Genomic DNA, 112,935 nt, shown 5'->3' on the forward strand with positions numbered 1-112,935 from the left:
CAGGCGCAGCTTCTCGGCCATTTCCGGACGGCGCAGGTCGATGAAGCGATAGCGCAGACGGGTTTCTTCACCCACGTCCGAGTATTCGTTGAGTGGGAACGGCGGGGTTTCCGCTTCGTTCAGCACTTCCAGCTCGTAGCCCAGGACTTCGATCATGCCCGAAGCCATGTTGGCGTTGCCGGCACCGGCCGGACGCAGGCGTACCTTGCCGGTGATCTTGACCACGTATTCGCTGCGCACGCGGTCGGCGGCGGCGAAGGTTTCAGCGCGGTCCGGGTCGAACACCACCTGGGCCAGACCTTCACGATCACGGATATCGAGGAAGATCACCCCGCCGTGATCACGGCGACGGTGGACCCATCCGCAAAGGGTTACTTCCTGACCTTCCAGGCTTTCGTTCAGTTGGCCGCAATAATGGCTGCGCATCATGGTAGTGGTTTCACTTCTCGTAATTCGAAATTCGATGGAGGCCTTGCGCACCTCAAGGTGCCGGATAGTGCAAGAACTCGCGCGTGTCGTTCAACTTAGTCAGCTTTGTCGCCACCGGCCAGGTTCTTCTTGGAGCCGGTCTTGAAGTCGGTTTCGTACCAGCCGGTGCCGCTCAGGCGGAAACCAGGCATGGACAGCATCTTTTTCAGCTCGGGCGCCTGGCAGGCTGGGCAGTCGACCAGCGGCGCGGCGCTGATCTTTTGAATGGCTTCCAGCTGATGACCACAGGAAGCGCATTGATAGTCGTACATGGGCATGGGGGGCGTCTCGGCAATCCAGATTACTGCTTGAACTACAGCCAGAGCCCACGCCAAAGCCCGGGCTACGTAGCAAAGAGCGGGATTATATCCATTAAATCGGCCCTGTGCAGCCGTATGACCCCATCGCGGGCGTCACCGACCGTCAGGCATCTATCCGGCTGCAACCCCGGAAGGTCAGGAGAACGCAGGTGCTGCCTGCTGGGCGAGGGTGCGAACGGCGTACGGGACGCCATTCGCAGGAGGGGGCTTAACGGTTTTCCAGCAGAGAGCGCAGCATCCACGCGGTTTTTTCATGCACCTGCATGCGCTGGGTCAGCAGATCCGCCGTGGGCTCGTCGCTGACCTTGTCCAGCAACGGAAAGATGCCGCGGGCGGTACGGGTCACTGCTTCCTGGCCGGCGACCAGTTGCTTGATCATTTCCTCGGCGGCAGGCACCCCTTCCTCTTCCTTGATCGAAGACAGCCGGGCATAGATGGAATAGGCCCCCGGAGCCGGGAAGCCCAGGGCGCGAATGCGTTCGGCGATCAGGTCCACTGCCAGGGCCAGTTCGTTGTACTGCTCTTCGAACATCAAGTGCAGGGTACGGAATTGCGGGCCGGTGACGTTCCAATGGAAATTATGGGTTTTCAGGTACAACACGTAGGTATCCGAAAGCAGACGGGAAAGACCGTCGACGATGGATTTACGATCTTCTTCGCTGATACCGATATCAATTGCCATGTTTCTCTCCGTTATCGGGATGGATTCACCCATTCATCTGCCGGACCACTCTAGCAAGAGTACCGCCCCTGCGCCGCCCAGGATCGTCAATCGGCCTGCGGTGGATTGTCCCGTGGCCCGGCCCGGGATAAACCTCACTGAGTTCGAGTCAGGTCAGACAGCAGCAGAAATCCGACGTTCCTTGGAAAAATCACCGCCATCTGTCTAGAACAGGCTTTTGCCCGATTCTCCGAGCTCGGCCTGCAGAAGCGCTCATTTGTACGCCCGGGCCAAGCCCCGCTGCTGATTTGAGAAGGCCTGGGCTTTGCTGTTAAATAGAGCCCGTGTCGCTGTTGCCTATTTCTTCGGCCAGCGCGCATAGGCTGACACCGCGTACGTAACCACCGCCTCACCTATTTGTTCAGAAGCGAACCGTGCGTGATCAGCTCCTCCTTGTGCTTCCTTCTTAACGTGAGTTAATCAAAATGTTGAAAATCGTCCACCTGCTGACAGGCATTGCAGCTTTGCTGCTGTCCTTGATTCCGAGTCTGAGATCTGACGCGGTTCCCTACCTGCAACAACCCGATGCTCTTTACCTGGCCCTTTTCGGCCTGCTCAACCTGATCCTGGCTCCAGTTATTCCCTACTGGAACAAAGGCTCTCGTCATCACCTGCAAAATCTGGTCAGCGCCCTGCTGGTGCTGGTCGTTGTACTGCAAACCCTCACCCTGCTGGCCCCCATGCCAGTCATTGGTGGCCAACCGGCGGTTCTGGTCAGCTTGCTGACTGCACTGATCGCCGTAGTCCTGCACCTGGCCATCAGCTTCTACAAGTCATCACCTTCCGCTTCCGCCACGCCAAGCTACGATATGAGCAATCGTGATACCGGTACCGTGAAGTGGTTCAACACCTCCAAGGGCTTCGGTTTTATCTCCCGGGATTCCGGCGATGATATTTTCGTGCACTTTCGCGCCATTCGCGGAGAAGGCCATCGCGTCCTGGTGGAAGGCCAGCGCGTGGAGTTCTCGGTAATGAACCGTGACAAGGGCCTGCAAGCCGAAGACGTGATTGCCGCGCTGCCGCGCCGCTGATCGGCCGCCCATAAAAAACCGCGCCCAGGCGCGGTTTTTTATGGCCAACGATCCCCTCAATAATGAGGGGGTGGCGCTTCCTCTTCGAACGACTCGAACTGCCCGACCATTTCTTCCTGGCGCTTGAGCAATGCCGCCATCTGCAACTGCAGGCGCTCCACTGCCCTCTGCTGGGCCACCAGCACATCGTTCAAGGCCTGAATGGTGTCATCCTGAAACGCCAGGCGGCTCTCCAGGTCGGTTACACGCTCTTGCAGACTCATGCCTCACCCCTCCAGAAACTGAAAATCATCGGTCAGCACCAACCGCAGGCGTTCACGGATCGCCGCCACTTGCTCGGTGCTGTAAGGCTTGGCCGGATGCTTGCCCCATACCGGTGCCGGCCATGCCGCATCATCACGCCTGCGCACGATCACGTGCATATGCAGTTGGCTCACCACATTGCCCAACGTCGCCACATTCAACTTGTCGGCATCGAACGAGTCCTTGAGCAACTCGGCCAGCGCGGTGGTTTCCTGCCATAGCTGTTGCTGATCGGTGACATCCAGTTGAAACAACTCGCTGATATCCTCGCGACGCGGCACCAGGATGAACCAGGGATAGTTGGCGTCATTGGACAGCAGCAACCGGCAGAGGGGGAAATCCCCGAGGGTCAATGTGTCTTGTTGCAGCCGTGAATCTAAAGTGAACACCGCGTTTACTCCCGCTCAGCTTGTTTCAGCCCGGCGTCCAGTAGACGGACTCCTGCCAGGCGACAGACGCGCAGCATACCTGCGAATGCCCTGCGCTTCATGACCAATGAGCCAGAGACCGGACAGCACACACCCAGGCACGGCAAGGAGCCGATCGCGATGCAAAGGCCACGCCCCACAGCAGGACATTTTCTCGCGCCTCGCACCATTTGCGCCCACAACCCGCAGACCATTCGGAAAATGACCCGAGCCAACCCTTGCGCCCCTTATTTTGCCTGGGCCTGACTGTATGAATCGTGCACAGCGTTGCAAAAGTTTTGCACCAGAATCGCACAGGCGGTCTACGCTAAATTCCTCAAGCATCCGCCGTTTACTCACTTTGCAGTGTGCAGCGGTAACGTTTCGCCGCACTGTGCAACTTAATGCACAGCCCTGCACCAGGAAAACCACAGAGTCAAGCCAAACAAAACGCCCCTTGAAACAGCGGTTTTATGCGGTTTTTACAGGCCCGAACGGCTCTTTGAAGAAAAATGGGTGGCTAGATTCAGTTTGTGCACGCTTGTTGCATTCAACCCCGCATCGTCTGCAACGGTCTAACGGAAGTCAGGCCTTACAGACTCATAATAATAGTGGCAGGGCTGCCCCGCGGTGCTTTTTAGAGTGTGTGCATGGGGACTTGTTTCCTTCATTCTCGGCTTCGAAAAACACTGCTGAAAGTTGTCGGCCTGGATACAGACTGACTGCAGAATTACGACGCCTATCGAGCAAATTGCGACAGGGCTGTAAAGAAGCTGAAAGGATAGATAGGCAAGTATCGCCAACATTGTCAGCGTGATATAAGTTTGCGCCGACACAAAAAGAAAGAGCCGCCCAGATAAAAAAACAGGTGGGACGGCAGTACTCTTCTAAAAACCAAAGGAGCAAATCACGATGCGCGTGATGAAGTGGAGCATGATCGCCCTGGCTGTATCAGCAGGCACCTCGCAGTTTGCAATTGCATCCTCCCAGGACGATGCAAAAGGCTTTATCGAAGATAGCACCCTGACAGCCAAAACCCGTCTCGAGTACATGAACCGTGATTTCAAGAACGGTGCAGGCAACCATGCGCGTGACGACGGTACTTTCAAGAGCGGCTATCGCCAAGATACCGGCCTGAGTGAACTGCTGCAGTACAACTCCGGCTTCACTCAGGGCACCGTAGGCGTCGGTGTCGATGCTTTCGCCATGGGCGTGATCAAACTCGACGGCGGCGCAGGTCGCTCCGGTAACGGCCTGGCCGCCAACAATAGCCTCGGCCAACCCGAAAAAGACTCTTCGGCCGTAGGCGGCGCAGTCAAATTCCGCATCTCCGACACCGTGCTCAAGTACGGCGACCAGATGGTTGCAAGCCCTGTGTTCTCCACCGACGACAGCCGTCTGCTGCCTGAAGTGGCCACCGGTACCTTGATCACCAGCAAAGAGATCAAAGGCCTGGAACTGAACGCTGGTCACTTCACTGCACTGCGCTCGCAAACCGGCCAGTACAACGACAGCATCAACGGTCGCAACGGTGACACCGGCCTGAAAAACCCGGGCCTGACCGCTGCCGACTTCGCGGGCGCTACCTACCAGTTCACCGATAACTTCGTCGGTGGCGTGGCCGCGTCCAAGGTCGATGACTACTTCAAGAAGCAGTACATCAACCTGAACTACACCTTCCCGATCGCCGATAACCAGTCGCTGAACCTCGACTTCAACGGCTATCGCACCGAAGACGACGGCAAGAAGCTGTACGGCAAGCTGGACAACAAACTGTGGAGCCTGGCGGCCGCCTACAGCATCGGCCCGAACAAGTTCACCATCGCCCACCAGCGCTCCACCGGCGACACCAACTACCTGTACGGTGTTGACGGCAACGGTACCGTCTTCGTCGCCAACTCCATCCAGATCTCCGACTTCATCGGTGAAGACGAGCGCTCCTGGCAGGCTCGCTACGACCTGAACATGGCGACCCTGGGTGTTCCAGGCCTGAGCTTCATGGCCCGTTACGTGAAGGGTGACAACATCACCACTTCGTCGAACACCGAAGGCAAGGAAAACGAGTTCAACTTCGAAACCAAGTACGTGATGCAAGAAGGTCCAGCCAAGGACCTGTCGTTCCGCCTGCGTAGCGCTGTGTACCGTGCAAACGGTGCTTACAACAAAGACTACACCGCAGACAACAACGACGTTCGCATCATCGTAGAGTACCCACTGAGCATCTTGTAATATCGATGCCCAGCTGATTGCGCTAACGCGCAGCACTAATAAGAACCGCCGCTCCTAATCAGGGCGGCGGTTTTTTTTGCCCCTGGAAAAGTACCAGATCAAATACACAATTAAATAGCAAGCTAACTAACAGGAGTGCTTGGGATAGTCCATGTTCCGCCTCGAAAGCAGATTCACTAGTTGCTATTGGCTAGTATCGAAAACAAACAAGGGGCTGATAGCCCCTTGTCTTGAACAACATTAGCTGACCGAACGGCCAGGTCATGAAACTGACTTATTGCGCTGCTGCTTCCTGAACCACTCGAATCACCCGTTGTGGAAAAGGAATATCAATGCCCGCTGCCTTCAAGCGATCACGGGACAACTCATTGAACTGGAACAGCACGTCCCAATAGTCCGAAGTCTTGACCCATACCCGCAGCGACAAAGTAATAGCGCTATCGCCCAGGGTAGAAACCACAGCTACCGGGGCCGGATCGGCCAGTACCCGCTCATCCTTGGCCAGTTCCAGCAACACCTCGCGGGCCTTCTGCAGGTCCGCGTCATAGTCCACACCCACGTCGAACACCACCTTGCGGGTCGGCTGACGGTTGTAGTTGGTGATGATGCCGTTGGACAGGTTGCCGTTGGGCACGATCACTGTCTTGTTGTCACCGGTACGCAGCACGGTGTGGAAGATCTGGATGCTGTCGACGGTACCGCTGATGCCCTGGGCTTCGATCCAGTCACCGATACGAAACGGGCGGAACAGCAGGATCAATACCCCACCGGCGAAGTTCGCCAGGCTGCCTTGCAGCGCCAGGCCGATGGCCAGGCCGGCAGCACCGATCGCGGCCACGAAGGAGGTGGTTTCGACACCGATCATCGAAGCCACACTGACGATCAGCAGGACCTTGAGAATGATGTTGGCCAGGCTGCTGATAAAACCTTGCAGCGCCAGGTCGGCATTGCGCAGCGCCAGCAACTTGCCCACTTTGTGAGTCAGTTTGTTGATCAACCACCAGCCGATGGCCAGGGTGATGACAGCCAGCAGCACCCGGCTGCCGTATTCCATGATCATTGGAATCCAGGCCTGGGAGGCCCGGACCAGATTGTCTACTTCAGCGTTCAAATCCATCTATTTCTCCAGATTCCCGGGGTTGCGGCGCACATGACTGACAGGCAGAACGACCAGCCCCGCGGGAGCTCAATCGTTTCTGCCATTCCTCCGGCCTCGGACGCCAATAAGCTCTAGAGGTTCCCGGAGAAGCCGATCAATCGCGGAAGTTGTTGAATTGCAGCGGCATGCCGAACTCTTTGGCACGCAGGGCGGCGATGGCCTCTTGCAGGTCGTCACGCTTTTTGCCGGTCACCCGTACTTGCTCGCCCTGAATGGCGGCTTGCACTTTCAACTTGGCGTCCTTGATATGGGCGACGATTTTCTTCGCCAGTTCTTTATCGATACCTTCCTTGAGGACCGCTTCCTGCTTCATCACCTTGCCCGAGGCATAGGCGTCCTTGACCTCCAGGCACTGCACGTCGATCTTGCGCTTGACCAGGGCCAGCTTGAGGATCTCGATCATCGCTTCAAGCTGGAACTCGGCCTCGGCGGTCAGGTTGACGGTCAGTTCCTTGTCCTTGAACTCGAAGCTGCCCTTGCCCTTGAGGTCGTAGCGGCGATCCAGTTCCTTGACGGCGTTTTCCACCGCGTTGGTGACTTCGTGCTTGTCCAGTTCGGATACCACGTCAAACGACGGCATGTAATCTCTCCAAATAAAAAGGGGCGCTGTTCAAAACATCGAACACGCCCGGCTTGCGGTTAAAATCCGCGCTCATTATAACGGGTCTTTCCCCTCCTTCACCCCGCGCCCTCCCCCGGGCGGCCAAACAGAGCGAAAACCTGATGTCCACCACCTGGCATGTTCTCGGCGCCGGCAGCCTCGGCACCCTGTGGGCCTCCCGCCTGGCCCGCGCCGGCTTGCCGGTACGCCTGATTCTGCGTGACGCCGCCCGCTTGCAGGCCTATCAGGCGGCCGGCGGCCTGACCCTGGTAGAACAGGGCCAGAGCAGCCTGCTGGCAATTCCCGGGGAAACCAGCACCAGCAGCGCCCCCATCCAGCGCCTGTTGCTGGCCTGCAAGGCCTACGACGCCGAGGCGGCAGTGGCAAGCATCGCCCCGCGCCTGGCGCCGGGAGCCGAACTGATCCTGCTGCAGAACGGCCTGGGCAGCCAGGATGCCGTGGCCGCCCGAGTGCCCCAGGCACGCTGCATTGCCGCCTCCAGCACCGAGGGCGCCTTCCGCGATGGCGACTGGCGCGTGGTCTTTGCCGGCCACGGCTACACCTGGCTGGGGGACTCGGGGCACCCCACGCCGCCGATCTGGCTCGACGAATTGGCGGCCAGCGGCATTCCCCATGAATGGAGCACCCAGATCCTCACCCGGCTCTGGCGCAAGCTGGCACTCAACTGCGCGATCAACCCACTGACGGTACTGCACGACTGCCGTAACGGTGGCTTGCAGCAGCATCATTGCGAAGTGGCCACCCTGTGCGCCGAGCTGAGCGAGCTGCTGCAGTGCTGCGGGCAACCCGCCGCAGCGCAAAACCTGCAACAGGAAGTGGAACGGGTGATCCTGGCCACCGCCGCCAACTATTCCTCAATGCACCAGGATGTCAGTAACGGGCGACGCACCGAAATCAGCTACCTGCTGGGTTACGCCTGTGAAGCCGCTGCCCGGCATCGCCTGCAACTGCCCCATCTGCAGCAGTTGCAACAGCGCCTGGTGAACCAGTTGCAGCAACGCGGATTGCCCAGCGCCTGAGCAGCGGCTACGCTCCCCACTTGCTCATTTCCAGCGATATAGCCGATGCCATTGCGCCAGCGCCTCGAAAACCTGCCAGTGGGCCAAAAGCTCCTGGCCGCCCTGCTTGTCCTGCTGACCACCGTTCTGCTGGTCGCCAACCTGACCTTTATCAGCGCGGCCTACTGGATCTCCCAGGAAAGCATGGCGCCCCAGGCGCTGCAGACCATTGGCCGCCTGGTGTCCAATCCGACCCTGGCGATCCAGGCGCTGAACTCCCCCGAAGATGCCGAGAAGCTGCTCAACGAACTCGACAGCTATACCCCGCTGCGGGCTGCCGCACTCTATGACGGCAAGGGCCAGCGCCTGGCCCAGTTGCAGCACGGCGAACGCCTCAAGCTGCCCGAACGCTACCGGCACATCGAAGCCTGGCAAATGACCGAGTTTCGCAGCAACCAGGTCATCACCCTGCCCCGCCCGGGCCAGGCCCCCGGCCACCTGCTGCTGGTGGCCACCAGCGAACTGCCGATGGCCTTCTACACCGGCACCCTGACCGCCAGCCTGGGAATCCTGATCTTCAGTGTGCTGCTGTGGCTGGTCATCGCCCGGCAGATCAAGCGCCTGATCACCCAGCCGATCCATCAGCTCGAGGAACTGTCGCGCCAGGTCACCCGCGAGGAGAACTACGCCCTGCGCGCAGCCCGGGGCAACCACGATGAAATCGGCAGCCTGGCAGAAGCCTTCAACACCATGCTGTCGCGCATCGAAGCTCGCGAGCAGCAGCTCAAGCGCGCCCGGGACGACTCCCAGGCCGCCTACGACCAGGCCCAGGGGCTGGCGGAGGAAACCCGCCATACCAACCGCAAGCTGGAACTGGAAGTCCAGGTGCGCAGCAAGATCGAGAAGAAGCTCACCGGCTTTCAGAACTACCTCAACAGCATCATCGACTCCATGCCCTCGGCGCTGATCGCTCTGGATGAACAGCTCTACGTCACCCAGTGGAACCAGGAAGCCAGCGCCCTGTCCGGCACCCGGCTCGACGAAGCCCTGAACCAGCCGATCTTCCTCGCCTTCGAACCGCTCAAGCCGTTCCTGCCGCAACTCAAGGAAACCGTCGAACAGCACACGGTGACCAAGGTCGAGCGGGTCACCTGGTTCAAGGACGAAGAACCCAAGCACTACGCCCTGACCTTCTACCCCCTGATGGGGGGCGCCGGACGCGGGGTGGTGATCCGTATCGACGACATCACCCAGCGCCTGTCCCTGGAGGAGATGATGGTGCAATCGGAGAAAATGCTTTCGGTGGGCGGCCTCGCGGCCGGCATGGCCCATGAGATCAACAACCCGCTGGGAGCGATCCTGCACAACGTACAGAACATTCGCCGACGACTGTCTGCCGACCTGCCAAAGAACCTTGAGCACGCGCAGCAGATCGGTGTTGAACTGCAGACCGTCAATCGCTACCTGGAAAGCCGCGAAGTGCCGCAACTGCTCGATGGCATTCAGCAGGCCGGAGCCCGGGCGGCGAAGATCGTCACCCACATGCTCAGCTTCAGCCGGCGCAGCAACCGCCAGATGGCCCCCTGCGACCTGCCGGCGCTGATCGACCAGGCGGTGGAGATCGCCAGCAACGACTTCGACCTGGCCATTGGCTTCGACTTCAAGGGCCAGGCGATCATTCGCCAGTTCGACCCGAACCTGGGCCCGGTTGCCGGCACTGCCAACGAACTGGAACAGGTGCTGCTCAACCTGCTGAAAAATGCCGCCCAGGCCATCCATCAGCGCGAAGATGACAGCGAACCCGGACGTATCATCCTGCGTACCCGTTTGAATCCGCCCTGGGCAGAGATCCAGGTGGAGGACAACGGAATCGGCATGAGCGAAAACGTGCGCAAGCGTACCTTCGAGCCCTTCTTCACCACCAAGGAAATCGGCCAGGGCACCGGGCTCGGCCTGTCGGTGTCGTACTTCATCATCACCAATAACCACAAGGGGCAGATGGAGGTGCAGTCCACTCGCGGGCAGGGCACTTGCTTCACCTTGCGCCTGCCCCTGGCCAGCAGCCAGCCGCTGGTCCAAGAACCGTTACCACTGGAGAATTGAACATGGGCTTTCGCTTGTCGAAGATCTACACCCGCACTGGCGACAAAGGCGAAACCGGACTGGGGGATGGCCGTCGGGTGCCCAAGGATCACCCTCGGGTCGAAGCCATTGGCGAGGTTGATACCCTGAACAGCCAATTGGGCCTGCTACTGGCAGGCCTCGGTGAGCAGAGCGGTGCCTGCCCCGGGCTCGAGGAAGTGATCACAGTGCTGGCTCCCTGTCAGCATCGGTTGTTCGACCTGGGTGGCGAGCTGGCGATGCCGGTCTATCAGGCCCTCAACGAGGCCGAAGTACAGCGCCTGGAGGCGGCCATCGATCTGTGGAACGAGGAGTTGGGCCCGCTGGAGAACTTCATCCTGCCCGGCGGCTCGGCGCTGATCGCCCAGGCCCATGTCTGCCGCAGCCTGGCCCGCAGCGCCGAGCGTCGCTGTCAGCACCTGAATGCCGTTGAGCCTTTGCAAGGGGTTGGGCTGGCCTACATCAATCGCCTGTCGGACCTGCTGTTTGTCGCCGCCCGACTGATCGCCAAGCGCCAGGGCATTGCCGAAATCCTCTGGCAGGCCGCCGCCAAGCCCTGACCACGCGGCTTGCGGGCGAAAGGGCCTGCAAGCGCCCGACGATGCCTCTCAGGCAAGCCTGCTCCCGCAGACCTGGGCCCAGGCTGCCATTGAGGATGTCTTCAATCCTGCGGCCAGAAGGCGCGGATACCCGCTACACCTTGAGCACCCGCTGCCCAGGCCTGCTGGCATTCGGCGGGCCCCACGCCACCCAGCAGATACACCGGCTTGTTGAAACCGCTGATCAGTTGCTCGGCCTGTTGCCAGCCCAATGGCTGTGCATCCGGATGGGTCTGGGTGGGCTGTACCGGAGACAAGGTCACGAAGTCCACGTCCATCTGCTGGGCCAGGGACAGCTCCTCGGCGTTATGGCAAGAAGCCGCCAACCAGCGATCCTTGCCGAACGGCCGCCCGGCGCTGGCGTACTTGCGCAGTTGCGCCGCTGTTATGTGCCAGCCCGCCGAGGGGAAATCCCCCAGCCATTCGAAGGGCCCCTTGAGCATCAGTTGCGCCTTGCCGGCGCACAGGCCCACCGCATCCACCGCCAGGTCGCGGTATTGCGGGTCGTAGCCGCCGGGAGCCCGCAGTTGAATCAGCTTGCAGCCCTGGGCCACGGCTTTTTGCATGCCTCGCAGCAGGGTCGGGGTTTCCAGGCCTTCCGGGGTGATCAGGTATTGGGCTGGCAGACGCGCGGCAGCGACAATCGGCTGATTGGCCGCGGGGAACTCATAGTCGGCCAGCTCACGCGCAGCGGCCCAGGCCAGAGGTTGCCCTTCGGCGCCGTGAGGCTCACCGCTGAACGCCGAGACTTCCCAGACATCCAGCAGTACCTGCTTGTCCGGATAATCGTGCTGCACCTTGATCAGCGGGCGCGCTGCGGTGACGGCGATGCCCAGTTCTTCCTGTAGCTCGCGGGCCAGTGCGGCTTCGACCGCCTCCCCGGGCTCGACCTTGCCGCCGGGGAACTCCCACAGGCCACCTTGATGTTGAGTATCGGCACGCCGGGCAATCAGGATCTTGCCGCTGGCATCCCGGATAACGGCCGCAGCCACATGTACTCGTTTCACCGCACTACTTCCTCTGCTCAGGCATGTTGGCCAGGCCCTTGCGGGCCGGGCGTTGGATCTGCGCTTCGCCGGCAAGCCGGCTCCTACAGCAGGAGCGGCAACGCCGGCGAGGTTCTTAGGTGCGGTATTCCGCGTTGATCTTCACGTATTCGTGAGACAGGTCGGTGGTCCAGATGGTTTCGCTGCACGCGCCACGGCCCAGTTCGATGCGGATGGTGATTTCTTCCTGCTGCATCACCGCCGCGCCCTGGGCTTCGGTGTAGCTGGCAGCACGGGCGCCACGGCTGGCAATGCAGACTTCACCGAGGAACACGTCGATCTTGCTGACATCCAGGTCCGGCACCCCGGCACGACCTACTGCTGCCAGGATGCGGCCCCAGTTCGGGTCCGAAGCGAACAGCGCGGTCTTGATCAGTGGCGAGTGAGCCACGGTGTAGCCCACGTCCAGGCACTCCTGGCAAGTAGCCCCGCCGTTGACTTCCACAGTGACGAACTTGGTCGCGCCCTCACCGTCGCGGACGATGGCCTGGGCCACTTCCATGCACACCTCGAACACCGCCTGCTTCAGGGCAGCGAACAGCGGGCCCTCGGCCTTGGTGATTTCCGGCAGCTTGGCCTGCCCCGTGGCGATCAGCATGCAGCAGTCGTTGGTCGACGTGTCGCCGTCGATGGTGATGCGGTTGAAGGACTTGTTGGCACCGTCCAGCAACAGGTTCTGCAGCACTTCGCGGGAGACTTTGGCGTCAGTGGCGATGTAGCCGAGCATGGTTGCCATGTTCGGGCGGATCATCCCCGCGCCCTTGCTGATGCCGGTCACGGTGATGGTCACGCCATCATGCTGGAACTGGCGGCTGGCGCCCTTGGGCAGGGTATCGGTGGTCATGATGCCAGTGGCGGCGGCAGCCCAGTTGTCCACGGACAGGTCGTCCAGCGCAGCTTGCAGAGCGCCTTCGATTTTCTCTACCGGCAATGGCTCGCCGATCACCCCGGTGGAGTAAGGCAGCACGGCGCTGGCATCGACGCCGGTCAGCTCCGCCAGCTTGGCGCAGGTGCGGGACGCCGCGGCCAGGCCCGGCTCACCAGTGCCGGCGTTGGCGTTACCGGTGTTGGTCAGCAGATACCGCACCGGGCCTTGTACCCGCTGCTTGGCCAGAATCACCGGTGCGGCGCAGAACGCGTTGAGGGTGAACACCCCCGCCACCGTGGAGCCTTCGGCACAACGCATGACCACCACATCCTTGCGCCCCGGGCGCTTGATGCCGGCCGAAGCGATACCGAGCTCGAAGCCGGCAACCGGGTGCAACGTAGGCAAAGGACCAAGACCAACAGCCATGAATGCGCTCCTCTTATCAGGTGTCTGCACCGTCGTCTCAAAAGACGGTGCCGCAAATGGAAAAACGCCGCGACGGCTGATGCCGTCACGGCGCGGGTGTTTCAGTGTCTGGCGGGGATCTTAGTTGATCTGGCCGTGACAGTGTTTGTACTTCTTGCCCGAACCGCAGTAGCACAGTTCATTGCGGCCAAGCTTCTGCTCGTTGCGCACTGGCGCGGTGGCCAGGGCCACATCGACCTCGACGCCCTCTTCCAGGGCTTCCGGCTGATCCAGCCCCGGTGCCTCGGCGTGTTCGAACTGCATGCGCTGGGCCAGAGCCTCGGCTTCCTGACGCAGGCGAGCCTCTTCCTCGGCCGGGTCTTCGCGACGCACCTGGACGTGGGACAGCACGCGGATCGAGTCGCGCTTGATGGAGTCGAGCAACTCGGAGAACAGGGTGAAGGATTCGCGCTTGTACTCCTGCTTCGGGTTCTTCTGCGCGTAACCACGCAGGTGAATACCGTGACGCAGGTGGTCCATGGTCGACAGGTGGTCTTTCCACAGGTCGTCCAGTACCCGCAGAACAATCTGCTTCTCGAAAGTGCGCAGGGCTTCGGCACCGGCCTGGTCTTCTTTCTCGTTGTACGCGGCGATCAGCTCGTTGAGCAGCTTCTCGCGCAGGGTTTCCTCGTACAGGTGATCGTCTTCGTCGAGCCATTGCTGGATCGGCAGGCTGACACCGAAGCCGCTCTGGATGGCTTCTTCCAGGCCTGCCACGTCCCACTGCTCAGGCAGCGATTGCGGCGGGATGTGGGCGCTGACGGTAGCGTTGAGCACGTCCTGGCGGAAGTCGGCGATGGTTTCGCCAATGTTGTCCGCGGCCAACAAGGTGTTGCGCATGTGATAGATCACTTTACGCTGCTCGTTGTTGACGTCGTCGAACTCCAGCAACTGCTTGCGGATGTCGAAGTTGCGGCCTTCGACCTTGCGCTGGGCCTTCTCGATGGCGTTGGTCACCATGCGGTGCTCGATCGCCTCGCCGGACTGCATGCCCAGGGCCTTCATGAAGTTCTTCACCCGGTCAGAGGCGAAGATACGCATCAGGCTGTCTTCCAGGGACAGGTAGAAGCGGCTGGAACCGGCGTCGCCCTGGCGGCCGGCACGGCCACGCAGCTGGTTGTCGATACGACGGGACTCATGGCGCTCGGAAGCGATCACCTGCAGGCCACCGGACTCCAGCACTTGCTGGTGGCGCTTCTGCCAGTCGGCCTTGATCTGGGCGATCTGCTCCGGAGTCGGGTTCTCCAGGGAAGCCACTTCCACTTCCCAGTTGCCGCCCAACAGGATGTCGGTACCACGACCGGCCATGTTGGTGGCGATGGTCAGGGCGCCCGGGCGACCGGCCTGGGCAATGATTTCCGCTTCCTTTTCGTGGAACTTGGCGTTCAGGACCTTGTGCTCGATGCCTTCCTTGTTGAGCAGGTTGGACATGTGCTCGGACGTTTCGATGGTCGCGGTGCCTACCAGCACCGGACGGCCCTGGGTCATGCATTCCTTGATGTCGTTGATGATCGCGGCGTATTTCTCGTCCGCGGTCAGGAACACCAGGTCGTTGTAGTCCTTACGGGCCAGCGGCTTGTTCGGCGGAATCACCATCACCTGCAGACCGTAGATCTGATGGAACTCGAAGGCTTCGGTGTCGGCGGTGCCGGTCATGCCGGACAGCTTGGTGTACAGACGGAAGTAGTTCTGGAAGGTGGTCGAGGCCAGGGTCTGGCTCTCGGCCTGGATATTGAGGTTTTCCTTGGCTTCGATGGCCTGGTGCAGGCCTTCGGACAAGCGGCGACCGGGCATGGTACGACCGGTGTGTTCGTCCACCAGGACCACCTGCCCATCCTGGACGATGTATTCAACGTTGCGGTTGAACAGCTTGTGCGCACGCAGGCCGGCGTAAACGTGGGTCAACAGGCCCAGGTTGTGCGCCGAGTACAGGCTTTCGCCTTCAGCCAGCAGGCCGACCTGGGTCAGCATTTCTTCGATGAACTGGTGACCGGCTTCGTTGAGCTCGACCTGGCGGGTCTTCTCGTCGACAGTGAAGTGACCGGCCTTGGTGACCTGGCCTTCCACTTCCTCGATGTGCTGTTCCAGGCGCGGGATCAGCTTGTTGATCTCGGTGTACAGGCGGGAGCTGTCCTCAGCCTGGCCGGAAATGATCAACGGAGTACGGGCTTCGTCGATGAGGATCGAGTCGACTTCGTCGATCACGGCAAAATTGAGCTCGCGCTGGAACTTGTCTTCCATGCTGAAAGCCATGTTGTCGCGCAGGTAGTCGAAACCGAATTCGTTGTTGGTGCCGTAGGTGATGTCGGCGGCGTAGGCAGCACGTTTCTCTTCAGGCGGCTGGAACGGCGTGACCACGCCGACGCTCAGGCCGAGGAATTCGTACAGCGGGCGCATCCAGTTGGCGTCGCGGCGAGCCAGGTAGTCGTTCACGGTCACCACGTGCACGCCCTTGCCGGACAGCGCGTTGAGGTACACACCCAGGGTCGCTACCAGGGTCTTGCCCTCACCGGTGCGCATCTCGGCGATCTTGCCTTCATGCAAGGTCATGCCGCCGATCAGCTGCACATCGAAGTGGCGCATTCCCATGATCCGCTTACCGGCTTCACGGGCGACCGCGAAGGCTTCGGGAAGCAGTTTGTCGAGGGTTTCACCCTTGGCGATACGGGCCTTGAACTCGGCAGTCTTGGCACGCAATTGATCGTCCGAAAGGGCCACCATTTGCTCTTCGAAGGCATTGACGATCTGTACCGTCTTGAGCATGCGTTTGACTTCACGCTCGTTCTTGCTTCCAAAAAGTTTCTTTAACAAAGGCGCAAACATATCGGCAGGATCTTCCACACATAGGGTTGGAGGGCGGCCCCGTGAGTCGCCCGAGCAGCCCTCATGGCCGCATGCGAACGAGCATTCTACCCGGAAACGATGGTGAGGAAAGTGGCGTTATTCCACGATGCTGGCACAGCGCTGTGACGGGGCTCACCTAAAATAAGGGCTTTTCGCTGAACTTCAAGCCCATTGACCACAGAAGTTAATGATTACGATCAGCAAAGAACTAGAAATTGATCAAAGTACGAACAAGCGATGGCACCGGCGTGGCGGGCGCTTTCTGCTACCATGGCGCCTCTGTAACTTCAGGTTTCTGATCATGGCATTTCGCCCCCTTACGGCACGCGCTCCCGCCGTTCTTCTTCGCGAAGCCAAGCCTCTGAAAGCCATACTCGGCCACGCCCAGCGCCTGGCACATCTGCAGCGCCTGCTGGAAAGCCAGCTGCAGCCGGCCGCTCGCGAACATTGCCACGTTGCTTCCTGGCGTGAAGGCAGCCTGCTGCTGATCGTCACCGACGGGCACTGGGCAACGCGCCTGCGCTATCAGCAAAAGCGCCTGCAACGTCAATTGCTGGAGTTCAACGAGTTCAGCAACCTGACGCGCATCCTGTTCAAGGTCCAGCCGCCGACGGTCCAGCAAGGGGCCGCGGGACACACCATGGACCTGTCCAACAACGCCGCTGAAACCATCCAGGCCACCGCAGAGGGCATCACCGATCCCAACCTGCGCGCGGCCCTGGAGCGCCTGGCCAGCCACGCCAAACCGCGGGGCTGACTCAAGCCTGTGCTTCAGCGCCGCTTGCTGCCGCCGAGCAGGGAACCCATCAAGCCCCGCACCAGTTGCCGTCCCAATTGATTAGCCGCCTGGCGCATGGCCGACTTCAATGCCTGCCCGGCAGCCGTGCCAAGGAACTCACCCGCCCGGTCGGCCAGGCTGGGCTCTTCAGCCGCTGCTTTGCCAGAAGGCTGCTGATCCTGCGGTGCCAGCTCCTTGCGCCCCAGCAACACTTCATAGGCTGATTCGCGGTCGATCGGTTTGTCATAGCGCCCCAGCAGCGGCGAACTGGCGATCAGGGCCTGGCGCTCGGCCTCGGTCAGCGGCCCGATCCGCGACTGCGGCGGCGCCACCAGTACCCGCTGGACCATTTCTGGCGTGCCCTTGTCCTGCAAGGTGCCCACCAGCGCTTCGCCGATGCCCAGCTCGGTCAGTACCGCCAGCGCATCGAAGGCGGGGTTGGGACGGAAACCATCCGCCACGGCGCGCAGGGACTTCTGTTCCTTGGCAGTAAAGGCCCGCAAGCCATGCTGGATACGCAATCCCAATTGAGCCAGGACATTGTCCGGCAGGTCCCCGGGCGACTGGGTAACGAAATACACCCCCACACCTTTGGAGCGAATCAGCCGCACCACCTGCTCCAGCCGGTCCTGCAAGGCCTTGGGAGTACCGGCGAACAGCAGGTGCGCTTCGTCGAAGAACAGCGCAAGCAGCGGCTTGTCCGCATCGCCCCGCTCCGGCAGTTGCTCGAACAGCTCGGCCAGCAGCCATAAAAGGAAGGTCGCATAGACTTTCGGCGCCTCATGCACCAGGCGGCTGGCATCGAGCAGATGAATCCGCCCACGACCATCGGCGGCCGGCTGCAGAATGTCCTCCAGCTGCAACGCCGGCTCACCGAACAATGCTTCGGCGCCCTGCTGCTCCAGGGTCGCCAGGCGCCGCAACAGCGCCTGGCTGGAGCCGGTAGTCATCAACGCAGCATCGTCCCCGAGCAGCTGCGGGTTGTCCTTGAGGTGGTTGAGCAGCGCCTTGAGGTCCTTCAGGTCGAGCAGCAACAGGCCTTCGCGATCAGCCACCTTGAACGCCGCATAGAGCGCCGACTGCTGGCTGTCGGTGAGTTCCAGCAAACTGCCCAGCAGCAGCGGGCCCATTTCGCTCAGGGTGGTGCGCAGAGGATGACCGCTTTGCCCATGGACATCCCACAGGGTCACCGGATAGGCCTGCGGTTGATGCTTGAGCCAGGGCATGCCGGCGATCCGATCGGCAACCTTGCCCTGGGGGTTGCCCGCAGCACCCAGCCCACAGAGGTCGCCTTTGATGTCTGCGGCAAATACCGCCACCCCGGCATCACTGAAGGCTTCTGCAAGGCGCTGCAGGGTGACGGTCTTGCCGGTGCCCGTGGCGCCCGCCACCAGACCGTGGCGGTTGGCCAGGCGCATGGCCTGGGCGATCGGCAGGCCATCGAGGCCGGCACCGATTACGAGTTGCGATGAGTCAGGCATTTTGTCACCCCTGGTTAATCTTTGGCCTTACACGGTCGATATGAATAAATGATGGATCAGAAGTATCTGAAATAAAGGTCAGGTAATTCCCGTGGGATAGATGGAGATATCAGCTTACTTATAACACCGCCCTTCTGTGCGTTTTCCAACCCGATGCCCTGGACTCAAAGACCTTAGCGGACACCCCAAGCCATGAACAAAAATCTGCGCTTCAGCCACAAGATCCTGCTTGCCGCCTCGCTGATCGTCATAGCTGCATTTGCACTATTCACGCTCTACAACGATTACCTGCAACGCAACGCCATTCGTGATGATCTGGACAACTATCTTCAGGAAATGGGCGACGTCACGGCAAAAAATATTCAGACCTGGCTCGCCGGTCGCGCCCTGCTGATCGAGAACATCTCCCAGTCGGTGGCCCTCAACACGGACCCTGCGAATGTCAGCAACCTGCTGGAACAGAAATCCGTCAGCTCGACCTTCATGGGGGCCTACCTGGGCAACAATGACGGCACCTTCATCATCCGTCCCAACAGCAAGATGCCGGATGGCTACGATCCTCGCGCCCGCCCCTGGTACAAGAGTGCCGAAAGCAGCAGCGGCTCGGCCCTGACCGAACCCTATATCGACCTGGCGTCCGGCCAGTTGGTGATCTCCATCGTCGACAGCGTGATCAAGGCCGGCCAGAGGATCGGTGTGGTCGGCGGCGACCTGAGCCTGCAAGTAATCACCGACAGCATCAATGCCCTGGACTTCGACGGCATGGGCTACGCCTTCCTGATCAGCGCCGACGGCAAGATCCTGGTGCATCCGGACAAGAACCTGGTGATGAAGACCCTCAAGGACGTCTACCCCCAGGACACCCCCAAGATCAGCAGTGAACTCAGCGAGATCACTGTCGATGGCAAGCCGCGCATTGTCACCTTCACCCAGATCAAGGGCCTGTCCTCGGTGAACTGGTACATCGGCCTGTCCGTGGACAAGGACAAGGCTTTCGCCATGCTCAGCGAGTTCCGCACCTCGGCGATCATCGCCACCCTGACGGCCGTGGCCCTGACCATTGCCCTGCTGGGCCTGCTGATCCGCCTGCTGATGCAGCCGCTGCACGTGATGACCCGGGCCATGCAGGACATCGCCGATGGCGAAGGCGACCTGACTCGACGCCTGAACATCCATAACCAGGACGAGTTCGGCATCCTCGGCACCGCCTTCAACCGTTTCGTCGAACGCATCCACGGCTCGATCCGCGAAGTGTCCTCGGCCACCGAGCACGTCAACGAAGTCGCCCTGCGCGTGGTCAGCGCCTCCAACTCGTCGATGCTCAACTCCGACGAGCAGGCCAGCCGCACCAACAGCGTGGCCGCCGCCATCAATCAGCTCGGGGCCGCCGCCCAGGAAATCGCCCGCAATGCCGCCCAGGCTTCGCAACAGGCCAGCGATGCGCGCAACCTCGCCGAAGACGGCCAGCAAGTGGTGGATCGCAGCATTCAGGCGATGAACCAACTGTCGGACATGATCAGCGCCTCCAGCAGCAACATCGAAACCCTCAACAGCAAGACCGTGAACATCGGGCAGATCCTCGAAGTGATCACCAGCATTTCCCAGCAGACCAACCTGCTGGCCCTCAACGCGGCCATCGAAGCGGCCCGGGCCGGCGAGGCAGGACGCGGCTTTGCCGTGGTTGCCGATGAAGTGCGCAACCTGGCGCACCGCACCCAGGAGTCGGCGCAGCAAGTGCAGGGCATGATCGAGGAGCTGCAAGTGGGCGCCCGCGAATCGGTGAGCACCATGAGCAACAGCCAGCGCCACAGCCAGGACAGCGTGGAAATCGCCAACCAGGCCGGGGAACGACTCAACAGCGTGACCCAGCGCATAGGCGAGATTGACGGCATGAACCAGTCGGTGGCCACGGCGACCGAGGAGCAGACCTCGGTGGTGGAGTCCATCAATATGGACATTACCGAGATCAATACGCTGAATCAGGAAGGCGTGGAAAACCTCCAGGCTACCTTGCGGGCCTGCTCCGATCTGGAGCAGCAGGCAGCACGCTTGAAGCAACTGGTGGGCAGTTTCAGGATCTGAAAGCGCCCAACGCCCTGTCGCCGGCTAGCCGGCGGCAGGCTCAAGCAGGCTTGGGCCGGGATGGCGCCTGGGGTTCCTGCTGCAATTGCTCCCACAACTGCGCGGCATCGGGAAAATCGGTGCCGTCGTCAGGGCTCAACTCATCGGGGTCATAACGGCTCAGGCAACCTTCGCCGAGGGTGGCGGGTGCCTTGGACGTGGCTTTATCCAGTGGATCGGTCATCGGGCTGACCTCGTGATGTGCAAAACCAGGAGCGGGGTATTGAACCCCCGCGCCTGGTTTTTTTTCAATCAGAACACCACAGTCTTGTTGCCATGCACCAGCACGCGGTCTTCCAGGTGATAGCGCAGGCCGCGGGCCAGGACCATTTTCTCCACGTCACGACCGAAACGCACCATGTCCTCGATGCTGTCGCTGTGGCTGACCCGCACCACGTCCTGCTCGATGATAGGACCGGCGTCCAGTTCCTCGGTGACGTAGTGGCAGGTTGCGCCGATCAGCTTCACACCGCGCAGCGAGGCCTGATGGTAAGGCTTGGCACCGACAAAGGATGGCAGGAAGCTGTGGTGGATGTTGATCACCTTGTGCGCGTACTCGCTGCACAGCTCCGGCGGCAGGATCTGCATGTAGCGCGCCAGCACCACCACTTCGGCGTCGTGCTGCTTGACCAGGCGCGACACCTCGGCGAAGGCCGGCTCCTTGTCCTGCGGGTTGACCGGCACGTGGTAATAAGGAATGCCGTGCCACTCGACCATGCTGCGCAGATCATCGTGGTTGGAAATCACGCAGGCGATCTGGCAATCCAGCTCATCGCTGTGCCAGCGGTGCAGCAAGTCGGCCAGGCAGTGGGATTCGCGGCTGGCCATCAGTACCACGCGCTTTTTCTCGGCGGTATCGGTAATGCGCCAGTCCATCGAGAACTCTTCGGCGATCGGCGCAAAGGCCTCGCGAAAAGCCTCCAGGCCAAAGGGCAGTGAATCGGCACGAATCTCGTGGCGCATGAAAAACCAGCCACTGAGATTGTCCGAGTGGTGGCTCGCTTCGGTGATCCAACCGTTGTGGGAGGCTAGAAAGTTACTGACTTTGGCAACGATGCCAACGCGGTCAGGGCAAGAAATCACCAACCGAAAGGTGCGCATGGGGGGGAAACTCCAGAACTTCGCAAAGGTCGCCATTCTAGCGATTGCGCGACAAAACTGCAGTATTCATTGCATCCAGCGCCCCGGGTAGATCACCAAGGGCCGCCCCGGCCCGGCTTAGCGGCCGCTACTCCAGGCGCCGTAATGGCACTTGTAAATAGTGCTTAACTAGTTTGTGAATAACCGGCCCGAATGCATCAACCTATTAAATAGCGAAATGTCTTTTACGCCTAAACACACTAAGAGAGACGAATAAAACAGCGGTATTATGTTTACTTGCTCAAACTCCCTGACTATTATTGCGACACTGTCACCCAGCCACTCAGCGCTCAATAAGGTAGTCCTCATGTCCCTGATCAACGAATACCGTGCCACTGAAGAAGCCATCAAAGAACTGCAAGCGCGTTTGAAGAACCTGTCCCAAGACGACAAACTGAAAGCCGAACTGGAGTTCGAAGGCAAACTGCGCAGCCTGATGGGCGAGTACTCCAAATCCCTGCGCGACATCATCGCCCTGCTGGATCCGGACTCGAAAGTTAAAGCACCTCGCGCCGCGGTTAAAACCACCGGCACCAAGCGCGCCCGTAAAGTTAAACAGTACAAGAACCCGCACAACGGCGAAGTCATCGAAACCAAAGGTGGCAACCACAAGACTCTGAAAGAGTGGAAAGCCAAGTGGGGCGGCGACGTGGTAGAAGGCTGGGCCACCCTGCTGGGCTAAGCCTCTCCGTTGAGCGCCCGGGCTTTGCAGCCCTACAGAGAAAACGCCAGCATGCTGGCGTTTTTTTATGCCCTGGCAACCCGCTCAAGGAGCGGGGCCGCTGCTCAAAGAGCCAGGCGCCGAGTCAGGGCCTGCACATAGTCCTGCCATTGATCCAGAACCTGACGCTGCATCGGGTCCGCACTTAACAACGATTGCTCAAGCCCTTGCCGGAAACTTTCCAGGGTATTGGGAGCACCGAGTTGCGGATCTAGCAAACGCTGCTGACAAAAAACCAGCCAACGTTCTTGCTCGGCTTTGTTCAATGTTTCTGGAAAGTTGCGGGCACGGTAGCGAAAGAGTAATTCCGGCAAGCGCTCATCATCGAATGGCCATTGTTGCTGGGCCAAGTGCAACGGGTCAGCCTCACGTACTTGCTCACACAAACGCCGGTCACGGTCACCAATAAAACCGTCGTACAACTGTTGCTCCGGGTCATCGCTTGCGGCAAATTCATCCGGCCCATAAATCACCGAAAGTTTATCCCGCCAAACTTCTTGAGCTTCGCTCAAGGCCACAGCCCGACGCTGATATAGCTCCATGTCCAAGTGCAGCCGCTGTTGATCTTCACTGCGCAGAACACTCAATGGCGCCACGACCGGGCAGCGATTGATATGGATGAGTTTCAACGGCACCGGCAACTCGCCTTCGAGCAGATCTTCCCGGCGCGTGTACAAACGCTGGCGCAGGGTTTCGGCGTCCAACTCCCACAGCCCCTGAGGGTCCAGGTGCAGGTCGCAGACAATCAAGGCATTGCGATTGCGTGGATGCCAGGCCAGGGGCAGGACCACGCCGATGTAGTGGCGCGCCGCAGAAAAGCGCCCGGAGATGTGCACCATGGGTTGCAACAGGCGGACCTGATCCATCACCCGCTGCTTGCTGCGCAACTGGAACAGCCAGTCATAGAGTCTGGGCTGTTTGTCGCGAACCAGTCGCGCCAGAGCGATGGTCGCCCGGACATCGGACAGCGCGTCATGGGCCTGGCCGTGATCGATGCCGTTGGCTGCGGTCAGGCGCTCCAGCTTGAGGCTTACCTGCCCCTGCTCCTCGGGCCAGACGATCCCCTGGGGGCGCAACGCATAAGCCGTGCGCACCACGTCGATCAGGTCCCAACGGCTGTTGCCGCCCTGCCACTCCCGGGCGTAGGGGTCGAAGAAATTGCGGTACAGGCTGTAGCGGGTCATCTCATCGTCGAAACGCAGGGTGTTGTAGCCCACGCCGCAGGTCCCGGGGCGCGCCAGTTGCTCGTGCACCCGGGTCATGAAATCCGCCTCCCCCAGGCCTTGTTCGGCCAGACGGCCAGGGGTGATGCCAGTGATCATGCAAGCCATCGGATGGGGCAGGATATCGTCGCTGGGCTGGCAGTAGAGGTTGACCGGCTCGTCGATCTCGTTGAGTGCCAGGTCGGTGCGGATACCGGCCACTTGCAACGGGCGATCACAACGCGGATTGATGCCGGTGGTTTCGTAGTCGTACCAAAAGAGGGAAGTCACGGCCTGTTCCTGAACTGAAAGACCGCCGCAGTCTAGGCGTTTAGGCGCAGTCAGGGCCAGCCGCACGAACCGGGGCGAAGGCATTGGACTTGGCGAATTCGTAGTTAATGATGTCGTTTGCCCCTCAGACACTGCTAGCATCGGCGCTGGATTTTTTACCAGACCAAGCCGATAAGTTACCCATGCTTGAGACGACAGCAACGCCAAGGAACGCATCGCTGCACCCGCCACTGGATACGCGCTACCAGGTCGAAACCCCCGAGGGCATCGACCTGCCGCTGCGGCCTGCGGGGTTGCTGGTGCGCACCCTGGCCTTCAGTCTCGACCTGGGCATCCGCGGGCTGGTGCTGGGCCTGCTGTTCATCATCCTGGGCTTTTTCGACGAAGTCGGCGTCGGCCTCGGCTCGATCCTGCTGTTCCTCATCAGTTGGTGGTACATGGTGCTGTTCGAGGTGCTGAACCAGGGACGCTCCCCCGGCAAGCAACTGATGGGGCTGCGAGTGGTGCAGGACGACGGCACCCCGATTGGCTGGAGTGCCTCCCTGACCCGCAACCTGCTGCGCTTTGCCGACATGCTGCCTTTCGGCTATTTCCTCGGCGCCATCAGTTGCCTGCAGCACCCGACCTTCAAACGCCTCGGCGATCTGGCCGCCGGCACCCTGGTGATCTACCGCGAGCAGCCGGTCAAACGCCCCGAACTGCCGCCAGCCGTCCCCCGCACTGCGCCCTTCGCCCTGAGCCTGAATGAGCAACGGGCGATCCTCGGCTTTGCCGAGCGCCAGGGCCAGCTGTCGGCCGAGCGTACCCGGGAACTGGCCAGCATCCTCGCGCAACCGCTGCATGTACCCAGTGCCCAGGCCACGGCCGAACTCAATGGCATTGCCCGCGGCTTCCTGGGAACCCCATGAAACAAAGCCTTTTCGAACACCGCCACCAGGCGCAATGGCAGCAGTTCGAGCAGTTGCTCGAGCGTCTGGAACATGGCTGGGCCAAAGCCGGGGAATGCCAGAGCTTCGTCCAGGACTACCGGCGCCTGTGCCAGCATCTGGCCCTGGCCGAAGAACGCGGCTACAGCAGCTACCTGATCGATCCGCTGCAACAGCTGGCCCTGCGTGGCCACCAGCAGCTGTACCGACAGCGCAGCGCCTTCGGGGCCAATCTGTTGAGTTTCGTGCTGGCCGGTTTCCCCCGCCTGGTGCGTCAGGAGTGGCGCCTGGTGCTGCTGGCCAGCCTGCTGTTCTTCGGCAGCCTGCTGGCCATCGGGGTGCTGGTGTACCTGTTTCCCGATCTGATCTACAGCCTGGTGAGCCCGCAGCAAGTCAGCGAGATGCAGGGCATGTACGACCCCACCGCCGGGCGCCTGGGGCGGGCCGCCGAACGGGCCTCGAGCGAAGACTGGGTGATGTTCGGCTACTACATCATGCACAACATCGGGATCGCCTTTCAGACCTTTGCCAGCGGCCTGCTGTTCGGCGTGGGCAGTGTGTTCTTCCTGTTTTTCAACGGCCTGATGATAGGCGCCATTGCCGGCCACCTGACCCAGATCGGCTTCGGCCAGACCTTCTGGCCGTTCGTGATTGGCCACGGCGCCTTTGAACTCAGCGCCATTGCCCTGTCTGGCGCCGCCGGGCTGAAGCTTGGCTGGGCGTTGATCGCGCCGGGCCGCCTGACCCGCGGCGAAGCCCTGCTGCAAGCCGCGCGCGTCAGCGTGCAACTGATCTACGGCGTCATCGGCTTCTTGCTGATCGCCGCCTTTGTCGAAGCCTACTGGTCCTCCATGACCTGGCCGGCCGCCTGGGTCAAATACAGCGTCGGCAGTGCCCTTTGGGGCCTGGTGGCGGCCTACCTGACCCTGGCCGGACGTGAATCCCATGCGCCTGAGTGATGCCAGCGTGGTGATCCGCCCCCGCAGCGCCTGGGAGGCCATGGACCTGGGCGTGCTACTGAGCCAGCGTCATCGGCGCTTGCTGATGAGCAGTTGGGCCATCGTCAGCCTGCCAGTGTTCGCCCTGCTGAGCCTGCTGCTCTGGGAATCGCCGTCGCTGGCGATCCTGCTGTTCTGGTGGCTGAAGCCGGCCTTCGAACGCCTGCCGCTGTTTATTCTGTCTAAAGCCCTGTTCGGCGAAACACCCAGCCTGGGGCAAGCGCTGAAACAATGGCCTCGCCTGCTCAAGCCGCAACTGCTGGCCAGCCTGACCTGGCGTCGCTTGAGCATGAGCCGCAGCTTCACCCTGCCGGTGGTACAACTTGAAGGCCTGAGCGCCGATGCCCGGCAACAACGCCTGGCGGTGCTGCTACAGAAAAATGCCGGTGCCGCGCGCTGGCTGACCCTGATTGGCATGCACCTGGAGGGCGCCCTGTGGATTGGCCTGATGGTGCTGTTCTACCTGCTGCTGCCACAACAGGTCGAAGTGGACTGGAGCTGGCAGAGCCTGATGATCGCCGCCCAACAGGACTGGCTATGGCTGGAACACCTGACCAACGTCTTCTACGCCCTGGTCCTGGTGATCTGGGAGCCGATCTACGTGGCCTGCGGTTTCAGCCTGTACCTGAACCGACGCACCGAGCTGGAGGCCTGGGACATCGAGCTGGTGTTCCGTCGCCTGCGCCAGCGCCTGACCGGCGTCAGCACGCTGCTCTTGCTCGCCGGCCTGCTGTTCCTGGCACCGACCCAAGCGCTCTGGGCCGCCGCCCCCAGCAGTTCCGCGGCCGGCCCCGAGACCCCGCGGCTGCTGCAGCAACCGCTGACCAGCAAGGCCTCCAGGGACAGCATCCAGGCCATCCTGGACAAGCCCCCCTTCAAGAACCAGGAGTCGGTCACTCGCTACCGTTTCGGTGACGAGCAAGCCCAGAAGAAGGACGCCAAGGGCAAGCCTCCAGGCTGGCTCAAGAACCTGCTGGAAAGCCTCGGCAAGGACAGTTTCGGCGGGGTCGCCAAGGGCCTGGAGATTCTGCTCTGGGGGTTGCTGCTGGCGGCTCTGGGCTGGCTGATCTGGCGCTACCGCGATTGGCTGCAGGCCTTCGTCAGCCGTCGTCCGCTGCCGCGCAAGAAACGCCCCGCGGCCATGCCCCAGCAGTTGTTCGGGCTGGAAGTCAGCAGCGAAACCCTGCCCGCCGATGTAGCCGCCCACGCCGCTGAACTCTGGGCCAGCCAGCCCCGGGAAGCCCTGGGCCTGCTGTACCGGGCGCTGCTCAGTCGCTTGCTGGAAGACTTCCACCTGCCCCTCAGCGTGGCCGATACCGAAGGCCAGGTGCTGGAGCGCATCAAGGCGCTGCAGCAGCCACAATTGGAGGCTTTCAGCATCAGCCTGACCCGCCACTGGCAGAACATGGCGTACGGTCATCAGGTACCCGGCGCCGACCTGCAACCACAACTGTGCGGCGCCTGGCGCAGCCTGTTCGGCCCCGGAGCACAGCCATGAAGCGCTACCTGTGGGGCGGCCTGGCCCTGCTCCTGGCTCTGGTGCTCGGGGCCGGCGGCTATTACCTGTATCGCCATGCCACGCCCTATCAGGAACTGGTCGATCACGGCCCCTCCCCCGAGGCCCGGGCCAACCCCTACCTGGCAGCCGAGATGTTCCTGCGCGAACGTGGCCTCAAGGTGCAACACGCCAATGGCCTGGACGTCCTGGCCAGCTTGCCCCCGGCCGGCAACAGCCTGTTGCTGCTGGGGGAGCGCTCGAACATGAGCCCGCCCCAGGTCGACCAGCTCCTGGAGTGGGCCCGCGCCGGCGGCCGCCTGCTCTTCGTCGCCGAGGCCCTGTGGGACGAGGACAGCCAGAAGAGCGGCGACCTGCTGCTGGACCGGGTGCAGATCCACCAGCAGCTCAGCCAGGACCTTGACGAGCCACCGGAGCCGGAAGCCGACGATGCCTATCCGAAGCTGACCAAGGTCTACCTGGAAGACGAACAGGCTCCGGCCTACATCAGTTTCGACACCGACTTCCACCTGGACGACCCGCAAAGCCTGGCGCAGTCCTGGGCCAACAGCGGCGTGGCGACCCACATGATCCAGCTTGAATACGGCAAGGGCGCGGTCATCGTGCTCACCGATGCCGATATCTGGAAAGCCCCCGCCATCGGCCTGTACGACAACGCCTGGCTGCTGTGGTACCTCAATACCGATAGCGCTGTGACGCTGCTGTTCAATACCGATCACCCGGACCTCTGGCGGTTGCTCTGGCGCTATTTCCCCCAGGCGCTGGTAGCCCTGGCCCTGCTGCTCGGCCTGTGGCTCTGGCAGGTCGGCGTGCGCCACGGGCCGTTGCTGGCTCCAGCTCCCAAGGCGCGGCGCCAACTGCGTGAACACCTGCGGGCCAGTGCCGACTTCCTGCTGCGCCATGCTGGCCAGGGTGCGTTGCTGCAGGCCCTGCAACTGGATATCCGGCGCCGTGCACGGCGCCGCCACCCGGGCTTCGAGCAATTGCCGGCCGAGGCCCAGTGGGACGTGCTGGCCCTGCTCAGCCAACAACCTGTCGAGACCATTCGACAGGCCCTGCAACCCTTGTCCGGACAGCGCCTTTCCAGCGTTGATTTCAGCCACCAGGTCGCCCGCCTGCAAACTCTCAGGAATGCCCTATGAGCGAACAACCGATCGAATCCCCCGAGCCTTCCGAGGCCCCACAGCCTCAGGTCCATGCTGCCCAGCAGCGCCAGCGGGCCAGCCAGCTGGCTCAGGCGGTGCGCCAGGAACTGCAGAAGGCGGTGATCGGCCAGGAAGCGGTCATCGATGATGTGCTGACCGCCCTGATCGCTGGCGGCCATGTGCTGCTCGAAGGCGTACCCGGGCTCGGCAAGACCCTGCTGGTACGAGCCCTGGCCCGCTGCTTTGGCGGCGAGTTCGCGCGCATCCAGTTCACCCCCGACCTGATGCCCAGCGACGTCACCGGGCATGCGGTATACGACCTGCAGACCGAGCAGTTCAAGCTGCGCAAGGGCCCGCTGTTCACCAACCTGCTGCTGGCGGACGAGATCAACCGCGCGCCGGCCAAGACCCAGGCCGCCCTGCTGGAAGCCATGCAGGAACGTCAGGTCACCCTCGAAGGCCGAGCGCTGCCCATCGCCCAGCCGTTCATGGTCCTGGCTACCCAGAACCCCATCGAACAGGAAGGCACCTACCCGCTGCCGGAGGCCGAGCTGGATCGCTTCATGCTCAAGCTGCGCATGGACTACCCGGATGCCGAACAAGAACTGACCATGGTCCGCCAGGTGACGCGCTCGACCCGCGCCGACATGCTCGACGTACAGCCTCTGCGCACCGTACTCCAGGCCAAGGACGTACTGGCCCTGCAGCGCATCGCCAGCGAACTGCCCCTGGACGAGCAGGTGCTCGATTATGCCGTGCGCCTGGCCCGGGCCACCCGCAGTTGGCCAGGCCTGACCCTGGGCGCCGGCCCCCGCGCCTCCATTGCCCTGGTACGCGGCGCTCGTGCCCGGGCCCTGCTGCGTGGCGGCGAATTCGTGATTCCCGATGACATCAAGGGCTGCGCCATGGCCGTGCTGCGGCATCGAGTGCGGGTCGCCCCGGAACTGGACATCGAAGGCCTGTCGGTAGAACAGGTGCTCAAGCAGATGCTCGAACAGATTCCGGCACCGCGCCTGTGAGCCGCCCACGCCAATGAAGCCGACCCGTCTGCTGTTGATCTGGCTGGGTACTTTGACCGGCCTGTACACCCTGCTCGGTGCCGCCCGCGCCCTGGGCAGCGAGGCCCTGCCGCGCCTGGACTCGATTGCCTGGGGCCTGCTGCTGGCGTTGTTGCTGCTGGCGTTGCTGGACGCCCTGCGCCTGCTGCGCGTGGCCTCGCCGCAGATCCAGCGCCAGCTACCCGGCAGCCTGCCCCTGGGCCGCTGGAGCGAAGTGCAACTGGAGATCCTGCACGACTACCGGCAACCACTGGATGTGCAGCTGTTCGACCACCCGCCCCAGGGCCTGGGCTTCGAGCACCTGCCGCAGTCCACGCGCCTGGAGCCGGGGCAGGTCAGCCGGATCGGCTATAACGTGCGCCCACTGCAGCGCGGCCACTTCAATTTCGACCAGTGCGAAGTCAGCCTGCCCAGCCCTCTCGGATTATGGAGCGCCAGGCGCCTGCTCAAGGTGCACGACAGCACCCGGGTCTACCCGGACTTCGCCCGGCTCTACGGCGCGCAATTGCTGGCGGTGGACAACTGGCTCAGCCAACTCGGTGTGCGCCAGCGGCAACGCCGCGGCCTGGGCCTGGAGTTCAACCAACTGCGGGAGTTTCGCGAAGGCGACAGCCTGCGGCAGATCGATTGGAAGGCCACGGCCCGCCAACGCGCGCCCATCGTCCGGGAGTACCAGGACGAACGCGACCAGCAGATCATCTTCATGCTCGACTGTGGGCGCCGCATGCGCAGCCAGGATGGTGAGCTGGCGCACTTCGACCACGCCCTCAATGCCTGCCTGCTGCTGAGCTATGTCGCCCTGCGCCAGGGCGATGCGGTGGGCCTGTACAGCTTTGCCGGGGAACGCTCGCGCTACCTTGCACCGGTCAAGGGCTCGGCCCAGTTGAGCGTGCTGCTCAATGGCGTCTACGACCTGGACACCAGCCAGCGCCCCGCCGATTACCAGGCCGCCGCCAGCGAGCTGCTGGCCCGGCAGAAACGCCGGGCACTGGTGGTGCTGATTACCAACCTGCGGGACGAGGATGACCAGGAACTGCTGACGGCGGTCAAGCGCATCGGTCGCCAGCATCGGGTGCTGGTGGCCAGCCTGCGCGAAGAGGTGCTCGACCAGTTGCGCCAGAGCCCGGTGCAAACCCTGCCCGAAGCCCTGGCCTACAGCGCGACGGTGAACTACCTGAACAGCCGCGCCGAGCTGCACGAACGCCTGAGCGCCCACGGCGTCGCCCTGCTCGACGCCCGCCCGGGAGAACTGGGGGCCGAACTGGTCAGCCGCTATCTGAGCTGGAAGAAAGCCGGCAGCCTGTAGCTGCTGCCGAGCGCCTCAGGCCGAGGTCTGCAACGGGTGAAAGCTGAAGTAATGACGCAACGCCTGCTCCAGCTCGACAAACTCCGCACCGGCCCGCAACAGGCTGAAACCGCTGTCGTAGTGGTGCGGCGTCAGGTCCTCATGGCACCAGAGGCAGCAGGCACTGAAGTCGATGAACTGCACCTGGCCGTCACCGCCGGGGACTTTCACCCGCAAGTCGAATTCGGCACCGATCAGCATCGGCAACTGGCTGATCAGCATCAGCCCGTCGGCCGACAGGTTGCCAAGGAAACCCACCGGCTTGTCGGTGAAACGATTGAATACTTTTAAAAAGGACGGCAGTTGGTGCCGCTCGATCCGAGGTTCCATGAACATGCTGGGTATCGCTATGAAAGGTCATTAAGCATGACCGCACTAGTGCTTCGGAACAGGCCCTGATATCGGCCCGCCCTCCCGGATTCGATGCGCGAGGAAGACTGCCAGAAGGATTCCAACGCCACTGCCACCAGCCGGGCCGGGGCAGTTTTCGAACAGCCTGTGCAGATGTTAGCTCAAGCACGAGGGGCAATTACACCGCCCCCTAGTGAATCTCTTTTACAACGCCGTGCGACGAACTTGAGCGGCGCCATTTGCCGGGTAGTGCCCCAACTGTTGCAGGGTATCCAGGCGAGCCCGGGCGCGAAACGCGTACTCGCTGGTGGGGTACTGGGTAATGATGAACTGGTAGGTCTGCGCGGCATCGACGAACAACTTCTGGCGCTCCAGGCATTGCCCGCGCAGCATCGACACTTCCGGCTGGATATAGCGACGGGCACGGCTGTCACGGTCGACCTGGCTCAACTCGAGCATCACGCTCTCGCAGTTGCCGCGGTCATAAGCGCGGTAGGCGTTATTCAAATGATGGTCCATGGACCAGCGGGTACAGCCGACAACACTGACGGCCAGGGCAGCAATGAGTACGAATCGCATGGGGTATCTCCTGTCTTGTGCAGTGTATCGACTCATCGGCAAAAATCTTCAAGGTTGTTGCGGTAAACAAACAAAGCAATAAGTAGTGCAAACGAACAATGACTACAACTTCGGAGCATAGTAGCCTCTCGTTGCGCTTGAACTCAGGAGTCCGTGCATGTCCGTTCGTCGTACCAAAATCGTTGCCACCCTTGGCCCGGCCAGTAACTCGCCGGAAGTTCTCGAACAGCTGATTCTCGCGGGCCTGGATGTTGCCCGTCTGAACTTCTCCCACGGCACTCCGGACGAGCACAAGGCTCGCGCCAAACTGGTCCGCGACCTGGCAGCCAAGCACGGCCGCTTCGTGGCCATCCTCGGCGACCTGCAGGGCCCGAAGATCCGCATCGCCAAATTCGCCAACAAGCGCATCGAGCTGAAGATCGGTGACAAGTTCACCTTCTCCACCAGCCATCCGCTGACCGAAGGCACCCAGGATATCGTCGGCATCGACTACCCGGATCTGGTCAAGGACTGCGGCGTGGGCGACGAGCTGCTGCTGGACGACGGCCGCGTGGTGATGCGTGTGGAAACCGCCACCGCCACCGAGCTGCATTGCGTGGTGACCATCGGCGGCCCGCTGTCCGACCACAAGGGCATCAACCGTCGTGGTGGTGGCCTGACCGCCCCGGCCCTGACCGAGAAAGACAAGGCCGATATCAAGCTCGCGGCCGAGATGGAAGTCGATTACCTGGCCGTGTCCTTCCCACGGGACGCCGCCGACATGGAATACGCGCGCAAGCTGCGTGACGAAGCCGGTGGTACTGCCTGGCTGGTAGCGAAGATCGAACGCGCCGAAGCGGTGGCCGACGACGAAACCCTCGACGGCCTGATCAAGGCCAGCGACGCGGTCATGGTTGCCCGTGGCGACCTGGGCGTGGAAATCGGCGACGCCGAGCTGGTGGGCATCCAGAAGAAAATCATTCTGCACGCCCGTCGCCACAACAAGGCGGTGATCGTTGCGACCCAGATGATGGAGTCGATGATCCAGAACCCGATGCCGACCCGCGCCGAAGTGTCCGACGTGGCCAACGCCGTGCTCGACTACACCGATGCGGTGATGCTCTCGGCGGAAAGCGCCGCCGGTGCCTACCCGCTGGAAGCGGTGCAGGCCATGGCGCGGATCTGCGTCGGTGCGGAAAAGCACCCCACCAGCAAGACCTCCAGCCACCGCATGGGCAAGGTGTTCGAAAGCTGCGACCAGAGCATCGCCCTGGCTGCCATGTACACCGCCAACCACTTCCCGGGCGTGAAGGCGATCATCGCCCTGACCGAAAGTGGCTACACCCCGCTGATCATGTCGCGCATCCGCTCCTCGGTGCCGATCTACGCCTACTCCCCGCACCGCGAAACCCAGGCTCGCGCAGCCATGTTCCGTGGCGTCTACACCATCCCGTTCGACCCGGCTTCCCTGCCGCCCGAGCAGGTCAGCCAGGCAGCGATCGATGAGCTGCTCAAGCGCGGTGTCGTAGAGAAAGGCGACTGGGTGATTCTCACCAAGGGCGACAGCTACCACACCACCGGCGGCACCAACGGCATGAAGATCCTGCACGTGGGCGACCCGATGGTCTGAGTCTTAGCCTTGCTGAACAAAAAGCCCCGGTGCCGAAAACACCGGGGCTTTTTCATGCCCGCGTGAAACCGCTTTCCAGAGGCTCAGCCCTTGCTGAGAAACCCGGACAACGCGGCGATGGCTTCCGGGGACTGCAGGCGCCGGGTAAATTCCACGCCCTCTTGCTCAATGACCTGGCGCAGTTGTTCGCGGTCCGGCGCCTTCATCAGGCGCTTGCTCACCTGCACCGCTTCGGGCGCCAACTGGCTGAAACGCAAGGCCGCCTCCCGGGCCTTGGCCAAGGTGGCCACACCATCCCCCAGGGCGGCGCTGGCAATCCCCCAGGCGGCGGCCTGTTCGCCACTGAAGCCTTCGCCCAGCAACAGCAACTCCGCCGCCTTGGCCTGCCCCAGCAAGCGCGGCAGGATCAGGCTCGAACCAAATTCCGGGCACAGCCCCAGGTTGACGAACGGCATACGCAGCCGTGCATCGCGACTGACATAGACCAGATCGCAATGCAGCAGCATCGTGGTGCCGATACCTACTGCCGCGCCGGCCACTGCGGCCACCACCGGCTTGCGACATTGCACAAGGCTGCGCATGAAGCGAAACACCGGGCTGTCGAGGTCCCGGGGCGGTTGCTGGAGGAAGTCGGCGATGTCATTGCCGGCGGTAAAGCATTCGCTGCTGCCGCAGATCAGCACGGCGTTGATCTCGGGATCGCCATCGGCCTCGCTCAGGGCGTCGGCCAGGCGAGCGTACATGGCGCGGGTCAGGGCGTTTTTCTTGTCGGGACGGTTCAGGCGCAGGGTCAGCAGCCCGCCCTCACGTTGCAACTCGATGGCATCGGTCATGGGGATCTCGCTCTGGAAGAATCAGCGCTCAACCACGGGGCAGGAACACATCGGCCAGCAGTTGATTGCGCGGCAGCCCCGCCAGGTACAGGCGCCGGGCGAAGGCTTCGACACTGTCAGGGTGACCGCAGAGTAAGGCCTGGGTTTGCCGGGAAACAAGCCGCAGTTGCGCCAAAGCGGCTGTCAGCTCGGCCCCGGTCCACAGCTCGACGGACAGCTGGGCCCGGTTCGCCGCCAGGGCCGCCAGGGGTTTGGCCAGGTAATGCTCACTGCTGTCATGGGCCAGGTGAATGATACGGATAGGGCCCTGGTGATCCTGGCGCAAGGCCTCGCGCAGTATGCCGAACAGCGGCGCCAGGCCGGTTCCCGCGGCCAGTAGCCAGAGTGGGCGCTGCTGCCAGTCCGGATCGTAGTGCAAGGCGCCGCCCCGCAACTCCCCCAGGCGCATCGGGTCGCCCAATTGCAACTGGCGCGCCGCATCGCTGAACTGGCCCGGATGCCGGCAATCCAGGTGGAACTCCAGAAAGCGGTCGTCTTCCGGCAGGCTGGCCAGGGAATAAGGCCGGGCGATCTGGCCGGCGGCCCACAGCACCAGATGCTGGCCGGCGCGGTAACGCAAGGGCCGCTGCGGCTGCAGGCGCAGGCGCAGGACCGAGCTCGACAACCAGTCCAGGCCGCTCACCGTCGCAGGCAGGCCATCACGCACAGGGTCGAAGGTCTCGACGTGCAGGTCCTCCACCACCTGGCACTGGCAAGCCAGGCGCCAGCCGAGCCGACGCTGTTCGTCGCTCAACGCATCCGGCCGGCTATCGCTGGGCAAGCCCTGGACACAATGCACCAGGCAGGCATGGCAACTACCGGCGCGGCAACTGTAGGGCACCGTCACGCCAGCCTGATTCAGGGCATCCAGCAGGTTGCTTCCAGGCGCCACCGGCCAGCACCGGCTGCCAACGGTCAATTCAGGCATCGAGGTTTTCCCAGGCCGCAGAGCAACGATTGCGACCGTCGCGCTTGGCCCGATACAGCGCCTGATCGGCGCGTTGCAGGGCATGGTCCAGATCGTCGCCGGCCCGCAGCAGGGTCATCCCCGCCGACAGGCTCAGGTCTCGTACGTTAAGGCCCACCAGTTGCACTTCGGTGAACGCCAGGCGCAAACGCTCGCAGCAGGAGGTCAGGCGCTCGGCGTCACACTCGGGCAGCAGTACCACGAACTCCTCGCCACCGTAACGGGCCAATACGTCGCCATCGCGCAGGCAAGCCGTGGCCACCGCGGCGAAGGCCTGCAGTACCTGGTCGCCGGCAGCATGGCCGTGGAGATCGTTGATGCGCTTGAAATGGTCCAGGTCGATCAGCGCCAGCCCATGCACCTGCTCCTGATCCATGGCTTGCAGCTCGCGGCTGGCAATGCGCAGGAAGTGCCTGCGGTTGAACAGGCCCGTCAGTTCATCGGTGGCTACCAGGTCCTCCAGCTGTCGCATCATGCCTCGCAGCGTGTCCTGATGGGCCTGCAAGGCAAAGCGCCGCTGGCGCATGCGTGAGCGCGAAGCCTGGACATAGGCGGCATACAGGCACATCCACACCAGCATCACCAGCAGCACGCAGACCTGCAGCGCGGCCAGTTGCGGATCACCGAGGAGCAGGCGATACCCGTCCCACAGGTTGACTCCGGCAAAGCAAAAGAAGATCAGCGCCGCGCTGCGCAGATAGGCCCGGCGGGAGAGGTGAAACAGGCCGAACAGCAACGGCAGCAGGTAGAACACCAGGAACACCCCGCGGGCCTGATCCAGATGGGCCATCAGCCAGGTCTGCCAGGCGATGCCCAGCACCACCTGGACTTCGGTCAGGCTGGGGTCGGCGAACTGCAGGTTGCGTCCGCTGACGAACACCCAGCACAGCAGCGCCTGGCTGGCCAGCGCCAGGCCAGTGCCCAGCAGCGCGCTGCCGCTCGAAGCACGGGAATGCCCCGTGACGACGGCCAGCCAGAACAGCAGCAGGATCAGTGCGTAAGTGCCCGCGGCAATGGCGAAGCGCTTGAATAACAGGCTCTGGATGGCTTTATGGGTCAATCGTTGACTCACCGTGAGAAAGGAGGCTTAAAGAGTTTCCTACCCTGCAGGCCACTTGCCACTTTAGTGCTGAGCCCGGCAAATGACTATTCAAATTTAAAACCCCGTCACCAGGTTTCAGCGCCGACTCAGGCAAGAACAGTGCCCATCCGATGGGCGACTTTGGTTGGCCCGGCCGGCGGGTGTACCCAACCCCCAGGCGAGGTATACTGCCGCGCCTTTTTAGCGTCGCGCCAGTTGTCTGTCCGGCGTGCCTTAGAAGGTGCCTGCATCCGACCGATGCACCCAAGTGCAGGCACCTTATTAAATGTTCCCGTCTTTTAGAGGAGCGCGACTCATGACCGTGATCAAGCAAGACGACCTGATTCAGAGCGTTGCCGACGCCCTGCAGTTCATTTCCTACTACCACCCCGTGGACTTCATCCAGGCGATGCACGAGGCCTACCTGCGGGAAGAATCGCCGGCTGCCCGTGATTCCATAGCGCAGATCCTGATCAACTCGCGCATGTGTGCCACCGGCCACCGGCCGATCTGCCAGGACACCGGCATCGTCACGGTATTCGTGCGCGTGGGCATGGACGTGCGCTGGGACGGCGCCACCATGAGCCTGGACGACATGATCAACGAGGGCGTGCGTCGCGCCTACAACCTGCCGGAAAACGTCCTGCGCGCCTCCATCCTGGCCGACCCGGCAGGTAGCAGGAAAAACACCAAGGACAACACCCCCGCGGTGATCCACTACTCCATCGTCCCGGGCAACACCGTGGAAGTGGACGTGGCGGCCAAGGGCGGCGGCTCCGAGAACAAATCGAAGATGGCCATGCTCAACCCGTCCGACTCGATCGTCGACTGGGTACTCAAGACCGTTCCGACCATGGGCGCCGGCTGGTGCCCACCGGGCATGCTGGGCATCGGTATCGGCGGCACCGCCGAGAAAGCGGCAGTGATGGCCAAGGAAGTGTTGATGGAATCCATCGACATCCACGAGCTCAAGGCCCGTGGACCGCAGAACCGCATCGAAGAGATCCGCCTGGAGCTGTTCGAGAAGGTCAACCAGCTGGGCATCGGCGCCCAGGGCCTCGGTGGCCTGACCACCGTGCTCGACGTGAAGATCATGGACTACCCGACCCACGCCGCTTCCCTGCCGGTGTGCATGATCCCCAACTGCGCCGCCACCCGTCACGCGCACTTCGTACTGGATGGCTCCGGCCCGGCGAGCCTGGAAGCGCCACCGCTGGACGCCTACCCGGAAATCGTCTGGGAAGCCGGCCCGTCGGCCCGTCGGGTCAACCTCGACACCCTGACCCCGGAAGAAGTGCAAAGCTGGAAGCCGGGCGAAACCGTACTGCTCAACGGCAAGATGCTCACCGGCCGCGACGCTGCGCACAAACGCATGGTCGAGATGCTGAACAAGGGCGAAACCCTGCCGGTGGACCTCAAGGGTCGCTTCATCTACTACGTCGGTCCGGTCGATCCGGTCGGTGACGAAGTGGTCGGCCCGGCTGGCCCGACCACCGCCACGCGGATGGACAAGTTCACCCGACAGATCCTCGAGCAGACCGGCCTGCTGGGCATGATCGGCAAGTCCGAGCGCGGCCCGACCGCGATCGAAGCGATCAAGGACAACAAGGCCGTGTACCTGATGGCCGTCGGCGGCGCTGCCTACCTGGTAGCCCAGGCGATCAAGAAGTCCAAGGTCCTGGCCTTTGCCGAACTGGGCATGGAAGCGATCTACGAGTTCGAGGTCAAGGACATGCCGGTGACCGTCGCCGTCGACAGCAAGGGCGAGTCGGTGCACATCACAGGTCCCGCCATCTGGCAGAAGAAGATCAGTGACAGCCTGGCGGTAGAAGTGCAGTAAGCCCTTCCTCCGTTCGGCCCAGGCGGCGGTGCTGTTCATTGAATGGCCCGCCGCTTTTTTTATGCACCGCCCTTTCCCGACACTGTCCGCGATCAACGTTAGCCCCGGCGCTCATGCTATCGTTCCCGCCCCCATTGCAGCCTGCCCCGACTCATGGCCCAGATCTCTCGCCCCCTCCGCTTGACGTTCTATATCCTGGTGATTCTTGCTGGCACCGTGCTCAGCGCCGGCCTGGCCATGCGCCATGCAGAACGGCAGACGCTGGTGGAGGAAGCCGCCCGTGCCAATGAGCAGTTGGGGCTGTATGCCAACTCGCTGCATACCCTGATCGAACGCTATCGCGCCCTGCCGGCGGTCCTGGCCCTGGACCCGGAACTGCGCGCGGCGCTGCAGGGGCCGGTGGCCACCGAAACCCAGGACGCATTGAACCGCAAGCTGGAAAAGATCAATGGCGCGGCCCGCTCCTCGACCCTGGAGCTGCTGAACCATGAGGGCCTGGCCGTGGCCGCCAGCAACTGGCGCCTGCCCAGCAGCTACGTGGGCCACAACTACGGCTTTCGCCCCTACTTCAAGCAGACCCGCAGCCAGGGCAGCGGGCGCTTCTACGCGGTGGGCGTGACCAGCGGCATCCCGGGGTATTTCCTGGCCAGCGCAGTCAAGGCCGACAACCAGGACTTCCTCGGGGCCATGGTGGTCAAGCTGGAATTCCCCGAGCTGGAACATGAATGGAGCCAGGGCAACGACACCCTGCTGGTCAGCGATGCCCGGGGCATCGTGTTCATCGCCAACCAGCCAGGCTGGCGCTACCGGCACTTGCAGCCGCTGTCGAGCAACGACCTGGAAGAAATCAAGCTCACCCGCCAGTACGACAAACAGCCCCTGACCCCGCTGCAGCACCAGACGCTGCAACGCTTTGACGACAACAGCAGCCTGGCCCGGGTCGAAGGCCCCGAGGGCCGCGCCAGCTACCTCTGGGAGTCCCTGCCGTTGGCCGCCGAAGGCTGGACCCTGCACCTGCTGCGCAAACCGCCGAATGCCTTCGAGGAAACCCGCAATGCCGGGCTTGCCGCCGCCGGTGCCTGGCTGACCCTGGTGTTCCTGCTGCTGTTCCTCAACCAGCGCTGGCGCCTGGGGAAAGTCCGCCAGCGCAATCGCCAGGAGCTGGAACAACTGGTGGAGGAACGTACCCGCGATCTGCGCACCGCCCAGGAAGGCCTGGTGCAATCGGCCAAGCTCGCGGCCCTGGGGCAGATGTCCGCCGCCCTGGCCCACGAAATCAACCAGCCCCTGACCACCCAGCGCATGCAGCTGGCAACCCTCAGGCTGTTGCTGGATCACGGCCGGGTGGACGAAGCCTACAAAGCCCTGCGCCCACTGGACGACATGCTGACCCGCATGGCCGCCCTCACCAGCCATCTCAAGACCTTCGCCCGCAAGAGCCCCAGTGGCCTGCGAGAACGCCTGGACCTGACCGCTGTGGTGGACCAGTCGCTGCACTTGCTGGAAGCCCGGCTGCGTGCTGAAGACATCGAAGTGGTGCTGCAACTGACCCGCCCGGCCTGGGTCCGGGGCGACGCCATCCGCCTGGAACAGGTGCTGATCAACCTGCTGCGCAATGCCCTGGACGCCATGCAGGACAAACCGCACAAGCGCCTGGAGATCAGTCTCGAAGCCGAAGACCAGCTCTGGCAACTGCGGGTGGCCGACAACGGCGGCGGTATTGCCGAGGAACACTTGCTGAGCGTCTTCGATCCATTCTTCACCACCAAACCGGTGGGTGATGGCCTGGGGCTGGGGCTGGCGGTGTCCTATGCCATAGTCCACGAGCTGGGTGGCCGCCTGAGCGTGGCCAACCAGGAGCAAGGGGCGGTGTTCACCCTGAGCCTGCCCATCGACCTGGAGGCCCATATCCAATGCTGAACTCAGTGATCGTGGTGGACGACGAAGCCAGCATCCGTACCGCCGTCGAGCAGTGGCTGAGCCTGTCGGGCTTCGAGGTCCAGCTGTTCAGCCGGGCCGAGGACTGTCTGGCGCAACTGCCGAAGAACTTTCCCGGGGTGATCCTCAGCGATGTGCGCATGCCCGGCATCAGTGGCCTGGAACTGCTGGCCCAGGTCCAGCGCCTGGACCCGGACCTGCCGATCATCCTGCTCACAGGCCACGGCGATGTGCCCATGGCGGTGGAAGCCATGCGCGACGGGGCCTACGACTTCCTGGAAAAACCCTTCAGCCCCGACACCCTGCTCAGCAGCCTGCGCCGGGCCCTGGACAAGCGCCGCCTGGTCCTGGAAAACCGCCGCCTGCACCAACAGGCCGACAGCCGGGCCAAGCTCGACGCCACCTTGCTGGGGGTCTCCAGGGCCTTGCAGACCCTGCGCCGCCAGGTACTGGAACTGGCAGCCCTGCCGGTCAACGTGCTGATCCGCGGCGAGACCGGCAGCGGCAAAGAACTGATTGCCCGCTGCCTGCACGACTTCGGCCCGCGGGCCGGCAAGCCCTTCGTCGCCCTGAACTGCGCGGCGATCCCCGAGCAGTTGTTCGAGGCCGAGCTGTTCGGCCATGAAAGCGGCGCCTTCACCGGCGCCCAGGGCAAACGCGTCGGCAAACTGGAATACGCCGACGGCGGCACGCTGTTTCTCGACGAGATCGAAAGCATGCCCCTGGCCCAGCAGGTCAAGCTGCTGCGGGTGTTGCAGGAGCAGAAGCTGGAACGCCTGGGTTCCAACCAGAGCATCAAGGTCGACCTGCGGATCATCGCCGCCACCAAGCCCGACCTGCTGGACGAGGCCCGTGCCGGGCGTTTCCGTGAAGACCTGGCCTACCGCCTGACCGTGGCTGAACTGCGCCTGCCACCCTTGCGCGAGCGCCGCGAGGACATCCCCCTGCTCTACGAGCACTTTGCCCAGAATGCCGGGGAACGCCTGGGGCGCAGCGTCGCGCCCTTGAGCGGCGCGCAACTGAGCCGCCTGCTCAGCCACGACTGGCCGGGCAACGTGCGCGAGCTGGCCAACGCCGCCGAGCGCCAGGTGCTGGGCCTGGGCGAGCCGGAACCCGACGCCATCGAACCCGGCCAGTCCCTGGCGGCGCAGCAGGAAGCCTTCGAGGCCCAATGCCTGCGCGCGGCCCTGAGCCGGCACAAGGGTGACATCAAGGCGGTGCTCAACGAGCTGCAACTGCCCCGCCGGACTCTTAACGAAAAGATGCAGCGCCATGGACTGACCAGGGAACAATTCCTCAAGGAGGAGTAACCCCTATAGGACCCGGCTTGCCGGAGAGTCAGCCTCAAGCCCGGCACCGCCCCCATCGAAGCCTTCGCCCACATGCCCAGGGTCACGGCCGCTTTCGGCAATTTCCCGCTTACCCACAAGGTGCCGATAGGCGGATTTCCGCTCATTACTCCCGCCTCCCCCCCTCTAGCCCGGGCTTCTCGCCCTTGGCACAGGTCCTGCTATAGCCCCAGCAGGCTGCGCTCGCGCGCACTCCACAAAAACAATGAATAGAAGGGTCCTTCATGGATATCTCTAATACCCTGCCTGCCGGGTCGGCGGCTGCGCCCGCCACAGAAAAGACCACCGCCAGCCGCCTTAAGTCGATCTTCAGCGGTTCCGTGGGCAACATGGTCGAGTGGTACGACTGGTACGTCTACGCCGCCTTCTCGCTGTACTTCGCCAAAGTCTTCTTCCCCAAGGGCGACACCACCGCCCAACTGCTGAACACCGCCGCGATCTTCGCCGTGGGCTTCCTGATGCGCCCGATCGGTGGCTGGCTGATGGGGCTGTATGCCGACCGCAAAGGGCGTAAGGCCGCCTTGATGGCCTCGGTGCTGCTGATGTGCTTCGGCTCGCTGATCATCGCCCTGACCCCGGGTTACGAAACCATCGGCGTCGGCGCTCCCATCCTGCTGGTGCTGGCGCGCCTGATGCAGGGCCTGTCGGTAGGCGGTGAATACGGTACCTCGGCCACCTACCTCAGCGAGATGGCGACCAAGGAACGTCGTGGCTTCTTCTCCAGCTTCCAGTACGTGACCCTGATCTCCGGCCAGCTCATCGCCCTGGCGGTGCTGATCGTGCTGCAGAACATTCTGACCACCGAGGAGCTGCAGTCCTGGGGCTGGCGGATTCCGTTCGGCATCGGTGCCCTCTGCGCCGTGGTAGCCCTGTACCTGCGTCGCGGCATGGAAGAAACCGAGTCCTTCACCAAGAAGAAGGAAAAGCCCAAGGAAAGCCTGATGCGCACCCTGATGCGTCATCCCAAGGAGTTGATGACCGTGGTCGGCCTGACCATGGGCGGCACCCTGGCCTTCTATACCTACACCACCTACATGCAGAAATACCTGGTGAACACTGTCGGCATGAGCATCTCCGACTCCACCACCATTTCCGCCGCCACGCTGTTCCTGTTCATGTGCCTGCAACCGGTGATCGGTGCTCTCTCGGACAAGGTTGGCCGGCGCCCGATCCTGATTGCCTTCGGTATCCTCGGCACCCTGTTCACCGTGCCAATCCTCACCACCCTGCACACCATCCAGACCTGGTGGGGCGCGTTCTTCCTGATCATGGCGGCGCTGATCATCGTCAGCGGCTACACCTCGATCAACGCGGTGGTCAAGGCCGAGCTGTTCCCTACGGAAATCCGCGCCCTGGGCGTGGGCCTGCCGTACGCACTGACCGTGTCGATCTTCGGCGGTACCGCCGAATACATCGCCCTGTGGTTCAAGAGCATCGGCATGGAAACCGGCTACTACTGGTACGTCACCGCCTGCATCGCCTGTTCGCTGCTGGTCTACGCGACCATGAAAGACACCCGCAAGCATTCGCGGATCGAGACTGACTGAAAACAACAACGCCCGGGTGCAAGGCCCGGGCGCTTTTCGCGATCTGTGGGGAAGCTTTCGCCGGCAAGCCGGCTCCTACAGAGGCTGTACAGGTCAGGAAAGTTCGGCAGCGCCCTGGCGCCCATCGCGGTTCTGGGCCCAGGCCGCCCCCACGATCATCACCAGCAGGATTCCCGCCAATACCGCCGACGAGCCGATGGTGCCGAAATCCAGGCCGCCTTTTTCGTGGGGTTTGGTGAGGAAGTCGCCCAAGGTTGCGCCGAACGGCCGGGTCAATACGAAAGCGACCCAGAACAACAGCACCGACGAGAGCCTGGTGAAGTACTTGAGCAGCACCACCACGGCGATGGTCGAGCCGATCAACAGCGCCCCGCCGGCAAAGCCCAGCCCCGAATCGTCCGCCAGGTAGTCGCCGAGGGCGGTGCCCAGGGTGTTGGAAAACAGGATCGCCATCCAATAGAACATCTCGCCGCGAAAGGTCTGGATCTTGTTGACGTTCAGCGAGTCGCCACTCAGACGCCAGAGCGCGAAGATCGCCAGCAGAATACCGATCAGGATCAACGAGCCACTGGCATAGCCCAGGCCCAGGGTGCGGTCCATGAAATCCGACATGGTGGTGCCGGCGGTACTGGTGGAGAGGATCACGATCCAGTACAGCACCGGGTTGTAGGTCTTGGACCACAGCTGGGTGACCAGGGTCAGCAGGAACACACTGATCAGAATCATCGAGCTGATGGCATAACCCACATTCAGGGTCATCGACAGCAGGTCCCCCGCTGTTTCGCCGAGGGTGGTCGCGCAGATTTTCATGACCCAGAAGGCCAGGGTGATCTGGGGTAGCTTGTTCATTCGCAAAGGTGCTCCAAAGGTCGCATTCAAGGCGGCCTGTCTATGGACTGCAGGCCTGCGCGGAGGCTGAACGTCAAGGGGTGAAAAACAGGTAAGGCGCGGATGAAAAAATCGTTGAAATATTTTCTTACAAGCAATCTGCTCAATTAATGATCAGTTAATGCTGGATGCATAGCCTGCTAATGAATCCAAGTGGGTACTTGGCTCGTCTATGCAGTGAGGCTTGAACGCGGTATTTGGCGGCGAGGGCTGACCTCATAAACATCGATAATGTAGATATTTATAAGCATTAATTTGCGCTTTTATATCAACTTTACCGGAGTAGGATTCATCCCAAGCCCAACGTATTCACCTCAACGAACCCGGAGTCACCATCATGAAAAGCAAACTGATCCTCGCCCTGACCCTCTCGGTACTGGCTGCCAACACCTTCGCCGCTGATGGCTACGATCGCACCGGTTCTGCCACCTTCGCTGCCGATGGCTACGACCGCACCGGTTCCGCCACCTTCGCTGCCGATGGCTACGACCGCACCGGTTCCGCTACCTTCGCTGCCGATGGCTACGACCGCACCGGTTCCGCCACCTTCGCCGCTGATGGCTACGACCGCACCGGTTCCGCCACCTTCGCCGCTGATGGCTACGACCGCACCGGTTCCGCTACCTTCGCTGCCGATGGCTACGACCGCACCGGTTCCGCCAGCATCAGCTGATTGATGCACCTGACACCACAGCCCGGCCTTGGCCGGGCTTAGTCGTTTCTGGCCAGGGGAAAACACCCACAGCGTGGAACGCTCAAGGGCCAGGACGCTGGAATTGGGCGATTGCGCACTGCACTATGACGCCCTTACCCCGCCCCAAGCAGGAACCTTGAGCCATGCCCGACGATATCCACTTTTACCAACCTGCCCTGGGCCACGGCCTGCCCCACGACCCGTTCAATGCCATCGTCGGCCCGCGCCCCATCGGCTGGATCTCTTCCCAGGATCGCGAGGGGCGCCTGAACCTGGCGCCCTACAGCTTCTTCAACGCCTTCAACTACATTCCACCGATCATCGGTTTCTCCAGCGTCGGGCGCAAAGACAGCCTGAACAATATCGAGCAGACCGGCGAGTTCGCCTGGAACCTGGCCACCCGACCTCTGGCCGAGCAGATGAACCAGAGCTGCGCCGCAGTCCCGGCCGAGGTAAACGAGTTCGAACTGGCCGGCCTGACCCCCGTGGCGTCGAAAATCATCAGCGTGCCCCGGGTAGCCGAGAGCCCGGTGTCCTTCGAGTGCAAGGTCACCCAGATCATTCAATTGCAGCGGGCGGACAAGGAACTGGTGCCGAGCTGGCTGATCCTCGGCGAAGTGGTCGCCGTGCATATCGCCAAGTGGCTGCTCAAGGACGGGATCTACGACACCGCCGCGGCAGAGCCGATTCTGCGCGGCGGCGGGCCGGCGGATTACTTCCAACTGGGGCCAGAGGCTCTGTTCAGGATGCACCGCCCGGGGGCAGTCAAATAGCGCTTGGACTCAGTAGCTCTTCCAGCTCAATTCGCCGTCCTGATCGACGTCGGCCAACTGTTCGAGTTGTTGTGCGGCAGCCTGGTCGGCGTCATGCGCCGTCTTGAATTTCTGCTCATCCAGGACTTTATGAAAGCGTGGTGCGCTTGATGCGCCGAGAGCCTTGACGGCGATGGCGGCGCTGTATCCCCCCTCCCCTGGAACCACAGCGGAAACTGCTTCGTAGTGTGCAAACTCTTTGCGTGCCATGTTGCGAGTCCTGGCCAATGAAAAGTCGGCCATTCTAAACCTTCAACTGGCCAGCTTGTGCACCGGAGCCTGCTGTAGTTGCGGATATTCGCCATGGGCTTGCAGCGCCGACACGGTACTGAAGGTATGAAAATCCAGGCTGTTGACCACCAGGTCCTGCACCAGCTCGGCAAAGATCGCCATGGCCGGGGAATTGAAATAGGCCGTCATCGCCTGCTGGCTGCTCCAGAAACCGGACACCAGCCACAGGTCGGCATCGCACTGCGAATGCTGCAGGGCAAAATGCAGGCAACCACAGGCCTGGCGGGACGGTTCGATCAGGCTGCTCAAACGCGCACCCAGCTCCTTGGAACGCCCGGCCCGGGCTCGGACAAAGGCCATGTGACTGACGGGAATATGCGTGGACATGTGCGACCCTCCCAGGGTGTTGTCGAGGCAGCCATGGGACGGGCTGCGACAGGATCAACGATACGGGGCAGGCCCTCGCGCGCGTTAGTCGATTTCTGCCGTTGATTTGCCCAATCCTGCGACAAGCCCTTTGCTCCCTCCCCGACTCCCCGCCATTGGGCAAAAGCATGACAACGGTGTTTCAAGCAAGTGAAGCTCAGGAGCATCGGCTGATCTTGCCTATCGCGCGCGCAAGCAGCAGGATCAGGCAAGTTTTACGCAGGATTCGCCTACCCGCGCTTCTTGCACAAACTTAAGCTGTGCCGACTGCAAATACTCGGAGGCTGCCCCATGCCATCACTGGAAACCCCGCCACCGCCCCTGGCCCCGGAGATGGAACGGCAGCGCGTGGAACTGGCCGCGATCATTGCACGCAACACCGCCGAGGACGGCAGCTACGCCACGGCCATCGACTCGTTGTTCGTCTCGCGCCACAGCAGCTCTCATCAATTCGGTTCGGTGCTGGCACAGCCGGCGCTGTGCATCATGGCCCAGGGCCGCAAGGAAGTACGCCTGGCCGATGAAAGCTACAACTACGACCCCTTGAATTACCTGGTGGTCTCGGTTTCCGTCCCCCTGAGCGGCAAGGTGGCGATCGTTTCACCAGAGGAGCCGATCCTGGCCCTGCGCCTGGACATCGACCCCGGGGAAATCAATGCATTGATTGCCGATGCCGGCCCCATCGGCGTACCCGCCCGGCCTACCGGGCGCGGCCTGTACGTGGAACGCCTGGACCCGGCGATGCTCGACGCGGTGTTGCGCCTGACCCGCCTGCTGGACACCCCGAAAGACATCACCATGCTCGCGCCGCTGGTACGCCGGGAAATTCTCTATCGCCTGCTGCGCAGCCCCCAGGGCCACCGCCTGTATGAGATCGCCACCGCCAACAGCCAGGGCCACCGGGTCAACCAGGCCATCAAGTGGCTCAACGGCAATTTCGTGCACCCGTTGCGCATCGATGATCTGGCCCGGGAGGTGAACCTGAGCGTCTCGACCCTGCACCACCGCTTCAAGGCCATGACCGCCATGAGCCCGCTGCAGTACCAGAAACAGTTGCGCCTGCAAGAAGCCCGGCGGCTGATGCTGGCCGAGGGGCTGGAGGCTTCGGTAGCGGGCTATCGGGTGGGTTATGAAAGCCCGTCGCAGTTCAGCCGCGAGTACAGCCGCTTGTTCGGCGCGCCGCCGTTGCGGGATATGGCGCGCCTACGGGTGAGCAGCTGAGGCCTGCCTAACGAGCGCGGATCACATGCTTGATTTCCTGAAAGGCCTGTAGCCCCCAGGGCCCCAGTTCACGACCGATGCTGCTCTGCTTGTAGCCGCCCCACGCCGTCTGGGGAAAGATCACCTGTGGCGCATTGATCCACACCAGACCGGCCTGCAGGGCATTGGCCACTTGCTCGGCATGCGCTGCATCCGCTCCCACTACGCTGGCCACCAGGCCGAACTCGCTGTCATTGGCCATTTCGATGGCCTGCTGCTCGTTGCTGAAACTGCGTACGCAGAGCACCGGGCCAAAGATCTCCTCACGCCATAGCGCACTGTCCAGCGGCACCTCGGTGAACACCGTGGGCTGAATGAAATACCCCTGCTGCAAGCCGGCCGGGCGGCCACCGCCGCAGACCAGCTTGGCCCCCACATTCAAGCCTTCCTCGATATGGGCCTGCACCCGCCGGTATTGCGCCTGATTGACCAGCGCGCCCATTTCCACCTCGGGGTCGAACGGGTCGGCCACACGAATGGCTTCGGCCCGGGCCTTGAGGCGCAACAGGAACTCATCGGCCAACTCATCGGCCACCAGCACCCGGCTGGTGGCCGAGCACATCTGCCCGGCGTTGAAGAAGCCGCCGCCACAGGCCAGCTCCACCGCCAGATCCAGATCGGCATCCGCCAGCACCAGCAACGACGACTTGCCCCCCAGCTCCAGGCTCACGCCCTTGACGGTTTCCGCCGCGCGCTGCATCACCTGGACCCCCACGGCGTTGCTGCCGGTGAAGGAGATTTTCGCCACTCGCGGGTCGGCTGCCAGGGGCGCGCCCACCGACAGGCCGGTGCCGCAGACCAGGTTGAACACGCCCCGGGGCAAGCCGCTGCCGGCGATGATTGCCGCCAGTTCCAGCTCCGGCAACGGGGTGACTTCGGAAGGCTTGAGCACCACGCTGCAACCGGCGGCCAGGGCCGGAGCGAGCTTCCAGGCGGTGGTGACCATGGGGAAGTTCCACGGCACGATCAGCCCGACGATGCCACAGGGCTCGCGGCGCAGGCGGGCACTGAAGGCCTCGCTGGGCAGTGCCACGTTGGCGTCCTGAGCGGCATCCAGGCCTTCGGCCAGCCCGGCGTAGTACTCGAAGGTGGCAATCACATCGTCCACATCCATGGCGGCCTCGAACTGCGGCTTGCCGTTGTTGCTCGACTGCAGGTGCATCAGTTGCTCCCGGCGTTCGGCCACCCCGGCCGCAATCCGTCGCAGGACCGCGGCACGTTCAGCCCCGCTGCTGTGCGACCAACGCGCAAGGCCGGCGCTGGCAGCGCACAGCGCCTGCTCCACGGCCTCGGGACCGCCACCGGCAACCTGGGCCAGTACGCCCTCGGTGCTGGGGTTGATCACCTGCAGATGCTCGCTGCCCGCCAACCATTGGCCGTCGATGTACAGCCCGTTCAACAGGGGTTGCGCGCTCATGCCTTTACTCCTTGGGTCCAGCGGTTCTGATCGACCTCTATCAGGGTCGGGCCCTGGCGATCCGCCGCCGAGCGCAGCGCCGCGCGCAGTTGCTCGACGCTGTCGATGCGCTCGGCGGCGCAGCCCAGGCCCTTGGCCACGGCAATGAAATCCGGGGTGTAGATGTCGACGCCCACCGGCTCGATGGCGCGGTTGACCATGTATTTCTTGATCTCTTCGTAGCCCTGGTTATTCCACAGCAGGACGATGATCGGGGTGCGAGCCTCCACCGCGCAGGCCAGTTCCGAAAGGGTGAACTGCAAGCCGCCATCGCCGATCAGGCAGGCCACCGGCCGTCGCTGGCTGGCGTGCGAACCGCCGCCGAGCCAGGCGCCCATGGCCGCCGGCAAGGCATAACCCAGGGTGCCGTACCCGGTGGAGGAGTTGAACCAGCGTCGTGGCTGCTCGGGGTTGAAGGTCAGGTTGCCGCTGTACACCGGCTGGGTGGAATCGCCCACCAGGACAATCTCCGGCAGTTCCTGGACCACGGTCTGCAGAAACAGGGTCTGGGCCTGGGTCGGGCCGTCCCAGAGCTGGCTCAGCTCACTGCGCAAGGCGGCGGCGCGGACCTGGCCCCAGTCGCTGCGACGCGCTGCCAATTCCAGCCCGGCAAGTTGCGCCAGCAGCGCTTCGGCAGCGATCCGGGCGTCGGCCACCAGTGCCACTTTCGGCGGATAGTTGCGCACGGTCTGGTCGGCATCGATATCGATACGCAGCAGGGTAGCGGGAATCTCGAAACCACCGGCGAAGGTCACGTCGTAATCGGTTTCCGCCAGCTCGGTGCCAATGGCCAAGACCACATCGGCCTCTGCCACCAGGGTCCGGGTCGCCACCATGGACTGGGTGGAACCGATCAGCAGCGGATGCGCCGAAGGCAGCATGCCCTTGGCATTGATGGTCAGGGCCACCGGCGCTTGCAACAGCTCGGCCAGGCGGGCCAGGGCCGGGGCGGCATCGATGGCGCCCCCGCCCGCGAGAATCAGCGGCCGCTTGGCACTGGCCAGCAGTTGGCTCATCTGCGCGACAGCGGCCGGGGCGGCGCCGGCGCGGGCGATCTGCACCGGCTCGCTGGTCAACAGGTGGTCGGCGTCCTGGACCAGCACATCGAGGGGAATCTCGATATGCACGGGGCGTGGGCGCCCGGCCTGGAACAGGGCAAAGGCCCGGGCCAGCACCGCTGGCAACTCGTCGGCACACATCAGGGTGTGGGAAAACGCCGCCACGCCACTGACCAGCGCACTCTGGTTGGGCAGCTCGTGGAGCTTGCCGCGCCCGCCCCCCAGCTGGCTGCGGGCCTGCACGCTGGAGATCACCAGCATGGGAATCGAATCGGCGTAGGCCTGGCCCATGGCGGTGGTGATGTTGGTCATGCCGGGGCCTGTGATGATGAAACACACACCGGGTTTGCCGCTGGTTCGGGCGTAGCCGTCGGCCATGAAGCCGGCGCCTTGCTCGTGGCGCGGAGTCACATGATGGATGGGCGAACGGGCCAGGCCGCGATACAGCTCCACGGTGTGTACCCCGGGAATGCCGAACACCTGCTCGACGCCATAACCTTCCAGTAGCTTGACCAGTACTTCACCGCACGTCGCCATCTCATCGCCCTTCTTATTGGAGGAAAACCGCACGTCGGCCACAGGCTGGAAAACGCCTGCGGGCGCCGATAGAGGGGCTATTGGAACGGTGGGCCTGTAGCCGCAACAATGGATAAAAAGTCATACTAGCCATGTCCCCACGTCATGCCTCGGCCAGCCATGAAACGCCTTCCTCCCTTACCCGCGCTGCACACTTTTCTGATAACCGCCCAGTGCTGCAACTTCACTCGCGCCGCCGAGCAGTTGCACATCACCCAGGGAGCGGTGAGCCGGCAGATCGCCGGGCTGGAAAGTCACCTGGGCTATCCGTTGTTCCTGCGCCAGGCCCGGGGCCTGAGCCTCACCGCCGAGGGGCTGGAATGGCTGCCACGGGTGCAGCAGGTGTTCGAAATGATCAATGGCGCGGTGGACGAGATCGGCGGCCAGAAGCGCAACCTGCGGCTCAAGGCCCCGACCTGCGTGATGCGCTGGCTGCTGCCGCGGTTGCTGCAGTGGCAGAAGGAGCGCCCCGATGTGCCGGTGCAACTGACCACCACCATTGCCCATGGCGTGGATTTCGGCCGCGAGCCGTTCGACGCCGCGGTCATGTACGGCGCGCCACCGGCACCGACCCTGGGCTCGCGACACCTGTTCAATGAACAGCTGACTCCGGTCTGTTCCCGGCCCCTGCTGGAAGGCCCGGTGCCGCTGACGAGCCCCAGAGACCTGCAACAGCACCTGCTGCTGCACCCCTCCCATGATCAGCGGGACTGGCAAACCTGGCTCAAGGCCGCTGGCACGCCCCTGGACACCCTGGGCAAGGGCCAGCACTTCGAGACCCTGGACCTGGCGATGTCCGTGGCCTCCCAGGGCACAGGCGTGGCGATTGGCGACTGGGCATTGATTGGCGATGACCTGAGTGCCGGGCGGCTGGTCATGCCCTTTGAATTGAAGGTGCCGACAGGGCAGGCGTATTACCTGGTGTACCCGGAGCGCCCGGGGCCTTCGCCGGCCCTGCAGGAACTGCTGGACTGGCTGGTGGAACAGGCCCGGCAGCGCTGAAATACCGGCAGGCAGAGAAAAGCCCCGCGAGGGGCCTTCAACGCTTGCCGGAACACCCCGTTAGCCGCCTGCAACAGGCGGCTAACGGGTCAATCGGCCAGTGATCAGTATCCGACGGTGAAACGCTGACGGCTATGAGCCGGCTTTTCCACCTCGTCGAGCATGGCGATGGCGTAGTCGGCAAAAGTGATCCAGCTGCGGCCCTCTGCGCTGACCAGCAGGTCGTCCTGGCCCAGGCGGAAGTGCCCGGTACGCTCACCCTCGACGAACTCCGCCGATGGCGAAAGGAAGGTCCAGTCCAGGTCCTGCTCCTTGCGCAGGGTCTCCAGGTACACCCCGCCGGCACTGGCTTCGGCCTTGTATTCCTCCGGGAAGCCCGGGCTATCGATGACCTTGCTGCCACCCGGCAGCAACAGCGAACCGGCACCGCCTACCACCAGCAGGCGCTTGACCCCGGCCTTTTTCACCGGGTCGATGATGGCATTGGCAGCGATGCTGGAAAAATGCGCCGCGCTGATCACCACATCGTGACCGGCCACTGCCGCTTGCAGCGCGGCGCTGTCGGCCACATCCACATCGCGGCTGACCACGCCGGCACGCGAACCGATCTTCGCCGTGTTGCGGGCGATGGCGGTCACGCTGTGGCCGCGACGCAGGGCTTCTTCCAGCAGTTGGCTACCGGCACGGCCGGTGGCACCAATGATTGCGATCTTGCTCATGACATGTCTCCAGTTGGCTAAGAGAGTACAGAGGCATCCGCCCCCACAAGGGAGCGGGTCAAACCGTTTTCACCACTTCATTTCGCCCTTGGCGACCTTGGCGCTCAGCTCCAGGGAGCTGTCCTCGCCCAGGTCCGGGTAACGCTTTTTCATGGCCGCGATCAGCTCGGCGGAATCCTTGGCCTTGGCGGCTTCCTCGTCGAAGGCCTTGATGTAGTCCGCGGTGAAGTGCACCGGGGCCAGGGAACGCGCGCTGTCACCGAGGAAGTGCCCGGGGATCACGGTCTTGGGTTGCAGGCTGTCGATGGTCTTGAGGGTAGCCAGCCAGTCCGCATGGGACTGCGGGGTCTGGGTGTCGGCCATCCACACGTGGATGTTTTCCGCGACCACCACGCCACCGACCACCGCCTTGATCGACGGGATCCATACAAAGGTGCGGTCCGGCTGCTTGCCGTCCAGACCAATGACGTCGAGCTTCTGCCCTTCCAGGGTCAGGCTGTGGCCCTTGAGCACGCCCGGCACGATGGTCTTGGCCGGTACGTCAGCACCCATTTTCGGGCCCCAGAACGCCAGCTTGCCGTCCACCGTGGCCTTGATGTGATCCACGGTCGGCTGCGAAGCCACCACCTTGGCGTCGGGGAAGGCGGCGGTCAGGGTGTCGAGGCCGAAGTAGTAGTCCGGGTCACCATGGCTGATGTAGATGGTGGTCAAGTGCTTGCCGCTGGCGCGGATCTTGTCCACCAGTTGCTGGGCCTGGGACTTGCCGAACTGGGCGTCCACCAGGATCGCGTCCTTCTTGCCGCTGACCAGCACCGAGGTCACCGGGAAGATTGCGTTGGCGCGCGGGTTGTAGACATCCAGGCTCAGGGTCGGCTCGGCGGCCGCGGCATGGGCGGCAAAGCCCAGGGTGGCAGTGGCCAGCAGCAAGCGTTTGAGTGAAGTGAATCCGATCATGAGGGCAGCTCCGGCATCTGTTGGCTGGGTTGGGATGGACAGAGCTTAGTTGCCAGACTCGTTACAAAAAATGCGATGCTTGAACATAGTTTGTTTCTGAAAGCGGGCAAATCATGGATCGTCTCCAAGCAATGCGGGTCTTCGTCACCGTCGTCGACCTGGGCAGCCAGTCGGCCGCCGCCGATCACCTGGACCTGTCGCGTCCGGTGGTGTCACGTTATCTGGCGGAATTGGAGGACTGGGTCGGCGCCCGGCTGATGCACCGAACCACGCGCAAGCTCAGCCTGACCGCCGCCGGCGGTGAGATCCTGCCCCGCTGCCGGCAGATGCTGGAGCTGTCCAGCGACATGCAGGCCGCGGTCGGCGAGCCGGACGATGCACCCCGCGGCCTGCTGCGCATCAGCGTCAGTACCTCGTTCGGCCAGTCGCAACTGGCGGATGCCGTGGCCGACTACGTCAAGCGCTACCCGGGGGTCAGCATCGACCTGCAGATGCTCGATCGCACGGTAAACCTGGTGGATGAACGCATTGACCTGGCGATCCGTACCAGCAACGACCTGGACCCGAACCTGATCGCCCGGCGCCTGACGGTCTGCCGCTCGGTGATCTGCGCCTCGCCGGCCTATCTGCGAGAGCACCCCGCGCCCCAGCGGGTGGAGGAACTGAACCGGCACAACTGCCTGACCCACTCCTACTTCGGCAAGAGCCTGTGGCATTTCGAACAGGATGGCGAACAGGTATCGGTGCCGGTGCAGGGCAACATCAGCGCCAACGAGGCCAGCACGCTGCTGCGCACCACCATGGCCGGCGCCGGGATCGCCATGCTGCCCAGCTACCAGGCCGGTGAGTACATCAAGCGTGGAGAGCTGGTACGCCTGCTGCCCCACGCCGAACCGCGCACGATGAACATGTACGCGGTCTATGCCTCGCGCAAGCACATGCCGGCGACCTTGCGCAGCATGCTCGACTTCCTGGTCCTCAGGTTTCCCCAGCAACCGCTCTGGGACGAAGGTTTGTAGATAGATGCACCGCGCTGGCCGGGCTGCTCGATCCAACTGCTGAATACCCTGCCAAACAGGCCGGGCAAGCCCCCGCAACTGACCTATGCTGATAACAGTACCCCTTTAAACCAAAGGGGTATGGGTTCAGAGGTCGTTGCCATGAACGTCAAGACAAGAAGGTACCTGGCCATCTTCATGACCTGCACCGTGACCCTGGCGCTATACGGTACTGCCGCTTATCGCGTGGAGCAGGCGCGCATGCAACCGCGCAACTACGCCAGTTGCAACCTGGAGCGCTGCATGCCCCACAACGCCACCTTGAACGCCCTCAGGTGAGCGTCAGCGAATCGGCGTCGCCGGCCTGATCAGCCTTCAGGCGGTCGCGAAATACCTTGGGCGAGATCCCCTCCCGGCGCCGGAACAGCCGGGTGAAGTTGGTGGGGTCGGAAAACCCCAGGTCCGCGGAAATCTCGTAGATGGTCATCCCGGTGTAGGTCAGCAGCCGCTTGGCTTCCAGTAGCTGGCGTTCGTGCATGATCTGCAGCGCCGGCTGCCCTGCCAGTTCACGGCAGGTGCCGTTGAGGTGCGACACGGAAATGCCCAGCTTGTGGGCCAGGTCCTCGACCTTCACATGCTCGCGGTAATGGGCCTCCACCAACTGGATGAAGCCATTGAAATACTCACGGGCCCGCTGGGGACGCCGGCTGGCACTGCTGCGCTGCAACGCCTGGCGCCCGACCCAGACCACAATCATGCTGACCAGCGCATGCATGAGCATTTCCCGAGCCGGCTGCTGCCCCTGGTACTCCTGCTGCAAGGCGGCGAACAAACCGTTCAGGTACGCCTCGTCTGCCCCCGTCGGATACCCCTCGGGCCTGGCCAGGGTATTTTGCCCCTGCCCCAGTTGGGTTTGCAGATGGCTTACCAGCGGCGCTGCCAGCGTCACCACATAACCTTCTATGTCTTCGGAAAACCGGAAGCCATGGACCGACAGCGGCGGCAGGACCTGGACCATCGATTTGTCCAGCAGGGTACGCTGGCCTTCGATCTCCAGTTCCGCCTGCCCACGGTATACAAACAGCAACTGGCAGAGGTCGGCATGCCGATGGGGCTTGATTTCCCAATGGTGCTCGCGGCTGCGCTGGCTGATGGGCTCGCAATGAAGCAGGTCCGGGGTAGGCCAGTCCAGGCTCTCGCCATAGAGCTTGAACACCGGAATCGACGCAAGGGCAGGCTTGTTCATCACTACAGTCCAGGCCTCAGTGTGACGGGCGACGGGGGCGCCAGCGGGCGAACCATCAGACAACCGCCAGGGCTCTTCGATAAACGAATACGCCCGGGCGAAATGCAAGCAACAGCAACATCAATGGACATTGACCGGGCCGGTGTTCAGAGCACCAGCCCAGTGCCGGGCACTATACAGAATGCGTCCCATTACCAGCTAATTACCGCCAAATAATCTGCGTTTTCGTCTGACCGCCCAGGTCTTCACAGAGCATCGTTCCCATCAGTTAAGCCCAGATGAAAAATCCCCGGAGACTTCCTTGTATGGCTATCTAGTAGGCTCCTATCTAGTACACTGAAGCGCACTTCCACCGGCCTTGCTCCGCCGGGTCAATCTCTGCCCGCAGGTTCTTTCGTGACCCACTTCCAACAGCCCGTCTCGCCCAAACCGGCCATTCGCAGCGTGTTGATCGCCCTGATGCTCGCGATCTTTCTCGGCGCCCTGGACCAGACCATTGTCGCCGTCTCCATGCCGGCCATTTCCGCCCAGTTCAAGGACGTCGGCCTGCTGGCCTGGGTGATCTCCGGCTACATGGTGGCGATGACCGTGGCAGTGCCCATCTACGGCAAGCTCGGCGACCTCTACGGCCGCCGCCGCTTGATGCTGTTCGGCATGGGGCTGTTCACCCTGGCCTCGCTGTTCTGCGGCCTGGCACAGAACATGGAGCAACTGGTGCTGGCGCGGATTTTTCAGGGTATCGGCGCCGGCGGCATGATCTCCGTGAGCCAGGCCATTATTGGCGACATAGTCCCGCCTCGGGAGCGCGGTCGCTACCAGGGCTACTTCAGCAGCATGTACGCAGTGGCCAGCGTCGCCGGCCCGGTGCTGGGCGGCTACATGACCGAATTCCTTTCCTGGCGCTGGGTGTTCCTGATCAACCTGCCTCTGGGCCTGGGCGCCTGGTGGGTGGCGCATCGCACTCTGATCGGGCTGCCGGTGCCCCAGCGCAAGCCGATCATCGACTACCTCGGCACCGTGCTGATGATCATCGGCCTGACCGCCCTGTTGCTGGGTATCACCCAGGTAGGCCAGGGCTATTCCTGGCGCAGCGCTGAAGTGCTCGATCTGCTGGCCATCGCGGTCATCGTCCTGGCGCTGTTCGTCTGGCATGAGCGCCGGGCCCGGGAACCCCTGCTGCCGATGCACCTGTTCACCAACCGCAACGCGCTGCTGTGCTGGTGCACGATCTTCTTCACCAGCTTCCAGGCCATTTCCCTGATCGTGCTGATGCCGCTGCGCTTCCAGAGCATCACCGGCGCCGGGGCCGACAGTGCCGCCCTGCACCTGCTGCCGCTGGCCATGGGTCTGCCAATGGGCGCCTATTGTGCCGGGCGCCTGACCTCGGTCACCGGGCGCTACAAGCCGATGATCCTCAGTGGCGCGCTGCTGATGCCGCTGTCGATCCTCGGCATGGCTCTGGTACCGCCGCAGTCGGAGCTGCTCAGCGGCCTGTTCATGCTGCTCTGCGGGATCGCCGGCGGCATGCAGTTCCCCACCTCCCTGGTGGGCACGCAGAACTCGGTGGAGCAACGGGATATCGGCGTGGCCACCAGCACCACCAACCTGTTCCGCGCCCTCGGCGGGGCGGTGGGCGTGGCGCTGATGTCGGCGTTGCTGCTGGCCTTGCTCCAGGATTCCAGCCTGGCCCATCTCGGTGGCGCCGGGCTGATGGTTGAAGGGCACTCCGGCAATGCCCTGCTGGAAGGCCTGAACGCCGCCCCCGGCCCGGCGCGGGACGCCTTGCGAGCCGAGTTGCTGACGACCTTCAAGCATCTGTTGCTGGTCAGTGCCGGGGTATCCCTGCTGGGGCTGGCAGCGGCGATCGCCATGCCCAATCGCCTGCTGCGCGGTCGTGAAGACAAGGCGCGTTAACCCGCCCCGGGCTCCTGTAGCCGCTTTGGTCGAAGCGCTCCAGCCTTTGCTGAAGCAGCCTGCGGCAGCGGCTGCAGGACAGCATGATCAAGGGCTGTAGTAGCCCACCGCAACCAGCAGATTCCCTACCTTGCGCAGGTAGGCGTGCTTGTCCTCCACCTTGCCGGTCACCGGGTTCTTCCAGCGGTATTGGTATTCGCCCTGATCCTCGCGAGCCATGAGCGCCAGCATCGGCTCGCCCACCGGCTTGCCTTCGAGATCCCTGATCTTGGCGAAGTCGGTGTTGAGCAAACGCAGGTTGGTGCCATGGGCCAGGTAGCGCCGGCTGTCCATGTCCACCACGAACACGTACAGATCGTCTTCGAGAAAACCGCCCTGCAACTGGTTGATCGCCTTGAGCGTACCGTTGCGGTCCGTGCTCAAGGCCGTGGCTGCCCTCTCCAGCAATGCCCTGGCCTGCTCGGCCGACGCCCGGGGCTGGTAGTAACCCACCGCCAGGATGCGTTCGCCGACCCGCTGGAAATACACATGCTTGCGCTCGATCTTGCCGTCGGCCCAGTTCTGCCAGCGGTACTCGGCCTGCTGGATGCCATTGCCCTCGGGCGTCTTCAACGCTTGCTTGAACGCCTTGCGCAGGTCCGGCCCCAGGACTTGCGACACATCACGGCCAATCAACGCCGACGAGGGACCGCCACTGGCCAGCATCACGCCTTGGGTATCCACCACGAACACATAGCGGTCGTGGTCGACGAACTCGCCCTGGCGGCTGAAGGCAGCGAATGCCTTGTCGCCCTGATCGTGGTAGTAGCCCAGGGCCTTTTCCAGCAGCGCCCGGGCCGCCGCGCCATCATCCACCGACGGCGCCGCCTGCAGCGGGCCCAAGCACAACAGCAGCAGCCAGCCCACCCAGGTATTTCCAAGCCACAGTCTCATCGCCCGCTCCTCGTTCGTGTTGGCGTTCGAAGAGCGTAGACGGCTGCAGGATATGCGGAAACATTCAGCACACGGAGGGTGAACCGACGCCTTCCCACGCCAAGCGTGGGAAGGCGGCCCCCATCAAGGGCGGGTGTTGATCTGCTGCTGCAGGTTCTGGATCTGGCTTTGCAGCGTGTTGATGTTGCGGGTCACCTGGCCGCGAAAGGCGTCGAACTCGGCAGTGCTGGCACCGTTTTGCGCAGCGGCGGGACGGTTGTCCTGCTGGCTCTTGAGCACGATCAGGTCCTGTTCCAGACGCTCGAGGGCGGCGCTCGGATTGCCCTGTTTCTTCAGCGTGGCCAGGTCGGCGCCCAGGCTCTTGAGCTGGGCATCGACCTTGCCGTTGTCGGTCTGGGCGCTTTTCAGGCTCGCCAGTTCACCGCTCAAGGCTTTCACCTGAGCCTGCAACTGGCTGTTGGCTGCTTGCTGCTCGGCGGTCTGCGCGCTCATCTGCGCCAGGCGCTTGTCCAGATCGGTGGCCTGCCCCGCCACGCCCTGCTGCTGGCGGCTCTGGTCCTGCAGGCGACTCTCCAGTTGCTTGATCTGCAGCTTCAGCGCTTCACTGTCGGTGGTGACATTGGTCTGGCTGGCCACCACCTTGCCGGAGATGTCCTGCAGGCGTCCGGCCGCTTCCTCACTGATCCTGGCGAAGCTTTCCTGGGTCGCCACCAATTGCTGTTCCATCAGCGAAATCTGCTGGAAGCTCCACCAGGCAAGGCCGATGAAGGCAAAGAACAAGGCACCCACCAATGCCCAGAGCGGGCCGGTGCTGGGGCTCTTGACCTTGACGACCGGCGTGCCGCGCGAATGCACGGAAGTACGCTCGCGGGCAGCGCTGGTGGTAGGGAAGACATCGTCGTCGAGAGGATCGGCGCGCAGACTGGGAACGTCGTCGAAGTCATCGTTTGCATCGTTACGCATGGGGCAACCTTTGTGAAACGCGGTGGTGGCTGAGTGCGGCGAGTATAAACCGCTAATCCGCCCGGCCAATGGACCGGGCCGAGCAAACTCGGTTCAGTCTTTGGTTTCAGCTTATGTCCTGGGCTTTCCACCAGGCGCAGAACTCATCCAGGGCCGCCCACAGACTGACCTTGGGCTCATAGCCGAGATAATGCCGGGCACGGCTGATATCCAGGGTGAAATTCTTGTTCATGACCTGCATTCCCAGGCGCGACAGAGTCGGCTCCGGCCGCCCCGGCCAGAGCTTGCAGAAACCTTCGTTGAGCGCCGCCACGCCATAAGCCAGGCCGAAGGAGCGATAACGGGTGACTTGCGGCACCTGCATCTGGCGCATCACATAATTGACCACATCCCACAAAGGCACCGGTGTGCCGTTGCTGATGTTGTAGGCCTTGCCCAAGGCCGAGCCGCTGGCGTGCAGGCTGCTGAACAACGCCTCGTTGAGGTTGTGCACGCTGGTGAAATCGACCTTGTTCAGGCCGTTGCCGACAATGGCCAGGCGGCCCTTGCGCTGCATCTTCAACAGCCGCGGGAAGATGCTCATGTCGCCGGCGCCGGTGACGAAGCGCGGGCGCAGGGCAAGCACTTCAAGGCCGAACTCCTGGGCGCCGAAGACCTTTTGCTCGGCCAGGTACTTGGTGGCCGCATAAGGATGCCGGAAGCGCTTGGGCACTTGTTCCTCGGTCAACCCCAGGTGATCCCGGCCGTCGAAGTAGATCGAGGGCGAAGACAGGTGCACCAGCCGCTGCACCCGCTGCTTGAGGCAGGCTTCGACCACGTTCTCGGTGACCAGCACATTGCCCTGGTGGAAGTCCTGGTAGCGCCCCCACAAGCCCACGGCACCGGCGCAATGCACCACGCTGTCGACGTCGCGGCACAGCTCGCGCACCAGATCGGCATCGCTCAGGTCACCCTGGACGAACTCAGCGCCACGGCGCACCAGATGCTCCACGGCTTCGGCGCGACGGCCATTGACCCGCACCTCCAGGCCCTGCTCAAGGGCAAAGCGGGCGAAGCGCCCGCCGATGAAGCCGCTTGCGCCGGTAACCAGAATCTTCATGAAATATTCCTAAGAAAGCAGTGACGAGCTACGAGCTACAAGCTGCAAGTTAAAAATCAGTGCGCAAGCTGTCTACTTGCAGCTTGTCGCTTGACGCTTACGGCTGCTCCCAGGGCACCAGCCATTGTGCCGACAAACGTGCCAGGTGCTCGGTGAGCAGCCCCAGCAATTGGCCGCCGTTGCGCCAATGATGCCAGTACAGCGGCACATCGATGGGTTTATCCGGCAACAGTTCCAACAGCAGGCCCCGCTCGAGCTGCTCGCGGACCTGCAACTCGGGCACCAGCCCCCAGCCCAGGCCGGCCTCGGTCAGGCGAATGAAGCCCTCGGAAGACGGGCACAGATGATGCTCGAAAGCACCGTCCACGCCCAGGGAAGCCAGGTAGCGATGCTGCAGGAAATCGTCGGGGCCAAACACCAGCGCCGGTGTGCGCGGCAACTGCTCGGCACGCACGCCCTGGGGAAAATGCCGAGCGATGAATTCCGGGCTGGCCATGGCCCGGTAGCGCATGGCCCCCAGCAGCAGGCTGCGGGCCCCGGCCACCGGGCGCTCGCTGGCACAGACGCAGGCCGCCACTTCCCCGGCGCGCATGCGCTTGAGGCCGACGGTCTGGTCTTCCACCACGAGGTCCAGGAGCAGATGGTGCTCGGCGCAAAAATCGCCCACTGCGCCAGCCCACCAGGTGGCCAGGCTGTCGGCGTTGAGGGCGATGCGCAAGCGCTCCGGCAGGCCCTCCTCGTCCAGCGCCGGCACCAGGCTTTGCAGGTCGCGCTCCAGCAGGCGCACCTGCTGCACATGGTTGAGCAGGCGCCGGCCGATTTCCGTCGGCGCCGGCGGCGTCACCCGCACCAGCACTGGCTGGCCGACCCGGGCCTCCAGCAGTTTGATCCGCTGGGAAATCGCCGACTGTGACAAACCCAGCACCTGGGCCGCCCGCTCGAACCCTGCCTGCTCGATCACTGCGGCCAAGGCCGAGAGCAACTTGTAGTCGAACATCAGTTTTCCTAATGAGAGATCAGCAATATTGGTTTTTCTTATACAACCCGGGCCGGGAAAATAGCCAGCGTAAAGCCTCAGCAATGCCTCTTCGTTCAAGGATTCCGTTCATGGCCGGTGAAACCTCCCTCGCAACCCTGCTGCGCAGCATGAGCCCGCAGCTCAATGACGGCGAGTACGTGTTCTGCTCCCTCCCCGACCGCAGCCTGCTGCAGGACTGCGAAGTGCTGGGCAGTTTTCGCGAGCGCGAAGGCCTGACCGTGATTCTCCCGCGCCAGCAGGCCGAGCGCCTGGGCCTGGGCTTTGACTATGTAGCCGCCTGGATCACCCTCAACGTGCATTCGGCGCTCGAAGCCGTGGGCCTGACCGCTGCCTTCGCCGGGGCCCTGGGCAAGGCCGGGATCAGTTGCAACGTGATCGCCGGCTACTACCACGACCACCTGTTTGTCGGCCAGGCGGATGCCGGGCGGGCCATGCAGGTATTGCAGCAACTGGCCGCCGGCGAGGAGCAATAACCATGTGGCAAAGCTATGTGAATGGCCTGTTGGTGGCCTTCGGCCTGATCATGGCCATCGGTACTCAGAACGCTTTCGTCCTGGCCCAGAGCCTGCGCCGCGAGCACCACCTGCCGGTGGCGGCGCTTTGCGTCACCTGTGATGCGTTGCTTGTGGCGGCCGGCGTGTTCGGCCTGGCCACCGTGCTCACCCAGAGCCCGATGCTGCTGGCGGTGGCACGCTGGGGCGGCGCGGCATTCCTGATCTGGTATGGCGCCCAGGCATTGCGCCGTGCCTGCTCGAAACAGAGCCTGCAGCAGGGCGAAGGACAGACCGTGCGTTCGCTGCGGGCGGTGATGCTCAGCGCCCTGGCGGTGACCCTGCTCAACCCCCACGTGTACCTGGACACGGTGCTGCTGATCGGCTCGCTGGGGGCCCAGCAGACCGAACCGGGCGCCTACGTGGTGGGGGCCGCGAGCGCTTCGCTGCTGTGGTTCTTCACCCTGGCGCTGGGCGCCGCCTGGCTGGCTCCGTGGCTGGCGCGCCCGAGCACCTGGAGGATACTCGACCTGCTGGTGGCGGTGATGATGTTCAGCGTCGCCCTGCAGTTGATCAGCGCCGCGTGACTTATTCCAAAAGGCTCTGGAACCTCTATCCCACACAGTTGTTGCGTGGTTAAGCCGCACCCCCGGTGCTATGATCCGAACCCTGCGCCGCAAAGAGTACAAACTCCCCGGCGCTTGTCTGGCCGCCCGTGATCGGCCTTGCGCTCACCGCAACTGACCTGATTAGGAGAATCATCATGGCTTTCGAATTGCCGCCGCTGCCCTATGCACACGACGCTCTGCAGCCGCACATTTCCAAGGAAACCCTGGAATACCACCACGACAAGCACCACAACACCTACGTCGTGAACCTGAACAACCTGGTGCCAGGCACCGAGTTCGAAGGCAAGACTCTGGAAGAGATCGTCAAAACCTCTTCGGGCGGCATCTTCAACAACGCAGCCCAGGTCTGGAACCACACTTTCTACTGGAACTGCCTGGCGCCAAACGCCGGCGGCCAACCTACCGGCGCCCTGGCTGAAGCCATCAACGCTGCGTTCGGTTCGTTCGACAAGTTCAAAGAAGAATTCACCAAGACTTCGGTTGGCACCTTCGGTTCCGGCTGGGGCTGGCTGGTGAAAAAGGCTGACGGTTCCCTGGCCCTGGCCAGCACCATCGGCGCCGGCAACCCGCTGACCAGCGGCGACACCCCGCTGCTGACCTGCGACGTCTGGGAACACGCCTACTACATCGACTACCGCAACGTTCGTCCAAAATACGTCGAAGCGTTCTGGAACCTGGTCAACTGGAAATTCGTGGCTGAGCAGTTCGAAGGCAAGAACTTCGTCGCTTAAGTCCGTTTGCAGTGTAAAAAACCCGGCCTGGCCGGGTTTTTTTTGCCTGTGGCAAAGCCGGGATCTTGTCCCGCCCACCTGAAGCGCTAAGATTCATGGCAGGTAAAAAACAACGCCACCCCTCAAGTTGCAAGGCGTCGCTACCGACACACTATCCACAGCACGAGCAATCCTGATTCTGATCACCCGGGCCTGGCCCGCAGACATCCTGTTCTCGGCACTAATGTCACTTTGACGGCCATCACGGGATTGCCAATACTCATGGCAACTTGACGCTACACGCACGGAACAAGGAATAGCCCTTTGAAGCTGGAACTCAAAAACAGCTTGTCGGTGAAGTTGCTCCGGGTTGTGCTGCTGTCGGCACTCATAGTGGGCGTGGTCCTGAGCTGCGCCCAGATCGTCTTCGATGCCTACAAGACTCGGCAGGCGGTAGCTAGCGATGCCCAGCGCATTCTCGACATGTTTCGCGACCCATCGACACAGGCGGTCTACAGCCTGGACCGGGAAATGGGCATGCAAGTCATTGAAGGCCTGTTCCAGGATGACGCTGTGCGCATGGCCTCCATTGGCCACCCGAACGAGACCATGCTCGCGGAGAAATCCCGCGACCTGCAGAAATCCTCCAGCCGCTGGCTGACCGACCTGATCCTCGGTCAGGAACGCACCTTCACTACGCAATTGGTGGGCCGTGGCCCCTACAGCGAATATTACGGCGACCTGAGCATCACCCTCGACACCGCCACTTATGGCCAGGGCTTCATCGTCAGCTCGGTGATCATCTTCATTTCCGGAGTCCTGCGGGCCCTGGCCATGGGCCTGGTGCTGTACCTGGTCTATCACTGGCTGCTGACCAAGCCGCTATCGCGAATCATCGAGCACCTGACCACCATCAACCCCGACCGCCCCAGCGAACACCAGTTGCCCCTGCTCAAGGGCCACGAGAAGAACGAGCTGGGGATCTGGATCAATACCGCCAACCAGTTGCTGGCCTCCATCGAGCGCAACACCCACTTGCGTCACGAGGCGGAAAACAGCCTGTTGCGCATGGCCCAGTACGACTTCCTCACCGGCTTGCCAAACCGCCAGCAGTTGCAACAGCAACTGGACAAGATCCTGGTGGACGCCGGGCGCCTGCAACGCCGGGTGGCGGTGCTCTGTGTCGGCCTGGATGATTTCAAGGGCATCAACGAACAGTTCAGCTACCAGACCGGCGACCAGCTGTTGCTGGCCCTGGCCGACCGCCTGCGCGGCCACAGCGGCCGGCTTGGCGCCCTGGCGCGCCTGGGGGGCGATCAGTTCGCCCTGGTCCAGGCCGATATCGAACAGCCTTACGAAGCCGCGGAACTGGCCCAGAGCATCCTCGATGACCTGGAGGCCACCTTCGCCCTGGATCACCAGGAAATCCGCCTGCGTGCCACCATCGGTATCACCCTGTTCCCGGAGGACGGCGACAGCACGGAAAAGCTCCTGCAAAAAGCCGAACAGACCATGACCCTGGCCAAGACCCGGTCACGCAATCGGTATCAGTTCTATATCGCCAGCGTCGACAGCGAGATGCGTCGCCGCCGCGAGCTGGAAAAAGACCTGCGCGAGGCCCTGGCCCGGGATCAGTTCTTCCTCGTCTACCAACCGCAGATCAGCTATCGCGACCACCGTGTGGTGGGCGTCGAAGCGCTGATCCGCTGGCAGCACCCCGAGCATGGCCTGGTGCCGCCAGACCTGTTCATCCCCCTGGCGGAACAGAACGGCACCATCATCGCCATCGGCGAATGGGTGCTGGACCAGGCCTGCCGCCAACTGCGGGAATGGCACGACATGGGCTTCAGCGACCTGCGCATGGCGGTCAACCTGTCCACCGTGCAACTGCACCACGCCGAGTTGCCACGGGTGGTCAACAATCTGTTGCAGATCTACCGCCTGCCGCCCCGCAGCCTGGAGCTGGAAGTCACCGAAACCGGCCTGATGGAAGACATCAGCACCGCCGCCCAGCACCTGCTGAGCCTGCGCCGCTCCGGCGCCCTGATTGCCATCGACGACTTCGGCACTGGCTACTCGTCCCTGAGCTACCTCAAGAGCCTGCCCCTGGACAAGATCAAGATCGACAAGAGCTTCGTCCAGGACCTGCTGGATGACGACGACGATGCCACCATCGTGCGCGCGATCATCCAGCTGGGTAAGAGCCTGGGCATGCAGGTGATCGCCGAGGGCGTGGAAACTGCCGAGCAGGAGGCCTACATCATCTCCGAAGGCTGCCACGAAGGTCAGGGCTACCACTACAGCAAACCCCTGCCCGCCCGGGAGCTGGGGGCCTACCTGAAACAGGCCCAGCGCAGCAATGCGGCAATCCTCTGAGCCAGGCACGGCGCTGGCGAACCTGACCCAGCGCAATCCCCTGTTGAATAAGAAATATTTCCAGGCACAACCCTTTACACATAATGCAAATCTTTCGCATTATGTCGCAGCTTTTGCGCGCCCCCGCGCCGTCCACTCCCCTCTCGAAGCAGGATGTTCGCCATGATTCGTATGCCTCTGGCTACCGCCAGTCTGTTGGCCATCGCAATTTCCCTCGCCGGCTGCGGCGAAGGTAAAGACGACAAGGCTGCCGCCCAAGCGCCGACCCCGGCCACCAGCACTGCCACCCCAGCGGCCGATGCAGCCGGCAAGGTCGACGAAGCGGCTGCCAAGGCCGTGGTCGCGCATTACGCCGACATGGTCTTCGCCGTATACAGCGACTCCGAATCCACCGCGAAAACCCTGCAGACCGCCATCGATGCCTTCCTCGCCAAGCCCAACGACGACACCCTGAAAGCCGCCAAGGCTGCCTGGGTCGCCGCTCGCGTGCCTTACCTGCAGAGCGAAGTGTTCCGCTTCGGCAACACCATCATCGATGACTGGGAAGGTCAGGTGAACGCCTGGCCCCTGGACGAAGGCCTGATCGACTACGTCGACAAGAGCTACGAGCACGCACTGGGCAACCCGGGTGCCACTGCCAACATCATCGCCAACACCGAGATCCAGGTCGGCGAAGACAAGGTCGACGTGAAAGACATCACCCCGGAAAAACTCGCCAGCCTGAACGAGCTGGGCGGTGCCGAGGCCAACGTCGCCACCGGCTACCACGCCATCGAATTCCTGCTCTGGGGCCAGGACCTCAACGGCACCGGCCCTGGCGCCGGCGCCCGCCCTGCTTCGGACTACCTGGAAGGTGCCGGCGCCACCGGCGGCCACAACGACCGTCGTCGTGCCTACCTGAAGGCCGTGACCCAACTGCTGGTCAACGACCTGGAAGAAATGGTCGGCAACTGGAAGCCGGACGTGGCCGACAACTACCGAGCCACCCTGGAAGCCGAGCCGGCCGAGACCGGCCTGCGCAAGATGCTGTTCGGCATGGGCAGCCTGTCCCTGGGTGAACTGGCCGGCGAGCGGATGAAGGTTTCCCTGGAAGCCAACTCCCCTGAAGATGAGCAGGACTGCTTCAGCGACAACACCCACAACTCGCACTTCTACGACGCCAAGGGCATCCGCAACGTCTACCTGGGCGAGTACACCCGTACCGATGGCACCAAGATGAGCGGCGCCAGCCTGTCGTCCCTGGTGGCCAAGGCCGACCCGGCCGCCGACGCGGCCCTGAAAGCCGACCTGGCGGCCACCGAAGCCAAGATCCAGGTCATGGTCGACCACGCCAACAAGGGCGAGCACTACGACCAGCTGATTGCGGCGGGCAACGAGTCCGGCAACCAGATCGTGCGTGACGCCATCGCCGCCCTGGTCAAGCAGACCGGCTCGATCGAGCAGGCCGCCGGCAAGCTGGGCATCAGCGACCTGAACCCGGACAACGCCGATCACGAATTCTGATCCGCATTGCGCCAGGCAGAAAGGCGACCCTCGGGTCGCCTTTTTTGTGCCCGCCGCAGCCGTTTGCACAACCTGCAACATCGTTGCCTGCGCCCTGGCCAGCTTGTCCTGGGTCAAACCAAACGATAATTCCTCTTATTCAATCCAGGCCGCCCTGTTAGACTTTGCGCCCTTGTTTTGCTCGTCTTGCAGGATATCCGATGCCCTCGTTGCCGCTTCGCTGGTCCGCTCTGTTCATGGCCCTGAGCCTGAGTGCCTGCGATGACGCGCCGCGCTTTACCCAGGCCGAACCTGGAGAAGCCCGGGCGGGCGGCGCGACCACGGTCAACAAGAGCGATCGCAATGCCTTCTCCCTGCCGTCGGCCAACCTGCCACCCACCCGGCGCCTGGACTTCAGCGTCGGCAACAGTTTCTTCCGCAGCCCCTGGGTCATCGCCCCCTCCACCACCACCGCCCGCGACGGCCTCGGCCCGTTGTTCAACACCAACGCCTGCCAGAACTGCCACGTCAAGGACGGGCGCGGTCATCCCCCGGCGCCGGATGCGCTGAACGCAGTGTCGATGCTGGTGCGCCTGTCGATCCCCGACGATCCGGCCTTTGCCAGGCTCATCGAACAGGCAGGCATCGTTCCGGAGCCGGTGTACGGCGGCCAGTTGCAGGACATGGCCATTCCCGGGGTCGCTCCGGAAGGCCGGGTACGGGTGGACTACGATCCCCTGCCAGTACGCTTCCAGGACGGCACTCAAGTGGAGCTGCGCAAACCCAAGCTACAGATCACCGACCTGGGCTACGGGCCTATGCACCCGGACACGCGTTTTTCCGCCCGGGTGGCGCCACCGATGATCGGCCTGGGGCTGCTGGAAGCCATTCCCGAAGAGGCGATCCTGGCCAATGCCAGGCCGGCGAATAAAAATGCCATCGCCGGCCGGCCCAACTGGGTCTGGGATGACGCCCTGCAAAAGACCGTACTCGGGCGTTTTGGCTGGAAAGCCGGGCAACCCAACCTCAATCAACAAAATGTTCACGCGTTTTCTGGTGATATGGGCCTGACCACCCGCCTGAGACCCTTCGATGACTGCACCGACGCGCAAACCGCCTGCAGGCAGGCCCCCAATGGCAACGGCCCGGATGGCGAGCCGGAGGTCAGCGACAACATCCTGCGCCTGGTGCTGTTCTATACCCGCAACCTGGCGGTGCCGGCACGTCGCGATGTCGACTCGCCCCAGGTCCTGGCCGGCAAGAACCTGTTCTTCCAGGCCGGCTGCCAGTCCTGCCATACCCCAAGTTTCACCACCGCGGCCAACGCCGCCGAACCCGAGCTGGCCAACCAGGTGATACGCCCCTACAGCGACCTGCTGCTGCATGACATGGGCGAAGGCCTGGCGGACCACCGCACGGAGTTCAAGGCCAGTGGCCGCGACTGGCGCACCGCGCCGCTGTGGGGCATCGGCCTTACCGAAACCGTCAGCGGCCACACCCAGTTCCTGCATGACGGCCGCGCCCGCAACCTGATGGAGGCGGTGCTCTGGCACGGCGGCGAAGCCGAAGGCGCGAAACAACAGGTCTTGACCTTCAATGCCCAGCAGCGCGCCGCGTTGCTGGCATTCCTGAATTCTCTGTAACGCTCGACTCACACGTTTTCTCCACAATAAAGGGAGCCCGAACATGTTCCGCCCCAAACTGCTGTTCACCAGCCTTGCCGCACTCGCCCTGGGCGCCTGCTCGCCCCAGGACCCACAAGCCGTGACCTCGGCGGCCATCGCCAAGCAGGTCATCCTGCCGACCTACAGTCGCTGGGTCGACGCCGACCGCCAGTTGGCCATCAGTGCCCTGGCCTTCTGTGAAGGCAAGGAAAGCCTGGACACCGCCCGGGCCGACTTCCTCCATGCGCAAAAAGCCTGGGCCGAGCTCCAGCCGTTGCTGATCGGCCCACTGGCCGAGGGCAACCGCTCCTGGCAGGTCCAGTTCTGGCCGGACAAGAAGAACCTGGTGGGCCGTCAGGTGGAGCAACTGGTCACCGCCAACCCGCAGATCGATGCCGCCGCCCTGGCCAAGTCCAGCGTCGTGGTGCAGGGGCTGTCGGCCTACGAATACATCCTCTTCGACAGCAAGATCGACATGGCCGACAGCGCGCAGAAAGCCCGCTACTGCCCGCTGCTGACTGCCATTGGTGAGCGCCAGAAACAACTGGCCGAAGAAATCCTGTCGAGCTGGAACACCAACGACGGCATGCTCGCGCAGATGAGCAAGTTCCCCAACCAGCGGTACGCCGATTCTCACGAGGCCATCGCCGACCTGCTGCGGGTCCAGGTCACGGCTCTGGATACCCTGAAGAAGAAGCTCGGCACGCCGATGGGCCGTCAGACCAAGGGCATCCCGCAGCCGTTCCAGGCCGATGCCTGGCGCAGCCAGTCGTCCCTGCAGGGCCTGGAAGCCAGCCTCAGCGCTGCCCAGACGGTCTGGGCCGGGGTCGACAACAAGGGCCTGCGCGGCCTATTGCCTGCCGATCAGAAGCCTCTGGCCGACAAGATCGACGCCGCCTACGCCGCCTCGCTGAAACTCTTCGCCAGCACCCAGCGCTCGCTGACCGAAATGCTCAGTGACGACGCTGGCCGCCAGCAACTCAACGACCTGTATGACAGCCTCAACGTGGTCCACCGCCTGCATGAAGGCGAATTGGCCAAGGCGCTGGGGATCCAACTGGGCTTCAACGCCAACGACGGTGACTGATGATGCTGCGACGTCAGGCTTTGGCGCTGGGCAGCCTGCTGCTCAGTGCGGTGACCTTGGGCGGCTGGACGCTGTTCAAGCAAAAGGGCAAGCAGCCCCTGCTGCTTTCGGCCAGGGACGATGGTGACGGCAAGCATTACGCCGTCGGTTATCAACTGGACGGTAAACAGGTATTTGCCACCCAGGTCGGCCAACGTTGCCATGACATCATCAACCACCCGCAACTGCCCATCGCCCTGTTCGTGGCGCGGCGCCCGGGCACCGAAAGCTACCTGATCGACCTGCGCAACGGCGCGCTCCTGCAGACCCTGACCGCGCAACCGGACCGGCATTTCTACGGACATGCGGTGATCCACAAGAGCGGCGAATGGCTGTACGCCACCGAGAACGATACCCGGGACCCGGGCCGGGGCCTGCTGGGTGTCTACCGCTTCGAGGGTGAGCGCCTGGTGCACAGCGGCGAGCTGTCCACCCATGGCATCGGCCCCCACCAGGTGTCATGGATGCCAGACGGGGAAACCCTGGTGGTGGCCAACGGCGGGATCCGTACCGAAGCCGAAAGCCGGGTGGAGATGAACCTTGACGCCATGGAACCGAGCCTGGTCCTGATGCAGCGCGATGGCACGCTGCTGAGCAAGGAAACCCTGGCCCAGCAGATGAACAGCGTGCGCCACATGGGCGTTGCCGGCGACGGCACCATAGTCACCGGCCAGCAGTTCATGGGCGCCGCCCACGAATCCTCGGAACTGTTGGCGATCAAGCGTCCCGGCCAGCCTTTCGCCCCCTTCCCGGTAGCCCAGGAACAATTGCAGGCCATGGGGCACTACACCGCCAGCGTGGCAGTGCACAGCGACCTGCGGCTGGTGGCCCTGACCGCTCCCCGGGGCAACCGCTTCTTTATCTGGGACCTGGACAGCGGTGCCGTGCGGGTCGACGCCCCACTGCCCGATTGCGCCGGTGTCGGAGCGGTAGCCGATGGCTTCGTGGTGACCTCGGGACAAGGTCGCTGCCGCTTCTACGACTGCCGTCAGACGCAGATCGTGGCCAAGCCCCTGGACCTTCCAGCGGGCCTGTGGGACAACCACCTGCATCTGATCTGATCATTTCCGGGCAAACAAAAGGCCTAGCATTGCGAGGCCTTTTTCTAGGGGCTGAACAAGCTTCAACTCTGGGGTTTCAATCCTTGAGCCATGCCGAACATGAACAGCAACAGGTCATGATCGGGCTTGACCGCCACAGAGGCTTTGGCCACCCGCGGCAACGGGCAATGGGCGTCTCCCTGGGCGCTCAGGACCTGCGTGCGCGGCTGCTCCCAGGCAGCTACGGCCAAAGAAGCGACTGCCAAGGCTCCTGCCAGGAACAAACCTCGTGCAATTTCTAGCTTCATCGCTATAAACCTTTGATGGGGCTGCCAAACACCGTCTTGTAAAAGTAGTAGAGCTTTTGCCAGTCCGCGTCATTCCACGACGAATGGCGACGCAGTTGCTTGAGGTCATGGGCTGCGGCCCGGCGGCTGCTCAAGCGCTGGCGGCATTTCTCGAAATCCAGCAATGCGACTCGCACCTGAGCCTGCTCGCCCTCGCCGTCCACCCGTACGAAAACGTGCTTGGCGTACAGGCAACCATGTTGCCAGCGCCCTTTGTGCATGCGCGCCAGGGTCGCAGCCACCGCCTGCAACAAACGATCATGAAAGGCTTCACCGTGGCGCTCGCGCCCACCGGCGGCATACCAGTTGTCGACCTCCATGAAGCCCTCCAGCGCTGCGGTGACCAGCAACGCCTGCCATTGTCGCTCCGGGCCACGTCGGGCCCCGCAGAACACCAGTTCCGGGACCTCTACGTCCAGCAGGCGCAGGCCTTGCAGAGCTTCGCGCTCACGCAGGACCGTCGGTCGCCCGAAAGGGTGCAACCAACTGCGATGAATGTGCCCGATCTGCCGCTTGGCATAGAGCAGGCCGCCGCTACTGCTTTGAATGCGTTGGACGCCGCTCTCGCCGCCTCGACGCTGATTGGGTTCCTCGACCCATTCACCTTGTTTGTTCCAGAAGTATTCGAAGCAATCTGTGGGCGCGGCATCCAGTTCCGAAGCACATTCAACAGCCATCCTTTTACCTCTTGCGTAATACGTAGACCCGCCACATGGCGTAGAGCGGAAAGAAGTCCAGGTGTTCCTGGACACGAAAGCCGGCTTGCCTGAATTCTTCTTCGACCGTGGCCGCCGGTAACACGAAACGATTCTGGTAACCCTCCTGCCCAACTTCAGCCTGGCGCCTGCGCTCCATGCGCTTGCGTTTCCAGGCCTTGAAGTTGCCATCGACCCACAACGAGATGATCACGCTATCACGGCTGACCCGCTGAAACTCCCGTAGCAGCGCCATGCGGTGCTCCGCCTGGCCTATGTGGTGCAATAAACGCATGGAGAAAATGCAGTCCACGGCGTTGTCCGGCAAATCAATGGCAAACGCAGAGGTCTGCAAGGGCCGTACCCGTTTTACCACATCGGCCGGCTGGGCCACCGTGGCGGTACTCAGCATAGCTGCTGAATTGTCAGCGCCAATGATCACTCGATTGGTTTTTTCTGCCAGCAGAGGCCAGAAACGTCCGGCGCCGCAGGGCAGGTCCAGCACCAGCCCGGGTTCTCCCGCCAGAGACAGCGCAGTACGGGCCAATTGTTCGTCACGTTTGTGAGACAACTGCCGCGCCAGGCCATCCTGATGCTTGAGCAGGTATTCCTGGGCATGTTGGGCATCGTATTTGTCGGAAAATTCCAGCTTGATCGGCGTAGCCATCATCAAAGTCTCCTGCAACTGATGGCGCCACCTTAAGCAGCGACGTGTCAGCGACAGGTCATCCCTTTGTGAAAACTTCGTACCGTCCAACGAGGAAATATTTCAGGGTTTTACAGGCTGAGGACAGTGGCCTGGGGCCACTTAAGAGGAAAAAACGACAAGTGACCGGCCCCGTAGAACAGGGCCGGGAAAGAACAATCAGGCCTTGGCCGAGTTCAGCTGAACGAAAAAACGACAGCCATTGGGCGTCATGGTAGTGAGGCTGACAGTCCAGCCCTGGTTCTCACAGATCCGCTGCACCAGGGACAGCCCCAGCCCCAGGCCTTCCCCACGCTTTTCATCGCCCCGCACAAACGGCTGGAACATTGCCTCGCGCTTCTCCTCGGGAATGCCCACGCCGCTGTCCTCCACCACGAAGCCTTCCGGCAGCAGGGTCAGGCGAATGAACCCCTGCTCGGTGTAATGCAGGGCATTGCGCAGCAGGTTGCCCATCACCGCATGCAGGAAGGTCGCGTTGTAACGACTGTCACCCGGAGTTCCCGGCTCGAAGATCAGTTCGATTCCCTTGGCCTCGATGGCTTCTCTCCAGATCCCGATCAAGTCGCTGGCCGCCTGGCTCAGGGTCAACTGCGGCGACATGCTGGCGTCTTCACGCTGGGCCCGCGCCAACATCAGGAAGGTCTGAACCAGTTCGCGCATTTCTTCACAGGCGCGGGCTATGCGTTCGACCTGGGCCCGGCCACGGTGATCCAGGCCAGGATTTTCCAGCAGCAGTTCGCAGGAGGTGGCCAGCACCATCAATGGCGTGCGCAGCTCATGACTGACGTCACTGGTGAACAGCCGCTCGCGGCTCAAGGCCTGGCGCAAGCGCCCCAGGGTTGCGTCAAAGGCGATGGCCAGTTCGCCGACCTCGTCCGCGGCATAATCCGGCGCCAAGGGCGGGGCCAGCCCCAGCAACTGGTCCCGGTGACGCACCTGGCGGGCCAGGCGGACCACCGGCGCCATCACTCGGCGAGCCAGGACCCAGCCGAGAAACACCGCCAGCGCCAGGCTCAGGACAAAACCTACCAGCACCACGGCGAACAGCACCCGCTCGCGCTCTTCGAAATCGCTCTGGTCCTGCAGCAGCACATAGCGCCGACCGTCCACCACCTCGACCATGGCGTGATAGGACAACTCCTCGCGGAACACCTCGTGGAAACCCGGATCCAGATGGCGCAAATCCTTGGGCAGCTCGAAGTCGCCGCGCCCGCCACTGTAGTAGAACAACTGGTCGGGCTCGGGACGGTGACTCCAGTCGCCGACGTTATCCATCAGCAACAGGCGTTGCAGGTCACCGCCCAGGCCTGCGGAGATGAGCTTCTCCTCCACCAGGTGCACCGTCGCCACGATGCCCATGGCGAACGCCCCCGCCACCAGTGCACTCATCAACGCAAAGGCGATGATGATGCGCTGGGCAAGGCTCTGCTTAAACTCCATCTCGGCCCTCGGCCAGGCGGTACCCGACACCGTGCACGGTGTGCAGCAGCGGCTTGGCGAACGGCTTGTCGATCACCTGGCGCAATTGGTGAACGTGGCTGCGCAGGCTGTCGCTGTCCGGGCAATCGTCGCCCCACAGGGCTTCTTCGAGGATCTCCCGACGCAGTACATGGGGGCTTTTCTGCATCAGCACCGCCAGCAGCTTGAGGCCCACGGGGTTGAGCTTGAGCAAGCGGCCTTCGCGGGTGACCTCCAGGGTATCGAGGTCGTAGCTCAGGTCGCCAACCTGCAGCGACCGACGGCCACCACCCTGGGAACGGCGCATCACCGCCTCGATACGCGCCGCCAGTTCCGAGAGAGCGAAGGGTTTGAGCAGGTAGTCATCCGCCCCGGACTTGAAGCCCTGAAGGCGGTCGTCGAGCTGGTCGCGGGCGGTGAGCATGATCACCGGAGTATCACGCCGGGCGTCTTCGCGCAGGCGCTTGCACAGGGTATAGCCATCGATTCCCGGCAGCATGATATCGAGCACGATCAGGTCGTAATGCTCAGTGGCCGCCAGGTGCAACCCGGACAGGCCATCCTGGGCGCAATCCACGGTATAGCCCTTGAGCCCCAGGTAGTCAGCCAGGTTGGCGAGAATATCGCGGTTGTCTTCAACCAGTAGAATTCGCATCGGCACTCTCTCCGTACAGGGTTACGGCCATCTTGGCTCGCGCAGCTTAAGGCCAAGTCCGGCTCGCCGCCAGCCTTGTCGGCCGGTGCCTGGCAGAGTTTTCCCGAGCCTGGGGGCTTAACAATATTTTCACCAGCGGTTCACAAGCTGACTACAGGGACAACCTCAGACTGCGGGCCATTTGCCCCCAAGGAACACCCTCTGATGGATCTTCTCAAGACAGCTCCGGCGCGTTTCGTGCTGCTGCTGACCAGCACCTGGCTGGCGATTTTCCTGCTGACCCGCGGCATTTTGCTGCTCACCCACCTCGACGAAGCCGGTAGCGGCTGGCTGCCGCTATTTGGCGTCGGCCTGCTCTACGACCTGGGTTTCCTGGCCTATGCCGCCCTGCCCCTGGGCCTGTACCTGGTGCTCTGCCCACCCGCCCTGTGGCGTCGGCGCGGCCACCGCTGGCTGTTGCAGGGCCTGTTCAGTCTGAGCCTGTTCGCCATGCTGTTCACGGCCGTGGCGGAGTGGCTGTTCTGGGATGAATTCGGCGTGCGCTTCAACTTCATCGCCGTCGATTACCTGGTGTACTCCGACGAGGTCCTCAACAACATTCTCGAGTCCTACCCGATCGGCCTGTACATGAGCCTGTTGGCCCTGGCGGCAATCGCCCTGAGCCTGGCCCTGCGCAAGCCCCTGAAGGCTGCGCTGGATGCGCCCTTGCCGCCTCTGCGTGGCCGCCTGCTCAGTGCCCTCGGCCTGCTGCTGGTGGTCGGCGCCAGCCTGCAACTGCTCAGCCAGGACAGCCCGCGCAGCCAGGGCGGCAACGCCTATCAGAACGAACTGGCGAGCAACGGCCCCTATCAGTTCTTTGCCGCCTTTCGTAACAACGAGCTGGACTACCAGCAGTTCTATCGCAGCCTGCCCGCCGATGTGGTGGCCCGCCAGATGCGCGCCGAACTGAATGAACCCAATGCCCGCTTCATCGGCAAGGACCCGCTGGATATCCGGCGCGCCATCGACAACCCGGGGGCTCCACGCACCCCCAACATCGTCCTGGTGACCATAGAAAGCTTCAGCGCCAAATACATGGGCAGCAACGGCGACGACCGCAACCTGACCCCGAACCTGGATGCGTTGCGCGCACAGAGCCTGTACTTCAACAACTTCTACGCCACCGGCACCCGCACCGACCGCGGCCTGGAAGCCATCACCCTGGCGATTCCCCCCACCCCGGGGCGCTCCATCGTCAAGCGCATCGGTCGTGAAAGTGGTTTCGCCAGCCTTGGCCAGCAACTGCGGTCCGTGGGTTACGACAGTGTGTTTGTCTATGGCGGCCGGGGTTACTTCGACAACATGAATGCCTTCTTCAGCGGCAACGGCTACCGCGTGGTGGACCAGAGCAGCGTCGAGGAGTCCGAGATCCACTTCAAGAACGCCTGGGGCATGGCCGACGAAGACCTTTACACCCAGACCCTGAAGCTGGCGGATGCCGACTACGCACAGCAGCGGCCCTTCCTGTTGCAACTGATGACCACCTCCAACCATCGCCCCTACACCTATCCCGATGGCCGGATCGACATCAAGTCCGGCAAGGGCCGGGACGGCGCGGTCAAATACACCGACTACGCCATTGGCGAGTTCCTCAAGGCAGCCCGCCAGAAGCCCTGGTTCGACAACACCATTTTCGTGTTTGTCGCCGACCACACCGCAGGCAGCGCGGGCAAGGAAGACCTGCCCATCAGCAACTATCAGATTCCGTTGTTCATCTATGCGCCCAAGCTGATTCCGGCGCGGGAAAATGCACAGCTGGCCAGCCAGATCGACCTGGCGCCAACCCTGCTGGGCCTGTTGAACCTGGACTACGAGTCGACCTTCTTCGGACGCAACCTGCTGCAGGACAACCCCCTGCCTCCCCGGGTGCTGGTGGGCAACTATCAGCACCTGGGCCTGTTCGACGGCCAGGACCTGGCGATTCTCAGCCCGCGCCAGGGGTTGCGCCGGCATGACCAGGCCCTGGGCGCCAGCCAGGAATCCCGGGTAGCGGACAGCGATCCGTTGATCCAGCGCGGCATCAGCTACTACCAGAGCGCCAGTTATGGCTTCAAGCAGCAATTGCTGGGCTGGAAGGCGCCCAAGGCCTCGGCCGCCGAGCTGAGCCAGCGCTGAGGCCTTTCGCGGGCAAGCCCGCTCCTACACCAGTTGCATCGCTGTAGGAGCGGGCTTGCCCGCGAAGGAGCTGTCCCCATATCCCAGGCATAAAAAAGCCCCGCCGGCTTTCACCGGCGGGGCTTTTTCAGTACAGGGGTAAGGCTGGCTTACATCATGCCGCCCATGCCACCCATGCCGCCCATGTCTGGCATGCCGCCAGCTGCAGGCTTGTCTTCCACGATTTCAGCAACAGCGGCTTCGGTGGTCAGGATCAGACCGCCGATGGACGAAGCTGCTTGCAGCGCGGAACGGGTTACCTTGGTTGGATCCAGGATGCCCATTTCGATCATGTCGCCGTATTCGCTGGTAGCAGCGTTGTAGCCGAAGTTGCCGGCACCCTGCTTGACCTTGTCCACGACAACGCTTGGCTCGTCACCGGAGTTGGCAACGATCTGGCGCAGTGGAGCTTCGATAGCGCGACGCAGTACAGCGATACCCACGTCCTGGTCGGCGTTGTCGCCTTTCAGGTCGTTGATGCCTTGCAGAGCACGGATCAGGGCTACGCCACCGCCAGGTACCACGCCTTCTTCAACGGCTGCACGGGTAGCGTGCAGGGCGTCTTCAACGCGGGCCTTCTTCTCTTTCATTTCAACTTCGGAGCCAGCGCCAACCTTGATCACTGCAACGCCGCCGGACAGCTTGGCCAGACGCTCTTGCAGTTTTTCACGGTCGTAGTCGGACGAAGTGTCGGCGACTTGCTGACGGATCTGAGTCACACGAGCCTGGATGTCCGCTTCAACGCCAGCACCGTCGATGATGGTGGTGTTTTCTTTGGACAGGATCACTCGCTTGGCGTTACCCAGGTGCTCCAGGGTGGTGCTTTCCAGGCTCAGGCCGATCTCTTCGGAGATGACGGTACCGCCGGTCAGAACGGCGATGTCCTGCAGCATGGCCTTGCGACGGTCGCCGAAGCCAGGTGCCTTGACGGCAGCGACTTTGACGATGCCACGCATGTTGTTCACAACCAGAGTCGCCAGGGCTTCGCCTTCAACGTCTTCAGCCACGATCAGCAGTGGGCGGCCGGCTTTGGCAACGGCTTCCAGCACTGGCAGCATTTCGCGGATGTTGGAGATCTTCTTGTCCACCAGCAGGATCAGCGGGCCGTCGAGTTCGGCGACCATGGTGTCCGGCTTGTTGATGAAGTAAGGGGACAGGTAGCCGCGGTCGAATTGCATGCCTTCTACGACAGACAGTTCGTTTTCCAGGCCCGAGCCTTCTTCAACGGTGATCACGCCTTCTTTACCGACTTTTTCCATGGCTTCGGCAATGATGTCGCCGATGGAGTTGTCGGAGTTGGCGGAGATGGTGCCGACCTGAGCGATGGCTTTGGAGTCAGCGCATGGCTTGGACAGACCCTTCAGTTCTTTGACGATGGCGATGGTCGCCTTGTCGATACCGCGTTTCAGGTCCATCGGGTTCATGCCGGCAGCGACGGCTTTCAGGCCTTCGTTGACGATCGACTGAGCCAGAACGGTAGCGGTGGTGGTGCCGTCGCCAGCGTCATCGTTGGCACGGGAGGCAACGTCTTTGACCAGCTGCGCGCCCATGTTTTCGAAGCGATCTTTCAGCTCGATTTCTTTGGCAACGGAAACGCCGTCCTTGGTGATGGTCGGAGCGCCGAAGCTCTTCTCGATGATCACGTTACGGCCTTTCGGGCCCAGGGTCGCTTTTACTGCGTCAGCCAGAACGTTGACACCAGTGAGCATTTTCTTGCGGGCGGAATCGCCGAATTTAACTTCTTTAGCAGCCATGATCGATATTCCTTAAATACTGTGTAGTAGCGGGAAAATACGCGGGAAATCAGCCTTCGATAACAGCGAGAATCTCGTTCTCGGCCATTACCAGCAGATCTTCGCCATCGACTTTCACGGTGTTGCTGCCGGAGTACGGGCCAAACACCACTTTGTCACCCACTTTCACGGCCAGCGCACGTACTTCACCGTTGTCCAGCACACGGCCGGTACCTACAGCGACGATTTCGCCACGGTTAGGTTTTTCAGCAGCCGAACCAGGCAGAACGATACCGCCGGCAGTTTTCGATTCTTCTTCGCTGCGACGGATGACGACGCGGTCATGCAGAGGACGAAGCTTCATTGTCGATCTCTCCTAATTGTGGTTTTCAACGGCCGGTGTCGATACCGGCGGGTTAGCAAATCCGGCTTTGCCGGGTGCGGCTCGACAAGCGAGCCGCGGAAGTCTGTCTGGTGTCAGCACCAGAAACCTTGCGGTGACCGTTACATAAGGGCGCATAAGGTTATTACAAGGGCTGGCCGATGAAATTTTTTACATCGCTGGCGCCAAAACGAACACGGCACCCGAAGGTGCCGTGAGACGTGAGCTTCTGACTCAGGAGTCGCGGTGCTCGAATTCGCCTTCGATCACGTTGGGCTCGCGGCCCAGCGGCTGCTGGGGCGCAGGGCCGCCACGGGCGGCACGCATGTCGTCGGCAAAGGCGCGCTGGCGCAGGGCCTGCTCCTCGGCACGCTGGCGCATTTTATTGGCCAGCAGGCGACGGCTGATCGGCAACAGCATCAGCAGGCCGAACACATCGCTGATGAAACCCGGCAGGATCAGCAAACCACCACCCAGGGCCAGCATCAGGCCCTCGAGCATTTGCTGGGCCGGCAGCTCACCGCGATTGAGGCTTTCACGGGCACGCAGTGCCGTGGCCAGACCGGCCACGCGCAACACCAGCACACCGAGCATCGAACCGAGAATGATCAGCAGCAGCGCCGGGAAAAACCCGATGGCCGCGCTGACCTTGACGAAGACGAACAGCTCGAGCACCGGGAAAAGTAAAAAGAGCAACAGAAAAGGGCGCATCAAATGGTTTCCTCTGCGGAAGAATGCCTTCCAGTAGACCGTAAATGACGTCGCCAATTCGTGAATTCAAGCACCCAGGGGCGGATTTTTCGGCCATTGATCAGCTCGGGCCAGGAAAACCAGGGCCTCGCGTACTTGTGTCGGCGTATTGCAAGGCGCCTGGAAGGGCAGCCAATACAACGCCTGGCCGATGCGCAGGTGCATGCCTTCGGTATCGATCCCGGCCATCTGCGCCGGCGCGTTGTCCGGCAACCCGGTCAACTGGACATAGTGGGCAATGGCCTTGGCATGGTCGCTGTTCATGTGTTCCACCATGCTCAGCTCGGCCTTTCCGGCGAAGGGGTTGGCCAGGGTCAGTTGGTCGACCCAGTGGATCGCCCCGAAGCCGCCGATGTAGCGGTGGCGTACCGGCTTGAGCACCCAGAAATCGAAGTCATGGGCCTTGTGGTAGTTCTGCGACTCGGGAAAGTAACGGTAGTAACGCTCGGCTGCGGCTTCGATGGCGGCCTCGTCCTCGAGCTTCTCAGCCTCGGCCAGGTAGGTCAGGCGACCGACTGCCTGCACGTCATCGGCATCGCGCTCACCCACCAGCAGCGAGCACTTGGGATCCTTCTGCAGGTTGTGGGTGTGCTGGGCGATACGGCTGATCAGGATCAGCGGCCGGCCCTCGGCGTCCAGGCAATAGGGCACCACGGACCCGAAGGGAAATCCCGGCATGGCCTTGGAGTGAGTGGACAGCACCCCACGATATTCCTTGAGCAGCAGTTCTCGTGCATTCTTGGCAGCTTCAACGCTCACTTTATGACTCCTTATGTAGAATCCGTCGAAAACGGACGGGCGCCTGGAGCATTGTTCCAGCTACGCCAACAGGGCAATTCTCATCTGCAGCCAGGCCAGGTCCGGCCGCCGAGCGAGGGTTCCCGAAAAGGACTCCCCTCAAGACCAGCTAGCGGGACATGCGAATGCAACTCACTGACAAAGTAATCATTATCACCGGCGGTTGCCAAGGTCTGGGCCGCTCCATGGCCGAGTATTTCGCAGCCAGGGGCGCGCGGCTGGCGTTGGTCGATCTGAACCAGGAAAAGCTCGACCAGGCTGTCGCGGCGTGCAAGACCCACGGCGTCGAAGCCCGTGCCTATCTGTGCAACGTCGCCGATGAAGAGCAGGTGAACCACATGGTGGCCCAGGTGGCCGAGGACTTTGGCGCCATCCACGGCCTGATCAACAACGCCGGGATCCTGCGCGACGGCCTGCTGGTCAAGGTCAAGGACGGCCAGATGACCAAGATGAGCCTGGCCCAGTGGCAGGCGGTGATCGACGTCAACCTGACCGGGGTCTTCCTCTGTACCCGGGAAGTGGCGGCGAAGATGATCGAGCTCGGAAACAACGGCGCGATCATCAACATTTCTTCGATCTCCCGCGCCGGCAATATCGGCCAGACCAACTATTCCGCAGCCAAGGCCGGGGTCGCGGCAGCCACGGTCACCTGGGCCAAGGAGCTCGCGCGTTACGGTATCCGCGTGGCGGGCATCGCCCCGGGCTTTATCGAAACCGAAATGACCCTGGGCATGAAGCCCGAGGCCCTGGAAAAGATGACTGCCGGTATTCCCCTCAAGCGCATGGGCAAGCCGGAAGAGATCGCCCACTCGGCGGCCTATATCTTCGAGAACGACTACTACACCGGGCGCATCCTGGAAATGGACGGCGGCCTGCGGGTCTGATCCTGCCGCCGCAACGGTAGGAGCCGGCTTGCCGGCGAAAGCGATCTTGAGGACGCCTTCGCCGGCAAGCCGGCTCCTACATGACTCACCCGCCTGGGGCTTCAGTCGTCGCTGATGGTGATGTTGGGCATCGCCGGGGCGGCCGCTTCTTGCAAGACAATGCGCGCGCCCACATGCCGCGCCAACTCCTGGTAGACCATGGCGATCTGGCTTTCCGGCTCGGCGATCACCGTCGGCTTGCCGCCGTCGGCCTGCTCGCGGATCAGCATCGACAACGGTAGCGAGGCCAGCAGCTCGACGTCGTACTGGCTGGCCAGCTTCTCGCCGCCGCCTTCGCCAAACAGGTGCTCGGCATGGCCGCAGTTGGAGCAGATGTGCACCGCCATGTTCTCCACCACGCCCAGCACCGGGATATTGACCTTGCGGAACATCTCCACGCCCTTGCGCGCATCCAGCAGAGCCAGGTCCTGGGGCGTGGTGACGATCACCGCACCGGCCACCGGAACTTTCTGCGCCAGGGTCAGCTGGATGTCGCCGGTGCCTGGCGGCATGTCGATCACCAGGTAGTCCAGGTTGCCCCAGTCGGTCTGGGTCACCAGTTGCAGCAAAGCCCCGGAGACCATAGGACCGCGCCAGACCATCGGCGTGTTGTCATCGGTGAGGAAGGCCATGGACATGACCTCCACGCCGTGGGACTCGATCGGCACGAACCACTTCTGGTCCTTGATCTTCGGACGGGTGCCTTCGGCGATGCCGAACATGATGCCCTGGCTCGGGCCATAGATGTCGGCGTCGAGAATCCCCACCTTGGCGCCTTCGCGGGCCAGGGCCAGGGCCAGGTTGGCCGCGGTGGTGGACTTGCCCACACCGCCCTTGCCGGAAGCCACCGCCACCACGTTCTTGACGTTGGCCAGGCCCGGGATCTGCGCCTGGGCCTTGTGCGCGGCAATGACGCTGCTGATCTCGACCTTGGCCGAGCTCACGCCGTCCAGGCCCTCGATGGCCAGTTGCAGCATCTGCGCCCAGCCACTCTTGAACAGGCCGGCGGCATAACCCAGTTCCATGCGGACCGTGACCCGGTCGCCCTGGACCTCGATGTCCCGCACGCAGCCGGCGCTGACCGGGTCCTGGTTCAGGTAAGGGTCGGTGTATTGACGAAGGACGGCTTCCACCGCTGCGCGATTGACGGCGCTCATGGGCAACTCCGATAACAAGACAGGAAAATCAGCCGGCTATCCTACGCCGCCGACTCCTTCGTGGCGAGAAAGCTTGCTGCGCACAATGTGCCTGGAAGGGTGAAAATTCCGCTCCGGCGCTTTATAGTGGCCGACCTCCGTTTCATCAAGTAGCCGAGCCCCATGTCCGAGCCACGCAAGATCCTCGTCACCAGCGCCCTGCCCTATGCCAATGGTTCCATCCACCTTGGCCACATGCTTGAGTACATCCAGACCGACATGTGGGTGCGCTTCCAGAAGCTACGCGGCAACCAATGCATCTATGTCTGCGCGGACGACGCACACGGCTCGGCCATCATGTTGCGCGCGGAGAAGGAAGGCATCACCCCGGAGCAGTTGATCGCCAACGTGCAGGCTGAACACTGCGCCGACTTTGCCGAGTTCCTGGTGGATTTCGACAACTTCCACTCCACTCACGCCGAAGAAAACCGTGAGCTGTCGAGCCAGATCTACCTCAAGCTGCGGGACGCCGGGCACATCGCCACGCGCTCCATCACCCAGTATTTCGACCCAGAAAAGAAAATGTTCCTGGCCGACCGCTTCATCAAGGGCACCTGCCCGAAATGCGGCACCGAGGACCAGTACGGCGACAACTGCGAAAAATGCGGTGCCACCTATGCCCCGACCGACCTGAAGGATCCTAAGTCGGCGATCTCCGGCGCCACTCCGGTGCTCAAGGACTCCCAGCACTTCTTCTTCAAGCTGCCGGACTTCCAGCAGATGCTGCAGAGCTGGACCCGCAGCGGCACCCTGCAGGACGCCGTGGCCAACAAGATCGCCGAGTGGCTGGACGCCGGCCTGCAGCAGTGGGACATCTCCCGCGATGCACCGTACTTCGGCTTCGAGATCCCGGATGAGCCGGGCAAGTACTTCTATGTGTGGCTGGACGCGCCGATCGGCTACATGGCCAGCTTCAAGAACCTCTGCAGCCGTCGTCCGGAACTGGATTTCGACGCCTTCTGGGGCAAGGGCTCCACCGCCGAGCTGTATCACTTCATCGGCAAGGACATCGTCAACTTCCACGCCCTGTTCTGGCCCGCCATGCTCGAAGGCGCCGGCTATCGCAAGCCGACCGGCATCAACGTCCACGGCTACCTGACGGTCAATGGCCAGAAGATGTCCAAGTCCCGTGGCACCTTCATCAAGGCCCGCACCTACCTGGAGCACCTGTCACCGGAATACCTGCGCTACTACTACGCGTCCAAGCTGGGCCGTGGTGTCGACGACCTGGACCTGAACCTCGAAGACTTCGTGCAGAAGGTCAACTCCGACCTGGTGGGCAAGGTGGTGAACATCGCCAGCCGTTGCGCCGGCTTCATCCACAAGGGCAATGCCGGGGTGATGGTGGACAGCAATGCCGCCCCCGAGCTGACCGAGGCTTTCCTGGCCGCGGCGCCAAGCATCGCCGACGCCTATGAAGCCCGTGACTTCGCCCGTGCCATGCGCGAGATCATGGGCCTGGCCGACCGCGCCAACGCCTGGATCGCCGACAAGGCTCCATGGTCGCTGAACAAGCAGGAAGGCAAGCAGGATGAAGTCCAGGCCATCTGCGCCACTGGCATCAACCTGTTCCGCCAGTTGGTGATCTTCCTCAAACCGGTGCTGCCACTGCTGGCTGCCGATGCCGAGGCCTTCCTCAACGTGGCCCCGCTGACCTGGAACGACCACCAGCAACTGCTGGCCAACCATCAGCTCAACGAATTCAAGCCGCTGATGACGCGGATCGACCCGGTAAAAGTGCAAGCCATGACCGATGCCTCCAAGGAAGACTTGGCCGCCAGCCAGACCGACACCGGTGGCCCTAAAGGCAACGGTGAACTGGTGAAGGACCCGCTGTCCGCGGAAATCGACTTCGATGCCTTTGCCGCCATCGACCTGCGTGTCGCCCTGATCGTCAAGGCCGAAGCCGTGGAAGGTGCCGACAAGCTGCTGCGCCTGACCCTGGATATCGGCGACGAACAGCGCAACGTGTTCTCCGGCATCAAGAGCGCCTACCCTGATCCGTCCAAGCTCGATGGCCGCCTGACCATGATGATCGCCAACCTCAAGCCACGGAAAATGAAGTTCGGCATCTCCGAAGGCATGGTGATGGCTGCCGGCCCTGGCGGTGAAGAAATCTACCTGCTGAGCCCGGACAGCGGCGCCAAGCCCGGCCAGCGGATCAAGTAAGGCTGCAGGCTGGACCCCATCCCCCCGTTGCGCCCGGCGCAGCGGGGGGATTTGCATATCTGGCGGGCCCTGCGCCGACGCTGGAGTTTGCCTACTCTTGAAGGACAGCCTGCCCGTACCGGCCCCGACCATGACCGACTTCCTCCTCGCCCTTGTCAGCACTGCCCTGATCAACAACTTCGTGTTGCAGTGGCCGCTGGGCGTCGACCCGCTGCTGCAGGCCCCAGCCGATGGCGCTCGGCTTCGGATCCATGCGCTGGGCCTAGCAACAACGGTCTTGATGCTGGTCAGTTGCGTACTCGGCCATGTTCTCTATCGTGGTGTGCTGGTGCCCTCGGGGCTGCAGTCCTTGCAGCTGTTTGCCTGGCTGTCCCTGAGTGTGCTGCTGATCGGGCCGGCGCTACACTGGCTGCCCCGGGCCATGCCCGGCTTGCCATTCGATGGCCTCTGGCCCTTGTTGCTGGCCAATGCCGGGATGCTCGGCCTGCTGTTGATCGCCAGCGGGGAAAACCTCGGGCTGGCGACCCTCGGCGCCATGAGCCTGGGTGCCGGGCTGGGCTTCTGGTTGGTACTGAGCCTGTTCAATGACCTGCGCCAGCGTATTTCCACCAACGATATTCCCCTGCCCTGGCAAGGCCTGCCGATCGACCTGATCAGCGCCGGCCTGCTGGCAGTGGCGTTTTTCGGCTTCAACGGACTGCTCAAGACATGAGTCTGATTCAACGCATCGACGCCCTTCTGCCCCAGACCCAATGCGGCAAGTGCGGCCACGCCGGATGCAAACCCTACGCCCAGGGCATCGCCAGTGGCGAGGCCATCAACAAGTGTCCGCCAGGGGGCCAGGAAACCATCGCCGGCCTGGCACAACTGCTCCAGCTGCCGGTGGTGGAACTGGACCACAGCCGTGGCGAAGCCCCGGCGCAGATCGCCCATATCCGCGAAGCCGAATGCATCGGCTGCACCAAGTGCATCCAGGCCTGCCCGGTGGACGCCATCGTCGGCGCGGCGAAGCTCATGCACAGCGTATTGATCGACGAATGCACCGGCTGCGACCTCTGTGTGGCGCCCTGCCCGGTGGATTGCATCGACATGCTGCCGTTGCCCATGGCCCGAGTGCTGCCCATTGTCGGCGGCCTGGCCAGCAGCCCCGAGCAGTTGCAGGCTCGCGCCGCCAAACGCGATCACGCCCGGCGCCGCTTCGAGCAGCGCAATGATCGCTTGCAGCGCGAAGAGGCCCGGCGCCTGGCCGAACGTCAGGCCAGGGCCCAGCGCGCCACCCAGGCCAGCGACGCCAGCCAAGACCCGGTTCAGTCGGCTATCGAGCGGGTCCGCGCGCAGAAAGCCGCGGCGGCCGATGCCGCCTTGAAAAAGGCCAAGATCGAGCTGGCCATGAGTCGCGCCCAATTGCACAAATCCCTCAAGGCCTTCGGTCATCCGCCGACCTTCGAGCAGCAATCGCAGTTGGTCGTCCTGCAGCGCCAGTTCGAAGTGGCCGAGCAGGCACTGGCCCAACTGGAAACCCAGGCGCCTCCACCGACCGCGCCGGTGGCCCGGGATGCCGACCTCAAGCGAGCCAAGATCCAGTTGGCGATGCGCCGCGCCGAACTGAAAAAGGCCCAGGCCGCAGCAGCCCCCGAAGCCGAACTGCAAACCCTGGCCGCGGCCCTGGCGGTGGCCGAACAGGCGCTGCACGCCGCGGAAGACGCCAGTGGCAAACCGGCACCAGTACTGGAGCGGATCGAGAAACGCCCGATCGCCCCACAACTGCGACAACTGAAGACCGAACTGGCCTACGCCCGAGCCGAACTGAGCAAACTGCAACGCCAGACCGATACCAGCAGCGAACAACTGGCCCAGGCCCAAGCCCGCCTGAGCGAAGCCGAGCGCCAGGTAAACGCCCATGACGTGCCCTGAAACAGTCGACCCGCGCCTGCGCCAGGCCATGCAGCGCGTGCTGCTGGCCACGCTGCCGGGGCTGCTGGTACTGCTGTGGTTGTATGCCTGGGGGCCACTGCTGAATCTACTGCTGGCAGCCAGTGGGGCCCTGGCCATGGAAGCCTTGGTGCTGTTCCTGCGGCGGCGTCCCCTGCAACCTGCCCTCAGCGATGGCAGTGCGCTGGTCAGTGCCACCTTGCTGGCCCTGGCCCTGCCACCCTATTGCCCCTGGTGGCTGCCGCTGAGCGCTGCTGCCAGCGCCGTGCTCTTGGGCAAGCAGGTGTACGGCGGTGTCGGCCAGAACCCCTTTAACCCGGCGATGTTGGGTTATGCACTGGCCCTGCTGTGCTTCCCGCAATCCATGACTCACTGGCCCGCGCCCCATGCCCTGGACCTGCTCGGCGGGCTGCAGCAGGTATTCGGCCTGGGAGGCAACCCGCCCCCGGACGCCTGGGCCCAGGCCACGGCGCTGGACAGCCTGCGGATCAACAAGAGCCTGACCGTCGATGAACTCTTTGCCGGCAACCCCGCCTTCGGTCACTTCGGCGGCCGTGGTGCCGAATGGGTCAACCTCGGATTTCTCGCTGGCGGCCTGTTTCTGCTGCAACAGCGGGTCATCGGCTGGCAGGCGCCCGTGGGCATGCTTGGCAGCCTGCTGCTGATCAGCCTGCTGTGCTGGAACGGCAGCGGCTCCGACTCCCACGGTTCGCCGCTGTTCCACCTGCTCAGCGGCGCCAGCATGCTCGGCGCGTTCTTTATCGTCACCGAGCCGGTATCCGGCCCCAAGGCCGCCAAGGCCCGACTGCTGTTTGGTGTTGGCGTTGGCCTGCTCACTTACCTGATCCGCACCTGGGGTGGCTACCCCGACGGGCTCGCATTCGCCGTGCTGCTGATGAACCTGGCGGTACCGGCCCTGGAGCGCCTGAGCTCCGAAAAACCGGGGGAGCGCCCATCATGAAAGGGGCTCGCAGCCTGTTGCTGCTGATGCTGCTCGGCTCCCTGGGCATCGGTGCCACCCTGTGGCTGCAATATGCCGCCACTCCACGCATAGAAGCCGAACAACGGGCCTTGCAGGCACGCAAGCTGTTGGATGTGCTGCCCGCCGGCAGCTATGACAACCAGCCCCTGGACCAGCCATTGCCCTTGGCCGATGGGCAACTGAGCAACAGTCGCCTGCTCGATGGCTACCTGGCCACCCGCAATGGCCGGCCCAGCGCCGTGCTGCTGCGCAGCCAGGTCACAGGCTACGCCGGCCCCATCGAGTTGCTGATCGCTATCGACAGCCAGGGGCGCCTGCTGGGCAGCAAGACCCTCCGGCAGGATGAGACTCCGGGGCTGGGAGCACATATCGCCAGCTGGCCCAATGCCTGGCTCCAGGGGTTTTCAGGAAAATCCCGCAATGATCCGGGCGACAGCGCCTGGGCCTTGAAAAAGGACAACGGGCAGTTCGATCAGATTGCCGGCGCCACCATCACTTCCCGTGCGGTGATCAGTGCCTTGCATGATGCCTTGCGCTACTTCGACGAACACCGCGGACAACTGCTCCCTGGAACGCCTCATGAATAAGCCGCTGTCATTGCCGGGGCTGCTGATGCTGCCACCCCTGATCGGGGCTACGGACTCCTGGGTCAAGGCAATCGGCCTGGCCCTGGCCTGGGTATTGCTGATCGGCCTCTACGGCGCCGGCATGCGCTTGCTGCGTCCGCCCATCGAGGCCCGCCACCACTGGCTGGCCAGCCTGCTGCTCAGCGCCAGCCTCGGCAGTTGCCTGTGGCTGGCGCTGCAGGCCTGGAGTTATGAGCTGCACCAGCAATTGAGCCTGTACCTGGGCCTGCTGCCCCTGCAATGCGTGGTACTGGAACAGGCGGGCTTCTTCCAGCACCGCAACCGACTGCGCCTGGCCGGCGCTTTCTGTGTGGCCCTGATCGGCCTGGGTGCCCTGCGCGAGCTGCTGGGCGCTGGTACGCTGGGCAGCCATCTGGGCTGGCTTGTCGGCCAGCCGGATGCAGGCAGCGGCTGGGTCGTGCTGCCACATGGGGGGCTACGCCTGCTGACCGTCGCCCCCGGCGGTTTTATCCTGCTGGGTGCGCTGCTGGCCGCAAAACGAGCCTGGGCTGGCTCCTGGACCTTAAACCGACCGCCTTCGAGGAAATGAATCACCCATGAATGCCGCCAAACGCCTGGAAATCTTTCGCCGGCTACACGAAGACAACCCCGAACCGAAAACCGAGCTGGCCTATTCCTCGCCGTTCGAGCTGCTGATCGCGGTGATTCTCTCGGCGCAATCGACCGACGTCGGAGTCAACAAGGCGACTGCCAGGCTCTTCCCCGTAGCCAACACCCCAGCGGCAATCTACGCCCTGGGTGTCGAAGGCCTGTCCGAATACATCAAGACCATCGGCCTGTACAACAGCAAGGCCAAGAACGTCATCGAGACCTGTCGCCTGCTGGTGGAACGCCATAACAGCGAAGTGCCACAGACCCGGGAAGAGCTGGAGGCTCTGCCCGGAGTGGGCCGCAAGACCGCCAACGTGGTCCTCAACACCGCTTTCCGGCAACTGACCATGGCGGTGGACACCCATATCTTCCGGGTCAGCAACCGAACCGGGCTGGCCCCGGGAAAGAACGTGGTCGAGGTCGAAAAGAAACTCATGAAGTTCGTGCCCAAGGAGTTTCTGCTGGACTCCCATCACTGGCTGATCCTCCACGGCCGCTACGTTTGCCTGGCACGCAAGCCACGCTGTGGCAGCTGTCGAATCGAAGACCTGTGCGAATACAAGCAAAAGACTTCCGACGATTGAGCAAGCATTGATTTTGCCGATAGATCGATTGAAAAAATCTTTTTTACCCGCCAGGAGAATATCGATATAAGGAGCGCCAATGGCAGTCCTAGCCTGGAGTCGACCTTATGAGTACTGGCAAAGAACAACTGGACGTAGAAGACGATTTCGTCGCAGCTGAAACAGATGACGCAGAACCGGTGGTCGAAGTGGCGAAAACCAATCTGAGCAAGCGCCGGACCATCGACAATCTCCTCGAGGAACGGCGCCTGCAAAAACAGTTGGCCGATTACGACTTTGACCTCTAGTCACAAAAGAACCTCCCCATGGAGGTTTTTTTGTACCTGTGCCCAGCCGCAAATCTGGCCGGTCAGCCTCCCCGACTGACCGGCTGCGTCGGCACTCAAGCGAGCCCATCCAGCAACACCGTCTCAATGCGCACGTGCTCTAAAGGCTCATATCAACCGATGCCGTTGAGCGAACTCGATCAGATCAACCAGTGAACGAGCATTGAGCTTGGCCAGCAGCCGGCGCTTGTAGGTGCTGATGGTCTTGTTGCTCAAGCACAATCCCTCGGCAATTTCCTTGTTACTCATGCCGTTGGTGAGTTGTTTCAATACGATCAATTCGCGCCCTGAAAGCAGCTCGATCATCTGCTGCTCACTGCTGATGCCCTGGCTTGAGCGAAAGGTGTGCAAGGCCTCGTTGGGGAAGTAGCTGTATCCCGCCAGCACCGCACGCACGGCACTCAACAGCTCGGTGATGTCCTGCTGCTTGCACACATAACCGGCAGCACCGGCCTGCATGCAGCGCATGGAGAAAGGCCCCGGAACTTGCAGGGTCAATACCAGAATCTTGATCGACATACCTCTGGACATCAGCCGGTTTATAACTTCGAGCCCATCAAGTTGCGGAATTCCAATATCCAGAATCAAGATGTCTGGAACATATTCAAGAGCCAACTTCAATGCATCCGTGCCGTTATCTGCTTCCGCTACTACTTCAAGGCCATGGCGCTCCATCAACATGCGCACAGCCAAACGGACAACAGGGTGATCATCCACGATCAATACTCTTTTCATAGGTCCATCTCAGTCCTGAGAGTTTTTTTAGAGCCCGCACAATACCCCAGAGAATTGACTCTGACACCGTGCTACAGAGGGCTACGACCTTACGAGGACGATCCTTACAAACAATACCGAATTGCCTTACAAAACGACCTAGATAAAAGTGGTTCAATATCCAAACCGCCTAGGATCAATCGTCAAATCAGCTACTTTTCGTACTAATAAAACTCCAACCTACAAGCACTCTCAGTAGCGGTACTTGGTACTTCGCCCATCAAGAAGTGGCTCACCTTGCCCAACAGACATTTGCTGATCTGAATTAGGCCCCGACGCTCACTGCAATTATCCAGGGCAAAAAAAAGCCCCGCTTATCGCGGGGCTTTCTTCAACCACTCAAAGCATCAGACCAGGGTCCGACCCTTGTTCGCGGCAATGCGCATGCGCAGGGCGTTGAGCTTGATGAAGCCAGCTGCGTCCGCCTGGTTGTAGGCACCGCCGTCCTCTTCGAAGGTAGCGATGTTGGCGTCGAACAGCGACTCGTCAGACTTGCGACCGGTCACGATCACGTTGCCCTTGTACAGCTTCAGCCGTACCACGCCATTCACGTGGGCCTGGGAGGCGTCGATCATCTGTTGCAGCATCAGACGCTCAGGGCTCCACCAGTAGCCGGTGTAGATCAGGCTGGCGTACTTGGGCATCAGCTCGTCTTTGAGGTGAGCCACTTCGCGGTCCAGGGTGATGGACTCGATGGCGCGGTGAGCACGCAGCATGATGGTGCCGCCAGGTGTCTCGTAGCAGCCGCGGGACTTCATGCCCACGTAACGGTTCTCGACGATGTCCAGACGACCGATACCGTGTTCGCCACCAATGCGGTTCAGGGTCGCCAGCACGGTGGCCGGGGTCATCTCGACGCCGTCCAGTGCCACGATATCGCCGTTGCGGTAGGTCAGTTCCAGGTATTGCGGGGTATCTGGGGCCTTCTCCGGGGAGACAGTCCAGCGCCACATGTCTTCTTCGTGCTCGGTCCAGGTGTCTTCCAGCACGCCACCTTCATAGGAGATGTGCAGCAGGTTGGCATCCATCGAGTACGGGGATTTCTTCTTGCCGTGACGCTCGATCGGGATCCCATGCTTCTCGGCGTAGTCCATCAGCTTCTCGCGGGACAGCAGGTCCCACTCGCGCCAAGGGGCAATCACCTTCACACCCGGCTTGAGGGCGTAGGCGCCCAGTTCGAAACGCACCTGATCGTTGCCCTTGCCGGTGGCGCCATGGGAAATGGCGTCGGCGCCGGTTTCGTTGGCGATTTCGATCAGGCGCTTGGCGATCAACGGACGAGCGATGGAAGTACCCAGCAGGTACTCGCCTTCGTAGACGGTGTTGGCGCGGAACATCGGGAAGACGAAATCACGCACGAACTCTTCGCGCAGATCGTCGATGTAGATCTCTTTGACGCCCATGGCTTGCGCCTTGGCGCGGGCCGGCTCGACCTCTTCGCCTTGGCCCAGGTCAGCAGTGAAAGTCACTACTTCACAGTTGTAAGTATCCTGCAGCCACTTGAGGATCACCGAAGTGTCCAGGCCGCCCGAATACGCCAGAACGACCTTGTTAACGTCCGCCATGCCATCACTCCACGGGGTTGTACGGAAAGCCGCCAAGTCTACCGATCCACGCGGATAATTTACAGAGGCGCGACAGCTTATGACGACCAAGCGACAGATTATGTCGAGCGAGCGACGACGACAGCCGTATCAGGAAGTCGCCGCTGCGCTGGATCCGGAAGCCGCCTGAGGCGCTGGGGCCGGCTTTTCGGCAGGAGCGACCCGCTCCAGATGCACATTGACCCGCCGGTTCTTCGCCCGGTTGGCCGCATTGGTGTTGGGGGCCAGGGGATAGCGCTCGCCATGGAAGCGCACCACGATCTGGTTTTCCGCCAGGCCATTGGCCTTGAAGAACTCCATGACCGCCAGCGCACGACGGCGCGACAGGTCACGGTTGGTCAGGCGGTTGCCACTGTTATCAGAGTGCCCGTCCAATTCGACATGATTGACCGTGGGGTCGGCCTTGATGAAGTCCACCATCACTTGCAGCTTGGCCTTGGCCCGGGCGTCCAGGTCGATGCCACCCCCGGGGAAACCGATCTCGGCCTGCTTGACCTGTTCATAGTTCATCGGCAACAGCTTGGCCATGCAGCTTTGATAGTCGCCGTAGGCCTTGCTGAACTTCACCGGCAACAGGCGTACCTCGGACACTCCGCCTTCGCGGGAGAAGTGCCGGACCACCGGGCTGCGCCCCTCCAGCAAACCGACGATCAGACGTCCGGCCTGCATCTGGTTGCTGTTGAACAGCACCCCATCGGTACCGGCCTTGACCGCCCCGAGGTTGATGTCGCCACGCCCCGGCTGCCAGGGGGCGGCGGCCGCAAGCAGGGTCGCGGAACCACCGGCCTGCATGGGGTTGAAACTCTTGAGGCGGAAAATCGCCTGCTCGCCGGCGCGACGAACGAATTCGCCGGAACCGAAATCGGTAACCGGTTGGATCAGGCGGCACTCGAACTTGTCACCTTCGACCGTCCACTCAATGCTCTCCAGGCGAGTCTGGAAAGTGAGAGCCATCGCAGGCAGGCTGGCAAACACACTGAGCAAGGCTAGATAACGCTGGCGCACGGGAGGCTCCACTGACGTGTACAACAGAAAAATCGACAGGCGTTAATACGCCATACCTTCGGGATATCGGTTGCTCGTCGCAAAACTTGATAGCGAGTGCCTGGAAGAGTCTTTTCCGGTAGCATTCCCCCGAGTTTTACCCGCCTGGAACCTCCAATGTCCGACCGCCTGACCCTGCTGCGTCCCGACGACTGGCATATTCATCTTCGCGATGGGGCCGTGTTGCCCAATACAGTCGCAGATGTCGCGCGCACCTTTGGCCGCGCCATCATCATGCCCAACCTGGTACCTCCGGTGCGCAACGCCGCGGAAGCCGACGCCTATCGCCAGCGCATTCTAGCTGCGCGCCCGGCCGGCAGCCGCTTCGAGCCACTGATGGTGCTCTACCTGACCGACCGTACCCAGCCGGAGGAAATCCGCGCGGCCAAGGCCTGCGGTTTCGTCCACGCCGCCAAGCTGTACCCGGCCGGCGCGACCACCAACTCGGATTCGGGCGTGACCAGCATCGACAAGATTTTCCCGGTGCTTGAAGCCATGGCCGAAGTCGGCCTGCCGCTGTTGATCCACGGCGAGGTAACCCGCGGCGACGTCGACGTCTTCGACCGCGAGAAAATCTTCATCGACGAGCACATGCGGCGTGTGGTTGAACGCTTCCCCAGCCTGAAAGTGGTGTTCGAACACATCACCACCGCTGAAGCCGTGCAGTTCGTCAAGGAGGCTTCGGCTAACGTCGGCGCCACCATCACTGCGCATCACCTGCTGTACAACCGCAACCACATGCTGGTGGGCGGTATTCGTCCGCACTTCTATTGCCTGCCGATCCTCAAGCGCAACACCCACCAGGAAGCCCTGCTGGATGCGGCCACCAGCGGCAACGCGAAGTTTTTCCTCGGCACCGACTCGGCGCCTCACGCCCAGCACGCCAAGGAAGCCGCTTGCGGTTGCGCCGGCTGCTATAGCGCCTACGCCGCCATCGAGCTGTACGCCGAAGCGTTCGAACAACGCAATGCCCTGGATCAGCTGGAAGCTTTCGCCAGCCTCAACGGCCCGCGCTTCTACGGCCTGCCGGCCAACACCGACAGCATCACCCTGGTCCGTGAAGAATGGACCGCTCCTGCCAGCCTGCCGTTTGGCGAGCTGACTGTCATTCCGCTGCGCGCCGGTGAAAAACTGCGCTGGCGCCTGCTGGAGGATCACTCGTGAGTGACGACCATTTCGACGACGAACAAGAAGGTAGCAGCGGCGGTCCTCGCCATCCGATGGCGGCACGCTTTCGCGGTTACCTGCCGGTAGTCGTCGATGTTGAAACCGGTGGCTTCAACTCGGCCACCGACGCCCTGCTGGAAATTGCCGCAACCACCATCGGCATGGACGAAAAAGGCTTCGTGTTCCCCGAACACACCTACTTCTTCCGGGTCGAGCCTTTCGAAGGCGCGAACATCGAAGCTGCAGCCCTGGAATTCACCGGGATCAAGCTTGACCATCCCCTGCGCATGGCTGTGAGCGAAGAAACCGCCCTCACCGATATTTTCCGCGGGGTGCGCAAGGCGCTGAAGGCCAATGGCTGCAAGCGCGCCATCCTGGTAGGCCACAACAGCAGCTTCGACCTGGGCTTCCTGAATGCCGCCGTGGCACGCCTGGACATGAAGCGCAATCCGTTCCACCCGTTCTCCAGCTTCGATACCGCCACTCTGGCTGGCCTGGCATACGGCCAGACCGTGCTGGCCAAGGCCTGTCAGAGCGCAGACATCGACTTCGACGGTCGCGAGGCCCACTCGGCTCGCTACGACACCGAGAAGACCGCCGAGCTGTTCTGCGGCATCGTCAACCGCTGGAAACAGATGGGCGGCTGGCAGGATTTCGACGACTGAATAGTCGCTTTCCTTTGCCCCATAAAAAAACCGGCCCTAAGGCCGGTTTTTTTATGCGTGACGCCAAGCCTTACAGCTTGCCGGCGTTCTCGCTCAGGTAAGCAGCAACGCCTTCTGGCGAAGCGGTCATGCCCTTGTCGCCTTTCTTCCAGTTGGCAGGGCAGACTTCGCCGTGCTCTTCGTGGAACTGCAGAGCGTCGACCAGACGGATCAGCTCTTCCATGTTGCGGCCCAGTGGCAGGTCGTTGACGATCTGCGAGCGGACAACGCCTTTGTCGTCGATCAGGAACGCGCCACGGAAAGCCACGCCGCCTTCGGACTCAACGTCGTAGGCCTTGGCGATTTCGTGCTTCATGTCAGCAGCCATGATGTATTGAACCTGACCGATGCCGCCGGCATTGATCGGGGTGTTACGCCAGGCGTTGTGAGTGAAGTGCGAGTCGATGGACACAGCGATCACTTCAACGTTGCGTGCCTTGAAGTCGGCCATGCGGTGGTCCAGAGCGATCAGCTCGGACGGGCACACGAAGGTGAAGTCCAGCGGGTAGAAGAACACCAGGCCGTATTTGCCTTTGATGGCCGAGGACAGGGTGAAGCTGTCGACGATTTCGCCATTGCCGAGAACGGCCGGAACGGTGAAGTCAGGGGCTTGTTTGCCTACGAGTACGCTCATTGGATATCTCCTGGTGTGGACGTAGTAATGAAGAAGAAGGGTTGGCCCCGAGCCTGCCATGCTGATGCGACAGCCCCGTGACGTGCGCCCTCTTCGCAAGGACCGACCATCATACACGGCGTTTTTAAGCTGTCCTTAGTGGTTTTTCCTCTGGCCGGCCTCCAACGCGAAAAATGCGAATGATCTGTCATTAATGCCAAGAAAAGCCGTTCGTCACTCAAGCAAGAATCAGCAACAAAGGGCGTCGAAACCACTTTGACAATCATTCTCGTTAACATTAAGATCCATCGCAATTGAGCCCTAACCAGCGACGGTTCTCATCTTATGTATGTCTGCCTCTGCACCGGTGTCACCGACGGACAAATTCGCGAAGCGATCTACGAAGGTTGCTGCAGCTACCGCGAAGTACGCCAGGCCACCGGCGTTGCCAGCCAGTGCGGCAAATGTGCCTGCCTGGCCAAGCAAGTGGTTCGCGAAACCCTGACCGAATTGCAGAGCAGCCAAGCGGCAATCCCCTACCCTGTGGAATTTAATGTCGCCTGATTTAATCAATAATTAGCGGCGTTACAAACAACCGGACCTGGCGTCCGGTTTTTTTATGCCTGTAATTCAATCGCTTAGAGACAAAACGCGGAACACAAACATTCTTATTCCGATTAATTTTCATATATTATTCAATAACTTAGGTTTGACAGTAATGTTCATGCAGCTCAGACTCTGCCCATGTTCCACTAAATACAGGGCAGGACCCCATCATGAAAGGCGACATTACAGTCATCCAGCATCTCAATAAAATCCTTGCCAATGAACTGGTCGCGATCAATCAGTACTTCCTGCATGCGCGCATGTATGAAGATTGGGGCCTGAACAAGCTGGGCAAGCACGAGTACCACGAGTCCATCGACGAGATGAAGCATGCGGACAAGCTGATCAAGCGCATCCTCTTCCTCGAAGGCCTGCCCAACGTCCAGGACCTGGGCAAGTTGCATATCGGTGAGCACACCAAGGAAATGCTCGAATGCGACCTGCGTATCGAGCGCACCGGCCATGCCGACCTCAAGGCCGCGATCGCCCATTGCGAATCGGTTGGTGACTTCGGCAGCCGTGAACTGCTGGAAGATATTCTGGAATCCGAAGAAGAGCATATCGACTGGCTGGAAACCCAATTGGGCCTGATCGATAAAGTGGGTATCGAGAACTATCTGCAATCGCAAATGGGTGACGAGTAACTCAACTCGTAATACCCGAAGAATAAAAAAGCCCCGCTTCTCTTATGAGAGCGGGGCTTTTTTTATTACGCGGATATGTTCGCGTAACAAACCGAAGCAGAGTGCTTGCCGCGAGTTTCCGAGAATCACACGAGTAGCATGTCGATTCCCGGAAACCCTCGCGAGCAGGCGCGCTTTTACGCTTCGGTCTTGGCAGCGGCTTTTTCGGCAGCGGCCTTGATCAGGCTCTGCAATTCACCGTTGGCGAACATTTCAGCCATGATGTCGCTGCCGCCGACCAGCTCACCGGCCACCCACAGTTGTGGGAAGGTTGGCCAATTGGCGTACTTGGGCAGGTTGGCGCGAATTTCCGGGTTCTGCAGGATGTCCACGTAAGCGAACTTCTCACCACAGCCCATTACGGCCTGAGCGGCTTTGGCAGAGAAGCCGCACTGCGGGGCATTCGGCGAGCCTTTCATGTAAAGCAGAATGGTGTTGTTGGCAATCTGCTCTTTAATAGTTTCGATGATATCCATGGAACACCTCGGCTGAACTTTCCGACTCTGTTGTCGGCACGGTGGCGCATTGTAACGGAATCCTGAGCACCCTGCTCGGCCTCTCCGACAGACATCTCAGGCCGCCTGCACCCTGACCGGCACCCCGTTCAACGCCGCATTTCCCGACAGCACATCGAGCTGGCGCTCGTCGGTCAGGTCATTGGCGCTGCAACCCGGCTGCTCCGTGGCTATGTTCATCTGCACGCCCGGACGCCCATGCCCCCAGCCATGGGGCAGGCTCACAACCCCCGGCATCATCTCGGCGCTGGCCAGCACTTCGACTTCCACCGCGCCGACCCGTGAACTGATGCGTACCCGTTGACCGTCCTGCAAACCCCGGTGAGCCAGATCCTGCGGATGCATCAGCAGTTGGTGACGAGGCTTGCCCTTCACCAGGCGGTGATAGTTGTGCATCCAGGAGTTGTTACTGCGCACATGCCTGCGGCCGATCAACAACAGTTCCCCCTCCTGCGGCGCTTTCAGGGCAGCAAAGCGCTCCAGGTCGGCAATGATCGCCGGCGGCGCAGCCTGGACCCGCCGGTTTTCGGTTTTCAGGCGCTCGGCCAGATTCGGCTGCAGCGGCCCCAGATCGATGCCATGGGGATGCTCGGCCAGCGTCGCCAATGACAGCTTGAACGGCGAGGCGTCGCCATAAGGCCCGGCACGCAGCCCCATATCAATCATTTGCGCCGGAGCGATAGTCGGCTTGAGCGAGCTTTCGGTGCGCTCGGCAAAGGCCTTGGCCAGGCCGACGAAGATCTCCCAGTCGTGCAGTGCACCTTCGGGCTTGGGCAGGATCGCCCGGTTGAAACGGCTGACATTGCGCACCGCGAACAGATTGAACGTGGTGTCGTAGTGATCATTTTCCAGGGCCGAGGTGGACGGCAGGATCAAGTCGGCATAGCGGGTGGTTTCGTTGATGTACAGGTCGATGCTGAGCATGAACTCCAAGCCATCCAGCGCCTGCTCCAGCTGCCGGCCATTGGGCGTGGACAGCACCGGGTTGCCCGCCACCGTGATCAGCGCCCGTACCTGCCCCTCCCCTTCGGTGAGCATCTCTTCTGCCAGGGCCGACACCGGCAACTCGCCGCCGTATTCCGGAAGCCCGGAAACCCGGCTCTGCCAGGCATTGAAGTGGCCGCCCGAAGTCGCCGCTACCAGATCCACCGCGGGGCTGGTACACAAGGCGCCACCCACGCGGTCGAGGTTACCGGTGACCAGGTTGAGCAATTGCAGCAACCAATGGCACAGCGTGCCGAAGGCCTGGGTCGAGACGCCCATGCGCCCGTAGCAGACCGCTCTGTCGGCCGAGGCGAAATCCCTGGCCAGTTGGCGGATCTGTGGCGCCGCAATGGCGCACAGGGGGCTCATGGCCTCCGCCGTGAACCGGGATATGGCCTGGCGCACCTCGGCCAGCCCATCCACCTGCAAGTGACTGTCGCGGGTCGGCCCCTCTTCGAAGATGCTGTTGAGCAGGCCAAACAGCAGCGCGACATCGCCCCCCGGGCGGACAAACAGATGCTGGTCGGCCATGGCCGCGGTTTCGCTGCGCCGCGGATCGACCACCACTACCTTGCCGCCACGGGCCTGGATCGCTTTCAGGCGCTTTTCCACATCCGGAACGGTCATGATGCTGCCGTTGGACGCCAGGGGATTGCCGCCAAGAATCAACATGAAATCGGTGTGATCGATATCCGGAATCGGCAACAGCAAGCCGTGGCCATACATCAGGTAGCTGGTCAGGTGCTGAGGCAATTGGTCGACCGAGGTAGCCGAGAAGCGATTGCGCGTCTTGAGCTGGCCGAGAAAGTAGTTGCTGTGGGTCATCAGCCCATAGTTGTGCACGCTGGGATTGCCCTGGTAGGTCGCCACCGCGTTGTTGCCATGACGCTGCTGAATACTCGCCAGCCGCTCGGCCACCAGGGCAAAGGCCTCGTCCCATTCGATCGGTTGCCACTCATTGCCAACCCGGCGCACCGGCTGGCGCAGGCGGTCCGGGTCATTCTGGATATCTTGCAAGGCCACGGCCTTGGGGCAGATATGACCGCGGCTGAAACTGTCCTGAAGATCGCCCTTGATCGAGCTGATGCGCGGAGCACTGCCGTCTTCTTCAGTGATTTCCAGGGTCAGGCCACAGATGGCCTCACACAGGTGGCAGGCACGGTGATGGAGAGTCTTGGTCATGGCCAGTCTCTATTGTTTGAGAGCGCAGCGTATTCGCTTGCCGGAAGCAAAAACTATGGGCGCTCCCCTGACAGGACACCAGTGACGTTCGTCCCATGAATTCACGGCCATCAGCCCCGGCCATGATCGGCACCTTCAGTTGGAGGGCAACCGTGGCGGCCCATCCGCTGAGACGTGGGTGGTTGCATCCACGGCCTCCCGCTCTCCATAGCCACCCGAGAGTTGTGCGAGCAATCGCCAATGCTCGTCCAGGCCTGCACTGAGGCTCATCATCCGGTCGATCATCTTGCGCGCGGCCGCTCGGGTCACCGGATCTTCACTGCGCAGCAGCTCGAAGGAAAACGCCGTCACCGAAGCTGTCATGTCGGTGAGTGCCCGGGCCGTGAGCCCCAAGAGCGTCATCAGTTGTTGCTCCCTGGATTCCATCGTTCACCCGTCCCTGCCACTGATTCGCCTTTATAACCTCAGCACTTTGCATTAGGAAATGTTTCAGGCTGCCAGCCCGCGGATTATCCGGGACGCAGCCCCCGCCCTCCAGGTCAGAAAACGACTGCATGGGCGCCACCCGCGCCGCGCTCGATTGCCAAGGCGCGCCGGGGCAGTGTACAAATGCCCGGCTGCTGTCTGGAAACTGGTCTCAAAAGTGCCAGCGCATTCGCGTCCTGGCCTCTCATGCCCATAATCGCCGTAGCACTACTATTGGTAAGACGCGACATTTAATTATAAGATCGCGCCTTCCCCTATTTCGTCGCCCCGTGCGGCTTTCGCCGCAGGTCCAGCCCGTTGTTCGACTAAACAAGGCTTTGAGAATCTGCGGTCCGTTGCAAAAAGGTAGTTAATGATGAGCGCAAGGCACTTTCTCTCCCTGATGGATTGCACGCCCGAAGAGCTGGTCAGTGTGATTCGTCGAGGCATCGAGCTGAAGGACCTGCGTAACCGCGGCGTACTCTTCGAGCCCTTGAAAAATCGTGTGCTTGGCATGATTTTCGAGAAGTCGTCGACCCGAACCCGACTGTCCTTCGAAGCCGGCATGATCCAGCTGGGCGGCCAGGCCATCTTCCTTTCGCCACGGGACACTCAACTGGGGCGCGGCGAGCCCATCGGCGACTGCGCCATCGTCATGTCGCGCATGCTCGATGCCGTGATGATCCGCACCTTTGCCCACAGCACCCTGACCGAGTTTGCGGCCAACTCCCGCGTACCGGTGATCAACGGCCTGTCCGATGACCTGCACCCCTGCCAACTGCTGGCTGACATGCAGACGTTCCTCGAGCATCGCGGCTCGATCCAGGGCAAGACCGTGGCCTGGATCGGCGACGGCAACAACATGTGCAACAGCTATATAGAAGCGGCCATCCAGTTCGACTTCCAACTGCGCATCGCTTGCCCCGAAGGGTACGAGCCCAACGCGGATTTCGTAGCCCAGGCCGGCGACCGCGTGACCATCGTTCGTGATCCTCGCGAAGCCGTGCGTGGTGCCCACCTGGTGAGCACCGATGTCTGGACCTCCATGGGCCAGGAAGAGGAGACCGCCAAGCGCCTGCAACTGTTCGCTCCCTTCCAGGTCAACCGCGCACTGCTGGACCTGGCCGCCGAGGACGTTCTGTTCATGCATTGCCTGCCCGCCCACCGCGGTGAAGAAATCAGCCTCGACCTGCTGGACGACCCGCGTTCGGTGGCCTGGGACCAGGCGGAAAACCGCCTCCACGCACAAAAGGCCCTGCTCGAATTCCTCGTCGAGCCGGCGTACCACCACGCATGAGCCAGCCCTTGCTACTGAACCTGCGCAACCTCGCTTGCGGCTACCAGGACCAACGCGTGGTGCAGAACCTCAACCTGCACCTCAATGCCGGGGATATCGGCTGCCTGCTGGGCTCATCCGGCTGCGGCAAGACCACCACCCTGCGCGCCATCGCCGGGTTCGAGCCGGTGCATGAGGGGGAAATCCAGCTGGCGGGCGAGACCATCTCCAGCGCCGGTTTCACCCTGGCGCCGGAGAAACGCCGGATCGGCATGGTGTTCCAGGACTACGCCCTGTTCCCGCACCTGAGCGTGGCCGACAACATTGCCTTCGGCATTCGCAAACACCCGCAGAAAGAGCGGGTGGTGGCCGAACTGCTGGAGCTGGTGAACCTGAAGAACCTCGGCCAGCGCTTCCCCCACGAACTGTCCGGTGGCCAGCAACAACGGGTGGCCCTGGCTCGTGCCCTGGCTCCCGAACCACAACTGCTGCTGCTCGACGAGCCCTTCTCCAACCTCGACGGCGAACTGCGACGCAAGCTCAGCCACGAGGTGCGTGACATCCTCAAGGCCCGTGGCACCAGTGCGATCCTGGTCACTCACGACCAGGAGGAAGCCTTCGCCGTGAGCGATCAGGTAGGGGTGTTCAAGGAAGGCCGCCTGGAACAGTGGGACACACCGTACAACCTCTACCACGAACCCCAGACGCCCTTCGTCGCCAGCTTCATCGGTCAGGGCTACTTCATTCGCGGCCAGTTGAGCAGCCCGGAATCGGTACAGACCGAACTCGGCTTGCTGCAGGGCAACCGCGCCTACACCTGGCCAACCGGCGGTGCGGTGGATGTGCTGTTGCGTCCGGACGACATCGTCCACGCCCCCGACAGCGCCTTGAAAGCCCGCGTCGTGGGCAAGACGTTCCTCGGCGCCTCGACCCTGTATCGCCTGCAGCTGCCCACCGGCAGCCAGCTGGAATCGATCTTTCCGAGCCACGCCGATCATCAGGTCGGCGCCGATGTGGGTATCCGGGTCGCGGCGGAACACCTGGTGCTGTTCCAGGCCTCGGGCAGTACCGCAGCGCAGATCCCGCAAAGCGACTCAGGGGTGCGCCGCTACAGCAGCGCGCATTGAGCCGTCTTCGCTGGCAAGCCAGCTCCTACGACAGCGCACTGTAGGAGCCGGCTTGCCGGCGAAACACCCAGCACAGTCATTGCAGATGCAACTGCCCACTGGCAATCAGCCGGGCATGCCCACCAATCTTCACCCGCTCACCTTCCAGACGACAAAACAACGCGCCACCTCGGGCAGAGCACTGGTAGGCGCTCAACTGCGGCTTATCCAACCGCTGCGCCCAGTAAGGCGCCAGGCAGCAATGGGTGGATCCGGTCACCGGGTCCTCATCGATACCGATGGCGGGGGCAAAATAGCGCGAGACAAAGTCGTGCTGCTCCCCACGCGCAGTCACGATCACCCCGGGCCAGGGCAGTTTCGCCAGCGCCGTCATATCCGGCCGGCACTCACGCACCGCCTGCTCCGACTCCAGCACGGCCAATAGCTCGTTGGCCCCCAGCAATTCGACGACCTCAACCCCCAGCGCTTGCGCCACCGCCTCCCGCCCTGCCTGGCTGCTCGGGCTGCGCAGCGGGAAATCCAGCCACAACAGGCCCTCTTCACGGGTGACACTCAGGGGCCCGGACTGGCTAAGAAAGTCGATACGCTGCGCGGTCTGGCCATAAACCTCGAACAACACATAGGCAGTGGCCAAGGTTGCATGCCCGCACAACGGCACTTCCGTCACCGGGGTGAACCAGCGAATCCGCCAGCCCTGGGCCTCACGCACCACAAAAGCGGTCTCTGCCAGATTGTGCTCGGCGGCAATTTGCTGCATCAGCCTGTCATCGAGCCAGGACTCAAGCCGGTAAACCATGGCCGGATTACCCGCGAACGGGCGCTCGCTGAACGCATCGACCTGATGAAACTCAAGCTGCATATCCCTTCTCCGTGAATAACTGGCCCCCAGCATGGGCCCTGGCCCCCAACGGGGGACAGACACAGAAGTCGGGATTTTCCTGCATACAGCAGCGGCCCTGGCCGCAGCCGTTGCGACTCAAGGACGACCGATATCGGCGAACCTGGCCTGGGTATGCTCGGCCAGTACCGCCGGCGCCAGCTCGACTTCCAGGCCACGGCGCCCGGCGCTGACAAAGATGCTGGCGAACGGCTGCGCACTGTTATCGATAAAGGTCCGCAGGCGCTTCTTCTGCCCCAGCGGGCTGATGCCTCCCAGCAGGTACCCCGTGGCGCGCTGGGCGGCAGCCGGGTCGGCCATTTCAGCCTTTTTCACGCCCGCTGCGTGGGCCAGGGCCTTCAGGTCAAGACTTCCGACGACCGGCACCACCGCCACCAGCAACTCACCCTTTTCACTGCTGGCAAGCAAGGTCTTGAACACCTGCGCAGGATCAAGATCAAGCTTCTCCGCGGCCTCCAGGCCATAGGAGGCGGCCTTGGGGTCATGTTCGTAACTGTGGATGCGATGTTCGGCGCGAACTTTTTTCAGCAGGTCCAGTGCAGGGGTCATGGCAGCTCCAGGCGAGGAATGAAAAGGCAAAACCAAGCGCGCGAATTTTAGGTCATTCACCAGCAAAAGGCTCTATTCCAAGCCTTGATAACCGGCCCGTGTGCCTACGAAAGCAACCACGCCTGTCGTTCCCGCGACTATGCCCCGGAATCATTCATTTGATTGATATCTATAAAATGACCATCCGTTCACTTTCGACCTTTGACAGCGGTGTTTCTTGTCTATATTTTTTCGTTTCTGAATATCATGCGGTAGATCCAAGGTTGTACCCAGTAGCAAGGCGAGGTCGGAATGGGGATTCCGCCTTCGTTTGAAGTCGCGCTCCATGCCTTTTGCAGCAGCGCCAGACAACAACAAAAATCGAGGTTCACATGACAACTGCTCTGCAACAACCGTCGCTATCGGGCCAATGCATCGCCGAGTTTCTGGGTACTGCGCTGTTGATCTTCTTCGGCACCGGTTGTGTCGCCGCGCTCAAGGTCGCGGGGGCCAGCTTCGGCCTATGGGAAATCAGCATCATCTGGGGGATCGGCGTGAGCATGGCGATCTACCTGACCGCCGGAGTTTCCGGCGCGCACCTGAACCCGGCCGTGAGCATCGCCCTGTGCCTATTCGCCGATTTTGAGAAGCGCAAACTGCCGTTCTACATCCTCGCCCAGATCGCTGGCGCCTTCTGCGCGGCGCTGTTGGTTTACACGCTGTACAGCAACCTGTTCTTCGATTTCGAACAAACCCACCAGATGGTCCGTGGCTCCCAGGCCAGCCTGGAACTGGCCTCGGTGTTCTCCACCTTCCCCAACCCGGCGCTGTCCACTGCCCAGGCGTTCCTTGTGGAGCTGGTGATCACCGCCATCCTGATGGGAGTGATCATGTCCCTGACCGATGACAACAATGGCCTGCCGCGCGGCCCGATGGCTCCGCTGCTGATCGGCCTGCTGATTGCCGTGATCGGCAGTGCCATGGGCCCGCTGACCGGATTTGCGATGAACCCGGCGCGGGACTTCGGGCCTAAACTGATGACGTTCGTGACCGGCTGGGGTGAAATTTCCTTCACCGGCGGCCGTGATATTCCGTATTTCCTGGTGCCAATCTTCGCTCCGATCCTCGGCGCCTGCCTGGGTGCTGCGGCCTATCGCGGCTTGATTGCCCGCCATTTGCCCAGCGCTGCTGTCGCCCCGGAGGCCGAACAGGTCACCGAAGGCAAAGTCAAAGCTTCCTGAATCCAGTGGCGCGTGATCCTGCCCAAATCGATCGCGCGCCTGTTCTCACTCCCTTATTTCGTCCAAGGCAATCGACATGACCGACATTCAGAATAAGAACTACATCATTGCCCTCGATCAGGGTACGACCAGTTCCCGGGCGATCATTTTCGATCGCGACGCCAACGTGGTCTGCACCGCCCAACGTGAATTCGCCCAGCATTACCCTCAGGCCGGCTGGGTCGAACATGACCCGATGGAAATCTTCGCCACCCAGAGCGCGGTGATGGTCGAGGCCCTGGCACAAGCCGGCCTGCATCACGACCAGGTGGCCGCCATCGGTATCACCAACCAGCGTGAAACCACTGTGGTCTGGGACAAGAACACCGGCCGGCCGATCTACAACGCCATCGTCTGGCAGTGCCGCCGCAGCACCGAGATCTGCCAGCAGCTCAAGCGCGACGGCCTGGAAGACTACATCCGCGAAACCACCGGCCTGGTGACCGACCCCTACTTCTCCGGCACCAAGCTCAAGTGGATCCTCGACAACGTCGAAGGCAGCCGCGAGCGTGCGCGCAACGGCGAGCTGCTGTTCGGCACCATCGATAGCTGGCTGATCTGGAAATTCACCGGCGGCAAGACCCACGTCACCGACTACACCAACGCCTCGCGCACCATGCTCTTCAACATCCACACCCTGGAGTGGGACGCGAAGATGCTGGAGGTGCTGGACATCCCGCGGGAAATGCTTCCGCAGGTGAAGTCCTCGTCGGAAATCTACGGCCGCACCAAGAGCGGCATCGCCATCGGCGGTATCGCCGGCGACCAGCAGGCCGCGCTGTTCGGCCAGATGTGCGTCGAGCCGGGCCAGGCCAAGAACACCTACGGCACCGGCTGCTTCCTGCTGATGAACACCGGCGACAAGGCGGTTAAATCCCAGCACGGCATGCTCACCACTATCGCCTGCGGCCCCCGTGGCGAAGTGGCCTACGCCCTGGAAGGTGCAGTATTCAACGGCGGTTCCACCGTGCAGTGGCTGCGTGATGAACTGAAGATCATCAACGACGCCCACGACACCGAATACTTCGCCGGCAAGGTCAAGGACAGCAACGGCGTGTATCTGGTGCCGGCCTTCACCGGCCTGGGTGCTCCCTACTGGGACCCCTATGCCCGTGGCGCGCTGTTCGGCCTGACCCGTGGCGTGCGCGTGGACCACATCATCCGTGCCGCCCTGGAGTCCATCGCCTACCAGACCCGCGACGTGCTCGACGCCATGCAGCAGGACTCCGGCGAACGCCTCAAAGCCCTGCGGGTGGACGGCGGCGCCGTGGCCAACAACTTCCTCATGCAGTTCCAGGCCGACATCCTCGGCACCCAGGTGGAACGCCCGCAAATGCGTGAAACCACCGCCCTGGGCGCTGCCTACCTGGCGGGCCTGGCCTGCGGTTTCTGGGGCAGCCTGGAAGAACTGCGGGGCAAGGCGGTGATCGAGCGCGAGTTCGAACCACAACTGGCGGAAGCGGAAAAAGAAGGCCTGTACGCAGGCTGGAAGAAGGCCGTCAGCCGCACCCGCGACTGGGAACCCCACGACGAGGCCAAATAAGCCAAGCCGTGGATTGGTAACCGCTTGTAACTGGTAGGGAGGGGATTCCTGCGGCATCATGGGCAAATTTTGCACGGCAGCCCAAAGGAAGCCCCATGAATCTGCCTCCCCGTCAGCAGCAAATCCTCGATCTGGTTCGCGAACGCGGCTACGTCAGCATCGAGGAATTGGCCCAGCTGTTCGTCGTAACCCCGCAAACCATCCGCCGCGATATCAACCAGCTGGCGGAAGCCAATCTGCTGCGCCGCTACCACGGTGGCGCAGCCTATGACTCCAGCGTAGAAAACACCGCCTACGCCATGCGCGCCGACCAGATGCGCGACGAAAAGCAGCGTATCGGCGAAGCCGTTGCCGCGCAGATCCCCGATCACGCCTCGCTGTTCATCAATATCGGCACCACCACCGAATCCATCGCCCGGGCCCTGCTCAATCACAGCCACCTGAAGATCATCACCAACAACCTGCACGTGGCCTCGATGCTCAGTGCCAAGGATGATTTCGACGTGCTGCTCACCGGCGGCAATGTGCGCCGTGACGGCGGCGTGGTGGGCCAGGCCAGTGTCGACTTCATCAACCAGTTCAAGGTCGACTTCGCCCTGGTGGGCATCAGTGGCATCGACGAGGACGGCAGCCTGCTGGACTTCGACTACCAGGAAGTGCGGGTATCCCAGGCGATCATCGCCAATGCCCGGCAGGTGATCCTTGCTGCCGACTCCAGCAAGTTCGGGCGCAACGCCATGATCCGCCTGGGGCCCATCAGCCTGATCGATTGCCTGGTCACCGACCAGCAACCGGTACCGGCCCTGACCCAACTGCTCAACCAGCACAAGATCCGTCTCGAAGTGGTCTGACTGCTCTCCCTCCTGCGGATCCGGCCGCGCTCGAACGACGAGCCTCGACGCTTCATCGCTTTCGAAATCGCCGCGGCCGATCCCGCCATCCAGCCCAAGGCAACAGCAGCGGCTACAGTTACCCGTCGACAATGTTCGAAAACTTTCCTTTAGCGCTGCTTCGATCAGTTTTTTCAATCGAAGCACGCTGGATGCGTGCATCTTTATGCGCTAGTATTTTCGAAAATGAACATTAATGTTCGAATTCAAATATCAAAGTAACACGAGGCCTGTCGATGCCCACTTCTACCTTGCCCGCGCGCCCTCTTTCCGAGGTTTACGATATCGCCGTCATTGGCGGTGGGATCAATGGTGTTGGAATTGCCGCCGATGCGGCAGGTCGCGGCCTGTCCGTGTTCCTTTGCGAAAAGGACGACCTGGCCAGCCATACCTCCTCGGCCAGCAGCAAGCTGATCCACGGCGGCCTGCGCTACCTCGAACATTACGAGTTCCGCCTGGTGCGCGAAGCCCTGGCCGAACGCGAAGTGCTGCTGGCCAAGGCCCCGCATATCGTCAAGCCCATGCGTTTCGTCCTGCCGCACCGGCCACACCTGCGCCCGGCCTGGATGATTCGCGCCGGCCTGTTCCTGTATGACCACCTGGGCAAGCGGGAAAAACTCGCCGGCTCGCGCAGCCTGAAGTTCGGTGCCGACAGCGCCCTGAAAGCCGAAATCACCAAGGGCTTCGAATACTCCGATTGCTGGGTCGACGATGCGCGCCTGGTGGTGCTCAATGCCATGGCCGCCCGCGAACACGGCGCCCATGTTCATACCCAGACCCGCTGCATCAGCGCCCGCCGCAGCAAGGGCCTGTGGCAACTGGAGCTGGAGCGCGCCGATGGCAGCCTGTTCTCCATCAGCGCCAAGGCCCTGGTGAACGCCGCGGGCCCCTGGGTCGCCAAGTTCATCAAGGACGACCTCAAGCTGGAGTCGCCGTACGGTATCCGCCTGATCCAGGGCAGCCACCTGATCGTGCCCAAGCTGTACGAGGGCGAGCACGCGCACATCCTGCAGAACGAGGACCAGCGCATCGTCTTCACCATTCCCTACCTCAACCAGTTCACCCTGATCGGTACCACCGACCGCGAATACACCGGTGACCCGGCCAAGGTGGCGATCACTGAAGGTGAAACCGATTACCTGCTGCAAGTGGTCAATGCGCACTTCAAGAAACAGCTGAGCCGCAGCGATATCCTGCACAGCTATTCCGGCGTTCGCCCGCTGTGCAATGACGAATCCGACAACCCTTCGGCCGTGACCCGCGACTACACCCTGGCCCTTTCCGGCCATGGCGAGGAGGCCCCCCTGCTGTCGGTGTTCGGCGGCAAGCTGACCACCTACCGCAAACTGGCGGAATCGGCGATGGCGCAGCTGGCGCCGTACTTCAAGCAGGCCAAGCCGAGCTGGACAGCCCAGGCCACCCTGCCCGGTGGCGAGAACATGAGCACGCCACAGGCGCTGGCAGAAACCATCCGCAAGAAGTTCGACTGGGTACCCAGCCAGATCGCCCAGCGCTGGGCCACCAGCTACGGCAGCCGTACCTGGCGCCTGCTGGAAGGCGTGCACAGCCTCAGCGACCTGGGCGAACACCTGGGCGGCGGCCTCTATACCCGTGAAGTGGATTACCTGTGCAGCGAGGAATGGGCAGTGAAAGCCCAGGACATTCTCTGGCGCCGGAGCAAGCTCGGGCTGTTCACCACCGAGGCGCAGCAGCAGCAACTGCAGGATTATCTGCAGAAAGTCGAGCACAATCGCGGCAAGATCAAGGCTGCCTGAGCCACATAGGCAAGCAAAGCCCCTGCGCCGGAAGGTCCAGGGGCTTTTTTGTGGGCCCGCAGGATTGAACGTTTCGCCGGCAAGCCGGCTCCTACAATGGCAGGGGCACGTTCGGTTTTCCGAATGGCGAAGCCGCAGGGGTTCGGATAACCGGATACAGCCGCTGAAATCCCCAGGTCACAAATATTCTATAGGCTTGAAAATCAAGGGTTTGACGATGATCAATGGGTCTGGCACGACTCATGCTCTACACTGTGCGACGAATGCCTGTCGTGCCAACACAACAGGAGCCGTCAAGGCATTCGCTGTATAAAAGAGCCGTCGAACTGGCTTCATAAAAAAAACAAATGTCGAGGAAATATTGATGCGCATCGTTCCCCATCTGTTGGGCGCAGCTATCGCTGCCGCTCTGATTAGCACTCCAGTTTTCGCTGCCGAGCTCACCGGCACACTGAAGAAAATCAAAGAGTCCGGCACCATCACCCTCGGACATCGCGACGCTTCCATTCCGTTTTCCTACATCGCTGACGCTTCCGGCGTGCCAGTGGGTTACTCCCACGACATCCAGCTGAAAATCGTCGAAGCGATCAAGAAAGACCTCGACATGCCTGACCTGAAGGTCAAGTACAACCTGGTCACCTCCCAGACCCGCATCCCGCTGGTGCAGAACGGCACCGTGGACGTCGAGTGCGGCTCCACCACCAACAACGTCGAGCGTCAGCAACAAGTCGACTTCTCCGTTGGCATCTTCGAGATCGGCACCCGTCTGCTGTCCAAGAAGGACTCTTCCTACAAGGACTTCGCGGACCTGAAAGGCAAGAACGTGGTAACCACAGCCGGTACCACTTCCGAGCGCATCCTCAAGGCCATGAACGCCGACAAGCAGATGGGCATGAACGTGATCTCCGCCAAGGACCACGGTGAGTCGTTCCAGATGCTGGAATCGGGCCGCGCCGTAGCCTTCATGATGGACGACGCGCTGCTGGCCGGTGAAATGGCCAAGGCCAAGAAACCGACCGACTGGGCCGTGACCGGTACCCCTCAGTCCTACGAAATCTACGGCTGCATGGTGCGCAAGGGCGATGCCCCGTTCAAGAAAGCCGTGGATGACGCCATCGTCGCCACCTACAAATCGGGCGAAATCAACAAGATCTACGACAAGTGGTTCCAGTCGCCGATCCCGCCAAAAGGCCTGAACCTGATGTTCCCGATGAGCGACGAGCTCAAGGCCCTGATCGCCAACCCGACCGACAAAGCGGCTGACGACAAAAAGTCCTGATTCCTGACTAACCTTATCTCCTGAAGGGGCCCTGCCCTTTCAGGAGTCTGTCACTACCTGCTGGCATTTTTTGGAAACACTCGAACCGGTGGTTGTCGAGCCGATCGTGTGTGCCTGATCGTCATGATCAGGCGGGAACGGACGTCCCCAGGCGGGTGCTTGTACATCGAACGATCTGAGGGGTAACCCTAATGAATTACAACTGGGACTGGGGCGTGTTCTTCAAGTCCACCGGCGTGGGCAGCGAGACCTATCTCGACTGGTTCATCTCCGGCCTGGGCTGGACCATCGCCATCGCCGTGGTGGCCTGGATCATCGCGCTGCTGCTGGGCTCGATCCTGGGCGTCATGCGCACCGTGCCGAACCGCCTGGTGTCGGGCATCGCCACCGTGTACGTGGAGATCTTCCGCAACGTGCCGCTGCTGGTGCAGCTGTTCATCTGGTACTTCCTGGTGCCGGACCTGCTGCCGGAGAACCTCCAGGAGTGGTACAAGCAGGACCTCAACCCGACCACCTCGGCCTACCTGAGCGTTGTCGTGTGCCTGGGCCTGTTCACCGCCGCACGGGTTTGCGAACAGGTACGTACCGGTATCCAGGCCCTGCCCCGTGGCCAGGAATCCGCCGCACGCGCCATGGGCTTCTCGCTGCCGCAGATCTACTGGAACGTGCTGCTGCCCCAGGCCTACCGGATCATCATTCCGCCGCTCACCTCGGAATTCCTCAACGTATTCAAGAACTCCTCCGTGGCATCGCTGATCGGCTTGATGGAATTGCTGGCCCAGACCAAGCAGACCGCCGAGTTCTCGGCCAACCTGTTCGAAGCCTTCACCCTGGCTACCCTGATCTACTTCACCCTGAACATGAGCCTGATGCTGCTGATGCGCCTGGTGGAGAAGAAAGTTTCGGTCCCCGGCCTGATCTCCGTGGGAGGTAAATAATGGAATTCGACTTCTCGGGCATCATCCCGGCCATTCCCGGCCTGTGGAACGGCATGCTGATGACCCTCAAGCTGATGGTCATGGGTGTGGTCGGCGGGATCATCCTCGGTACCTTGCTGGCCTTGATGCGCTTGTCTCACAACAAGCTGCTGTCGAACCTGGCGGGCGCCTACGTCAACTACTTCCGCTCGATCCCGCTGCTGCTGGTGATCACCTGGTTCTACCTGGCGGTGCCTTTCGTGCTGCGCTGGATCACCGGCGAAGACACCCCGATCGGCGCATTCACCTCGTGCATCGTGGCCTTCATGATGTTCGAAGCGGCGTACTTCTGCGAAATCGTCCGTGCCGGCGTGCAGTCGATCCCCAAGGGCCAGATGGGCGCAGCCCAGGCACTGGGCATGAGCTATGGCCAGACCATGCGCCTGATCATCCTGCCCCAGGCGTTTCGCAAGATGACCCCGCTGCTGCTGCAGCAGAGCATCATCCTGTTCCAGGACACCTCCCTGGTGTACACCGTGGGCCTGGTGGATTTCCTCAACGCCTCGCGGTCCAGCGGCGACATCATCGGCCGCTCCAATGAATTCCTGATCATCGCTGGTCTGGTCTATTTCACAATCAGCTTTGCCGCCTCGCTGCTGGTCAAGCGTCTGCAAAAAAGGTTCGCCGTATGATCTCTATCAAGAACATCAACAAGTGGTATGGGGACTTCCAGGTGCTGACCGATTGCAGCACCGAGGTCAAGAAAGGTGAAGTGGTGGTGGTCTGCGGGCCGTCCGGCTCCGGCAAGTCGACCCTGATCAAGTGCGTCAACGCCCTGGAACCCTTCCAGAAAGGCGACATCGTGGTGGACGGCACTTCCATCGCCGACCCCAAGACCAACCTGCCGAAACTGCGTTCCCGCGTGGGCATGGTGTTCCAGCATTTCGAGCTGTTCCCGCACCTGACCATCACCGAGAACCTGACCATCGCGCAGATCAAGGTGCTGGGCCGCAGCAAGGAAGAGGCCACCAAGAAAGGCCTGCAACTGCTGGACCGCGTCGGCCTCGCCGCCCATGCCCACAAGCACCCGGGGCAACTCTCCGGTGGCCAGCAACAACGTGTGGCCATCGCCCGCGCCCTGGCCATGGACCCGATCGTCATGCTGTTCGACG

General features: G+C 62.2%; 108 protein-coding genes and 1 pseudogene (2 of these 109 only partly in view). 59 read left to right on the top strand and 50 right to left on the bottom strand.

Features of this window, described 5'->3' with window-relative positions:
* The 3 genes from aspS to AC1RCO_RS18145 all read right to left on the bottom strand — a co-directional run.
* On the bottom strand, positions 1–429 hold the start of the coding sequence (aspS, locus tag AC1RCO_RS18135; protein ID WP_011063022.1) for an aspartate--tRNA ligase. 1,347 nt of this gene lie to the left of the window's left edge; the window shows 429 of its 1,776 coding nt (coding positions 1–429); its start codon is at positions 427–429; its stop codon lies off the left edge, out of view.
* A 95-nt stretch (positions 430–524) separates the two neighbouring features.
* Positions 525–746, bottom strand: a complete 222-nt coding sequence (locus AC1RCO_RS18140; RefSeq protein ID WP_010457489.1) for an FmdB family zinc ribbon protein — start codon at positions 744–746, stop codon at positions 525–527.
* Positions 747–996: 250 nt separating this feature from the next.
* Positions 997–1,470, bottom strand: a complete 474-nt coding sequence (locus AC1RCO_RS18145; RefSeq protein ID WP_011063023.1) for a Dps family protein — start codon at positions 1,468–1,470, stop codon at positions 997–999.
* A gap of 464 nt (positions 1,471–1,934) precedes the next feature.
* On the opposite strand from AC1RCO_RS18145, the gene AC1RCO_RS18150 reads away from it, so the two are divergent.
* On the top strand, positions 1,935–2,540 hold the full coding sequence (locus AC1RCO_RS18150) for a cold-shock protein (protein ID WP_011063024.1): 606 nt from the start codon (positions 1,935–1,937) through the stop codon (positions 2,538–2,540).
* Positions 2,541–2,596: 56 nt separating this feature from the next.
* Here the strand turns inward: AC1RCO_RS18150 and AC1RCO_RS18155 are convergent, their stop codons facing one another.
* Together AC1RCO_RS18155 and AC1RCO_RS18160 are read right to left on the bottom strand one after the other, a co-directional pair.
* Complete coding sequence (locus AC1RCO_RS18155; RefSeq protein WP_011063025.1) at positions 2,597–2,803, bottom strand: SlyX family protein; 207 nt, start codon at positions 2,801–2,803, stop codon at positions 2,597–2,599.
* 3 nt (positions 2,804–2,806) lie between these two features.
* Positions 2,807–3,232, bottom strand: a complete 426-nt coding sequence (locus AC1RCO_RS18160; RefSeq protein ID WP_011063026.1) for an HIT domain-containing protein — start codon at positions 3,230–3,232, stop codon at positions 2,807–2,809.
* Positions 3,233–4,162: 930 nt separating this feature from the next.
* On the opposite strand from AC1RCO_RS18160, the gene AC1RCO_RS18165 reads away from it, so the two are divergent.
* Positions 4,163–5,479 carry an OprD family porin gene (locus AC1RCO_RS18165; protein WP_065365302.1) on the top strand — a complete coding sequence of 439 codons (1,317 nt, stop codon included), beginning with the start codon at positions 4,163–4,165 and terminating at the stop codon, positions 5,477–5,479.
* 274 nt (positions 5,480–5,753) lie between these two features.
* Here the strand turns inward: AC1RCO_RS18165 and AC1RCO_RS18170 are convergent, their stop codons facing one another.
* Both AC1RCO_RS18170 and AC1RCO_RS18175 read right to left on the bottom strand, forming a co-directional pair.
* Positions 5,754–6,596 carry a mechanosensitive ion channel family protein gene (locus AC1RCO_RS18170; protein ID WP_011063028.1) on the bottom strand — a complete coding sequence of 281 codons (843 nt, stop codon included), beginning with the start codon at positions 6,594–6,596 and terminating at the stop codon, positions 5,754–5,756.
* A 136-nt stretch (positions 6,597–6,732) separates the two neighbouring features.
* Positions 6,733–7,218, bottom strand: a complete 486-nt coding sequence (locus AC1RCO_RS18175; protein WP_011063029.1) for a YajQ family cyclic di-GMP-binding protein — start codon at positions 7,216–7,218, stop codon at positions 6,733–6,735.
* A gap of 143 nt (positions 7,219–7,361) precedes the next feature.
* On the opposite strand from AC1RCO_RS18175, the gene AC1RCO_RS18180 reads away from it, so the two are divergent.
* Genes AC1RCO_RS18180 through AC1RCO_RS18190 form a run of 3 tightly spaced genes read left to right on the top strand, consistent with a single transcriptional unit; the run spans position 7,362 to position 10,939 of the window.
* Positions 7,362–8,279 carry a putative 2-dehydropantoate 2-reductase gene (locus AC1RCO_RS18180; RefSeq protein WP_065365301.1) on the top strand — a complete coding sequence of 306 codons (918 nt, stop codon included), beginning with the start codon at positions 7,362–7,364 and terminating at the stop codon, positions 8,277–8,279.
* A 45-nt stretch (positions 8,280–8,324) separates the two neighbouring features.
* On the top strand, positions 8,325–10,361 hold the full coding sequence (locus tag AC1RCO_RS18185; RefSeq protein WP_011063031.1) for a sensor histidine kinase: 2,037 nt from the start codon (positions 8,325–8,327) through the stop codon (positions 10,359–10,361).
* A 2-nt stretch (positions 10,362–10,363) separates the two neighbouring features.
* The gene (locus AC1RCO_RS18190; protein WP_053153465.1) at positions 10,364–10,939 is read left to right on the top strand and encodes a cob(I)yrinic acid a,c-diamide adenosyltransferase; all 576 of its coding nucleotides are present in this window, start codon (positions 10,364–10,366) and stop codon (positions 10,937–10,939) included.
* Positions 10,940–11,040: 101 nt separating this feature from the next.
* Here the strand turns inward: AC1RCO_RS18190 and AC1RCO_RS18195 are convergent, their stop codons facing one another.
* The 3 genes from AC1RCO_RS18195 to secA form a co-directional block, all read right to left on the bottom strand.
* Positions 11,041–11,985 (bottom strand): Nudix family hydrolase, encoded by a 945-nt coding sequence (locus tag AC1RCO_RS18195; RefSeq protein ID WP_072450811.1) that lies wholly within the window; start codon positions 11,983–11,985, stop codon positions 11,041–11,043.
* 115 nt (positions 11,986–12,100) lie between these two features.
* Positions 12,101–13,318, bottom strand: coding sequence for a bifunctional glutamate N-acetyltransferase/amino-acid acetyltransferase ArgJ (gene argJ, locus AC1RCO_RS18200; protein ID WP_015636776.1), 1,218 nt, complete (start codon positions 13,316–13,318; stop codon positions 12,101–12,103).
* Positions 13,319–13,438: 120 nt separating this feature from the next.
* A complete protein-coding gene (secA, locus tag AC1RCO_RS18205; RefSeq protein WP_011063035.1) occupies positions 13,439–16,180 on the bottom strand; it encodes a preprotein translocase subunit SecA in 2,742 nt (913 codons plus the stop codon).
* Between the two features lie 322 nt (positions 16,181–16,502).
* Here secA and AC1RCO_RS18210 point away from each other — a divergent pair, with 322 nt between their 5' ends.
* Positions 16,503–16,958 (top strand): DUF721 domain-containing protein, encoded by a 456-nt coding sequence (locus AC1RCO_RS18210; protein ID WP_011063036.1) that lies wholly within the window; start codon positions 16,503–16,505, stop codon positions 16,956–16,958.
* 14 nt (positions 16,959–16,972) lie between these two features.
* Here AC1RCO_RS18210 and AC1RCO_RS18215 read toward each other — a convergent pair whose 3' ends face one another.
* Positions 16,973–18,460, bottom strand: a complete 1,488-nt coding sequence (locus AC1RCO_RS18215) for a helicase HerA-like domain-containing protein (RefSeq protein WP_492617919.1) — start codon at positions 18,458–18,460, stop codon at positions 16,973–16,975.
* Positions 18,461–18,652: 192 nt separating this feature from the next.
* On the opposite strand from AC1RCO_RS18215, the pseudogene AC1RCO_RS18220 reads away from it, so the two are divergent.
* Positions 18,653–19,684: pseudogene (locus tag AC1RCO_RS18220) on the top strand (HAMP domain-containing protein); the annotation flags it as partial.
* Positions 19,685–19,777: 93 nt separating this feature from the next.
* A complete protein-coding gene (locus tag AC1RCO_RS18225; RefSeq protein WP_370059447.1) occupies positions 19,778–20,542 on the top strand; it encodes a methyl-accepting chemotaxis protein in 765 nt (254 codons plus the stop codon).
* Between the two features lie 40 nt (positions 20,543–20,582).
* Here AC1RCO_RS18225 and AC1RCO_RS18230 read toward each other — a convergent pair whose 3' ends face one another.
* Positions 20,583–20,765 (bottom strand): hypothetical protein, encoded by a 183-nt coding sequence (locus AC1RCO_RS18230; protein WP_011063039.1) that lies wholly within the window; start codon positions 20,763–20,765, stop codon positions 20,583–20,585.
* 68 nt (positions 20,766–20,833) lie between these two features.
* Entirely contained in the window at positions 20,834–21,682 is an 849-nt protein-coding gene (purU, locus tag AC1RCO_RS18235; RefSeq protein WP_011063040.1) for a formyltetrahydrofolate deformylase, read from the bottom strand.
* 346 nt (positions 21,683–22,028) lie between these two features.
* Between purU and mvaT the strand changes: the two genes are divergently transcribed.
* A complete protein-coding gene (gene mvaT, locus AC1RCO_RS18240; RefSeq protein WP_011063041.1) occupies positions 22,029–22,403 on the top strand; it encodes a histone-like nucleoid-structuring protein MvaT in 375 nt (124 codons plus the stop codon).
* 104 nt (positions 22,404–22,507) lie between these two features.
* Here the strand turns inward: mvaT and sbcB are convergent, their stop codons facing one another.
* Positions 22,508–23,935, bottom strand: a complete 1,428-nt coding sequence (sbcB, locus tag AC1RCO_RS18245; protein ID WP_492617920.1) for an exodeoxyribonuclease I — start codon at positions 23,933–23,935, stop codon at positions 22,508–22,510.
* Positions 23,936–24,117: 182 nt separating this feature from the next.
* Here sbcB and AC1RCO_RS18250 point away from each other — a divergent pair, with 182 nt between their 5' ends.
* From AC1RCO_RS18250 to AC1RCO_RS18275, 6 genes are read left to right on the top strand one after another with little or no spacing between them, the layout of a single operon-like run.
* Positions 24,118–24,843 carry an RDD family protein gene (locus tag AC1RCO_RS18250; RefSeq protein ID WP_047288790.1) on the top strand — a complete coding sequence of 242 codons (726 nt, stop codon included), beginning with the start codon at positions 24,118–24,120 and terminating at the stop codon, positions 24,841–24,843.
* Positions 24,840–25,820: a stage II sporulation protein M gene (locus AC1RCO_RS18255; RefSeq protein WP_492617921.1), complete on the top strand. Its 981-nt coding sequence runs from the start codon at positions 24,840–24,842 to the stop codon at positions 25,818–25,820. Before AC1RCO_RS18250 ends, AC1RCO_RS18255 begins: the two co-directional genes overlap by 4 nt.
* Positions 25,807–27,357: a DUF4129 domain-containing protein gene (locus tag AC1RCO_RS18260; RefSeq protein ID WP_492617922.1), complete on the top strand. Its 1,551-nt coding sequence runs from the start codon at positions 25,807–25,809 to the stop codon at positions 27,355–27,357. The genes AC1RCO_RS18255 and AC1RCO_RS18260 overlap by 14 nt, the downstream gene beginning before the upstream one ends.
* Positions 27,354–28,517: a DUF4350 domain-containing protein gene (locus tag AC1RCO_RS18265; protein WP_492617923.1), complete on the top strand. Its 1,164-nt coding sequence runs from the start codon at positions 27,354–27,356 to the stop codon at positions 28,515–28,517. The genes AC1RCO_RS18260 and AC1RCO_RS18265 overlap by 4 nt, the downstream gene beginning before the upstream one ends.
* Entirely contained in the window at positions 28,514–29,539 is a 1,026-nt protein-coding gene (locus AC1RCO_RS18270; protein ID WP_325985157.1) for an AAA family ATPase, read from the top strand. The genes AC1RCO_RS18265 and AC1RCO_RS18270 overlap by 4 nt, the downstream gene beginning before the upstream one ends.
* A gap of 13 nt (positions 29,540–29,552) precedes the next feature.
* Positions 29,553–30,884: a DUF58 domain-containing protein gene (locus AC1RCO_RS18275; RefSeq protein ID WP_011063048.1), complete on the top strand. Its 1,332-nt coding sequence runs from the start codon at positions 29,553–29,555 to the stop codon at positions 30,882–30,884.
* A 15-nt stretch (positions 30,885–30,899) separates the two neighbouring features.
* Here AC1RCO_RS18275 and AC1RCO_RS18280 read toward each other — a convergent pair whose 3' ends face one another.
* Positions 30,900–31,259, bottom strand: a complete 360-nt coding sequence (locus AC1RCO_RS18280) for a PilZ domain-containing protein (protein ID WP_011063049.1) — start codon at positions 31,257–31,259, stop codon at positions 30,900–30,902.
* A 219-nt stretch (positions 31,260–31,478) separates the two neighbouring features.
* A complete protein-coding gene (locus tag AC1RCO_RS18285; RefSeq protein ID WP_011063050.1) occupies positions 31,479–31,853 on the bottom strand; it encodes a hypothetical protein in 375 nt (124 codons plus the stop codon).
* 157 nt (positions 31,854–32,010) lie between these two features.
* Between AC1RCO_RS18285 and pyk the strand changes: the two genes are divergently transcribed.
* Positions 32,011–33,462 (top strand): pyruvate kinase, encoded by a 1,452-nt coding sequence (gene pyk, locus AC1RCO_RS18290; protein ID WP_011063051.1) that lies wholly within the window; start codon positions 32,011–32,013, stop codon positions 33,460–33,462.
* An 83-nt stretch (positions 33,463–33,545) separates the two neighbouring features.
* On the opposite strand, the gene AC1RCO_RS18295 is transcribed toward pyk, so the two are convergent.
* The 3 genes from AC1RCO_RS18295 to AC1RCO_RS18305 are packed head-to-tail and all read right to left on the bottom strand — an operon-like array spanning position 33,546 to position 36,361.
* Positions 33,546–34,295, bottom strand: a complete 750-nt coding sequence (locus AC1RCO_RS18295) for an enoyl-CoA hydratase-related protein (RefSeq protein WP_047288807.1) — start codon at positions 34,293–34,295, stop codon at positions 33,546–33,548.
* Between the two features lie 28 nt (positions 34,296–34,323).
* On the bottom strand, positions 34,324–35,262 hold the full coding sequence (locus tag AC1RCO_RS18300; RefSeq protein WP_011063053.1) for an iron-sulfur-binding ferredoxin reductase: 939 nt from the start codon (positions 35,260–35,262) through the stop codon (positions 34,324–34,326).
* Complete coding sequence (locus tag AC1RCO_RS18305) at positions 35,255–36,361, bottom strand: GGDEF domain-containing protein (RefSeq protein WP_492617924.1); 1,107 nt, start codon at positions 36,359–36,361, stop codon at positions 35,255–35,257. Before AC1RCO_RS18305 ends, AC1RCO_RS18300 begins: the two co-directional genes overlap by 8 nt.
* Positions 36,362–36,698: 337 nt before the next feature.
* Between AC1RCO_RS18305 and AC1RCO_RS18310 the strand changes: the two genes are divergently transcribed.
* The 4 genes from AC1RCO_RS18310 (at position 36,699) to AC1RCO_RS18325 (ending at position 43,056) form a co-directional block, all read left to right on the top strand.
* A complete protein-coding gene (locus AC1RCO_RS18310; RefSeq protein WP_011063055.1) occupies positions 36,699–38,222 on the top strand; it encodes a fumarate hydratase in 1,524 nt (507 codons plus the stop codon).
* A gap of 153 nt (positions 38,223–38,375) precedes the next feature.
* Complete coding sequence (locus tag AC1RCO_RS18315; RefSeq protein ID WP_492617925.1) at positions 38,376–40,142, top strand: ATP-binding protein; 1,767 nt, start codon at positions 38,376–38,378, stop codon at positions 40,140–40,142.
* Positions 40,136–41,470: a sigma-54-dependent transcriptional regulator gene (locus AC1RCO_RS18320; protein ID WP_065365293.1), complete on the top strand. Its 1,335-nt coding sequence runs from the start codon at positions 40,136–40,138 to the stop codon at positions 41,468–41,470. Before AC1RCO_RS18315 ends, AC1RCO_RS18320 begins: the two co-directional genes overlap by 7 nt.
* Before the next feature lie 263 nt (positions 41,471–41,733).
* Positions 41,734–43,056, top strand: a complete 1,323-nt coding sequence (locus AC1RCO_RS18325; RefSeq protein ID WP_011063058.1) for an MFS transporter — start codon at positions 41,734–41,736, stop codon at positions 43,054–43,056.
* Between the two features lie 93 nt (positions 43,057–43,149).
* Here the strand turns inward: AC1RCO_RS18325 and AC1RCO_RS18330 are convergent, their stop codons facing one another.
* Positions 43,150–43,905, bottom strand: a complete 756-nt coding sequence (locus tag AC1RCO_RS18330; protein ID WP_053153489.1) for a COG4705 family protein — start codon at positions 43,903–43,905, stop codon at positions 43,150–43,152.
* A 376-nt stretch (positions 43,906–44,281) separates the two neighbouring features.
* Here AC1RCO_RS18330 and AC1RCO_RS18335 point away from each other — a divergent pair, with 376 nt between their 5' ends.
* Together AC1RCO_RS18335 and AC1RCO_RS18340 are read left to right on the top strand one after the other, a co-directional pair.
* On the top strand, positions 44,282–44,617 hold the full coding sequence (locus AC1RCO_RS18335) for a hypothetical protein (protein WP_053153492.1): 336 nt from the start codon (positions 44,282–44,284) through the stop codon (positions 44,615–44,617).
* Between the two features lie 164 nt (positions 44,618–44,781).
* Positions 44,782–45,411, top strand: a complete 630-nt coding sequence (locus tag AC1RCO_RS18340) for a flavin reductase family protein (RefSeq protein ID WP_093408440.1) — start codon at positions 44,782–44,784, stop codon at positions 45,409–45,411.
* Between the two features lie 9 nt (positions 45,412–45,420).
* Here the strand turns inward: AC1RCO_RS18340 and AC1RCO_RS18345 are convergent, their stop codons facing one another.
* Both AC1RCO_RS18345 and AC1RCO_RS18350 read right to left on the bottom strand, forming a co-directional pair.
* Positions 45,421–45,693 carry a hypothetical protein gene (locus AC1RCO_RS18345; RefSeq protein ID WP_041119660.1) on the bottom strand — a complete coding sequence of 91 codons (273 nt, stop codon included), beginning with the start codon at positions 45,691–45,693 and terminating at the stop codon, positions 45,421–45,423.
* 9 nt (positions 45,694–45,702) lie between these two features.
* Positions 45,703–46,068 (bottom strand): putative quinol monooxygenase, encoded by a 366-nt coding sequence (locus AC1RCO_RS18350; protein WP_011063063.1) that lies wholly within the window; start codon positions 46,066–46,068, stop codon positions 45,703–45,705.
* Positions 46,069–46,398: 330 nt separating this feature from the next.
* On the opposite strand from AC1RCO_RS18350, the gene AC1RCO_RS18355 reads away from it, so the two are divergent.
* Positions 46,399–47,328, top strand: a complete 930-nt coding sequence (locus AC1RCO_RS18355) for an AraC family transcriptional regulator (protein WP_011063064.1) — start codon at positions 46,399–46,401, stop codon at positions 47,326–47,328.
* A 7-nt stretch (positions 47,329–47,335) separates the two neighbouring features.
* On the opposite strand, the gene AC1RCO_RS18360 is transcribed toward AC1RCO_RS18355, so the two are convergent.
* Both AC1RCO_RS18360 and AC1RCO_RS18365 read right to left on the bottom strand, forming a co-directional pair.
* On the bottom strand, positions 47,336–48,784 hold the full coding sequence (locus AC1RCO_RS18360) for an aldehyde dehydrogenase family protein (RefSeq protein WP_492617926.1): 1,449 nt from the start codon (positions 48,782–48,784) through the stop codon (positions 47,336–47,338).
* Complete coding sequence (locus AC1RCO_RS18365) at positions 48,781–50,418, bottom strand: 5-guanidino-2-oxopentanoate decarboxylase (RefSeq protein WP_492617927.1); 1,638 nt, start codon at positions 50,416–50,418, stop codon at positions 48,781–48,783. Before AC1RCO_RS18365 ends, AC1RCO_RS18360 begins: the two co-directional genes overlap by 4 nt.
* A 159-nt stretch (positions 50,419–50,577) precedes the next feature.
* On the opposite strand from AC1RCO_RS18365, the gene AC1RCO_RS18370 reads away from it, so the two are divergent.
* Positions 50,578–51,459, top strand: coding sequence for a LysR substrate-binding domain-containing protein (locus AC1RCO_RS18370; protein WP_011063067.1), 882 nt, complete (start codon positions 50,578–50,580; stop codon positions 51,457–51,459).
* A gap of 104 nt (positions 51,460–51,563) precedes the next feature.
* On the opposite strand, the gene AC1RCO_RS18375 is transcribed toward AC1RCO_RS18370, so the two are convergent.
* Together AC1RCO_RS18375 and AC1RCO_RS18380 are read right to left on the bottom strand one after the other, a co-directional pair.
* Positions 51,564–52,178 (bottom strand): NAD(P)-dependent oxidoreductase, encoded by a 615-nt coding sequence (locus AC1RCO_RS18375; RefSeq protein ID WP_011063068.1) that lies wholly within the window; start codon positions 52,176–52,178, stop codon positions 51,564–51,566.
* Positions 52,179–52,247: 69 nt separating this feature from the next.
* Entirely contained in the window at positions 52,248–53,132 is an 885-nt protein-coding gene (locus tag AC1RCO_RS18380) for an MBL fold metallo-hydrolase (protein WP_492617928.1), read from the bottom strand.
* A gap of 113 nt (positions 53,133–53,245) precedes the next feature.
* Between AC1RCO_RS18380 and AC1RCO_RS18385 the strand changes: the two genes are divergently transcribed.
* Positions 53,246–54,151 carry a LysR family transcriptional regulator gene (locus tag AC1RCO_RS18385; RefSeq protein WP_011063070.1) on the top strand — a complete coding sequence of 302 codons (906 nt, stop codon included), beginning with the start codon at positions 53,246–53,248 and terminating at the stop codon, positions 54,149–54,151.
* Between the two features lie 141 nt (positions 54,152–54,292).
* Positions 54,293–54,469 carry a hypothetical protein gene (locus AC1RCO_RS18390; RefSeq protein WP_015636796.1) on the top strand — a complete coding sequence of 59 codons (177 nt, stop codon included), beginning with the start codon at positions 54,293–54,295 and terminating at the stop codon, positions 54,467–54,469.
* On the opposite strand, the gene AC1RCO_RS18395 is transcribed toward AC1RCO_RS18390, so the two are convergent.
* Complete coding sequence (locus AC1RCO_RS18395; RefSeq protein ID WP_011063072.1) at positions 54,462–55,376, bottom strand: helix-turn-helix domain-containing protein; 915 nt, start codon at positions 55,374–55,376, stop codon at positions 54,462–54,464. The two genes, AC1RCO_RS18390 and AC1RCO_RS18395, sit on opposite strands and share 8 nt — an antisense overlap.
* Positions 55,377–55,772: 396 nt before the next feature.
* Here AC1RCO_RS18395 and AC1RCO_RS18400 point away from each other — a divergent pair, with 396 nt between their 5' ends.
* Positions 55,773–57,290 (top strand): MDR family MFS transporter, encoded by a 1,518-nt coding sequence (locus AC1RCO_RS18400; protein WP_041752524.1) that lies wholly within the window; start codon positions 55,773–55,775, stop codon positions 57,288–57,290.
* Positions 57,291–57,377: 87 nt separating this feature from the next.
* On the opposite strand, the gene AC1RCO_RS18405 is transcribed toward AC1RCO_RS18400, so the two are convergent.
* The 4 genes from AC1RCO_RS18405 to AC1RCO_RS18420 all read right to left on the bottom strand — a co-directional run bounded on the left by AC1RCO_RS18405 (position 57,378) and on the right by AC1RCO_RS18420 (position 61,282).
* Complete coding sequence (locus AC1RCO_RS18405) at positions 57,378–58,223, bottom strand: cache domain-containing protein (RefSeq protein ID WP_492617929.1); 846 nt, start codon at positions 58,221–58,223, stop codon at positions 57,378–57,380.
* 123 nt (positions 58,224–58,346) lie between these two features.
* A complete protein-coding gene (locus tag AC1RCO_RS18410; protein WP_492617930.1) occupies positions 58,347–59,186 on the bottom strand; it encodes an ATPase in 840 nt (279 codons plus the stop codon).
* 106 nt (positions 59,187–59,292) lie between these two features.
* Positions 59,293–60,285 carry an NAD-dependent epimerase/dehydratase family protein gene (locus AC1RCO_RS18415; RefSeq protein WP_011063076.1) on the bottom strand — a complete coding sequence of 331 codons (993 nt, stop codon included), beginning with the start codon at positions 60,283–60,285 and terminating at the stop codon, positions 59,293–59,295.
* A gap of 97 nt (positions 60,286–60,382) precedes the next feature.
* Positions 60,383–61,282 (bottom strand): LysR family transcriptional regulator ArgP, encoded by a 900-nt coding sequence (locus AC1RCO_RS18420; RefSeq protein ID WP_015636800.1) that lies wholly within the window; start codon positions 61,280–61,282, stop codon positions 60,383–60,385.
* A 110-nt stretch (positions 61,283–61,392) separates the two neighbouring features.
* Between AC1RCO_RS18420 and AC1RCO_RS18425 the strand changes: the two genes are divergently transcribed.
* From AC1RCO_RS18425 to AC1RCO_RS18460, 8 genes are all read left to right on the top strand, one after another.
* Positions 61,393–61,797, top strand: a complete 405-nt coding sequence (locus AC1RCO_RS18425) for an ACT domain-containing protein (protein WP_011063078.1) — start codon at positions 61,393–61,395, stop codon at positions 61,795–61,797.
* Positions 61,798–61,799: 2 nt separating this feature from the next.
* Positions 61,800–62,402: a LysE/ArgO family amino acid transporter gene (locus tag AC1RCO_RS18430; RefSeq protein ID WP_011063079.1), complete on the top strand. Its 603-nt coding sequence runs from the start codon at positions 61,800–61,802 to the stop codon at positions 62,400–62,402.
* Between the two features lie 176 nt (positions 62,403–62,578).
* Positions 62,579–63,175 carry a superoxide dismutase gene (locus AC1RCO_RS18435; protein ID WP_011063080.1) on the top strand — a complete coding sequence of 199 codons (597 nt, stop codon included), beginning with the start codon at positions 62,579–62,581 and terminating at the stop codon, positions 63,173–63,175.
* Between the two features lie 303 nt (positions 63,176–63,478).
* A complete protein-coding gene (locus AC1RCO_RS18440) occupies positions 63,479–65,530 on the top strand; it encodes a putative bifunctional diguanylate cyclase/phosphodiesterase (RefSeq protein WP_011063081.1) in 2,052 nt (683 codons plus the stop codon).
* Between the two features lie 162 nt (positions 65,531–65,692).
* Positions 65,693–67,033, top strand: coding sequence for an imelysin family protein (locus tag AC1RCO_RS18445; RefSeq protein WP_011063082.1), 1,341 nt, complete (start codon positions 65,693–65,695; stop codon positions 67,031–67,033).
* A gap of 200 nt (positions 67,034–67,233) precedes the next feature.
* The gene (locus AC1RCO_RS18450) at positions 67,234–68,655 is read left to right on the top strand and encodes a di-heme oxidoreductase family protein (RefSeq protein WP_492617931.1); all 1,422 of its coding nucleotides are present in this window, start codon (positions 67,234–67,236) and stop codon (positions 68,653–68,655) included.
* Between the two features lie 43 nt (positions 68,656–68,698).
* Positions 68,699–69,763, top strand: coding sequence for an imelysin family protein (locus AC1RCO_RS18455; protein WP_011063084.1), 1,065 nt, complete (start codon positions 68,699–68,701; stop codon positions 69,761–69,763).
* Positions 69,764–69,765: 2 nt separating this feature from the next.
* Positions 69,766–70,863 (top strand): DUF1513 domain-containing protein, encoded by a 1,098-nt coding sequence (locus tag AC1RCO_RS18460; protein WP_072442944.1) that lies wholly within the window; start codon positions 69,766–69,768, stop codon positions 70,861–70,863.
* Positions 70,864–70,925: 62 nt separating this feature from the next.
* On the opposite strand, the gene AC1RCO_RS18465 is transcribed toward AC1RCO_RS18460, so the two are convergent.
* The 5 genes from AC1RCO_RS18465 to colR form a co-directional block, all read right to left on the bottom strand.
* The gene (locus AC1RCO_RS18465) at positions 70,926–71,150 is read right to left on the bottom strand and encodes a hypothetical protein (protein WP_041119677.1); all 225 of its coding nucleotides are present in this window, start codon (positions 71,148–71,150) and stop codon (positions 70,926–70,928) included.
* Positions 71,151–71,152: 2 nt separating this feature from the next.
* Positions 71,153–71,866: a lipopolysaccharide kinase InaA family protein gene (locus tag AC1RCO_RS18470; RefSeq protein ID WP_011063087.1), complete on the bottom strand. Its 714-nt coding sequence runs from the start codon at positions 71,864–71,866 to the stop codon at positions 71,153–71,155.
* Between the two features lie 4 nt (positions 71,867–71,870).
* Positions 71,871–72,551, bottom strand: coding sequence for a class I SAM-dependent methyltransferase (locus AC1RCO_RS18475; protein WP_065365517.1), 681 nt, complete (start codon positions 72,549–72,551; stop codon positions 71,871–71,873).
* Positions 72,552–72,749: 198 nt separating this feature from the next.
* Positions 72,750–74,030, bottom strand: coding sequence for a sensor histidine kinase (locus AC1RCO_RS18480; protein WP_065365284.1), 1,281 nt, complete (start codon positions 74,028–74,030; stop codon positions 72,750–72,752).
* The gene (gene colR / locus AC1RCO_RS18485) at positions 74,020–74,703 is read right to left on the bottom strand and encodes a two-component system response regulator ColR (RefSeq protein WP_011063090.1); all 684 of its coding nucleotides are present in this window, start codon (positions 74,701–74,703) and stop codon (positions 74,020–74,022) included. Before colR ends, AC1RCO_RS18480 begins: the two co-directional genes overlap by 11 nt.
* Before the next feature lie 204 nt (positions 74,704–74,907).
* On the opposite strand from colR, the gene AC1RCO_RS18490 reads away from it, so the two are divergent.
* On the top strand, positions 74,908–76,857 hold the full coding sequence (locus tag AC1RCO_RS18490) for an LTA synthase family protein (protein WP_492617932.1): 1,950 nt from the start codon (positions 74,908–74,910) through the stop codon (positions 76,855–76,857).
* Positions 76,858–77,006: 149 nt separating this feature from the next.
* On the opposite strand, the gene groL is transcribed toward AC1RCO_RS18490, so the two are convergent.
* The 4 genes from groL to AC1RCO_RS18510 form a co-directional block, all read right to left on the bottom strand.
* The gene (gene groL, locus AC1RCO_RS18495) at positions 77,007–78,650 is read right to left on the bottom strand and encodes a chaperonin GroEL (RefSeq protein ID WP_011063092.1); all 1,644 of its coding nucleotides are present in this window, start codon (positions 78,648–78,650) and stop codon (positions 77,007–77,009) included.
* Positions 78,651–78,699: 49 nt separating this feature from the next.
* Entirely contained in the window at positions 78,700–78,993 is a 294-nt protein-coding gene (locus AC1RCO_RS18500) for a co-chaperone GroES (RefSeq protein ID WP_011063093.1), read from the bottom strand.
* A gap of 252 nt (positions 78,994–79,245) precedes the next feature.
* Entirely contained in the window at positions 79,246–79,722 is a 477-nt protein-coding gene (locus tag AC1RCO_RS18505; RefSeq protein ID WP_011063094.1) for an FxsA family protein, read from the bottom strand.
* A gap of 66 nt (positions 79,723–79,788) precedes the next feature.
* A complete protein-coding gene (locus AC1RCO_RS18510; protein WP_015636806.1) occupies positions 79,789–80,520 on the bottom strand; it encodes a HugZ family pyridoxamine 5'-phosphate oxidase in 732 nt (243 codons plus the stop codon).
* Between the two features lie 164 nt (positions 80,521–80,684).
* On the opposite strand from AC1RCO_RS18510, the gene AC1RCO_RS18515 reads away from it, so the two are divergent.
* Positions 80,685–81,443 (top strand): SDR family oxidoreductase, encoded by a 759-nt coding sequence (locus AC1RCO_RS18515; RefSeq protein ID WP_011063096.1) that lies wholly within the window; start codon positions 80,685–80,687, stop codon positions 81,441–81,443.
* A gap of 101 nt (positions 81,444–81,544) precedes the next feature.
* On the opposite strand, the gene apbC is transcribed toward AC1RCO_RS18515, so the two are convergent.
* Positions 81,545–82,639 (bottom strand): iron-sulfur cluster carrier protein ApbC, encoded by a 1,095-nt coding sequence (gene apbC / locus AC1RCO_RS18520; RefSeq protein ID WP_011063097.1) that lies wholly within the window; start codon positions 82,637–82,639, stop codon positions 81,545–81,547.
* 162 nt (positions 82,640–82,801) lie between these two features.
* On the opposite strand from apbC, the gene metG reads away from it, so the two are divergent.
* The 8 genes from metG to AC1RCO_RS18560 all read left to right on the top strand — a co-directional run bounded on the left by metG (position 82,802) and on the right by AC1RCO_RS18560 (position 89,870).
* A complete protein-coding gene (metG, locus tag AC1RCO_RS18525) occupies positions 82,802–84,847 on the top strand; it encodes a methionine--tRNA ligase (RefSeq protein WP_492617933.1) in 2,046 nt (681 codons plus the stop codon).
* Positions 84,848–84,977: 130 nt separating this feature from the next.
* Positions 84,978–85,559: an Rnf-Nqr domain containing protein gene (locus AC1RCO_RS18530; protein ID WP_346624796.1), complete on the top strand. Its 582-nt coding sequence runs from the start codon at positions 84,978–84,980 to the stop codon at positions 85,557–85,559.
* A complete protein-coding gene (locus AC1RCO_RS18535; RefSeq protein ID WP_401334894.1) occupies positions 85,556–86,761 on the top strand; it encodes an RnfABCDGE type electron transport complex subunit B in 1,206 nt (401 codons plus the stop codon). Before AC1RCO_RS18530 ends, AC1RCO_RS18535 begins: the two co-directional genes overlap by 4 nt.
* On the top strand, positions 86,748–87,740 hold the full coding sequence (locus tag AC1RCO_RS18540; RefSeq protein WP_065365281.1) for an RnfABCDGE type electron transport complex subunit D: 993 nt from the start codon (positions 86,748–86,750) through the stop codon (positions 87,738–87,740). Before AC1RCO_RS18535 ends, AC1RCO_RS18540 begins: the two co-directional genes overlap by 14 nt.
* Positions 87,737–88,348 carry an RnfABCDGE type electron transport complex subunit G gene (locus AC1RCO_RS18545; protein WP_125062121.1) on the top strand — a complete coding sequence of 204 codons (612 nt, stop codon included), beginning with the start codon at positions 87,737–87,739 and terminating at the stop codon, positions 88,346–88,348. Before AC1RCO_RS18540 ends, AC1RCO_RS18545 begins: the two co-directional genes overlap by 4 nt.
* Positions 88,341–88,937: an Rnf-Nqr domain containing protein gene (locus tag AC1RCO_RS18550; RefSeq protein ID WP_346624750.1), complete on the top strand. Its 597-nt coding sequence runs from the start codon at positions 88,341–88,343 to the stop codon at positions 88,935–88,937. The genes AC1RCO_RS18545 and AC1RCO_RS18550 overlap by 8 nt, the downstream gene beginning before the upstream one ends.
* A gap of 7 nt (positions 88,938–88,944) precedes the next feature.
* Entirely contained in the window at positions 88,945–89,583 is a 639-nt protein-coding gene (gene nth, locus AC1RCO_RS18555; protein WP_015636814.1) for an endonuclease III, read from the top strand.
* 107 nt (positions 89,584–89,690) lie between these two features.
* Positions 89,691–89,870 carry a PA3496 family putative envelope integrity protein gene (locus AC1RCO_RS18560; RefSeq protein WP_011063105.1) on the top strand — a complete coding sequence of 60 codons (180 nt, stop codon included), beginning with the start codon at positions 89,691–89,693 and terminating at the stop codon, positions 89,868–89,870.
* 147 nt (positions 89,871–90,017) lie between these two features.
* Here AC1RCO_RS18560 and AC1RCO_RS18565 read toward each other — a convergent pair whose 3' ends face one another.
* The 3 genes from AC1RCO_RS18565 to AC1RCO_RS18575 form a co-directional block, all read right to left on the bottom strand.
* A complete protein-coding gene (locus tag AC1RCO_RS18565) occupies positions 90,018–90,644 on the bottom strand; it encodes a response regulator transcription factor (protein WP_011063106.1) in 627 nt (208 codons plus the stop codon).
* A gap of 386 nt (positions 90,645–91,030) precedes the next feature.
* A complete protein-coding gene (locus tag AC1RCO_RS18570; protein WP_011063107.1) occupies positions 91,031–92,248 on the bottom strand; it encodes an argininosuccinate synthase in 1,218 nt (405 codons plus the stop codon).
* 129 nt (positions 92,249–92,377) lie between these two features.
* Positions 92,378–93,292, bottom strand: coding sequence for a flagellar protein MotY (locus AC1RCO_RS18575; RefSeq protein ID WP_011063108.1), 915 nt, complete (start codon positions 93,290–93,292; stop codon positions 92,378–92,380).
* A gap of 156 nt (positions 93,293–93,448) precedes the next feature.
* Here AC1RCO_RS18575 and pyrC point away from each other — a divergent pair, with 156 nt between their 5' ends.
* Positions 93,449–94,495 carry a dihydroorotase gene (gene pyrC, locus AC1RCO_RS18580; protein ID WP_011063109.1) on the top strand — a complete coding sequence of 349 codons (1,047 nt, stop codon included), beginning with the start codon at positions 93,449–93,451 and terminating at the stop codon, positions 94,493–94,495.
* Positions 94,492–95,163 carry a ribonuclease T gene (gene rnt / locus AC1RCO_RS18585; protein ID WP_011063110.1) on the top strand — a complete coding sequence of 224 codons (672 nt, stop codon included), beginning with the start codon at positions 94,492–94,494 and terminating at the stop codon, positions 95,161–95,163. The genes pyrC and rnt overlap by 4 nt, the downstream gene beginning before the upstream one ends.
* A gap of 70 nt (positions 95,164–95,233) precedes the next feature.
* On the opposite strand, the gene AC1RCO_RS18590 is transcribed toward rnt, so the two are convergent.
* Positions 95,234–95,836: a peroxiredoxin gene (locus tag AC1RCO_RS18590; protein ID WP_011063111.1), complete on the bottom strand. Its 603-nt coding sequence runs from the start codon at positions 95,834–95,836 to the stop codon at positions 95,234–95,236.
* 324 nt (positions 95,837–96,160) lie between these two features.
* On the opposite strand from AC1RCO_RS18590, the gene AC1RCO_RS18595 reads away from it, so the two are divergent.
* Positions 96,161–96,379 carry a bacterioferritin-associated ferredoxin gene (locus AC1RCO_RS18595; RefSeq protein WP_011063112.1) on the top strand — a complete coding sequence of 73 codons (219 nt, stop codon included), beginning with the start codon at positions 96,161–96,163 and terminating at the stop codon, positions 96,377–96,379.
* A 212-nt stretch (positions 96,380–96,591) separates the two neighbouring features.
* On the top strand, positions 96,592–97,065 hold the full coding sequence (bfr, locus tag AC1RCO_RS18600; RefSeq protein WP_011063113.1) for a bacterioferritin: 474 nt from the start codon (positions 96,592–96,594) through the stop codon (positions 97,063–97,065).
* A 176-nt stretch (positions 97,066–97,241) separates the two neighbouring features.
* On the opposite strand, the gene grxD is transcribed toward bfr, so the two are convergent.
* The 3 genes from grxD to plzR all read right to left on the bottom strand — a co-directional run bounded on the left by grxD (position 97,242) and on the right by plzR (position 100,211).
* Positions 97,242–97,580 (bottom strand): Grx4 family monothiol glutaredoxin, encoded by a 339-nt coding sequence (gene grxD / locus AC1RCO_RS18605; protein WP_011063114.1) that lies wholly within the window; start codon positions 97,578–97,580, stop codon positions 97,242–97,244.
* A gap of 96 nt (positions 97,581–97,676) precedes the next feature.
* Complete coding sequence (locus tag AC1RCO_RS18610; protein WP_492617934.1) at positions 97,677–99,785, bottom strand: molybdopterin oxidoreductase family protein; 2,109 nt, start codon at positions 99,783–99,785, stop codon at positions 97,677–97,679.
* A 135-nt stretch (positions 99,786–99,920) separates the two neighbouring features.
* Positions 99,921–100,211, bottom strand: coding sequence for a PlzR type 4 pili assembly inhibitor (gene plzR, locus AC1RCO_RS18615; RefSeq protein ID WP_015636818.1), 291 nt, complete (start codon positions 100,209–100,211; stop codon positions 99,921–99,923).
* A gap of 415 nt (positions 100,212–100,626) precedes the next feature.
* Between plzR and argF the strand changes: the two genes are divergently transcribed.
* Positions 100,627–101,547, top strand: a complete 921-nt coding sequence (argF, locus tag AC1RCO_RS18620; protein WP_019096003.1) for an ornithine carbamoyltransferase — start codon at positions 100,627–100,629, stop codon at positions 101,545–101,547.
* Entirely contained in the window at positions 101,544–102,653 is a 1,110-nt protein-coding gene (locus AC1RCO_RS18625; RefSeq protein WP_053153523.1) for an ABC transporter ATP-binding protein, read from the top strand. The genes argF and AC1RCO_RS18625 overlap by 4 nt, the downstream gene beginning before the upstream one ends.
* Before the next feature lie 76 nt (positions 102,654–102,729).
* Here AC1RCO_RS18625 and AC1RCO_RS18630 read toward each other — a convergent pair whose 3' ends face one another.
* Together AC1RCO_RS18630 and ybaK are read right to left on the bottom strand one after the other, a co-directional pair.
* Positions 102,730–103,512, bottom strand: coding sequence for a PhzF family phenazine biosynthesis protein (locus tag AC1RCO_RS18630; RefSeq protein ID WP_401334901.1), 783 nt, complete (start codon positions 103,510–103,512; stop codon positions 102,730–102,732).
* A 117-nt stretch (positions 103,513–103,629) separates the two neighbouring features.
* Positions 103,630–104,100: a Cys-tRNA(Pro) deacylase gene (gene ybaK / locus AC1RCO_RS18635; RefSeq protein WP_011063120.1), complete on the bottom strand. Its 471-nt coding sequence runs from the start codon at positions 104,098–104,100 to the stop codon at positions 103,630–103,632.
* Between the two features lie 371 nt (positions 104,101–104,471).
* Between ybaK and AC1RCO_RS18640 the strand changes: the two genes are divergently transcribed.
* The 8 genes from AC1RCO_RS18640 to AC1RCO_RS18675 form a co-directional block, all read left to right on the top strand.
* A complete protein-coding gene (locus AC1RCO_RS18640) occupies positions 104,472–105,320 on the top strand; it encodes an MIP/aquaporin family protein (protein WP_015636822.1) in 849 nt (282 codons plus the stop codon).
* A gap of 76 nt (positions 105,321–105,396) precedes the next feature.
* Positions 105,397–106,902, top strand: a complete 1,506-nt coding sequence (gene glpK, locus AC1RCO_RS18645; RefSeq protein WP_015636823.1) for a glycerol kinase GlpK — start codon at positions 105,397–105,399, stop codon at positions 106,900–106,902.
* Between the two features lie 95 nt (positions 106,903–106,997).
* Positions 106,998–107,753: a DeoR/GlpR family transcriptional regulator gene (locus tag AC1RCO_RS18650; protein WP_011063123.1), complete on the top strand. Its 756-nt coding sequence runs from the start codon at positions 106,998–107,000 to the stop codon at positions 107,751–107,753.
* Positions 107,754–108,028: 275 nt separating this feature from the next.
* A complete protein-coding gene (gene glpD / locus AC1RCO_RS18655; RefSeq protein WP_492617935.1) occupies positions 108,029–109,567 on the top strand; it encodes a glycerol-3-phosphate dehydrogenase in 1,539 nt (512 codons plus the stop codon).
* A gap of 364 nt (positions 109,568–109,931) precedes the next feature.
* A complete protein-coding gene (locus tag AC1RCO_RS18660) occupies positions 109,932–110,846 on the top strand; it encodes a glutamate/aspartate ABC transporter substrate-binding protein (protein ID WP_011063125.1) in 915 nt (304 codons plus the stop codon).
* Between the two features lie 191 nt (positions 110,847–111,037).
* Positions 111,038–111,784 (top strand): amino acid ABC transporter permease, encoded by a 747-nt coding sequence (locus tag AC1RCO_RS18665; RefSeq protein WP_011063126.1) that lies wholly within the window; start codon positions 111,038–111,040, stop codon positions 111,782–111,784.
* On the top strand, positions 111,784–112,455 hold the full coding sequence (locus tag AC1RCO_RS18670) for an amino acid ABC transporter permease (RefSeq protein WP_011063127.1): 672 nt from the start codon (positions 111,784–111,786) through the stop codon (positions 112,453–112,455). Before AC1RCO_RS18665 ends, AC1RCO_RS18670 begins: the two co-directional genes overlap by 1 nt.
* Positions 112,452–112,935 carry the 5' portion of an amino acid ABC transporter ATP-binding protein gene (locus AC1RCO_RS18675; RefSeq protein ID WP_011063128.1) on the top strand. Its footprint extends 251 nt past the window's final position, so only the first 484 of its 735 coding nucleotides appear in the window; it begins with the start codon at positions 112,452–112,454; its stop codon lies beyond the right edge, outside the window. Before AC1RCO_RS18670 ends, AC1RCO_RS18675 begins: the two co-directional genes overlap by 4 nt.

This window comes from Pseudomonas sp. GW823-FHT03E05 (assembly GCF_058796855.1).

Coding starts and splice junctions, on each gene's coding strand:
- AC1RCO_RS18140 (WP_010457489.1), bottom strand. CDS start 746: ATGCCCATGTACGACTATCAATGCGCTTCCTGTGGTCATCAGCTGGAA.
- AC1RCO_RS18145 (WP_011063023.1), bottom strand. CDS start 1,470: ATGGCAATTGATATCGGTATCAGCGAAGAAGATCGTAAATCCATCGTC.
- AC1RCO_RS18150 (WP_011063024.1), top strand. CDS start 1,935: ATGTTGAAAATCGTCCACCTGCTGACAGGCATTGCAGCTTTGCTGCTG.
- AC1RCO_RS18155 (WP_011063025.1), bottom strand. CDS start 2,803: ATGAGTCTGCAAGAGCGTGTAACCGACCTGGAGAGCCGCCTGGCGTTT.
- AC1RCO_RS18165 (WP_065365302.1), top strand. CDS start 4,163: ATGCGCGTGATGAAGTGGAGCATGATCGCCCTGGCTGTATCAGCAGGC.
- AC1RCO_RS18170 (WP_011063028.1), bottom strand. CDS start 6,596: ATGGATTTGAACGCTGAAGTAGACAATCTGGTCCGGGCCTCCCAGGCC.
- AC1RCO_RS18175 (WP_011063029.1), bottom strand. CDS start 7,218: ATGCCGTCGTTTGACGTGGTATCCGAACTGGACAAGCACGAAGTCACC.
- AC1RCO_RS18180 (WP_065365301.1), top strand. CDS start 7,362: ATGTCCACCACCTGGCATGTTCTCGGCGCCGGCAGCCTCGGCACCCTG.
- AC1RCO_RS18185 (WP_011063031.1), top strand. CDS start 8,325: ATGCCATTGCGCCAGCGCCTCGAAAACCTGCCAGTGGGCCAAAAGCTC.
- AC1RCO_RS18190 (WP_053153465.1), top strand. CDS start 10,364: ATGGGCTTTCGCTTGTCGAAGATCTACACCCGCACTGGCGACAAAGGC.
- argJ (WP_015636776.1), bottom strand. CDS start 13,318: ATGGCTGTTGGTCTTGGTCCTTTGCCTACGTTGCACCCGGTTGCCGGC.
- secA (WP_011063035.1), bottom strand. CDS start 16,180: ATGTTTGCGCCTTTGTTAAAGAAACTTTTTGGAAGCAAGAACGAGCGT.
- AC1RCO_RS18210 (WP_011063036.1), top strand. CDS start 16,503: ATGGCATTTCGCCCCCTTACGGCACGCGCTCCCGCCGTTCTTCTTCGC.
- AC1RCO_RS18215 (WP_492617919.1), bottom strand. CDS start 18,460: ATGCCTGACTCATCGCAACTCGTAATCGGTGCCGGCCTCGATGGCCTG.
- AC1RCO_RS18225 (WP_370059447.1), top strand. CDS start 19,778: ATGCTCAACTCCGACGAGCAGGCCAGCCGCACCAACAGCGTGGCCGCC.
- AC1RCO_RS18230 (WP_011063039.1), bottom strand. CDS start 20,765: ATGACCGATCCACTGGATAAAGCCACGTCCAAGGCACCCGCCACCCTC.
- purU (WP_011063040.1), bottom strand. CDS start 21,682: ATGCGCACCTTTCGGTTGGTGATTTCTTGCCCTGACCGCGTTGGCATC.
- mvaT (WP_011063041.1), top strand. CDS start 22,029: ATGTCCCTGATCAACGAATACCGTGCCACTGAAGAAGCCATCAAAGAA.
- AC1RCO_RS18250 (WP_047288790.1), top strand. CDS start 24,118: ATGCTTGAGACGACAGCAACGCCAAGGAACGCATCGCTGCACCCGCCA.
- AC1RCO_RS18255 (WP_492617921.1), top strand. CDS start 24,840: ATGAAACAAAGCCTTTTCGAACACCGCCACCAGGCGCAATGGCAGCAG.
- AC1RCO_RS18260 (WP_492617922.1), top strand. CDS start 25,807: ATGCGCCTGAGTGATGCCAGCGTGGTGATCCGCCCCCGCAGCGCCTGG.
- AC1RCO_RS18265 (WP_492617923.1), top strand. CDS start 27,354: ATGAAGCGCTACCTGTGGGGCGGCCTGGCCCTGCTCCTGGCTCTGGTG.
- AC1RCO_RS18270 (WP_325985157.1), top strand. CDS start 28,514: ATGAGCGAACAACCGATCGAATCCCCCGAGCCTTCCGAGGCCCCACAG.
- AC1RCO_RS18275 (WP_011063048.1), top strand. CDS start 29,553: ATGAAGCCGACCCGTCTGCTGTTGATCTGGCTGGGTACTTTGACCGGC.
- AC1RCO_RS18280 (WP_011063049.1), bottom strand. CDS start 31,259: ATGTTCATGGAACCTCGGATCGAGCGGCACCAACTGCCGTCCTTTTTA.
- AC1RCO_RS18285 (WP_011063050.1), bottom strand. CDS start 31,853: ATGCGATTCGTACTCATTGCTGCCCTGGCCGTCAGTGTTGTCGGCTGT.
- pyk (WP_011063051.1), top strand. CDS start 32,011: ATGTCCGTTCGTCGTACCAAAATCGTTGCCACCCTTGGCCCGGCCAGT.
- AC1RCO_RS18295 (WP_047288807.1), bottom strand. CDS start 34,295: ATGACCGATGCCATCGAGTTGCAACGTGAGGGCGGGCTGCTGACCCTG.
- AC1RCO_RS18300 (WP_011063053.1), bottom strand. CDS start 35,262: ATGCCTGAATTGACCGTTGGCAGCCGGTGCTGGCCGGTGGCGCCTGGA.
- AC1RCO_RS18310 (WP_011063055.1), top strand. CDS start 36,699: ATGACCGTGATCAAGCAAGACGACCTGATTCAGAGCGTTGCCGACGCC.
- AC1RCO_RS18315 (WP_492617925.1), top strand. CDS start 38,376: ATGGCCCAGATCTCTCGCCCCCTCCGCTTGACGTTCTATATCCTGGTG.
- AC1RCO_RS18320 (WP_065365293.1), top strand. CDS start 40,136: ATGCTGAACTCAGTGATCGTGGTGGACGACGAAGCCAGCATCCGTACC.
- AC1RCO_RS18325 (WP_011063058.1), top strand. CDS start 41,734: ATGGATATCTCTAATACCCTGCCTGCCGGGTCGGCGGCTGCGCCCGCC.
- AC1RCO_RS18330 (WP_053153489.1), bottom strand. CDS start 43,905: ATGAACAAGCTACCCCAGATCACCCTGGCCTTCTGGGTCATGAAAATC.
- AC1RCO_RS18335 (WP_053153492.1), top strand. CDS start 44,282: ATGAAAAGCAAACTGATCCTCGCCCTGACCCTCTCGGTACTGGCTGCC.
- AC1RCO_RS18340 (WP_093408440.1), top strand. CDS start 44,782: ATGCCCGACGATATCCACTTTTACCAACCTGCCCTGGGCCACGGCCTG.
- AC1RCO_RS18345 (WP_041119660.1), bottom strand. CDS start 45,693: ATGGCCGACTTTTCATTGGCCAGGACTCGCAACATGGCACGCAAAGAG.
- AC1RCO_RS18350 (WP_011063063.1), bottom strand. CDS start 46,068: ATGTCCACGCATATTCCCGTCAGTCACATGGCCTTTGTCCGAGCCCGG.
- AC1RCO_RS18355 (WP_011063064.1), top strand. CDS start 46,399: ATGCCATCACTGGAAACCCCGCCACCGCCCCTGGCCCCGGAGATGGAA.
- AC1RCO_RS18360 (WP_492617926.1), bottom strand. CDS start 48,784: ATGAGCGCGCAACCCCTGTTGAACGGGCTGTACATCGACGGCCAATGG.
- AC1RCO_RS18365 (WP_492617927.1), bottom strand. CDS start 50,418: ATGGCGACGTGCGGTGAAGTACTGGTCAAGCTACTGGAAGGTTATGGC.
- AC1RCO_RS18370 (WP_011063067.1), top strand. CDS start 50,578: ATGAAACGCCTTCCTCCCTTACCCGCGCTGCACACTTTTCTGATAACC.
- AC1RCO_RS18375 (WP_011063068.1), bottom strand. CDS start 52,178: ATGAGCAAGATCGCAATCATTGGTGCCACCGGCCGTGCCGGTAGCCAA.
- AC1RCO_RS18380 (WP_492617928.1), bottom strand. CDS start 53,132: ATGATCGGATTCACTTCACTCAAACGCTTGCTGCTGGCCACTGCCACC.
- AC1RCO_RS18385 (WP_011063070.1), top strand. CDS start 53,246: ATGGATCGTCTCCAAGCAATGCGGGTCTTCGTCACCGTCGTCGACCTG.
- AC1RCO_RS18390 (WP_015636796.1), top strand. CDS start 54,293: ATGAACGTCAAGACAAGAAGGTACCTGGCCATCTTCATGACCTGCACC.
- AC1RCO_RS18395 (WP_011063072.1), bottom strand. CDS start 55,376: ATGAACAAGCCTGCCCTTGCGTCGATTCCGGTGTTCAAGCTCTATGGC.
- AC1RCO_RS18405 (WP_492617929.1), bottom strand. CDS start 58,223: ATGAGACTGTGGCTTGGAAATACCTGGGTGGGCTGGCTGCTGCTGTTG.
- AC1RCO_RS18410 (WP_492617930.1), bottom strand. CDS start 59,186: ATGCGTAACGATGCAAACGATGACTTCGACGACGTTCCCAGTCTGCGC.
- AC1RCO_RS18415 (WP_011063076.1), bottom strand. CDS start 60,285: ATGAAGATTCTGGTTACCGGCGCAAGCGGCTTCATCGGCGGGCGCTTC.
- AC1RCO_RS18420 (WP_015636800.1), bottom strand. CDS start 61,282: ATGTTCGACTACAAGTTGCTCTCGGCCTTGGCCGCAGTGATCGAGCAG.
- AC1RCO_RS18425 (WP_011063078.1), top strand. CDS start 61,393: ATGGCCGGTGAAACCTCCCTCGCAACCCTGCTGCGCAGCATGAGCCCG.
- AC1RCO_RS18430 (WP_011063079.1), top strand. CDS start 61,800: ATGTGGCAAAGCTATGTGAATGGCCTGTTGGTGGCCTTCGGCCTGATC.
- AC1RCO_RS18435 (WP_011063080.1), top strand. CDS start 62,579: ATGGCTTTCGAATTGCCGCCGCTGCCCTATGCACACGACGCTCTGCAG.
- AC1RCO_RS18445 (WP_011063082.1), top strand. CDS start 65,693: ATGATTCGTATGCCTCTGGCTACCGCCAGTCTGTTGGCCATCGCAATT.
- AC1RCO_RS18450 (WP_492617931.1), top strand. CDS start 67,234: ATGCCCTCGTTGCCGCTTCGCTGGTCCGCTCTGTTCATGGCCCTGAGC.
- AC1RCO_RS18455 (WP_011063084.1), top strand. CDS start 68,699: ATGTTCCGCCCCAAACTGCTGTTCACCAGCCTTGCCGCACTCGCCCTG.
- AC1RCO_RS18460 (WP_072442944.1), top strand. CDS start 69,766: ATGCTGCGACGTCAGGCTTTGGCGCTGGGCAGCCTGCTGCTCAGTGCG.
- AC1RCO_RS18465 (WP_041119677.1), bottom strand. CDS start 71,150: ATGAAGCTAGAAATTGCACGAGGTTTGTTCCTGGCAGGAGCCTTGGCA.
- AC1RCO_RS18470 (WP_011063087.1), bottom strand. CDS start 71,866: ATGGCTGTTGAATGTGCTTCGGAACTGGATGCCGCGCCCACAGATTGC.
- AC1RCO_RS18475 (WP_065365517.1), bottom strand. CDS start 72,551: ATGGCTACGCCGATCAAGCTGGAATTTTCCGACAAATACGATGCCCAA.
- AC1RCO_RS18480 (WP_065365284.1), bottom strand. CDS start 74,030: ATGGAGTTTAAGCAGAGCCTTGCCCAGCGCATCATCATCGCCTTTGCG.
- colR (WP_011063090.1), bottom strand. CDS start 74,703: ATGCGAATTCTACTGGTTGAAGACAACCGCGATATTCTCGCCAACCTG.
- AC1RCO_RS18490 (WP_492617932.1), top strand. CDS start 74,908: ATGGATCTTCTCAAGACAGCTCCGGCGCGTTTCGTGCTGCTGCTGACC.
- groL (WP_011063092.1), bottom strand. CDS start 78,650: ATGGCTGCTAAAGAAGTTAAATTCGGCGATTCCGCCCGCAAGAAAATG.
- AC1RCO_RS18500 (WP_011063093.1), bottom strand. CDS start 78,993: ATGAAGCTTCGTCCTCTGCATGACCGCGTCGTCATCCGTCGCAGCGAA.
- AC1RCO_RS18505 (WP_011063094.1), bottom strand. CDS start 79,722: ATGCGCCCTTTTCTGTTGCTCTTTTTACTTTTCCCGGTGCTCGAGCTG.
- AC1RCO_RS18515 (WP_011063096.1), top strand. CDS start 80,685: ATGCAACTCACTGACAAAGTAATCATTATCACCGGCGGTTGCCAAGGT.
- apbC (WP_011063097.1), bottom strand. CDS start 82,639: ATGAGCGCCGTCAATCGCGCAGCGGTGGAAGCCGTCCTTCGTCAATAC.
- metG (WP_492617933.1), top strand. CDS start 82,802: ATGTCCGAGCCACGCAAGATCCTCGTCACCAGCGCCCTGCCCTATGCC.
- AC1RCO_RS18530 (WP_346624796.1), top strand. CDS start 84,978: ATGACCGACTTCCTCCTCGCCCTTGTCAGCACTGCCCTGATCAACAAC.
- AC1RCO_RS18535 (WP_401334894.1), top strand. CDS start 85,556: ATGAGTCTGATTCAACGCATCGACGCCCTTCTGCCCCAGACCCAATGC.
- AC1RCO_RS18540 (WP_065365281.1), top strand. CDS start 86,748: ATGACGTGCCCTGAAACAGTCGACCCGCGCCTGCGCCAGGCCATGCAG.
- AC1RCO_RS18545 (WP_125062121.1), top strand. CDS start 87,737: ATGAAAGGGGCTCGCAGCCTGTTGCTGCTGATGCTGCTCGGCTCCCTG.
- AC1RCO_RS18550 (WP_346624750.1), top strand. CDS start 88,341: ATGAATAAGCCGCTGTCATTGCCGGGGCTGCTGATGCTGCCACCCCTG.
- nth (WP_015636814.1), top strand. CDS start 88,945: ATGAATGCCGCCAAACGCCTGGAAATCTTTCGCCGGCTACACGAAGAC.
- AC1RCO_RS18560 (WP_011063105.1), top strand. CDS start 89,691: ATGAGTACTGGCAAAGAACAACTGGACGTAGAAGACGATTTCGTCGCA.
- AC1RCO_RS18565 (WP_011063106.1), bottom strand. CDS start 90,644: ATGAAAAGAGTATTGATCGTGGATGATCACCCTGTTGTCCGTTTGGCT.
- AC1RCO_RS18570 (WP_011063107.1), bottom strand. CDS start 92,248: ATGGCGGACGTTAACAAGGTCGTTCTGGCGTATTCGGGCGGCCTGGAC.
- pyrC (WP_011063109.1), top strand. CDS start 93,449: ATGTCCGACCGCCTGACCCTGCTGCGTCCCGACGACTGGCATATTCAT.
- AC1RCO_RS18590 (WP_011063111.1), bottom strand. CDS start 95,836: ATGAGCGTACTCGTAGGCAAACAAGCCCCTGACTTCACCGTTCCGGCC.
- AC1RCO_RS18595 (WP_011063112.1), top strand. CDS start 96,161: ATGTATGTCTGCCTCTGCACCGGTGTCACCGACGGACAAATTCGCGAA.
- bfr (WP_011063113.1), top strand. CDS start 96,592: ATGAAAGGCGACATTACAGTCATCCAGCATCTCAATAAAATCCTTGCC.
- grxD (WP_011063114.1), bottom strand. CDS start 97,580: ATGGATATCATCGAAACTATTAAAGAGCAGATTGCCAACAACACCATT.
- AC1RCO_RS18610 (WP_492617934.1), bottom strand. CDS start 99,785: ATGACCAAGACTCTCCATCACCGTGCCTGCCACCTGTGTGAGGCCATC.
- plzR (WP_015636818.1), bottom strand. CDS start 100,211: ATGGAATCCAGGGAGCAACAACTGATGACGCTCTTGGGGCTCACGGCC.
- argF (WP_019096003.1), top strand. CDS start 100,627: ATGAGCGCAAGGCACTTTCTCTCCCTGATGGATTGCACGCCCGAAGAG.
- AC1RCO_RS18625 (WP_053153523.1), top strand. CDS start 101,544: ATGAGCCAGCCCTTGCTACTGAACCTGCGCAACCTCGCTTGCGGCTAC.
- AC1RCO_RS18630 (WP_401334901.1), bottom strand. CDS start 103,512: ATGCAGCTTGAGTTTCATCAGGTCGATGCGTTCAGCGAGCGCCCGTTC.
- ybaK (WP_011063120.1), bottom strand. CDS start 104,100: ATGACCCCTGCACTGGACCTGCTGAAAAAAGTTCGCGCCGAACATCGC.
- AC1RCO_RS18640 (WP_015636822.1), top strand. CDS start 104,472: ATGACAACTGCTCTGCAACAACCGTCGCTATCGGGCCAATGCATCGCC.
- glpK (WP_015636823.1), top strand. CDS start 105,397: ATGACCGACATTCAGAATAAGAACTACATCATTGCCCTCGATCAGGGT.
- AC1RCO_RS18650 (WP_011063123.1), top strand. CDS start 106,998: ATGAATCTGCCTCCCCGTCAGCAGCAAATCCTCGATCTGGTTCGCGAA.
- glpD (WP_492617935.1), top strand. CDS start 108,029: ATGCCCACTTCTACCTTGCCCGCGCGCCCTCTTTCCGAGGTTTACGAT.
- AC1RCO_RS18660 (WP_011063125.1), top strand. CDS start 109,932: ATGCGCATCGTTCCCCATCTGTTGGGCGCAGCTATCGCTGCCGCTCTG.
- AC1RCO_RS18665 (WP_011063126.1), top strand. CDS start 111,038: ATGAATTACAACTGGGACTGGGGCGTGTTCTTCAAGTCCACCGGCGTG.
- AC1RCO_RS18670 (WP_011063127.1), top strand. CDS start 111,784: ATGGAATTCGACTTCTCGGGCATCATCCCGGCCATTCCCGGCCTGTGG.